The sequence below is a fragment of the Rhizobium sp. N621 genome, assembly GCF_001664325.1.
Lineage (GTDB): Bacteria > Pseudomonadota > Alphaproteobacteria > Rhizobiales > Rhizobiaceae > Rhizobium > Rhizobium esperanzae.
In genome coordinates this window covers 2,481,782-2,592,807 of the sequence record NZ_CP013495.1, presented here as the reverse complement: position 1 = coordinate 2,592,807, position 111,026 = coordinate 2,481,782, and the positions used below count along the sequence as shown (strand labels likewise).

Sequence of the window (111,026 nt, the reverse complement as noted above, 5' to 3'; positions counted from 1 at the left end):
CCTCCGACATCTCCGGCATCTTCGGCGAGTGGAACAAGGGCCGGCTGAACTCCTACCTGATCGAGATCTCCGAAAAGGTGCTTGCGGCGACCGATCCGGTTTCCGGCGGCCCGATGGTCGACATGATCCTCGACAAGGCAGGCCAGAAGGGCACCGGCAAATGGTCGGCCATCGAAGCGCAGAACATGGGCATTCCGGCAACGGCGATCGAAGCCGCGGTCGCGGCCCGCAGCCTTTCCTCGATGAAATCGCAGCGCGAAGCCGCCGAAAAGATTTTCGGCACGCAGGCCGTATCCTTCCCGATCGCCTACGGTCCCGAACTCAACAAGGATCTGGAACTGGCGCTGTTTGCCGCCAAGATCGGCGCCTATGCGCAGGGCTTCGCCGTGATGGCGGAAGCTTCCAAGGAGTTCAACTGGTCGCTGCCGATGCCTGTTATCGCGAAGATCTGGCGCGCCGGCTGCATCATCCGCTCGCAGTTCCTCGACGAGATCACCAAGGCTTTCACCGATGCGCCCGATGCGGCGAACCTCATCGTCACGCCGGCCTTCTCGTCCATGGTCAAGGAATCGATCCCGGCGCTTCGCCGCGTCGTGATCGCCGCTCTCGCCGCCGGTCTGCCGGTGCCGGCGCTGACCTCGGCGCTCACCTATTTCGACGCCTACCGCCAGGGCAGGGGAACGGCCAACCTCATCCAGGCCCAGCGCGACTTCTTCGGCGCCCACGGCTTCGACCGCCTCGATGGCAAGGATTTCCACCACGGCCCCTGGGGCAGCGGTGCCGCGACCTTCTGAGATTTGCCAAAATGATTGAGGAAAAGCCCGGCCGTCGCGCCGGGCTTTTCAATGATGGCTACGCTGTCGGTTTGATGTTCTGGTTCAGACAGAACATATTCATCGGGTCGTATTTGTTTTTGAGTTCAACAAGCCGCTGATAATTTGGCCCGTAGGCTGCCTTGATCCGCTCCTGGCCTTCTTCGCCGAGATTGTTGACATAGACGGCGCCCGTCGAGTGCGGCCTGATCGCCGCCCAGGCCTCGCGAACCCAGCTGATGTTCTCCTGGTCCTTGGCAGGGTCGTCCCATATGGCAATTGGAAAGCAGTCGAATTCGGCGTTCCTGCACGCATAGGCCGCCTCTGACACCGGGATGCGAGAGATCGCACCCCCGACCTGCTGGAAAACGAGCAGCGCGTTCTCATTCGGCGCCCTCCGGTAGACATCCAACAAAACGTCGATCGCATCCTCGGTCAATTCGCGCATGAACTGCGCTTTCCAGGAATAACGGCGCCCTGTCCTGAAAACGGCGTCTCCGGCTGACTGTACCTGCAGGTACGGGACTCTAGCGAGGCGCACGTCCGCCGCAGTGCCTTCGGCATAGTCGAGCAGCGGCGCCAGTATCTGCTCCGCTTTGCCGGACGGGCCGGAATAAAAAATCGCGATGCTGAACAGACGTTCGCCTGCCGATGTAACGAAAGCTGCATCGAGGCTGAGCTGATCCGGCGCCGCTGTCGCGAAGCTATCATAGAATCTCAGCGCCTCGCGCGCACGGGGTTCCAGAAAAGTAACCGCCCCGGCAAGGACCTCTGTCCCAATCTCGTGAAGCCGATACTCGAATCTGGTGACGACGCCGAAATTGCCGCCGCCGCCACGCAGTCCCCAGAAAAGATCGGGATTTTCGCTCGCGCTCGCCTGCAGGACACGGCCGTCCGCGGTGACGATTTCCGCCGACAACAGATTGTCGCAGGCCAACCCGTAACGACGACCGAGCTTGCCGAAGCCGCCTCCAAGGGTCAGCCCGGCAATACCGGTATCGCCATTGACGCCCATGGTTGTCGCCAAGCCGAAGGCCTGCGTCGCGCTGTCGAATTCCGCCAGCGTCAGGCCTGCTTCCACGGCAGCGACGCGCCTGGTGTCGTCAACCAGCCTGCTCTTCATTCGAGACAGGTCGATGACCAGTCCGCCTTCGCACACAGAATTGCCGGCAACATTGTGCCCGCCGCTGCGCACCGACAGCGGCACATTATTTTCTCGCGCGAGGGATATGGCTGCAACAACGTCATCGACCCCGGTGCAATAGGCGATTGCAGCAGGGCGCTTGTCGACGAGGCCGTTCCATACGCGCCGGGCTTGTTCGAAGCCGGGATCGCCCGGCAGCACAAGCTCTCCACGAAGCAGGCGACCAAGGCCGGCCAAGTTTTGAGGTAGACCGCTGGTGGTTGCAACGGGCGTCATGGCATCGACCGCATTTCATTGCTCCCCTGTCGACCAGCTACAGCCTCTCATGAAGTCACGAGCCTCGCAACTCGAAGAAAACAGTGATTGCCGGGGACGTCTCAATCCTTACATGTTGATCGGTCAGGATGGGGTTCAGCGAGCGATGAGGATGTCGAAATGGCTGATGCAAAGCGGGAGCATTGGGACGAGGTCTACCGCACGAAAGCCGCAGACTGCGTCAGCTGGTATCAGCCGACACCGGAGCCCTCGCTGCGCGCGCTTGACGAACTGCAGCTGCCGGTCAAGGCCTCGTTGATCGATGTCGGCGGCGGCGCCTCGAGCCTTGTCGATCGTCTCGTCGAGCGCGGGTGGTCCGATCTGACCGTTCTCGATATCGCCGCATCGGGACTCGATGTCGCGAAGGCGCGGTTGCGGGATGAAGCCATCAAGGTTGTCTGGGTGGTGGCCGATGTCACCGAATGGAGACCGGATCGCCAATACGACGTATGGCACGACCGCGCCGTTTTTCACTTCCTCACCGAGGCGGAACAGCGGCTTGCCTACCACCAAGCGCTCGAAGCCGGCACAGTGCCGGGCAGCGCGGTGATCATCGCGACCTTCGCGCCGGACGGGCCGGAACGATGCAGCGGCTTGCCGGTCCGGCGTTATGACGCGGCAGCGCTGGCGGCGGAGTTCTCGCCCGCCTTCATACTGGAGCGCGACTGGCGCGAGGAGCATGCGACGCCCGGCGGCGGCCGGCAGTCTTTCCAATGGTGTGTTCTTCACAGGCGCTGAGATGCGGGCGAGAAGCAGCTAATTCGCTTCCCGAGACAGGCGGTCGAGCACGAAATCGGCCCGATCGGCGACCGGCCTCTTCGGCAGTATGATGACCTCGTAGCCGAGCGTGGGATAGATCGCGGCCAGCCGGTCATATTCGGCGACAGCCTCGTCGAAGCCATGGCGCCGCTCAGGATCGCTCACGTAGACCTCCGCCCATGGCGGCGTGAGAAAAACGCGTCTGTCGTAAGGGTAGGCGGCGCTCAACCTTTCCAGGATCGGTTCTCCGGTCAGGTGCTGAAGCGCTGCCGCGGCGTCGATCAACCCACGATCGAAGAACGTCCAGCCCGGCTGCCGTGCGACGGCCGCGTGGTCGGCAATCGCCATTTCGATCGCACGACGGGCGAAGGCCGCCATGTCGACCCAAGGCAAGGCAGCGCCATCGCCATCGAGCTCCTGCTTGACGATCCGCCGGCCGGGCTCTTCGACGATTCTTTGACCGCGGCGGCCAAGCTCCGCAAGCAGCGTCGATTTTCCGCCGCCGGAACATCCGGAAATCAGAATCGACCTGTTCATCATCTAGCCTGCCCTGCGGGCGCGCGCCATGCCGTGGCCCACCAGACGGTCGATGATCTCGGCATAGCTTACGCCGCTTGCCGCCATCGCCTTGGAATACATACTGATATCGGTAAAGCCGGGAATGGTGTTGAGCTCGTTGATGACGAAGCGCATGTCCGATGTCAGGAAGAAATCGACGCGCGCCATGCCGTCGCAGCCGACGGCTCGGAAAGCCCTTGCGGCCATGTCGCGCATGGCGGCCTCGATCTCCGCCGGCAGGTCGGCCGGCACTTTCAAGGCAGCGCCGTTCTCATCGATATATTTGGCGTTGTAATTGTAGAAGCCGTGGCTTTCGGCCGGCACGATCTCGCCCGGGCGGGAGACGAAGAGCTTGCCGTCGGTATCCTCCAGCACGCTGAATTCGATCTCGCGTCCGGCGACGAATTCCTCGGCAAGCAGGATGCGGTCATGGCGGAAGGCCTGCTCGAGCGCTGCGGCGAATTCCTGGCTGGCATGGACCTTGGCGACGCCGACCGACGATCCCTGCCGTGCCGGCTTGATGAAGAGCGGCAGGCCGAGTTCGCCTTCGAGCGCGGAGAGTGAAGGGGCAGCACCCTCGTGGATCGTCACGGCGCGGGCGACCGGCAGGCCCGCCGCCCGCAGCAGGCGCTTGGCGATATCCTTGTCGAGGGCCGTGGCCGAACCGAGGATGCCGCAGCCGGCGAGCGGCACGCGCGCCACTTCAGCTGCGCCCTGCACCGATCCGTCCTCACCATGCGGGCCGTGCAGCACAGGAAACAGGATGTCGATCCTTGGCAATTCATGTGGCGCGCCGTGGGCTGACATCGCCAGCATGCGCCCGCGGCCGCCCGGCACGAGGCAGATTTCCGTGCCTGACGAGGGTGTCGCCAGCCGGCCGTCCTCGAAGCTGCTCAGCAGCCATTGTCCCTCGCGGGTGACGAAGACGGGAAGGGCGTCATATTTCTCGGGCTCCAGGGCAGCCATGACGTTGGTCGCCGAGAGGATGGAAACTTCGTGCTCAGCCGAACGGCCGCCGAAGAGCACGGCAATGCGCAGCCTGTTGGGGGAAGGGGTCATGAAAGCCTCCGAAGCGATAGGATGCGGAAAGATCAGGCTTCGACCGATATGCCGCGATTGGCAAAGAAACGATCGAAGACGGCAAGCGGCAGCGTGACATCCGCTTGGCTTGCCGCGTCATGGCCGGACGGATTGTGGAAGCGGATCGTCTCCTGCGAAGCTGATGTCACCAGCACGAGATGTCCGCCCTTTGCCGGCGGCTCGCGCTCCGGCCAGCGGATGGCCGAATGCACCGAGGCGATGAAGAAGCAGCGTTTCGACAGAAGTTCCGGGATGGCCGACGTCTCGACGTTGGTCATCGTCTCGGCGCCGAGCCCGAAACGCTCTCTCACAAAGCGGACGAAGGGAGCGTAGATCAGCCCCTTGATCGAAGCGTCGATCTCGTTGATGACATAACCGCCATATCTAGTGCAGGCGCGGGCAAGCTCGAGAGTCGGATGGATTTCGCCGCGCGCGGCGAGAATCATCTTCAAGCAGGCCATGCCGCAGACATTCACCGCCCAGCGCGCATATTCCTCAATGGTCGCGGCTCCCGATTGGCGCCAGAGCGGATCGCTGAGCAGCGCCTGCGACCCCTCAGCAAGCACCGGCAGCGTCATGCCGGGCGTTTCCCATTGGCTGAAATAAGGCACGCTGCTCTGCTGCATCCTGTCGACATCCCCGCGGTTCGTTTCGTGAGATGGCGGCCAATCTTGGCTTTTTTCAAGCCGATGCCCACTTGCGAATCCGACGGTAGGGCGCGTTTTTCTTCGATGCAACTTAAAATAGAGAGAGCCTCATCCTGATGCGGGAAATTGATGGAAGGAAGAGCGCTGCGGCGTGCCCTTCGAGGCTCCGCCCTGCGGGCTGCGCGTCTCAGCAACCGTGTTGTTGGGGTTCGCTCCATGGGGTTCGTCTTTTGATAATCGTGTTGATCATGACGATGAATTTCCGCATGGCGGCGACGAGGGCGACCTTGGGTGGTTTGCCGGCATCGCGCAGTCTTTTGTGGAAGGCCTTGATGGCCGGGCTGCAACGGATGGCCGAGAGCGTTGCCATGTAGAGAGCGCATCGGACGGTGGCGCGGCCGCCGGCGATGTGGCGCTGGCCACGCCAGGTGCCGCTGTCGTGGGCGACCGGGGCGACGCCGACGAGGGCTGCGAGCTTCTTGTCGTCGATGGCGCCGAGTTCGGGCAGCTCGGCGATGAGCACGGCGGCGCCGACCTCGCCGATGCCTGGCACGGTCAGCAGCAGGTCGCGGCGTGCGGCCATGTCGGGCTCGGCCTCGATGGCAAGCGCGATGGCGGCATCGACGCGGGCGAGCTGGCTCTTGAGGGCGGCGAGGGTCTCGCCAATCAGCGCGGCGACGGCTTGCGGGGCATGTTCGAGGCGGTTCTTCTCGGCGACCGCCATGTCGATGAGCTGCCGGCGGCGGGCGACGAGGGCAGCAAGCGCGATGCGGCCGTCGTCGATATGGGGGATCTGTGCCGGCCGCATCGCTCTGGCGAAGTGGAGAATGACGCGGGCGTCGACCTGATCGGTCTTGGCCAGCCGCCCGCTGGCCCTGGCGAAATCGCGCACCTGGCGGGGATTGACGACGGCGATGGGAATACCGGCGGCCATCAGCGCCCTGACGATCGCCATCTCGTAACCGCCGGTGGCCTCGACGACGACCAGCTCGGCGCCGGCTATCGCCGTCGCCAGCGCGGTCCGGCCCGGCGCGTCGTTGTCAAAGCGGCCAACGGCGCTTTTGCCCTCGACGGCCACGTCGAAATGGGCTTTCGAGACATCGATGCCGACCATGAAAGCTTGCGGGATACGCATGGGTGCTCCTCCTTGCAACGCGGGCTCAAGGCCCAATCAACCGTTCGAGCGAAGACATGGCGACGGAGATGCTCGCTGAGGCACGAGTTCAAAACCCAGGGATGACACGCATCCCCGTCGCGCAACCCCACTATACAGCAACGGCAACGTACAAGGATGAGGGATGTTGGAGAATGCCGCGCTCAGGGGCGTTATATCGTATATGTTTTCGATGTTGGCATTGTTTTGCTAGTTGTCATCCCGCTCCGCCATCACCCTACCTGTCACCCTCCGGCCAGATCGGCTGACTGATGCTCTGCAGCAGTTCCGGTTCGACGCCGTCGATGCGGGCGATGACGGCTTTGGCCATTTCGCGGCCGGCTTGGCGCACATCCTCCTGGGCGGTGATGATCTCGGGACGGATCCAGTTCAGGATCGGCACCGACTGCTTGGACACCATGTCGAGATCGCGCCCCAGCGCTTTGCCGGCGGCCTCGATGCCGGCATTGACGGCGATCGCCGCACTGCCGGCCGAACAGACGATGCCGTCAGGGGCGTTCGCCGAGCGCATCATCACCTCGACGACGTCGCGGATATCGGCAAGCGGCGCGTCGGTGTTGATGCGCAGGGGCACTTCCTCGGCGCCGTAATCGTGCAGGCCGGTCTGAAAGCCGATCCGAATATGGGCGTAATAGGTGAGCTTGCTCGGCGGCTGCAGCAGGGCGATGCGCCGCCGACCTCGTTTGACGAGGCGTTCCACCGCCTGATGGGCGAAGGCCTCGTTGTCGAAATCGTGGAAGGGGTGGACGAGACCTGCATCGGTGCGCCCGTGCGTTGCAAAGGGCATGCCGCGTTCCGACAGGAGCCGCACGCGCGGGTCGTCCGGCTCGATACGCGAGATGATGACGCCGTCGGCCGAGCCAGTCTCGAGGATATAGCGCACCGGCAGCATCGGGTCCTTGCTGTGGGAATGCGGTGTCACGACGATATGATAAGGAGTGCCGGACAGAACTTCCGATATGCCAAAGACCATCTGGCTCGAGAAGCCCATGATCTCTTCATCGATGCTGAGGACGAGGGCGATGACGTTGGTCTTGCCGGTGCGCAGGCGTACGCCCGCCCGGTTCGGCTGGTAACCGAGCTGGCGGGCGACCATGCGCACCCGCTCCTTGGTTTCGGCACCGATATCCGGCGCGTCCTTCAGCGCACGCGATACCGTCGTCACACCGAGGCCGGTCATGAAGGCGATCGTCTTCAATGTCGGGCGCTCGCGCGTCACCGCCGTCGATGTCGCCTGTCCGAAATTTCCCTTGTTTTCCATCCCTGTAGGCCGCCTTGCGCGAATTGGTCTCGCTTATAGAGGCTTTTTCAGGCGCCGTAAGCCCGCCGCCTGCCAAAATCGCACCTCCCTGAGGAGTTCAATCTGTAACGATACAGTAGAAAAGTCGAGTGGTTTTTCTTGTGTGCGCCGCAATATTATTCGCATAGGTTGAATTGGTGATTCTTGCAGAATTTTTCTGCAGCTGCGAAAAAGGAAGTGCGGGGCTCGAAACTGAAATTTGAAAATTATCATTAAATTTCATTGTGATGACCGGACGCAGCGCCTGCGGAAAAGTGTGTCAGGCTGCCGATTCAGCGGGTGTGTGGAGGTCTTCCGAAACAGTCAGAAGTGGTAATCAGGATCTTTAAAGAAAAATTTACGGGCGGGCAGTTGCGTGGGGAAATCGATTGATCTAAGTTTTTCCGGCAACGTTTCAGTGAGGGAGGAGAACTCATGAAAATTCGTATGATGGCGGCCATGCTTGCCGCTTCTGCTGCGCTTCCGATCAGCGCCGGCGCCACCGATCTCGAAGTCACCCATTGGTGGACGTCTGGCGGCGAATCCGCTGCTGTCGCCGAGTTGGCAAAGGCATTCGACGCCACCGGCAACCACTGGGTCGACGGCGCTATCGCCGGTTCCGGCGGTACGGCGCGCCCGATCATGATCAGCCGCATCACCGGCGGCGACCCGATGGGCGCCACCCAGTTCAACCACGGCCGCCAGGCCGAGGAACTGGTTCAGGCTGGCCTGATGCGCGACCTGACCGATGTCGCGACCGCGGAGCATTGGAAGGACATTATTCGTCCGTCGAGCCTGCTCGATTCCTGCACGATCGACGGCAAGATCTACTGCGCTCCGGTGAACATCCATTCCTGGCAGTGGCTGTGGCTTTCGAACGCTGCCTTCAAGAAGGCCGGCGTCGAAGTTCCGAAGAACTGGGACGAATTCGTCGCTGCCGCTCCGGCTCTCGAAAAGGCCGGTATCATTCCGCTCGCTGTCGGCGGTCAACCATGGCAGGCGACAGGCGCCTTCGACGTGCTGATGGTCGCGGTCGCCGGCAAGGACGTCTTCAACAAGGTGTTCAAGGACAAGGATGCAGAGGTCGCCGCCGGACCCGAGATCGCCAAGGTCTTCAAGGCTGCCGACGACGCCCGCCGCATGTCCAAGGGCAGTAACGTCCAGGATTGGAACCAGGCGACCAACCTCGTCATCACGGGCAAGGCCGGCGGCCAGATCATGGGTGACTGGGCGCAGGGCGAATTCGCGCTCGCCGGTCAGAAGGCCGGCACCGACTACACCTGCCTGCCGGGTCTCGGCGTCAACGAAATCATTTCGACGGGCGGTGACGCCTTCTATTTCCCGCTGCTGAAGGATGAGGAAAAGTCCAAGGCGCAGGCCGTGCTCGCCAAAACCCTGCTGGATCCCAAGACCCAGGTTGCCTTCAACCTGAAGAAGGGCTCGCTGCCGGTTCGCGGCGACGTCGATCTTGCCGCCGCCAACGACTGCATGAAGAAGGGCCTCGACATCCTGGCCAAAGGCAATGTGATCGAAGGCACTGACCAGCTGCTTTCGGCCGACAGCCAGAAGCAGAAGGAAGACCTCTTCTCCGAATTCTTCGCCAACCCGTCGATGACGCCGGAAGACGCTCAGAAGCGTTTCGCCGGCATCATCGCTTCGGCCGATTGATCGGCAGGTTCGCTGCCCTTGCGATCCGGCTCCCCGGAGCCGGATCCTCCCGCAAGTTTCGACGGTCTTGCCGGCCCTTCCGGCGGCCGCGGGCAGGGGTGAGAGACGGCCGTCACCGGCCGCAGCTGCGGTTTGAGGAGAAGTGTTCATGACGGGTCAAGCGCAAGCAGGCCGGCCAATCAAGCTACTGCGCAATCTGAATGCCAAGATTGCGTCCATTCCGATGATCCTGACAGCGCTGGTGATCTTTGTCGGCGGCACGTTCTGGACGGTCTTTTATTCCTTCACCAATTCCAAGCTCCTCCCGCGGTTGAGCTTCGTCGGCTTCGACCAGTATCACCGTCTCTGGGCGGCACCCCGCTGGGTTACTGCGATCGAAAATCTGGCGCTTTACGGCGTCCTCTCGCTGATCTTCAGCCTGGTCATCGGATTTGTGCTCGCCGCGCTCATGGATCAGAAGATCCGTTTCGAAAACACTTTTCGCACCATCTTTCTCTACCCCTTCGCGCTGTCCTTCATCGTGACGGGTCTCGTCTGGCAGTGGGTTCTGAACCCGGATTTCGGCGTCCAGTCGGTAGTGCGTTCGCTCGGCTGGACAAGCTTCACCTTCAATCCGCTCTACACGCCCGAAATCGTCATCTACGGGATTCTGATCGCGGCGCTTTGGCAGGGAACGGGCCTCGTCATGTGCCTGATGCTTGCCGGCCTGCGCGGCATTGACGAGGATATCTGGAAAGCGGCCCGCGTCGACGGCATCCCGATGTGGAAGACCTACCTGCTCGTCGTCATTCCGATGATGCGGCCCGTGTTCATCACGACGATCGTCATCATCGCCTCCGGCATCGTCAAGGTCTACGACCTCGTGGTGGCGCAGACTTCGGGCGGTCCCGGCATATCATCGGAAGTGCCGGCCAAATACGTCTACGATTACATGTTCCAGGCGCAGAATCTGGGTCAGGGCTTCGCCGCATCGACGATGATGCTGGTCACAGTCGCGATCATCATCGTTCCGTGGGCCTATCTGGAGTTCGGAGGAGGGCGCAAGCGTGGCTGATATCGAAACTCTCAACACCACGGCTGCCGGCCTCGACGCCGTCTCACAGAGGCTCGGCGACGGTCCGAGCGGTCCGAAGCCGCGCCCGACGCTGTCAGCGCGCAACATCATGCTCTACGGAACGCTGACGGTTGCAGCGCTCTATTATCTGCTGCCGCTCTATGTGATGGTCGTGACGTCACTGAAGGGCATGCCGGAAATCCGTCTCGGCAACATCTTCTCACCGCCGATGGAGATCACCTTCGAACCCTGGGTCAAGGCCTGGGCGGAGGCCTGCACGGGCCTGAACTGCGACGGCCTGTCGCGCGGTTTCTGGAATTCGGTGCGCATCACCGTGCCGTCGGTGATCATCTCGATCGCCATCGCCTCGGTGAACGGCTATGCGCTGGCAAACTGGCGGTTCAAAGGTTCCGAGCTGTTCTTCTCGATCCTCATCATCGGGGCCTTCATTCCCTATCAGGTGATGATCTATCCGATCGTCATCATCCTCCGCGAAATCGGCATCTATGGCACGCTGACCGGCCTTGTCATCGTGCACTCGATCTTCGGCATGCCGATCCTGACGCTGCTCTTCCGCAACTACTTCGTGTCGCTGCCGGAGGAACTGTTCAAGGCAGCGCGCGTCGACGGGGCAGGCTTCTGGCAGATCTTCCTGAAGATCATGCTGCCGATGTCGCTGCCGATCTTCGTCGTCGCCATGATCCTGCAGGTCACAGGCATCTGGAACGACTTCCTGTTCGGTGTGGTCTTCACCCGGCCGGATACCTATCCGATGACCGTGCAACTCAACAACATCGTCAATTCTGTCCAGGGCGTGAAGGAATACAACGTCAACATGGCAGCGACGATCCTCACCGGCCTGGTGCCGCTGATCGTCTATTTCGTCTCCGGACGGCTTTTCGTTCGCGGCATCGCCGCCGGCGCAGTGAAGGGGTGATCACATGAACATGAATTCAACTGTCTCCAATTCGAGCGTCTCGATCAAGGATCTGTCGCTGAACTTCGGATCAGTCAGCGTGCTGAAGGATCTCAACCTCGACATCAATGACGGCGAATTCCTGGTGCTGCTTGGATCGTCGGGCTGCGGCAAGTCGACCTTGCTGAATTGCATCGCCGGCCTGCTCGATGCTTCGGAAGGCCAGATCTTCATCAAGGGCAAGAACGTCACCTGGGAAGAGCCGAAGGATCGCGGCATCGGCATGGTCTTCCAGTCCTATGCGCTCTATCCTCAGATGACCGTGGAGAAGAACCTCTCCTTCGGCCTTCGCGTCGCCAAGGTGCCGCAGGCCGAGATCGACAAGCGCGTGGCGCGTGCGGCCGAGATCCTGCAGATCCAGCCGCTCCTGAAGCGCAAGCCGGCAGAGCTTTCCGGCGGTCAGCGCCAGCGCGTGGCGATCGGCCGGGCGCTGGTGCGCGATGTCGACGTCTTCCTGTTCGACGAACCGCTGTCCAACCTTGACGCCAAGCTGCGTTCAGAACTGCGTGTCGAAATCAAGCGCCTGCACCAGTCGCTGCAGAATACGATGATCTATGTGACGCACGACCAGATCGAGGCGCTGACGCTGGCTGATCGCATCGCCATCATGAAGAGCGGCATCATCCAGCAGCTCGACGATCCGACGACGATCTATAATCGGCCGCGCAATCTCTTCGTCGCCGGCTTCATCGGCTCGCCCTCGATGAATTTCCTGCGTGGCGAGCTGGTCAAATCAGGCGATGGCATCGCCTTTACCGCCAACGGTGTCATCTTCTCGCTGGCGGCTTACGACGCCAATGAAGTGCTGCAGCCCGGCCGCAAGGTGGTGCTCGGCGTTCGCCCCGAGCATATCAAGGTCAACGAAAACACCGGCGGCGAGGAACATGACGCGACCGTCGATATCGAGGAGCCGATGGGTGCTGACAATCTCCTGTGGCTGAAACATGCCGGCCACACGATGTCGGTCCGCGTCAACGGCGCGCGCCGCTTCAATGTCGGAGCCAAGGTGAAGCTGAGCTTCGACATGACGCTGGCTTCGGTGTTCGACGCCGAGAGCGAGCTGCGGCTTTAGCGGAGATTTGTGGATTGAGGCCACTACCCCCGGGCGAGTTTGACGAAAAGGCCAATCCCGCCCTCCGTCATCCTCGGGCTTGACCCGAGGATCCATGCAGTTGCTGCTGGTGGATGCGGTGTAGATCCTCGGGTCAAGCCCGAGGATGACGGAGAGCGGAGTGGGCGGATGAGGACAAAAACGACACGTCTCTGACGAACGAATAGGTGAACGCCGCCGAACAGCGACATTTGCCCTTCCTTCAAGAACACAACCCTTTTCGAAATCGGAAATGAAATTGTGACGCAACAACCGCCTCCCTCCAGCATCGACCTTTCCGGTTCGTGGCAGCTGAGCTCCGTTGATGGTGAGATCAAAAGCGTCATCGCGCTGCCGGGCGACGTGCATACGGCGCTTCACCGGGCCGGTCTGATCCCCGACCCCTATTTCGGGCGCAACGAGCAGAAGGTGCAGTGGGTCGCCCAGCGTGAGTGGGCGGTCGAGCGCAGCTTTGCACTGCAGGAAGTCGACGGCGACTGGTATCTCGATGTCGATTATCTCGACACGGTCGCCAGCGTCTACGTCAACGGCTTCCTGGCGCTCGAAGCCGACAACAGCTTCCGCCGCTACCGGCCTGATGTCTCAAGCATGCTGAAATCCGGCGACAATGTCATCCGCATCGTGTTTGCCTCCAATCCCGCCGTTGGTGCCGAGCGGCAGAAGCAGCAGCCCTTTTACATTCCCTACAGCACCGGCAATTCGCCGATCCCCGACGGCAACATGCTGCGCAAGCCGCAATGCCATTTCGGCTGGGACTGGAATATCGCCATTGCACCCTTCGGCCTCTACGGCACGATCGCGCTGAAGAAGCTCGAAACGGCGCGCATCGAGCATGTCGTCACCCGCCAGACCCACAACAATGACGGCTCTGTCGATCTCACGGTGACGGCGAGCCTCTATGCCAAGCATGCCGGCATCGCCCAGGTCTATTTCGATCTCGACGGAGAGCGCGTGCGCCTCGATGTCGGCGTCAAGGGCGAGACTGATGTCAATTACCTCTTCCATATCGACAGGCCGCGCCTCTGGTGGCCGTCCGGCAGCGGTGAGCAGGCGCTTTACACGCTCTCCGTCGAGCTGTCTGATGAGGTGGTGACGAAGCAGATCGGTCTTCGTACCATCGAGCTGATCACCACCCCGGATGCATCAGGCAGCCGCTTTGCGTTCAAGGTCAACGGCAGAGAGATCTTCTGTCGCGGCGCCAACTGGATTCCGGCCGACGCGCTCTATTCCCTCTCGTCGCCTGAAAAGACTGAGGATTTGCTGCAGTCGGCGAAAGCCGCCAATATGAACATGGTCCGCGTCTGGGGTGGCGGCTTCTATGAGCAGGATCATTTCTACGATCTCTGCGACCGGCTGGGCCTCCTGGTCTGGCAGGACTTCATGTTCGCCTGCAATCTCTATCCCTCGACAGAGGACTTTCTCGAGAATGTGGCGATCGAAGTCGATTACCAGGTCCGCCGGCTCTCCTCTCATCCCTCGATCGCGCTCTGGTGCGGCGACAACGAACTTGTCGGCGCGCTGACCTGGTTCGAGGAGTCGCGGAAGGACCGCGACCGTTATCTCGTCTCCTACGACCGGCTCAACCGAACGATCGAGCAGGCGGTGAAGAAAGCGTTGCCCGGCGCGCTCTGGTGGCCGTCGAGCCCGGCCTCCGGCTATCTCGATTTCGGCGATGCCTGGCATGCCGACGGCTCCGGCGACATGCATTACTGGTCGGTCTGGCACGAGAACAAGTCATTCGACAATTATCGTTCGGTGCGGCCGCGCTTCTGCTCGGAATTCGGCTTCCAGTCCTATACCTCGCTGCCCGTCATCAAGACCTATGCCGACGAGAAGGACATGAACGTCGCTTCCCCGGTCATGGAACTGCATCAGAAGAATGCCGGCGGCAACGAGCGCATCGCCGGCACGATGTTCCGTTATTTCCGCTTCCCCAAGGATTTCCCGAACTTCGTCTATCTCTCGCAGATCCAGCAGGGCCTGGCGATCAAGACGGCGGTGGAATACTGGCGGTCGCTGAAACCCCATTGCATGGGCACGATCTACTGGCAGCTCAACGACACCTGGCCGGTCGCTTCCTGGTCGAGCCTCGATTATGGCGGGCGCTGGAAGGCGATGCATTATCTCGTCAAGCGCTTCTTCCAACCGGTGGCAGTCGCGGCCATTCCTTCCGAGGACGGCAAGACGATCCGTTTCTCGCTGGTCAACGACACACTTGCCGATGTCAGTGTCGATCTTTCAATTTCTGTTCTGACGATGAACGGCGAGCGGAAGCACCTGAAAGATGTGCAGGCGGTCTGCTCGCCGGATGCGGCGGTGACGGCTGCGACCATCGACGTCGCTGAGATCGGCGAGGGAACGCTGCTTGCCTGGCAATTCACAGCCTCGAACGGCATGGGCGGCGAGGGGCATTATGTCAACGGCACCTATAAGGCGCTGGAGCTCGAGCCCGCGGGGCTGACGGTCACCCATGAATATGTCGAGGCGAGCGGCGCCGTCGACATCAACGTCACCGCGAAGGGACTTGCGCTCTTCGTGATGATCGAGAGCGAGACGGACGGCAAATATTCCGACAACGCCTTCGATCTCGCGGCCGGCGAAAGCCGCCGCATCACCTTTACCCCGGCACATCAGCTCGAACGCGGCAAGCTGCCGGACTTCCGGTTCTACGACCTGCATTCCTGCCAATCGGCGGATTGATCTTCCCAAGCATGGGCACGAGGCCCAAGGAGAACATGATGACGAAACTAAGCTACCAGCTCTATAGCGCGCGCAACTTCCAGCCCTATTCGGCGATTTTCGAGAAGCTCGGCAAGGCAGGTTATGCCGAAGTCGAAGGCTTCGGCGGCATCTACGCCGATCTCGACGATGCCGGCTTGAAAAGCCTTCGCGCCGAGCTCGACAAGAATGGCCTGGTCATGGCGAGTGGCCATTTCAGCCCCGATTTCCTGGAGAAGGAAGTTCAGAAGTCGCTCAATATTGCCAAGATTCTCGGCATGGACTCGATCTATGCGCCGCACCTGGCGGCCGAACAGCGCCCCTCGGATGTCGCCGGCTGGACGGCCTTCGGCAAGCGGCTGCAGGAGATGAGCAAGCCTTATAAAGAAGCCGGCTACGAATTCGGCTGGCACAACCATGATTTCGAGTTCGTCAAGCTCGCCGACGGCTCGCTGCCGATCGAGCGCATCTTCGAAGGCGCGCCTGACATTTCCTGGGAAGCCGATATCGCCTGGGTCATCCGCGGCGGCGCCGATCCCTTCGCCTGGATCGAGAAACTCGGCTCTCGCATCACTTCGGTCCACGTCAAGGATATCGCGCCGGCAGGCGAGGCGAAGGACGAGGACGGCTGGGCCGATGTCGGCCATGGCAAGGTTGAATGGGCCAAGCTGATCGCGGCGCTTCGCGGCACCAAGGCCAAGCACTTCGTCGTCGAACATGACAATCCCAAAGACATCGACCGCAACATCAGCCGTTCGATCGCATCCTTCAAGACTTATTGAGGCACATCATGACCAGGGAACTTGGCGTCGGCATCATCGGATGCGGCAACATCTCCACCACCTACTTCTCGCTCGCACCGCTCTTCAAGGGGCTGAAGGTGCTGGCCTGCGCCGATATCAACGTACCGGCCGCCGAAGCCCGCGCCAAGGAATATGGCGTGAAGGCACAGACGATCGACGCGCTTCTCGCCAATGACGAGATCGACGTTGTCGTCAACCTGACGATTCCGGACGCGCATTTTCCGGTATCGAAGGCGATCCTCGAAGCCGGAAAACACGTCTATTCGGAAAAGCCGCTGGTGCTTTCGCTGGAGCAGGGCGAAGAGCTTCGCCGCATCGCCAAGGCGAGGAACCTCGCCGTCGGCTGCGCGCCCGACACCTTCCTCGGCGGCGCGCATCAGCTCGCCCGCAAGTTCATCGACGACGGCGGCATCGGCCGGGTCACTTCGGGCGCCTGCTATGTCATGAGCCCCGGCATGGAGATGTGGCATCCGAATCCGGATTTCTTCTTCCTGCCGGGCGGCGGTCCGATCCTCGATCTCGGCCCCTATTATATCGCCAATCTGATCAACCTGATCGGCCCTGTGAAGCGCGTCGGCGCCATGACCTCGATGGCATCGGCGACCCGGACGATCACCAGCCAGCCGCGCCATGGCGAGATCATCCCGGTTAAGACGCCGACGACGATCCAGGCGCTGCTCGAATTCGTCAGCGGCGCTACCGTGACGCTGTCGGCGAGCTGGGATGTGTGGTCGCACCGCCATGCCAATATGGAGCTCTACGGCACCGACGGCTCGCTTTACGTGCCGGACCCGAACTTCTTCGGCGGCACCGTCGAGGCCAGCGGCCGCGACAAGGACATCAAGCCGCTGGAAGACTGGGATCATCCCTTCGGCAAGATCAACCAGGAAAACCCGACCGGGGCGCGCGCCAACTACCGCACGGCCGGCCTTGCAGATATGGCGATGGCGCTGATCGAGGGACGCGACGCGCGCTGCTCGCTCGACCGCACGCTGCACGGCGTCGACGTCATGACCTCGATCCTGAAATCGGGCGAGGAGGGCCGCTTCATCGATCTCACGACGACCTGCACCCAGCCGGCCGCGCTTGGCATCGAAGAGGCGCAGGCGCTGTTGAGGTGATAACGTATCGCCTGAGGTCTGCTGATCGCTAAGTGCGCACTCCGAACGTCATCCTCGGCCTTGTGCCGAGGATCTGCAAACCAGGCGGCGAATGCTCGGCATCGATTGGTCGCGGGCACTCTTGAAGCCGTAGGAACTCGCGCGTTCGCTTGCCGTATCCAGCGCGCTTGTTCCAATAGTTCTCGCGCGCTCGGGCTTGTCCCGAGGATCTATCGAGAGCACGGCAGATGCTCGGCACAAGGCCGAGCATGACGATCATAGAGATATTTTGTCAAGGAGACATTCAGATGAGCTGGCAACCGGCCGCAGACCGTTATTCGAAGATGAAATATAACCGCACGGGCCGTTCCGGCCTGAAACTGCCGGCCGTCTCCCTCGGCCTCTGGCACAATTTCGGCGGTGACACGCCGCATGACCGCAAGATCGACATGTGCCGCACGGCCTTCGATCTCGGCATCACCCATTTCGATCTCGCCAACAATTACGGCCCGCCTCCCGGCAGCGCCGAGACCGCTTTCGGCGAAATTCTGCGCACGGAATTTTCCAGGCTTCGCGACGAGCTGATCATTTCCTCGAAAGCCGGCTACGATATGTGGCCGGGTCCCTATGGCGAGTGGGGCAGCCGCAAATACCTGATCGCCTCCTGCGATCAAAGCCTGAAGCGCATGGGTCTCGATTATGTCGACATTTTCTATTCCCACCGCTTCGATCCGGAGACGCCGCTCGAGGAAACCTGTGGCGCGCTCGACTATATCGTCCGCTCCGGCCGGGCGCTCTATGTTGGCATCTCCTCCTATAATTCGCAGCGCACCCGCGAAGCAGCCGCCATCCTCAAGGACCTCGGCACGCCCTGCCTGATCCATCAGCCGAGCTATTCAATGCTCAACCGCTGGGTCGAGGACGACAGGCTGCTCGATACGCTCGACGACGTCGGCATGGGTTCGATAGTGTTCTCGCCGCTCGCCCAGGGCATGCTGACGACGAAGTATCTTGGCGGTATTCCGGCCGACAGCCGGGCGGCGCAGAATCATTTCCTGAAGCGCGATTTCATCCGCCCTTCGATCATCGACAATATCAGGAAGCTCAACGATATCGCCGAACGGCGTGGCCAGACGCTGGCGCAGATGGCGATTGCCTGGGTACTGCGGGGTGGGCGGGTGACCTCGGCGCTGATCGGCGCCAGCCGGTCCTCGCAGATCGTCGATTGCGTCAAGGCGCTGGATAATATCGAGTTTTCGGCTGAGGAGCTGAAGGAGATCGATGTGTATGCCCGTGAGGCTGATATCAATCTCTGGGCGAGGTCGGCCGAGCGGGATTAGGCAAGGCAACCGGAGGATGTGGCAGTAGTTGCCACACGTCCTCATTCCTGTGCTTGTCACAGGAATCCAGCCACCGCGCGTGCGCGCGGTGAAAAGGGGTCTTTCCGGCCCAAAGACTTGGTTCGGCTGGATCTCTGTGACAAGCACAGAGATGAGGGTGGAGAGGCTAGCTAAACCGCACCTATCTGACGTACGTACCGCAATAATCTAGGAGGAGGCCGTTCATGATCCGCAATCCCATCCTGCCCGGGTTCAATCCCGATCCGTCGATCTGCCGCGTCGGCGACGATTATTACATCGCCACCTCCACCTTCGAATGGTATCCGGGTGTGCAGATCCATCATTCTCGCGATCTTGTAAACTGGACGCTGGTGCGCCGGCCCCTAGAGCGTGCCTCGCAGCTCGACATGCGCGGCAATCCCGATAGCTGCGGCATCTGGGCGCCGTGTCTTTCCTATGCTGATGGGCAGTTCTGGCTTGTTTATACCGACGTCAAGCGTTTCGACGGCAATTTCAAGGATGCGCATAATTACATCGTGACGTCTCCTTCCATCGAGGGCGAATGGTCCGAGCCGGTCTATGTCAATTCCTCCGGCTTCGATCCCTCGCTCTTCCACGACGACGATGGCCGCAAATGGTTCGTCAACATGCAGTGGAACCACCGAACCCAGAGCTTCGGCGGCTCGCCGAAATCGCCCGCCTTCGACGGCATCCTGCTGCAGGAATGGGATCCCGCGACCAAGGCGCTGAAGGGGCCGATCAAAAACATCTTCGCCGGCAGCCCGCTCGGCCTCGTCGAAGGACCGCATCTCTTCAAGAAGAACGGCTGGTATTATCTGACGACCGCCGAGGGCGGCACCGGCTACGACCACGCCGTCACCATGGCGCGCTCGCGCCGCATCGACGGGCCGTATGAGATGCATCCGAACATGCATCTGATCACCTCGAAGGATCATCCGGGCGCGGTGCTGCAGCGGGCCGGGCACGGCCAATATGTCGAGACACCGGAGGGGCAGGCCTATCACACTCATCTCTGCGGCCGGCCGCTGCCGCCGAAACGGCGATGCACGCTGGGGCGCGAAACGTCCCTGCAGAAATGCGTCTGGCGCGACGATGATTGGCTCTATCTGGAAAACGGCACCTCAGTGCCCGATATCGATGTGTCGGCTCCCTTCAGCGCTGCGCCGGTGGAGAAGCCGATGCGCAGCGAGTACAGTTTCGATGGGCGCGCGCTACCGGCCGATTTCCAGTGGCTGCGCACGCCCGAACCCCAGCGCATCTTCAATCTGACGGACCGTCCCGGCCATCTCAGACTGATCGGTCGAGAAAGCATCGGCTCCTGGTTCGAGCAGTCGCTGGTCGCGCGCCGGCAGGAGCATCATAGTTTCCGCGCCGAAACCGTGATCGAATTTTCGCCTGACACGTATCAGCAGGTCGCGGGGCTGACGCATTATTACAACCGCCACAAGTTCCACGCGATCGCCGTGACGCTGCACGAAACGCTCGGCCGCTGCGTGACCATCCTCTCCTGCAACGGCGACTACCCGAACGGCCGCCTCAGCTTTCCCGCCGAAAGTGGTGTCGCGATCCCGGCCGAGGGCCGTGTCCAGCTTGCCATGGAAATCCGCGAGAATGACCTTCAATTCTCCTGGCAGACGGAGGGCAAGGGCGCCTGGCAACGGATCGGTCCCGTCCTCGACGCCGGCGTGATTTCCGACGAGGGCGGGCGCGGGGAGCACGGCTCCTTCACCGGCGCCTTTGCCGGCGTGTTTGCCTTCGATACGTCTGGGCGAGGGAAGGCGGCGGATTTCGACTGGTTCAATTATGATGAATTGTGAGGCGTAGCACCTACTGCCTCCCAGCCGCCCTCGTCCTTCGAGGCTTCGGCCTTTGGCCTATGCACCTCAGGATAAGGGCTGGTCGTTGTGCCATTTGGCTGCGGACCAGATCGGCATGCTCGGTTGCGCCAAATCCGTTGTTGCCAAGCTCGCTGCTATGTCTTGCGACACGGCCGCGACCTCTGTCCGACCTCATCCTGGAGGTGGCCCGCAGGGGCATCGAAGGACGAGGTCGGCCGCTGCAACGACGCACGCACAAAAGAAAAGCCGGCGCAGAGGCCGGCTGAGACGAACGCGGCTGCACAGGGATACTGGCCGGTTCCAAACGCTTGGTGACTGAACAATAACTTTCATTACATGCCGAGACAGCGGAAAAGGGCGCAACGAGAACGCCGGTAAGACGGCTCCGCAAAGGAATGGGCGGCGGGGCGGATGCCGGTGCTTGCCTCGGCTCTCTTATCGAGCATGAATATCACCGGATGATGACATCCGGAGCCGACCGCTGCATTTCTTTCAGGGAGAATTGGCGGCGGGCGACGGCAATCGGAAGCCGGCTATCGCAGGCCCGTCACCAATGGGTGATCGGCTTGACGAAAGGCGACGGTGTTGGCGAGGCGTGAATGCAGTGTTCATGTTCCCGAAGGATGTCAAAGCGCCACAGAGGGACTATATAGCGGGCCGAAATACTTCGAGCATCTGCAAGAGTCCTGCATGACCCCCATTATTTCCGTTCAGAACCTGACGAAGACTTATGCCAACGGGTTCGAGGCCCTGAAGGGCATCAACCTCGATGTCGAGAAGGGCGAGATCCTGGCGCTGCTCGGGCCGAACGGCGCCGGCAAGACGACCCTGATCTCGATCATCTGCGGCATCGCCAATCCGAGCGGCGGCCGCGTGCTGGTGGCCGGCAACGACGTCGTAAAGGATTTCCGCGCGACCCGCTCGATGATCGGCCTGGTGCCGCAGGAGCTGACGACTGACCAGTTCGAGACGGTGTTCAACACGGTGAGCTTTTCGCGCGGGCTGCATGGCAAGAAGGCCAATCCAGCGCATATCGAGAAGGTGCTGCGGGCGCTCTCGCTTTGGGACAAGAAGGATAATATGCTGCGTCAGCTCTCCGGCGGCATGAAACGACGGGTTCTGATCGCCAAGGCGCTTTCCCATGAGCCGGATATTCTTTTCCTTGACGAGCCGACCGCTGGCGTCGACGTGACGCTGCGCAAGGACATGTGGCACGTCGTCGAAGAACTCCGGGCTTCGGGCGTCACCATCATCCTGACGACCCATTATATCGAAGAGGCCGAGGAAATCGCCGACCGCGTCGGCGTCATCAATGGCGGCGAGCTGCTGCTCGTCGAGGAAAAGGCCGCGTTGATGGCCAAGCTCGGCCGCAAGCAGCTCATCCTCGATTTGGCGGAACCGCTGAGCCGGCTGCCAGACTGTTTTGCCGGCAATGGCCTCACTCTCGAAGCGGACGGAAGCCGCCTGACTTATGATTTCGACGCCGATAACGAGCAGGAAAGCATCGCGACGCTGCTGACCCGGCTCGGCGAGAACAATATCCATTTCAAGGATCTGTCGACGCGGCAGAGTTCGCTCGAAGATATCTTCGTGGCGCTGGTAGGAGCGAGCAAATGAACTTCGAAGCGGTCAAATCGATCTATTTCTTCGAAATGGCGCGCACGCGCCGCACGCTGCTGCAAAGCGTCATCTCGCCTGTCATCTCGACCTCGCTTTATTTCATCGTCTTCGGGGCGGCAGTCGGTTCGCGCATCCAGGAAGTGGAAGGCGTGTCCTACGGTGCTTTCATCACGCCGGGCCTCATCATGCTGACGCTGCTCGGCCAGTGCATCAGCAACGGCTCCTTCGGAATCTACTTCCCGAAATTCACCGGCACGATCTATGAGGTGCTGTCGGCGCCCGTGGCGATGACGGAGATACTGCTCGGTTATGTCGGGGCGGCGGCCACCAAGGGCCTGATCATCGGCGTCATCATTCTTTTAACCGCCAATCTCTTCGTCGACGTCAGGATCGAACATCCTTTCATGATGATCCTGTTCTTCCTGCTGACTGCGATCACTTTCAGCCTGTTCGGCTTCATGATCGGCATCTGGGCCGGCAATTTCGAGCAGCTGAACCTCATTCCCATGCTTGTCGTGCCGCCGCTGACCTTCCTCGGTGGCAGTTTCTATTCTGTCAGCATGCTGCCGCCCTTCTGGCAGGCGGTCAGCCACTTCAACCCGGTGCTCTACCTCGTCAGCGGCTTCCGCTGGAGTTTTTACGGGATCGCCGATGTCAACCCGGCGATCAGCCTGGCGATGATCACCGTGTTCCTGGCGATCTGCCTGGGAACGCTCGGCTGGATCTTCAAGACCGGATACCGGCTGCGCAACTGACCGCTTGAACGTCGATGACCGGAGAAGCCGATAGTGCTATCGGCTTCTTCCGTTTTTCTTTTGCGTCCGGTGGAGGCATCTGCTGTCTCATCCCAATGGAGAGGCGAGACAGCTGTTATGAGCATCGAAGGTCAGAAGGTGATAATTGTCGGCGGCAGTTCCGGTATGGGGCTGGCACTTGCCGGGCGTCTGCTCGACGAGGGGGCGTCGGTGACGATTGCCGGGCGCGGTCAGGAGAAGCTTGCGGCAGTTTGCCGTCATCTCGGCGACCACCCGAAACTTCGAACCCATGTCGTCGATATAGGCCGGGAGGAGGAGGTCGCGGCGCTGTTTCGGGAGTGCGGACCGGTCGATCATATCGTCAGCACGGCGGCGGAAATCGAAGGAGCCTATCAGCTGCTGTCGTCGCTCGAACTGGCGGCGGCAGAAAAGGTGGTCCAGAGCAAGTTCTACGGCCCGCTGCTGCTGGCGAAATATGGCGCCTCCCGACTGCCGTCGTCTGGTTCGATTACCTACACCTCGGGTATTGCGGCCTATCGGCCGCTCGCGCGCGGATCGGTGGTCGCGGCCGTCAACGCGGCACTCGAAGGCCTCGTCAGGGCGCTTGCCGTCGAACTGGCGCCGATCCGCGTCAACGCGGTTTCGCCCGGCTGGGTGGACACGCCGATCTGGAGCTTCGTTGCCGGTGACGCCAAGCAGGCGAGGCTGGATGCGATGGCGCAGCGCCTGCCGGTTGGGCGGGTTGGGCAGCCCGAGGATATCGCCGATGCGATCCGTTTCCTGATCGGCAACGGCTTCACCACGGGCACTACCCTGCATGTCGAAGGCGGGCATCGGCTGGTCTGACCGGCGAAAGATTTTCGCTGGCCGATTGCAGAAGGAAAGCGATGTGCGACGGCTGGACGCGCCGGCGTCGCCACATCATCACCAGCGAGGCTGCCGGCGGTCGGCCGGGCCAGGGCAGTTCGACGACATCGCCGCGCGCAATGGACGGCCCCACCGCAAGACTCGGGACCAGGCCGTAGCCGGCGCCTGATGCCACAAGCCGGATGATCGTTGCGATGCTGTCCGCTTCCGCCGCAACGGCCGGCGCAGCTAAACCCGCTTCGGCAAAGGCGATATCGAGCAGGTGGCGATAGACGCAGCCGGTCGCGGTGGCGATGAACGGGGCGGTGCGCAGGGCTGCGAGGCTTTCCGGCGGCGGGATTTGCGCGCTGCCGGCGGCAATCAGCACCAGCGGCTCGCTGGCGACGCGGCGTGTCACGAAGCGCTCGTCCTGCTGGCCGCGATCGAAGGTGAAGACGATATCAACCGAGCCATGCTGCAATTTCGCATGCAACTCGCCACTGCCGCCGACCTTGAGTTTGAGACCGAGATCGGGATTTTGCCTGCGGAGGAGGGAGAGCCAGGGCGCCAGCCTTTCAGCGGCAATGGTTTCCAGCGTGCCCAGGGTGATAGAGGCTTCGGAAATGCCGGCGGCAATGCGGACGGCGGTCTGCGCCTCATCGTTCAGCGCCAATATCTCTTCCGCATAGGCTTTCAATGCCATGCCTGCCGGTGTGGGAGCGACGCCCTGCCGGGAGCGGAGGAAGAGTTCAACGCCCATCTCCTCTTCCAGCGCCTGGATTTGATCACTGAGGCTCGACTGCGCGAGATTGACCTCGGCGGCGGCGCGCGTGAGGTTTCCATGGCGGATGACGGCAAGGAAGGTCTTCAGTTGTCGTGGGGTCATCTCGAGCTCCGGCATTTGCGCAATGGCAGGATATCAACAAAGACGATCCAGCCGCAATTCGGGGGCTGTCAGGCACTGCTGACGAGCAGGGCGCCCAGCAGGATGAAAAGGGTGCCGGCTGCGAGCCGCGCCATGTTAAGCTCGGAGGCTTCGCCGAGAAAGACTGCGCCTGTCGCCAGCGTCACCAGCACGTTGCAGCTCCAGATCGGGGCGAGTTTCGAGACCGGGACACCATAAGCAAAGAGCGCGAAGCTGATGAGGCCGGTGCCGAGGGCGAAGCAGGCGCCGGCGGTTGCGGCAAAACCAAGTCCTTGAGCGGTCCAGGCGACAGGGCGCCAGATCAGCGCGGCGATCAGACCGGCGAGGGCGCAGGCGGCGCCGAAGGCGATGAGATAGACGGCAGAGCCGGTAGCGGCCGCAGCACTCTGCTTCTGGAAGATCGCGGTGATGCCCCAGAAAACGGCGGGCAGAATGCCGCCGATAACGATCGGCCAGAGTGAATTCATGGCGAAACTCCTGTCGCACCCATGGGCAAGGCCTTCGCCTGAAGCGAGGGCCGATCGGACATGCGGGGTGCCACCAGACTAGGAGTTTCTTTTTGCTCTTTGTGGTCTTGTTGTTTTGCCGTTGACGGTGCCAGGTCCGCCTGGCGCCGTAAAGCTGCATCGCGCACGGCACGGTTCGTCGACTTGCATTTTCTGCGAGCATTGAAACCGCACGTTGACGAGATGGAAATTTCTGTCTAGCTGTACCGTCATGAAGATCGCAATGGTTCTTGTCGTGGTGATAGCGCGCATGGGCAGGATGGTGTAACTATCCGGCGATCAGCCCCATGCGCGATAAAACAAGCTCCTGACGGGGCTTTTTTTGTGCCCTGAATTTGCGCTGCGCCTCGTCAGATTCCCACAATCTCCCTGACACACCGGACAAAGCCATGTCACGCGACAATTCTGCGCAGACTTCCGGCAACCGCCTGACCGAGAAGGCGGCTGCGACTTCGACTGCGGCGCCGCGGCGCACGATCCTTCTCCTGCTGACGGCGCTCTCGGTGTTGCCGGTCAACATATATCTGCCGGCGCTGCCAAATATCGCCGCGACTTTTCAGGCTGATTTCGCGCTCGTCAATCTCTCGGTTGCGGGTTATGCGATCATCAACGCCCTGACGGAAATTGTCGCCGGCGCGATGTCGGATCGTTATGGGCGCCGGCCGATCGCGCTGATCGCCGTTTCCATTTTCATCGTCGCGTCGATCGGCTGCGCGCTGGCGCCCAATATCGGCATCTTTCTGTTGTTTCGCGTGATGCAGGCGTCGATCGCCGCCTGCTTCTGCATCGCACTCGTCGCCATCAAGGAGACGGCGGGCGAGCGCGGGGCCGCCAACAGGATCGGCTACGCCGCCATGGGATGGGCTATCGCGCCAATGCTCGGCCCGAGCATCGGCGGCATTCTCGACGAAACGTTCGGATGGCGGGCGATCTTCGTCGCTCTTGCGCTGATAGGCGCAGTCATCCTCGCCATTTCCATGCGCGAGTTGAAGGAAACAGCCGGCCCAGCGTCGAGACTGAAAGGAGATTACTTTGCTTCCTACCGGCAGCTTCTCGGTTCGGCGCGGTTCTGGGCCTATACGCTGTGCATGGCCTGCTCGACCGGCACTCTCTATATCTTCCTCGGAGGCGCATCCTTGGCAGTCAGTTCTTCGCTCGGCGGATCGAGCGCGAAACTGGGCTTCTTCATCGGAATGGTTCCCGCGGGATTCATTCTGGGCAGTTATCTCGCTGCCCGATTGACGAGGAAATCGCTCAGCACCACGCTCGTCATTGCGCGTTTATCGACGTGCATGGGTCTGCTCTTGGGGCTGATCTTGTCGATCTCGGGCGTCACGCATGTCCTGGCATTTTTCGGACCCTGTATGTTCATCGGCATCGGCAATGGCTTGACCTTTCCGGCCGCCAATCTGGGCGTGATGTCGGTTCGCGCCCATCTCGCCGGCACCGCTGCAGGCCTTGCCGCCGCCATGTCGATCGCCGGCGCCGCGCTGATTGCTTCGATCGCCGGGTTGTTTCTCCGGGAGGCAGGCGCAGTGTCGACGCTGTTCGCGATGTTGCTGACATCGGCCTCACTTGCCTTGTCGGCAGCGTTTTTTGCAGCTTTTGTCGACCGGCGAGTTGCGGTCCGTATTCCCAATGGAGAGTCGGCCGAGAGCGGATCGAGGGCATGATTGTTCTGCCGGATCAATCCCGCATTCGCAATTCGTCCGTCTGCATTTGCAAGGAGCCCAGCGTTTCCAGGAAGCTCATGCCGAGCAGGCTCTGGTCAAGCCGGCCGTCCTCGGCGACGCTGGCTGCGACATTGTTGCGGACGATCGGACCGATCGCTACCTGGTCGAGCGTAATGGGGGCCGCGCGGCTGCGGCCGTTGGCGGTCATGACCGTCATCGAGTAGGTGAGGCCCGTGAGATCGATGCCGATGCGTTCAGCATCCTCGTGTGAGAGCGCGACCATGCTGGAGCCGGTGTCGACGAGCATCTCGACGGTCCGGCCATTCACATTGACGTCCGCTTCGAAATGGCCGTTCAACAGCTTGTGCAGGATGATTTCCGCACCACCTTCGCTCGTCGTGACGACGACAGCGCGGCCAGGAATGAGACCGGCGAGTACCCGATTGCCGACGCCGATCGCTTCCTGACGATAGAGATAGACGGTCACGAGCGCCAGGATGATGACCAGCCAGATCATCATCTGGCGCATGGTTTCACCGACGCTGCGCGCCCAAATCCCGGCCGATAGCATCAGTGCGATCGGCAGCAGGTAAACGAAGCGGCCGAACTCGTCACTTTGCAAGCCGAGAATGCGGCCGCTGTCGCCGTTGAGGATCAGCACGGCAAGACCGATGCCGATCACGACGAGAATGACGATGAAACGGATCATGAAGGCCGCCCCGGCGGCTCGGCGAGGCTTGTTTTCATTCGGCTGGTCGCCGCGGCGGTTGCGAGCCTCGCCGGCAGCTGCGCCATGATCCCGCGCCGTTCGGCATCGGTATAGTTCATCCAGCCACCGATTTCCTGAAGAGTGCGGCCGCAACCGGCGCAAAATCCGGTGGCTGGAACCATGGAGCAGACGTGAATGCAGGGTGTTTGCATGGCTGATATATCGGAGTTTCAAAGAGTGGTGGCAAGGGCGCAAAGGGTGGCGATTTCGCAAATCTGCTGCGTGGCGCCCAGCGTGTCGCCGGTGTGGCCGGCAAGCTTGCGACGGATGAGAGTCGTGAAGACAAATCCGGCAACGCCGGCGGCGAGGAGGCTGGCGACGAGCGGCCGCAGGCCGAATGCCGGCCAGATCAGAAGTGCTGCGAGCAGACCGGCTGAGACGAGCGCAAAATGCATCGCCGCCTCATTCGGCTGGCCGGTCGAGGCGGCCACGCCATCGGCCTTTGCGGCCGGCAGCCGTTGCCAATGCCAGGCGATAGCGCCACGGCTGAGTGCTGCGACGGCGGGAACGGCAAGGGCTGCGGCGAGCGGCGAGGATTGGCGGACAATGGCGGCGAGTGCGGCCGCACGGATCGCGAAGGAGAGGATCAGCGCTATCGCGCCATAGGTGCCGATCCGGCTGTCCTTCATGATGATGAGGCTCTGTTCGCGGTTCTTGCCGCCGCCGATGCCGTCGGCCGTGTCGGCCAAGCCGTCTTCGTGCAGTGCGCCAGTGGCAAGAGCCTGGACGGAAAGCGCGATCAGGGCCGCCACCAGTGGATCGGCGCGCAGGCCTGAAAGAAGGAGGAGGGCGAGCGCCGGGACGAAGCCGATGATAAGACCGGCGAGGGGAAAGGCGCGCACCAGGCGGCCGAGCCTGCCGTCATAGCCTTCGAACAGCGCCCGCGGCATCGGAAGACGGCTCAAAAAGGCGACGGCGCGGGCGGTATCGACCGCATAGTCCTTGATCTTCATTCTGTTTCGTTCTGCCGGAGGGGCTGCGGCGCTTTTGATGTTGTTCGCTTCGTCCGCCGGCTTTAAGAGAGAGCCACCGCAAAGAAGCTGATTTGCTCGACGCAAACAAGTGGTTTGCGTGAAAACAAGAATAGCCGATTCATAGGAATACGCACCGATGAGCGTTTCAGGCCTGCCCTTCGACGATTTCCGTACCCTGCTCCGGGACCTGCCCGGACCGGATGCCCGCGCACTGGTGGCCGCACGCGAACGCGACGCGCAGCTGACCAAGCCGCCGGGCGCGCTCGGGCGGCTCGAGGAGATTGCCTTCTGGCTTGCCGCCTGGACGGGCCGCCAACCGGCCGTCAACCGGCCGCTGGTGGCGATCTTCGCCGGCAATCACGGTGTCACCAGACAGGGCATCACACCCTTTCCGCCCGCGGTGACGCAGCAGATGGTCGAGAATTTTGCAGCCGGTGGAGCTGCGATCAACCAAATCTGTGTCGCTTATGATCTCGGGCTGAAAGTCTTCGATCTGGCGCTCGATTACCCCACGGGCGACATTACCGAGGAAGCCGCGCTTTCCGAGCGCGACTGCGCCGCGACCATGGCCTTTGGCATGGAGGCGATCGCCGGCGGCACCGACCTGCTCTGCATCGGCGAGATGGGCATCGGCAACACGACGATTGCGGCGGCGATCAACTATGCGCTCTACGGCGGTTCGGCGCGCGACTGGGTCGGACCCGGCACCGGTTCGGAAGGCGAGATGCTCGAGCGCAAGATCGCGGCGGTGGAAAAGGCGGTGGAGCTGCATAGCGACCATCTCGACGATCCCCTGGAGATCATGCGGCGGCTTGGCGGCCGCGAGATCGCGGCGATGGCCGGCGCCATCCTTGCCGCCCGGATGGAGCGCATACCGGTGCTGATCGACGGCTATGTCGCGACTGCCGCGGCGGCGATCCTGAAAGCCGCCAATCCTTCCGCGCTCGATCATTGCCTGATCGGCCATGTCTCCAGCGAGCCCGGTCATCTGCGCGCGATCGAGATGCTCGGCAAGACGCCGCTTCTGGCGCTCGGCATGCGGCTTGGCGAAGGCACTGGTGCGGCGCTTGCCGCCGGCATCGTCAAGGCCGCCGCTGCCTGCCATTCCGGCATGGCGACGTTTGCCCAGGCAGGCGTGAGCAACAAGCATTAAAGCGCGTCGCGATCTTTCAGATTCGCTTGGCCCGCGCTTTAATTCCTTGTTTTACGCATGTCGTTATCGCAAAACCGCTGCACACTTTTGCGCGACATGCTCTGGGGGATCAATCTTGACGAAGCCCGCGGTGACGAAGCAGACCGGATTTCGACATTTCATCGCCGCGGCCAGCTATTCCTGGGCAGGTTTCCTGCGCGTGCTGAAAGAGGCGGCCTTCCGCCAGGAGCTCGGTTTCTTCCTCATTTCGCTGGCGGGGCTGGCGCTGGTGGGGGCCACTTTCGGTGAGATCGTCATTGCGGTGCTGCTGTTCCTCGGGCTGTTTTCGATGGAGGCGATGAATACCGCTGTCGAGGAAGTGATCGACCGGATTTCACCGGAGATTTCGATCGTCGGCAAACATGCCAAGGATCTCGGTTCCTTCGCGGTGACTTGTATGATCGCCGCCTGCTGCCTCTATCTCGGATTCGTGCTCGGCAAGCATCTGTTTTTCAGTTGAACTAAAGCGTCGCATGAAACCTGATTCGTGCGACGCGCTTTAGCTCCTTGTTTTTATGCATGTCGTTATCCGGGAACCGCCGCACAATTCCGGGCGACATGCATTAGGCAAAACTCTTGCGCTTGCGCGCGACAGCCTGAGCCTCTTCGACAGCCGGCAGGCTCTGGAGCACGCGCTTGGCGGGCAGGATGGCGATGACCTCGGTGCCTTCACGCAGCTTCGATTTCAGCAGGAACTGTCCGTCATGCTTGGCAAGGATCGCCTGAACGATCGGCAGGCCGAGGCCGGTGCCTTGTTCGGCGCTCTTGATGGCGATCGAGCCCTGGCCGAAGGCCGAGAGGACGACGGGAATCTCTTCTTCCGGAATGCCGGGGCCGTTGTCCTTGATCGAGATGTACTGTCCGCCACCGGCCGTCCAGCCGACCTTGACGTGGATTTCGCCGCCTTGCGGCGTGAACTTGACCGCATTGGAGAGAAGGTTGAGCACCACCTGGCGCATCGACTTCTCGTCCGCCCAGATGGCCGGCAGCTGCCGCTCGAACTGATCCGAAATGGCGATATTCTTGGCCCGGGCGCGCAGCTGCACCATGCCGATGCAATCCTCGGTAATATCGAGCAACGAGATCGCTTCTTCGCTCAGTTCGTATTTGCCGGCCTCGATGCGCGACAGGTCGAGGATTTCATTGATGAGATCGAGCAGATGCTGGCCGGAGCGATGAATGTCGCCGGCATATTCTTTATAGGTCGGATTGGCGAGCGGTCCCATGACTTCGGCCGACATCACCTCGGAGAAGCCGAGGATGGCGTTGAGCGGCGTCCTGAGCTCGTGCGACATGGAGGCAAGGAAACGGGATTTGGCGAGGTTTGCCTCTTCGGCGCGGCGGCGCGCCTCGTCCGACATCGATTTCGCCACTTCCAGCTCGGCGATCAGGTCGTCCTTCTCCGACTGGTAGGAGAGGATCCTGAGGTTGGATTTGAAGAGCCGGTCGCTGATATAGTTGAAGAAGACGAGGGTGGTGGTGAAGAGCCCGGTCAGGCTGATTTCGAGGAGGTCGCGTGACAGGCCGCTCTTGGCGCCAAGCGCCAGGACCGCCGGCGCGAAGGCGACCAGCACGGCTGGCGTCAGCATGAAGTTCGACATCGCCGTGACGGAAAGCGCAATCAGCAATGTTGCGCCCTTATAGAGAATGAAGCTGGACGGCTCGCAGGTGTCGCACCCCTGCAGTGCGAAGACGGCCCAGCAGCAGCCGACCAGGAATTGGCCGGCGAGCAGCAGGCGGCGCCATTTGCGGGCGCTCTCGGAGGTGATCTCCTGTCGGCGCGCGCGCCGGGCGAGCAGGATGTTGCCGGTGTGACAGGTGAGTGTCAGCAGCGCCCAGAAGAGCAATTGGGTATCTTGAGTGAAATAGACGCCGAGGGCGGTAATGATGACGACGAAGAGCGGCATGATCGTAGCGCCCTGCATCATCGATGCTATATACATCTTGAGTACGTCACGGTCGAAGGCGGAATTGGACGCATGACCGGACTGAAGACGTTCGCGCGTCTGCCGCACGGCCTTGGAAACGGCCTTGTTGCGGTGGCTGCGCGACCTGTCGACGATAATCTTGTCGGTCGATGTGCTTACGCCGGTACTCATGTGCACGTTGAAACTTCATCCCAGGGTGGATAAGAGCTTAACCGGCAATTCTTAAGAAGATGTTTGCCATCTTTGCCAAGGATTTGTTTTTTAAGGAGGCGAAAGCGTGACACGGGGCCTGCGCCTGATTCGCGACGGCGTGACCGCTTTTGCCCTGCTGGTGCTGCTGGCGCTGATTACCGCCAAGATCAACGATCGAGCAACAATCAAGCGTGCCGGCGCCTTTCATGCTGCCGATGGCGACAGTCTGACATTGGGCGGGGAGCGCTTCCGCCTCGAAGGCATCGACGCGCCCGAGTTTAATCAGAGCTGTGAACGGGCGGGAAAGGCCTGGGCTTGCGGGCGCGTGGCGCGGGAGGCGCTGCAGGAGATGGTGCTGGCATCGGGAACGCTTTGCCAAGGCGACCGGCGCGACCGCTACGGCAGGCTGCTTGTCGTCTGTCGTAGCGCGACGGGCGGCGACATCAATGCCGGCATGGTACGCCGAGGCATGGCCGTCTCCTATGGTGGCTACGGCAAAGAGGAGGCCGAGGCGAGAGGGGCGAAAGCGGGGCTGTGGGCCGGGACTTTCGAGCCGCCGCGCGATGTGCGCGACCGTGCCCGTCACGAATCCGGTTACGGCGACGCGCTGCGCTTCGTCAGGCGGATCGTCGGATGGGAGTAAGGTGATGACCGATGAAGCCAAGCTGGAAACGCTGCGGCGGGAAATTGCCGGCTGTCGCATCTGTCGCGACGCTCCGGCAAGCGGACCTCAGCACCGGCTGCCGCACGAGCCGCGGCCGGTGGCGGTGATTTCGTCAAGCGCTCGTATCCTGATTGCGGGGCAGGCACCCGGCCTTCGGGTGCATGAGAGCGGTCTGCCGTTTGACGATGCCTCGGGCGACCGGCTGCGGTCATGGCTCGGCGTTGACAGAACAAGCTTTTACGACCGCAACCGATTCGCCATCGTGCCGATGGGCTTCTGCTTTCCTGGCTACGACGACAAGGGCGCGGACCTGCCGCCGCGCCGTGAATGCGCTCCGGTCTGGCGGCAAAGGGTGATCGCGGCAATGCCGCAGATCGAGCTGGTGCTGGTCATCGGCCAATATGCGCAGGCCTGGCATATGGCTGACAAGAGGCGAGGCAATATGACCGAGACGGTGCGGGCTTGGCGTGACAGCCTGCTGTCCGGCCGGTCGCCGACGGTGCTGCCGCTGCCGCATCCGAGCTGGCGCAACAGCGGCTGGCTGAAACGCAATTCCTGGTTCGAGCAAGAATTGCTTCCTGTGTTGCAGGAGCGGGTGAAAACACTGCTTTCCTGAAACAAAATTCTTTTCCTCGCGCGGAATCGGGTTATACAAAGAAAATAATTCGAAAGGACTGACGTGCGCATGGACCGCCTCGACCGAAAAATACTGCGTCTGCTGCAAGAAGATTCGACCCTTGCCGTTGCCGATCTCGCCAAGAAGGTGGGGCTGTCGACGACGCCGTGCTGGCGGCGCATTCAGAAAATGGAGGAAGATGGCGTCATCAAGCGTCGGGTCGCCATCCTCGATCCGGAGAAGGTTAACACCAAGGTCACGGTTTTCGTATCGATTCGCACGGCTACCCATTCGATCGAGTGGCTGCGCCGCTTTTCCGAGGTGGTCGCCGAATTCCCCGAAGTGGTCGAATTCTACCGGATGAGCGGTGATGTCGATTATCTCCTGCGAGTCGTCGTGCCCGATATCGCCGCCTACGATGCCTTTTATAAGCGGATGATCGCCAAGATCGAGATTCGCGACGTCTCCTCCGCCTTTGCGATGGAGCAGATCAAGTATTCGACGCAGTTGCCGCTGGACTATATGATTCTCGAGAACGCCAAATCCAACGAGGATTGAGTCCGAGCGTGCTCTGCGGCCGCCTGGAATGGCGGTCGATAATCGAAATATCGAGGCACGGTCTGCTACCGCAGAGGGTATCCTCCCCAAGAAATGGGCTTCGAGCGGCATTCTCATCATCCGTGAGAATGTCCGCAATGAGGCCGCAAGCAGGGCCGAGAGAGGGTTCTGACTGCAGAAAAGTCTCATAAATAGCGGAAAAGCGCTCGAATCGCGGCGAAATCCTGAAGAAATACATAGCCTAGTAACGATTAAGAGGCTATGGTGCGTACAACCAGTGGGCATCATGTCATCATTTTGACGCATTGGTATCGAATTCAGGACACTATGTTCTAAGCCGTCACCTTGTATGTGTTCATTGGCCGGCGGTAGAGTTTTATGAGCTTCACCATTATGTCCGACGAAGATCGGACGGTGGGGATTTTGATGAAAGAATATAGCGTTTGCGGCTTGCGATGGAGGGTTTCCGTCGCCGGGCCGTTTGTGCGTTTTTCTGCTGTAACTAATTGAAAATGTTGTATAAAAATCACGCTTTCGAGGAAAGTGCCTCGATCGGACCCCTCCCGCGTATATCGAGAATTGCTTGATAATGCCCGGTATGGGATGACGGTTTGGCGGTTCGATCGATCCGCACGCCGAGATGGCTGTTCAAACTGGGCCGGCTTCAAATTGACTACCCGATGAGACGTCAGCCCCGATCGACAAAGGAATGGATTGGTAAATGAACATCAGAATGGTTTTGCTCGCATCAGCAGCAGCATTTGCTGCATCGACGCCGGTTCTTGCAGCTGACGCTATTGTTGCTGCTGAGCCGGAACCGGTTGAATATGTTCGCGTCTGCGACGCTTACGGCACCGGCTACTTCTACATCCCCGGCACCGAAACCTGCCTCAAGATCGAAGGCTACATCCGTTTCCAGGTCGACGTTGGTGATCAGCCGCTCAATGGCTCGGCCAGCAACGATTCGGATTGGGATGCCAGGACCCGCGGTCAGGTTCAGTTCACGGCGAAGAGCGACACCGAGTATGGTCCGCTGACTGGCGTCATCGTCATGCAGTTCAATGCTGACAATGCCACCGACCAGGATGCCATCCTCGACTCTGCTTACCTCGACATCGCGGGCTTCCGCGCTGGTCTGTTCTACAGCTGGTGGGACGATGGTCTCTCGGGTGAAACCGACGACATCGGCTCTATCGTAACGCTGCACAACTCCATCCGCTATCAGTACGAAAGCGGCGACTTCTACGCTGGTCTCAGCGTCGACGAACTGGAAGACGGCTTCTACAAGACCGGCGAAGGCCCGAACAACGTAGGCGTTGCCTTCGGCGTTGGCGGCAAGGCTGGTGCCTTCAGCTACCAGGTCACCGGCGGCTGGGACTTCGACAACGAAGACGGCGCTGTCCGCGCAATGGGTACGGTTGACATCGGTCCCGGTACGCTCGGCCTCGCAGCCGTATATTCTTCCGGCCCGAACTCCTACTACTCCGCAGCCGAATGGGCTGTCGCTGCCGAATACGCAATCAAGGCAACCGACAAGCTCAAGATCACTCCCGGCGTCCAGTACTACGGCGACATCTACGAGGCTGGCGATGACTTCAGCGACGACGACGCTTGGAAGGTTGGTCTGACGGTCGATTACCAGATCGTCGACAACTTCTACGCCAAGGCTTCGGTTCAGTACTTCGATCCGGACAATGGCGACGACTCCACCTCGGGCTACTTCCGCCTGCAGCGTTCGTTCTAATCCACTTGGTGAGTGTCCCCGGTCTTCGGACCGGGGACACTTCAAATCAGTTTCTGATCCGAGTGACCTCCGATCAGCTACGGGGACGGGTCCGGTCTTCCCTGCCGGACCGTCCTTGCAGTGTTTTTGACACGCGCTGTTGTGGCTGTATTTTCGGAGCGCCATCCAGGTAAGCCGAACCGGCATGTTGTGTATCGCACGTCGGCATCCTGCAGGCCTTGATCGAGGCCATTCTTTTCTCAAGAGAGTTTTGGATTGACCGTTGGGCATTGGTTGGCTTTGCCGCGACGGGTCGCGTAAAGAAGATTCAATGCCGACAATGTGATTACAGCTTTGCTGGAGAGAGGATACAACCCTTTCGGGGCGGCATTCATTCCTACTCTCGGACAGCTTGTTCGCATGGACGATCTCAACGACTATTATTATTTTGCAGCCGTCGTCTCCAGCGGTGGTTTTGCTTCTGCCAGTCGCAATCTGAAAATACCGCGCTCAAAATTGAGCAGGCGGGTCAGCCGGCTTGAGGACGGGCTTGGTGCACGGCTGATAGAGCGTTCGACCCGTCACTTCCGGGTGACAGAGATCGGACAAGCTTTTTACGAAAGATGCCAGACCATCCTGCAGGAGGCTGATCGCGCCAAATCGATCGTCACCGAAGCCCAAGCAGACCCGCAGGGTGTGGTGCGGATGGGCTGCCCGCTTGGTCTGGTCGACATTTCCGTCGGCGGTATTCTGCCTGAATTCCTCGAACGCTACCCTAAGATCAAGCTGCAGATTATCGGCTCCGACCGGCGTGCCGACCTCATCAACGAACGGATCGATCTTGAGGTGAGGGCGACCAACGAGCCGGAGACACAGACGAGCCTGACGATGCGCAAGCTCGACCGGGCCCGGCGAATCCTGGTCGCAAGTCCGTCGCTCATCGAACGTATCGGCGGTTTAAATTGCGTCGACGAGCTCGCCGATCTTCCGACGCTGGCGATGACGCCGTGGGTGTCGTTCCATAGCTGGGAACTCATCGGTCCGAATGACGACAGACGGGTAATCCGGCATCAGCCGAGGCTGACCTGCCGCAGCATGACCGCCATTCTCGATGCAGCCCGCGCCGGCCTCGGCTTCGGGCTTCTGCTCGAAAGCGCGTGTGAGGCGGATCTGCGGGCCGGGAGGCTCGTGCGGGTGCTGCCGCAATGGCAGTCGGAGGAAAGCCAGTTTTATATCGTCTTCACGACCGCCAAGGGCATGCCGCCGGCGGTCAGAGTGCTGATCGATTTTCTGGTGGAAAAATCCAGGCATCATTGACGGCCAGGCGAAAGCCTCGGCCCTACAGGGATGCTTTACCAAAGATCTGGCCGTCGATCTAATCCTGGGGCTTCAGCCGGACATGGGGTAGCGCCCTCAGACGACCATGTCCTAGGTAGGCGGGAAAAAGCTCGAGCGGCGGCCTGTCATCGTTCAAGTCGGGCAGCTGGCACCGAAGCTGGCGGTTACTGCGGCACGGACAACCATGCGGCACGGACAATCAATGGAACGATCCGCCTCGACCAATGTTGAATCTTGGGTGGAGTCCCTGATGATGCGAATGCTGATGATCGTCATTATCGGAGCAATGATTGCTTCAATACTCGGTATCCTGGCGATCAAACCATTTGATCGCGGCAGCGACGCGCCACCACCGGTGATTCAACAACCGGAGCCGAATAGTAGTTCAACCTCGGCTGAGGTGCCGAGGTCTCGGTAAAACAGAAGCAAACCAAGCTCGTTCCAATTGGCGCTCGATCCATAACAACGGAGCTGCGTAAAGCGTCCTGATGTGCCAATTGCAGAACTCTCGCGCCAAAGGCAATGGAGCGAGAGTTGAGAGTTGATGAGCAGATACCGGCGAACCCGTGGACAGTGTGGCGCGACGCGGACCGTCAGTGAGCCGTCTGTGAATGTGCACCGCCGCGTTGCGAAATGCCGCTTAGTGCTTTGCCTGTTTCCATGGTCTCGCCCTTCATGGCGAGATCGCCAAGCGAGATGATGCCGACCAGCCGCTTGCTTCGGTTCAGCACCGGCAAGCGCCGCACTTGAAGATCCCCCATGTTGTGAAGGACGTCTTCGACATCTTCGTCATCGAAGCAGTATTTGACATCGGTACTCATCACGTCGCGGACCTTTGCGTCGGGGCCTTTGCCCTCTGCCACGCCACGAATGGCAATGTCGCGATCGGTGATCATGCCGACCAGTCGGTCATTCTCGCCCACCGGGAGAACGCCGGCATCGAGACGTCCCATCATTAAGGCGACATCTCGCAATGTGTGCTCCGGATCGGTGATCTGCACGTCTGTGGTCATGCAATTGCTAACTTTCATGATAACCTCCCTGGGACTGCCCGCGCCTCTCGCACGGGATAAACAGAGTGAACGCGCACCATTCGGAAACGTTCCTGCCAAGACCCGGTCGTCTGATTGCATGCCGGAGTGCTGTCGTCGAAATCGACTCGACGCGAACCGTGAAAATTGTGTGGGAGTCTATCTCTTCTTTCTCCTCGCTTATGTTCGGCGGTGCGACGCGTGATCTGCTGAATAACATTTCGATGCCGGTGTTGATGTCGCACTGAACGCAGCGTTGCGACTGGCCATCTGCTCGATGAATTCTTTGAGCATGTTCTCGCGCGCTACGGAGGTTGGTGACATCGATTCCGATCCAAGCAGCGCTTCTGGATTCGGAACCTTCAGTGTGGGAGTCGATTCTTGTCGGTGAAGCCCGAGGAATTGGCTATGCCTAGAAAAGTTGCTGCCCCCGCCAAACGGATCGACCCGAAAGAGAAGCCTGTCCACCCTTCCGACGACCAGGTGGCGCCCGCAGACCCCGACGATCGCCAACATCCGCCACGAGATACAAGAGAGACGCCGGCACCGAACCCAAACGACAAAGGGCTCCCGAATAGGCCGCCGGAATAAGTCAGAGACCGAAGTCGGTCTCAAGGCGCGCGATCGGTAAGAGCGTCGGCTCCCTCCTGCTCGGCGCAATGCGCACAACAATAAATGATATCGCCCTGCTCGACGCCATGCCCGATGATTCGGACGCCGCAATTTGGGCAGGCGGGAGCGAGTTTCTGAATAGCGCATTCGAAGCTATCGAATGTGTAGATTTCATTCCCCAAATTTACTTGGAAGGCCTTGTCATAATCGTTCCCGCACTGGTCGCATTTGGCCATCGCTGAATCCTCCTGCTTGCCAACCTCGCGCGCAGCGATAGGTTCCATTTTAGGCACCGGCTCAAGCCTAGTGCCCGACCATGTGGGCGACTTCCTCCAACTTTTCGAGGCCAGGCTTTCCGCGAAATTGTTACGACGTATGAGCTCTAAGGTTGCGCGTCAGGGCTGCGCCGGGAAGATGCTCTGCAGTACTTGCCAATATTCGTCAAGGCGCTAGCGCGAAGTTCGCGACCGTCTTTTATGCAGTGCAGACACTCGAGCTCATCGCGGATACTACGAACATCACGAAGCTTGCCCTAACATGCGCGACAGCCTCAAGATGAAAGGCTGCATCGCGCTATTTTAGCCGCGCCATAAGCTTTTCGCCGCTCAGCTCCCTGACCGCGTCCCTGCCGATCCAGCGGGCGGTTTTATCCGGACTTTCGGCTAAAAGCTTCGCCAGCCCGAGCGCCGGCCCATGGCAGGTGCGATTGCGCTTGCCGATGCTGCGCAATGCCCAATTGACCGCCTTGCGAACGAAGTTTCGGGAATCGCCGGAATGCTCCTCGATCAGCGGCAGCCAGGAGAGGATGGCCGTATCGGTCTCGCCCTTTCGATGGACGGCGGCGCCGGCGATCATGGCAAAAGCGGCGCGACGGATAAATTCGCGCTCGTCGGCAGCGAATTCCGGAATGAGATCGTCCAGGCCCGCCTCGACGAAGAGATCGGCGGCGCAGTCAACGATCTCCCAGGAATTGAAATCATTGGCCCAGCTTCTGGCCTCTTCCGCCGTCAGCCGCTTCGGCTCAGCTGTGCAGAGAGCAAGCAGGCGGGCTTCGCGAATATCGCTTTGCCAGAGCTGCATTGCCCTGATGTGATCCCTCTTCGCCAATCTGGCGACCGCCCTGATGTCGGGATTGAAAATGCCGAGGGCGCGGTCGGTAACGATGCCGAATCGCGCCATTCCGGCGGCATTCTCCTCCGAGCGCAGTGTTTTGAGATGCGCGATCAGCTCAGCCGGATCGGAGGAGGGACCGATCATTTCTCAAGCCGGGCGAGCAGCGAAGATGTGTCCCAACGATTGCCGCCCATTGCCTGCACATCGGCATAGAATTGGTCCACGAGGGCGGTGACCGGCAGCTTGGCGCCGTTGCTGCGGGCTTCGGCGAGCACGATGCCAAGATCTTTGCGCATCCAGTCGACTGCGAAGCCGAAATCGTATTTGCCGGCATTCATGGTCTTGTGGCGGTTTTCCATCTGCCAGGAGCCCGCTGCACCCTTGGAAATCACCTCGATGACCTTTTCGATATCCAATCCGGCGCGCTTGCCAAAATGCAGTGCTTCGGAAAGCCCCTGGACAAGGCCAGCGATGCAGATCTGGTTGACCATCTTGGTAAGCTGTCCGGAACCGGCCGGCCCCATGAGGCCGACCATGCGCGCATAGGCGTCGATCACCGGCCGGGCTCTTTCGAAGACGGTCTCATCGCCGCCGCACATGACAGTCAGCACTCCGTTTTCGGCGCCAGCCTGGCCGCCGGAGACCGGAGCGTCGATGAAATCCACACCTTTTTCCTTTGCCGCGGCATAAAGCTCGCGGGCGACCTCGGCGCTGGCGGTGGTATTATCGATCAGCACCGAACCCGGCTTCATGCCGTGCAGAGCGCCGTTCTCGCCTGAGATCACCGAGCGGAGATCGTCATCATTGCCGACGCAGACGAAGACGAAATCGGCGCCGGCGGCAGCCTCGGCAGGGGTGGGGGCGGATTCGCCGGAGAATTTCTCGGCCCAGGCAGCGGCTTTCTCGGCCGTGCGATTGTAGACGGTGACATCGTGGCCGCCCTTCGTCTTCAAATGACCGGCCATGGGGAAGCCCATGACGCCGAGACCGATGAACGCGACTTTTGCCATATGTCCTATCCTTATGCTGAGTGAGAGGCCTTGAGGATTAACCGAAACGGCGCAAGCAGAAAAGCCGTGAAGACGGACTTCCTTCCGGTTGGCGCACATGAGGCTGGTCGCCGTTCGGCCGAGCCCTAGATTGGAACGAGGATAATGTTTCCGGGGGTGACATGAACGAAATTCCAACGATCGAGCCGCGCCGCAAAGGCCGCAGCGGCACGCAGGCGATGCTTATTCCGTCGCGGCAGATGATCGAAGAGCAGATTCGGTTGGCGCCTGAAGGTGTTCTCACCGAGACCGGCGTCCTGCGCCGCCGTCTCGCTGCCCAATATGGAGCGGATGCCTGCTGCCCGGTGACAGTGCAGCGGCATTTGCGTGCGATCGCCGAACTATCCTTCGGCGCGGTGGAGAAGGGCGAGCCGGTTTCGGTGGTGTCGCCATATTGGCGCATGGTGGATCCGGCGAGCTTGCTTGCGAAACGTCTTGCCGGCGGTCCCGCCTTCATTCGCGAGCGATTGGCCGCCGAATACCGAGAGAGATAGCGAGGCAGGCGAGAGGAGGTGACCTTCGGCATCCGCCTGCATTTCATTGTGCGGGAAATCGACGAAGAAGCCTGGGAGGCGGCCGAGCGGCTGATCCGCCATCTCGATGACGATACGATCCGCGAGGCGCAGGAATGCTTTGTCCACCAATCCGATTCGGTCGGACAGAAGCGCATGGCCGCTCTTCACGGCGCCCGCCGCGACTCCTGAGTTCAAACAAGATGCAGAGCATGTATCGCCGGAAGCCGTCTGCGCCTTCCGGCGTTTTTCTGATTGCCCCTGAGGCTGGCGGGTCGCAATTATGCATAGCCAATGGGCTATTATAGATGTGTCGTGGTCTTTTCGATAGTTGTATCCGCTGGCGAGTCTGCTATTGGTTTTCCCAATCAGTTTGTCGCCTTCTGGCTTGACATACGTATACCTCGATGGCTATAGGTTTATTCATAGCTTTATAGGTATGGGTCTTCAATGTCGAACGTTCAGGACGTCCTCTTCAGGACGCTTGCGGATCCCACCCGGCGCGCGCTTTTCGAGCGGCTGTGCCGGGAGGGGGAGAAGACGGTAGGGGCTTTGACGGCGCAGGCCGGGGTCTCACAGCCGGTCGTTTCGAAACATCTCGGGCTGCTGAAGCAAGCCGGCCTGGTGCGCGACCGTCATGAGGGGCGGCAGACGCATTATAGCGCGCAGCTCGGCGCGCTTGCGCCGCTCGTCGACTGGACGAGCGAGATGGCCGGCTTCTGGCAAAGCCGCTTCAATGCCCTCGAAGATTTGTTGAAGAGGATGGATCAATGACAGATATATCGACCGAAACACGTTCCGTCGTCATCGAGCGGGAGATGCCTTTTCCGGCGGAAAAGATCTGGCGGGCGCTGACCCAGCCGCACCTGATCCAGGAGTGGTTGATGAAAAGCGACTTCAAGGCGGTCGTCGACCATCGCTTCAACTTCAACGCCGATTGGGGCGCGGTGGAATGCCGAGTTCTGGAAGTCGAGCCACACAAGGCCCTTGCTTACAGCTGGGGCGCCTATGGCCTCGAAACCGTCGTGACCTGGACCCTCACGCCGACGGGCGCGGGTACGCATCTGCGCATGGAGCAGTCAGGTTTCCGGGCGGATCAGCGGCAGGCCTATGGCGGCGCCAGGAGCGGGTGGCCGCAGTTCTTCCACAGACTGGAACAGGTGTTGGCGCGGGTTGACTGATCCGTCGTCGAGCGGGCGGCCCGTCGGGAGGAGGCTTCATTGAACTGGAACAACTGGTTTCGGCAGGTCCACCGTTGGCTGTCCATTGCCTTTACGCTGGCCGTCATCGTCAATATCATCGCCATGGTGCAGGAGAAGTCGGCGGTCTGGATTGGGCTTTTGGGGTTGCTGCCGCTCGGCCTGCTTCTCGTTACCGGTCTCATCTTGTTTGTGCTGCCCTATGCCACGAAACGGCGCGGCGTCGAAGGCATCGGCGGATAGGAGGAAATCTATGGCGGGCAGAACGTCGAAAGGCGCGGAGAAGGTCACGAAAAACACCGCCGCCGAACCGGCGGGGGCGACACCGAAGCTTCTGTCGGGCGGCAACCCGCAAATTCCCAAGGGTTATGGCGATGCGCCCGTGCAAGCCTACATCGCCGCCATGCCGGACTGGAAAAGTGAGATCGGGCGTCGCCTCGATGCGCTGATCTCCAGAACCGTGCCGGGCGTCTGCAAGGCGGTCAAATGGAACTCGCCCTTTTACGGCGTGGAAGGGCAGGGGTGGTTCCTCGGAATCCATTGCTACGCCAGCTATGTCAAGGTGGCTTTCTTCAAGGGCGCGTCGCTGCATCCCCTGCCGCCAGGCGAGTCTAAGCAGAAAGAGGTGCGCTACCTCGACATTCGCGAAGACGATCCCTTCGACGCGGCGCAGATTGCCTCCTGGGTGGAGCAGGCGAGCCGGTTGCCCGGTGAACGGATGTGAGATTTTTGATGCGCGGCGACGGGAGAACGACAAATATGAAGAAGATGACGGCAACCATGAAGACGACCGATTCCGAAGAAGGAAGCGGGCAAGCCTCTCCCTCTCAATTGATCGATGCGAGGATTGAGGAGCTCAAGGATTGGCGCGGCGACATGCTCGCGCGGGTCCGCGCGCTCATCAAGCAAGCCGAACCCGAGGTGGTCGAGGAATGGAAGTGGCGAGGGGTTCCGGTGTGGGAGCGCGCCGGCATCATCTGCACCGGTGAGACCTATAAGAACGTGGTCAAGCTTACCTTCGCCAAAGGAGCGTCGCTTGAGGATCCGAACAGCCTTTTCAACTCCAGCCTCGACGGCAACACCCGGCGTGCCATCGACTTTCATGAAGGCGACGAGATCAACGAGGAGGCGTTGAAGGCGCTTATTCGAGCCGCGGCAGCGCTGAATACGTCGGTGCGGGCGGCCGGTTCGCGGAAGAAATCAAGCAGCGTGTGACAGGTCATCGGGCCGCGTTAGTGAATCGGGCTCGTCTCGCGTTCGAGAAAGAGTTCGAGATTGTCGAGGCCGATCTCGGTGCCCTGAAGGCGGGCGCCGTTGTCGGCGTAGCCGTCGAGGAAAACCACTTGCTCGGTGAAGACCATTCTGGTGCCGCTGGGTTCGACGTCGAAGGCGACGGTGACGAGCGAGGCTGAGATGCGGATTTGCCCGAGCTTCATCTCATATGCATAGATGATGCGGGTATCCGGCACGATATCAATGTAGTGGGCGTCATAGGCGTGCAGAAGCCCATCGGTGTCGGCGGTATAGTTCCTCTCTGTACCGCCCGGCCGGAAATCGAGCGCATATTCCAGCGGCACCCATTCGCCGTGGCAGGCAAACCATTGCCGCTTGGACTCCGGGGTCGACCAGGCGCGGAAGACCCGGGCGACGGGCGCCGTCAGGCGGCGCTCGATGACAAAGGTGGTATGTTCGGCAGAGCGTGTCGTCATTCGGGGAGGGTCTCCGGCTCATCGGCGAGAAATTGATCCAGCCTGTCGAAGGCAGCGGTCCAGCGGGTCTTTCGCTGTTCCACCCAGCGCTCGACAGCGACAAGCGCATCCTGCTGCAGGCGGTAGGTTCGCACCCGGCCGGATTTTTCGGATAGCACGAGACCGCTCTCCTCCAGCACCTGCAGATGTTTCATCACCGTCGGCAGGGCGACGGCGAGCGGTGCGGCCAGTTCGGTGACCGAAGCGGGGCCGCGGCCGAGGCGGTCGATCATGCCGCGGCGACTGCGATCGGAAAGGGCGTGAAACATGCGGTCGAGATCCGCCTGGCTTTCGATCATTCCGCCGCATCCCGAAAGCGGGCGGGCAGCCTGTCCTGATAGGGATAGAACTTGAAATAAGGGCGGGCCTCTTCCAGCGCCCTGGCGAAGGACGGGCGCGCCAGCAAACGATCGTAATAGGCGCCAAGTTTCGGCTGCTCCTGTGAAAACGGGACCAGCGTCTCGGCATAGAAGAGGGCGGGGGCTGCGGCGCAATCGGCCATGGTGAAGGCCTCGCCTGTTATCCAAGGACTTTCGCCCAGCTGCTTTTCGATCATCGCATAGGCAGTAGTGAGCGTCGCTTTGCAGGCGGCCATCTCTATTTCGTCTGCCGTGCCCTCGGGGCGCCGGCGATGGCTGACGAGCGTCTGCATCGGCACCTGGACATATTGGTCGAAGAAGCGGTCCCAGAGGCGGACCTGCAGCGCCCGATCGATCTCCAGCGGCAGCAGGCGCACGGGGCCGGGGTAGTAATGGTCGAGATATTCGATGATGATGGTCGTTTCGGGAATGGTGCTGTCGCGCGCCTCGTCCCTCAACAGCGGCATCTTGCCGATCGGCCAGAAGCGGAAGAGATCGGCACGCGAAGTCTCGTCGGACAGATCGATGAGGCGATTCTCGAAGGATGTCGCGTTTTCATAAAGCGCAATCAGCACCTTGTGGCAGAAGGAGGCGAGCGGATGCCCATAGAGCACGAGCGACATGCGGCGACCTTTCTTATCCGGTAGAAAACTTTACCGGAAGACTAAGTATCAGGTCGAAACAGAATGCGCAACAAATAGTTCGCCAATTGTGAAACTATTCACTCAACCGATATACCGCGCGATCACCAGGTGACCCGGTGTCGGCTGACCGTCTTCCATGCGGACGTTGATCTCCGATGCCTCGACGAGTTCGAAACCGGTCGCCGTCAGACGTTCCCTGACATAGGCATCGGCATGGGCGAAGCGCTGATGCGGCCCAACCATATAGGCGCGGCCGGCAAGCGTCTCCTCGGGCAGGGTTTCGGAGGAGAAGATGAACAGGCCGCCCGGCGTCAGGTTTTCGGCGGCGCCGAAGAAGAGCGGCTCGAGCGCGCCGAGATAGGGCAGCACGTCTGTGGCGGTGATGAGGTCGAAAGCGTCCTCGTCATTGTCGTCGAGGAAATCCTCGACCTCGGCGACGAAGAGCGTCTCGTAAAGATCTTTTTCGTGGGCGATCTCGACCATCTTCTCCGATATGTCGATGCCGGTCATGTCCTCGCACAGGTCGCGTAGCGCGCCGCCGGTGAGACCGGTGCCGCAGCCGAGATCGAGCAGCCGCTTGAACGGCCCGAGCTTCAATGCCTGCAGGCGCTGGCGCACCAGCATCGGCACGTGATAGCCGAGCTGCTCGACGAGCACGTCCTCGAAGACTTCGGCATGCTGATCGAACAGGGTCTCGACATAGGCGTCGGGCGCCTTGACCGGGGTTTCGCCGCGGCCCATCGCGGCGATGCGCACGGCGGCTCCGCCGTGGTCCTCGGGATCGATCGCCAAAACGTGCTCATAGGCCGCCACGGCCGCATCGACATCACCGGATTTCTCCAGCGCAAGCGCGCGGTTATAGGCCTCGGCAAGGGCTTCTTCGTCGATCTTCTTTGCCATCGCGGTTCATGTCCTTCTGTTTTCAGGCATGGCTCTAAGGCGGCTTTCGATGTTTTGCAATGGCGCGGCAACAGGCGCAGAATGCCAAAAAAGAACACGACGGGAGGAATGCCATGAAAGCGGAGCAAGACAGGCTGCTGACGGCAAGGGAAGAAGAGGGTGAGCGCCCCTTGCTGCTGCCTACGACGCCGGGCGAGATCACCAATACGCTCAGCCATTATTACCGCGGCGAACTCGGGCGGATGACGAGCTGGCGCGACCGCATCGACCGCACGTCCAACTGGGCGATTACCGTGGTGGCGGCGCTGCTCTCGGTGTCGCTGTCGACGCCGACTTCGCATCATGGCGTGCTGCTGTTCGGTATGATGCTGGTGACGCTGCTTCTGATAATCGAGGCGCGGCGCTACCGCTTCTTTGATATCTACCGCGCCCGAATCCGGCAGATCGAGCGCTGCTATTTCGCGCAGATCATGGCGCCGAACGCTTCGGCCGGCAGCGAATGGGCTGGGGTGATCGCCAACAGCCTGCGTCATCCACGCTTCCTGCTCAGTTATGGGGAAGCAATGCATCGGCGGCTCAAACGCAATTACGGCTGGATGTATTCTATTCTGCTGCTTGCCTGGTGCCTGAAGATTTCGACGCCGAAACTGCAAACAGAGGGTGTACCGGCGCTACAGGCGCAATCATGGACCTATGTCATCGACAACGCCGTGCTCGGGCCGGTTCCCGGCCTTGCGGTCATCGCAGCAGTCGCCGTCTTCTATCTCGGCATGCTCTATTTCGCGCTGCGTCCGGATCGCAACGAGGGCGAATTCGGCCATGGCGAGGCGCATGTCTGATCAGTGCAGGATGAACTCACCCTTCAGCGCCCGCCACTCGGTTGCCGAAATCAGCTTGCGGTGGACGTAGCGCACCGAGTGTAACGGCCCATCGAGTTTCTCCTGCCAAAATTTCAGGAAACCGCGCATCTCAGGAAAATCGGGGGCGAGGTCATAATCCTGCCAGACGTAGGTCTGCAGGATCGTCGGGTGATCCGGCAGGTGGTAGAGGATCTGCGCGGTCGTCAGACCGTAACCCTGCAGTTGCTTTTCCAGGTCCTTGTGCATCGTATTCAGCTTCTTCTCGTTCCCACTCAGCGCTTTATTAGCGCTACATGAAATGGAAGCATGCGAGTGGTTAATGCAAGCTTAACAGATACATTGCGAAGGAAGTATTCTTTTTTATTTTCAATGGTTTGGCAGCATGATGATACGAGTGCTGCCAAGCTGCTTTAGCAATCCGTCATCCCCGTGATGCTCAGCGCCTGAGATGCCGCGTCAGTCGACGCTCGATCCAGGCCCAGAGATGGCGTAGCGCCTCGACGATGGTGAGGTAGAAGATCGCTGCCCAGAGATAGGTCTGGTAGTCGAAGGTTCGGGAGAAGGCGTAGCGGGTTTCGCCCATCAGATCGAGCACGGTGATGATGGCGACGACCGCCGAGCCTTTGATCAAAAGGATGATCTCGTTGCCGTAGGGGCGAAGCGCCACGATGAAGGCCTGCGGCAGGATGATCTTGCGGAACGCGATGCTCTTGTGGATGCCGAGGGCGGCCGCTGCTTCGCGCTGTCCGTGCGGTACGCTTTCGATTGCGCCGCGTAGAATTTCCGCCTGATAGGCCGCCGTATTGATCGTCATGGCAAAGAGGCCGCAATACCAGGCTTCGCGGAAAAACCACCAGATGCCGACGGCTTCCAGCTGTGGGCGGAAGACGCCGAGGCCGTAATAGACCAGGAACAACTGCGCCAGCAGCGGCGTGCCGCGGAAGAAATATATATAACCATAGGCGAACCAGTTAAGCGCCCGGTTCTTCGACAGCCGCGCCATGGCGAGCGGCAGGGACAGGATGGCGCCGCAAACGACGGAGATTGCAACCAGGCTGAGCGTCACCTCGAGACCGTGCAGATAACGCGGTCCGTAGCGGGTGAATTTGTCCGGATCCCAGCCATTGATGACGGTGAAGATCAGCAGCGCGGCGAACAGCGCCCAGACCGCAACGAAGACGTAGCCGCACAGGCGTGCCGCCGTAACCGGCTTTGCCACCTCGCGGGGTGCGGGCTGCGGCGGGATCAATGTCTCAGCATAGCTCATCGGCGGACCTCCGAACGTTTGGCCCAGCGGTCGACATAGACAAGCAGGAAGGAGGAGAGGATGGCGAGCACCAGATAGAGACAGCAGGCGATGCCATAGAAGAAGAACGGCTCCTTGGTCACCCGCACGGCGACGCTCGTCTGGCGCAGGATGTCGGCAAGGCTGATGATCGAGACGTAGGAGGTGTCCTTCAGGAGCACCATCCAGAGGTTCGTCAGACCGGGAAGGGCGATGCGAACTAGCTGCGGCAGGATGACGAGCCGCAGCGTGCGGCCGCGATGCAGGCCGAGCGCTTCTCCCGCCTCATATTGGCCCTTGGGAATGGCGCGGAAGGCCGAAAGCAACACTTCCGAGCAGTAGGCGGAGAAGACGACCGACAGAGCGATCACGCCGGCCAGGAAGGCATTGATCTCGACAGGCGGCCCGACATAGCCGGCAAGCTCCAGGAGAGATTGGATGAGCATCTGCATGCCGTAATAGATGATGAAGAGCGTCAGAAGCTCCGGCAGACCGCGGAAGATCGTCGTGTAGATGCCGGCCGCCAGCCGCAGCGACCTTTCTTCCGACTGCTGGCCGAGAGCCACGAGGAAACCGATGACAAGGCCGATCGGCAGGGTAACGATCGCCACCGATACTGTGACCTGCAGACCAAGGGCGATTTCGTCGCCCCAGCCGGTATCGCCACAAGCAAGAATCGTCGACTGACCTAACCAGGTGAAGATGCCGACGGGTCCGCAAAGCGGATCGAAAATGTGCACAATCCAGCTCCAGAAGGAGCCGAGCGCGGAAAACAATCCGCCCATGCGAGAATTCCCCTCACGGCTTTTGCCGTTTTGATCTTGCCACCTTTGTCAAACAAAAATGGCGGAAGAGCAAGCCTTCCGCCATTCGCTTGATCGGCCAGATACCGAATTTCTTATTCGCCGTAAACGTCGAAATCGAAGTACTTGTCCTGGATCTTCTTGTACTCACCGCTGGCGCGGATCGCAGCGATCGCGGTGTTGAGCTTTTCCTTCAGCGGATCGCCCTTGCGGATGGCGATACCGGCGCCGTTGCCGTTGATTTCCTTGTCGACCGGCAGGGTTGTCAGGATCTTGCAGCAGGCGCCGGCGTCGGACTTGACCCATTCGGAGAGAACGACAACGTCGTCGATGACCGCATCGACACGGCCGCTGGAAACGTCGAGCTTGTATTCGTCAGCGGTCGGATAGAGCTTCAGCTCGGTGTCGGCCAGGTGCTTCTCGGCGTAGTTGGCATGCGTCGTGGAAGTCTGTGCGCCGATCACCTTGCCCTTCAGACCGGCAACGTCAGTGATCTTCGAATCCTTCGGTACGGCGATGGCCGGAGGGGTGTTGTAGTACTTGTTGGAGAAGTCGACGAGCTTCAGGCGCTCCGGCGTGATCGACATTGAGGAGACGATCATGTCGAACTTCTTGGCGTTCAGAGCCGGGATGATGCCATCCCAATCGGTGCTGACGAAGGAGCATTCGGCCTTCATCTCGGCACAGAGCGCCTTGGCGATATCGATGTCGAAGCCCTGGATGGTGCCGCTGGCATCGACGAATTCGAAGGGCGGATAGGTCGAATCGGTGCCGATCACGTATTTCTCGCCATCGGCCATGGCCGAACCGGCAAAGAGCGACATTGCCGCGATCGAGGCTGCCGCGAAGATACGGGTAGAGATATGCATGAGGATCCTCTCAGTTGGTAGCCGTCGCGCTTTTTTCTCTTGGGCTGACGGCTGCTGTTCAACGGTGACAGGCACCGCCTTGCGGCGATAATCAGACTTTTTTTCATGGAAATGCAACAGAAATTCCCGCTCGGTTTGCGGTGCAAACAACAGGCGAGATGAACGGCGGCAGACTGCAACATTCACCTGAGGTTAATCCCCAGCTTCCTAGAACCGGAACAAATCGGCGGTTTGGCGCTTAGCCATTTCGCCGTTTCGCCTCAATGCGACGCTAGGGGCGGAAGCAGGGCCTGTCGGCCTTCAGGAAGCTCAAACAGGATCGAGGAAACCCGATGGGCAAGAAATCAAGGTTATTCGCAAGCGCGGCTTTTCCGCTGCTTTCTCTCTCGCTGGCTCTGCAGCCGGTATCGGCAATGGCGGCCGCACGCGGCTCTACGACCGAGGCTGCGGCCGTGCGGCAGATCGAACAGGGCAGCTTCGAAGTGGCGCAGGACGCGCCCTCCGAAGAGGAGCTCTTAAAGAAGAAGCGCAAGCAGAAGCAGGAAGCCCCGGCCGAACAGGCGCCGGCCGCTGAGCAGCCGAAGGAGGCGCCTGCCGAGAAGCCGAAGGCCGAGCGCAAGGAGGCGCCTGCGCCGGAACCCAAGGCAGAGCCGGAACCGCCGAAGGCCGAAGCGCCTAAGGAGGAGCCGGCGCCCAAGGCTGAGAGCAAGCCGGAGCGGAAAGCCAAGCAGGCAGCCCAGCCGGAGGCCGAGCCGCAGCAGGAAGAACAGCAGCCGGTAACGCAGGAAAAGCCGAAAAAGCCGAAGAAGCAGCAGACTGAGCAGGCCGAGCCAGAGGCTCAGCCGGCGCCTGAACAGCAGCCGGCCGCAAAGCAAGCCCAGCCGGAAACGGAACAGGCCCAGCCCGAGGTCAAGCCGGAAGGTGGCAAGAAGGGTCAGGACAAGGCCCAGAGCCGAGATAAGGGCAAGGCTAAGACCGAGACCGCCGCTCCCGAGGCGGTGACGCCCACCGAGGAACAGGCCAAACCCGCAGTCGAGCCGGAGGCAAAACCCGCTGCCGAAGCGCCAGCCAAGAAGCCGAAGAAAGGCGAGGCTGCAGCACCGGCGGTGAAGCCAGCCGAAGACAAGGCGGCCGCTCCTGAAGCTGCGCCCGCCGAAGTGCCGACGGAGGGCACAGCTGCAAAGCCTGCCGCCAAACAGCCCGCCGGTGAGCAACCCGTCGCCAAACAGCCCGCCGGCGAACAGCCCGCTGCGCCCGCCACCGACACGGCCCAGCCGCTGCCGGATGCCAGCGGCGGACAGCAGGTGGAGCAGGCTCTTCCTGCGCCGGAAAAGGTTTCTCCTGAGGAGCTGGAGCGCCGGAAAAAGATCGCCGCAGATCCGGCCAAGAGCAACGAGACCGTCGTGCTGCCGGTCGAGAACGGTGCCGCCGTGCTTGACAGCGACAAGGACGCCGATCGCAGCAAGGGGCGGGAAAGCCGCCGTGACCGCGACAAGCTTCGGGCCGAAAGCCAGGAGGTGAAGGTGCCGACCTCGGATGCGGATGCGCAGGCTCCTGCCGCCGCTGCGGCGCCGGCGATCAAGCTCGAGGCGGTCACCAGCGAGAAGGGCACGAGGCTTGACACCCGGCCGCAATTTGCCCGTCCCGAGGGAGCGCGCATCGACGATCAAACGGACGATAACCGGGTGATCATCCAGTACAACAATCAGGTGATCGTGCGTAGCGACGACGACAGAAGGTTCCTGCGCGACGGCGAACGGCCGATCTATGAAGAGCTCCCGGACAATCGCTATCGCGAGATCATCACCCGGCCGGAAGGCTATCGGATCGTCACCATCCGCAACCGCTACGGCGACATCATCCAGCGGTCGCGCGTCGATGCCCGCGGGCGCGAATACGTGCTCTACTACTCACCTGATCTCTACGAGGATCCTGATCGCGGCTATTTCGATGACCCGGGCGCTGATCTGCCGCCGATGCGGCTGCGTGTCCCGCTTAACGACTATATCATCGACACCAGCAGCGATCCTGACCGGGACTATTACGAATTCCTCAGCGAGCCGCCCGTCGAGCAGGTGGAACGTGTCTATTCACTGGACGAGGTGAGATATTCCGCCCGTATTCGCGATAAGGTGCGCCGTATCGACCTCGATACGATCACCTTCGCGACAGGCAGCGCCGAGATCCCGATGACCCAGGCGCGCACGTTGCGCAAGGTCGCCGACGCGATCAGCCAGGTGCTGAAGAAAGATCCGAGCGAGACCTTCCTGATCGAGGGCCATACGGATGCTGTCGGTTCCGACCAGAGCAACCTGGTTCTCTCTGACCAGCGGGCGGAATCGGTCGCCAATGTGCTCTCCGACGTCTATGGCATTCCGCCGGAAAACATGGCGACACAGGGCTACGGCGAACGTTACTTGAAGGTCAATACGTCAGGCCCCGAACAGGAAAACCGCCGCGTCACCATCCGCCGCGTCACTCCGCTGGTGCGTCCGGTCGCCGCCAACCAGTAGCTGCTTCCGCCCCTCCCTGGCGTCAGGGAGGGGCACTGACCTCCTCCGGCCGGGAGAAGGGGGAGTCGCCTTGTCTTACCCGTCTCTATCGGCCAGCTTTTGCAGCCGCCTTTTCGATGACGTCGGCGACTTTTTCCGGCTGGGATGCGAAGACGGCGTGGCTGCCCTTGATCTCGGTCACGTCGCTGCCGGCTCGTTTGGCCATGTCACGCTCCAGCTCGGGATTGATGGAGCGATCCTCCGTGGCGACGATCGACCAGCTCGGCTTCGTACGCCATGCCGGCTCTCCGATCTTGGCCGAAAAGGCCTGCTTGGCGGCGAAGACCTGCGATCTTGCCAGGAAATCAGCTTCGGTTTTCGGCAGGTCGGCCGCGAAAGCCGCTGCAAAGGCGCCGGGGTCGAGGTAAAGATATTTGCCGTCCTTCGTTTCCTTGATGTCCATACTGCCGGCCGGCTTCGAGCTGGCGAGGCTCAGCAGGCTTTCCCCCTTGTCGGGCTGGAAGGCGGCGACGTAGACGAGGGCCGCAACGCCTGGATTGTTGCCGGCTTCGGTGATGACCATGCCGCCATAGCTGTGGCCGACGAGCAGCGTCGGTCCTTCCTGGAGGTCGAGAATCCGCTTCGTCGCCGCCACGTCGTCGTCGAGCGAGGTGAGTGGCTCCTGGACGATGGTGACGTTGAAGCCGCGCTTTTCGAGGATCTCGGTCGCTTTGCGCCATCCCGAGCCATCGGCCAGGGCGCCGTGGACGATCACGATGTTCTTGACCGCGGCGGCCTCGGCCGCAAAGGCGATTCCGGCGGTGGCAAAGGCAAGGCTTGCGATGAAAGTCAGATGCTTGTTCATGGGGTCACTCCTTGTAGTTGATGTTGAAGGTCGGGATGCGAAATGGTTCTGGGTTCAGCCGAAGGTGAAGGCGTAGGCCTGGACGCCCGGATCGAGGAAGCGGATTTCGAAGGTGCGGGCGGCGACGGTGCCGGACTGGCGAACGAGTTGGTAAAGCCTCGTTGCGGTGACCGTGCCGTTGCCATCGGCATCGATGTCGGAGCCATGATCGGCTCCAGGCGCTTTTCCATCGATTTGCACCTGGAAGCGGATCGGTTTGGCGTCGGCGCCGGGCCCGAGAACGAGATGCAGATCGCGGGCGCTGAAACGATAGGCGATGCCGCCGCCCGCCTGGTCGAGCGTTGCCTGATCCTTACCGATGGTCCAGGTGCCGGACAGGCCCCATGCGTTGATGCCGGGCTCGGCGATCGAATAGTTCTGCGAAGTATCGGCCTGCAGCCCTTCAGGCGAGACGAAATTTTCGGCCTGTGCGTAGCCTAGGTAGGTCTCGCCGGAGCCGATATCGGCGAGGTCGGGACCTGTTTCCACGCCCTTGGCATTAGGCACGACCGGTGCCGTTTCCGCCATCTGGCTGCCGGCTTCGCGCAGCAGATCCTGGATGGCTTTTTCGGTTCTGCCGTAATTGCCTTCGCCGAAATGGTGATAGCGGATCTGACCTTTGGAATCGATCAGATAGGCGGCAGGCCAGTAGCTGTTCTCGAAGGCGCGCCAGATTTTGTAGTCATTGTCGATCGCAACCGGATAGCCGATCCGAAAGTCGTCGACAGCCTTCTTGACGTTGTCGATCTTCCTCTCAAAGGCAAATTCCGGGGCGTGCACGCCGATGACGACGAGGCCCTGATCCGCATATTTTTCCGCCCAGGCCCTGACATAGGGAATGGTGCGAATGCAGTTGATGCAGGAATAGGTCCAGAAGTCGACGAGCACCACCTTGCCCCGCAGCTGCTCCTTGGTCAGGGGCTTCGAGTTCAGCCATTCGACCGCGCCGTCGAACGAAGGCGCATAAGCTTCGACCGGCAGATCACTGCGGAGAGGCTTCTTTCCATCGGCCGCTGGAATGGTCGTGTCGCTGCTCGCCGCCCCAGAGGGCGTGCCGCCGACCGGCTTGGCATGCAGCCTGTCCAGCACGGCCTGTTCCAGCGAGGCGGTGCTGGCATAGGAAAGGCGCGCCAGCAAGCTGGTGTCGAGACCGAACGCGATCACCGCCACACCCACCAACACCGCAGCGCCGACCGCCTGGCGAATTCGATCACCAATGCCGAGGGAGCGTTTCATCGCGGCGAAGATTTTATCGCCGACACGAAGGGCGACGGCAAGCGAAGTCGCAGCACCGGCTGCATAGGCGATCAAGAGCGCGGTTGTCTGCAGGTTGGCGCCCTGCAATGCCGCGCCGGTTAGCACGAGGCCGAGAATTGGTCCGGCGCAGGGCGCCCAGAGCAGGCCGGTGGCGACGCCGAGGATGAGCGCGCTCCTGACCGTCGGCGCAGTGCGTCCGCCGCCGCTGGCGTTCAGAAGATTGTTGCCGAAATCGACGATCGGGCGGGCAAGCGTACTTGCAAAGCGCTGAGACAGCAGGCTCACTCCAAACAGCGCGAGCAGGACGATCGCGGCGAGACGGCCATATTCATTGGCACGGATCGCCCAGCCGCCGCCGACCGCGGCGAGCGTGGCGACCAACGCGAAAGTGGCGGCCATGCCCGCCAGCATCGGCAGCGTGCTCTTGACGAAAGGCTGGCCGGCTCGGGCGAAGACGAAGGGGAGGATAGGGAGGATGCAAGGGCTGAGAATGGTCAGCACGCCTCCGAGATAGGCAATGATCAGAAGTGTCATCATCGTTTCCTTTGAACCGATTGATCGGGCTCTGGACGGCGATGGGCCTGAACCAGCAACGGCCGGGAGATAGCCGGGCGGAGGTATCTCCGATGTGTCTGGTTTGACGGGAAAATGTACCGAACTATTGCGCTGAGCGCGGGCGATACAAAAGAATACAAACTGCCTTCTCCGCGGAGGCGGCGGCGAAAACTGCGATAGCCCGCCGGATGCCCTGCTGAGGTGGCGCGTTTGTATCAGAATGTATCTCGGCGGGCGGAGGTTACACTCGCATTCAAAAACCGCAGCCTGTGACATATGGGCGATACAAGCCGAACGTCATCTGAGCGCCATGATCCATTCGACAGGAGAGACCGATGTCAGAGCAAATCAATCATCACCGCCGCCGTTTTTTCGGCATGACGGCAATCGCGCTTGCAGCCGTCGAATTCGGCGTGGCCGGCGCGGCCGCAGCCCAACAGCCGCAGTCCTCCAGCGCAGCGCTGCCTGACGTAAAGGCCGGGACCAATACGTCGTTTGAAGCGCTGAAGCAGGTCAAGACCGATGTGCTCGATATCGGTTATGCCGAGGCCGGAAAGGCCGATGCTCCGGTCGTGCTGCTGCTACACGGCTGGCCATATGACATCTATAGCTTTGTCGACGTCGCGCCGCTGCTTGCCTCCGCCGGCTACAGAGTGATCGTGCCTTATCTGCGTGGTTACGGCACGACCCGCTTCCTCGATGACAGGACACCGCGCAACGGCCAGCCTTCGGCGCTTGCCGCCGATATGATCGCCCTGCTCGATGCGCTCAAGATCGAAAAGGCTGTCGTTGCCGGTTACGACTGGGGCGGGCGGACCGCCAACATCATGGCTGCGCTGTGGCCCGAGCGCTGCAAGGCGATGGTCTCTGTCAGCGGTTACCTGATCGGCAGCCAGGAGGCCAACAAGAAGCCGCTGCCGCCCAAGGCTGAGCTTGCCTGGTGGTATCAGTTCTACTTTGCCACCGAACGCGGCCGCCTGGGCTATCAGAGCAACACGCACGAGTTCGCAAAGCTCATCTGGCAGACGGCATCGCCGAAGTGGAATTTCGACGATGCGACTTTCGACAGATCCGCTGCCGCCTTCGACAATCCCGACCATGTCGAGATCGTCATCCACAATTACCGCTGGCGCCTGGGGCTTGTCGAAGGCGAGGCGAAGTATGATGCCTATGAGAAGAAGCTTGCCGCATTGCCGATGATCTCGGTGCCGACGATCACGATGGAAGGCGATGCAAACGGTGCGCCGCATCCCGAGCCTTCGGCCTATGCCGGTAAATTTTCCGGCAGATACGAGCATCGCACGATCGGCGGCGGTATCGGCCACAACCTGCCGCAGGAGGCGCCGCAGGCCTTCGCCCAGGCGGTCATCGACGTCGATCGCTTCTGATCGGCAGCAGAGGCTCGTTGCTCGAACGGGCGGAATATGCGTAGGTCGCGTCTGGCGCTTCGACATGGTGAACGAGGCGGTGGGCGCGGTCGCAATCGTTGAGGAATGGGCAATATGGATCATGTCGACCACATCCTGATCGTCGACGACGATCGTGAAATCCGCGAGCTGGTCTCGGGCTATCTGCAGAAGAATGGCCTCAGGACGAGCGTTGCGGCCGACGGGCGCCAGATGCGCAGCTTTCTGGAAGCCAATGCCGTCGACCTGATCGTGCTCGACATCATGATGCCGGGCGACGATGGGTTGGTGCTCTGCCGGGAACTGCGGGCCGGCCGGCACAAGGCAATCCCGATCCTGATGCTGACGGCCCGCACCGACGAGATGGACCGGATTCTCGGGCTGGAGATGGGCGCCGACGACTATCTTGCCAAGCCCTTTGCCGCGCGCGAGCTTCTTGCCCGCATCAAGGCGGTGCTGCGACGCACGCGCATGCTGCCGCCCAACCTGCAGATCAGCGAGGCGGGGCAATTGCTGACCTTCGGCGACTGGCGGCTCGATACGGTCGCCCGTCATCTTTTCGATAAGGACGGGACCGCGATTGCTCTGAGCGGCGCCGAATACCGCCTGCTTCGTGTCTTCATCGACCACCCGCAGCGCGTGCTCAATCGCGACCAGCTTCTGAGCCTGACGCAGGGCCGTGACGCCGAACTCTTCGACCGCTCGATCGATCTTCTCGTCAGCCGCCTGCGGCAGCGTCTCGGGGACGATGCGCGCGAGCCGACCTATATCAAGACGGTGCGCAGCGAAGGTTATGTCTTCTCTGTTCCGGTCGAAATTTCGGAGCCGCGCCGATGAGCGCGAGCATGTCTATCCTGTCGGGCCTGATGTGGCCGAGAACGCTGCGATCGCGGATCTTTCTCATCCTGCTGATCGGCCTGGCTTTCGCCTATGGGCTTTCCTTCAGCGTTCTCTACATGGAGCGCTACATGTCGGCCAAGGCGGTGATGCTGGGCACGCTGGAGAATGACGTCGCAACATCGATTGCGGTCCTCGACCGCCTTCCGGCAAGCGAGCGCGGCGACCTCCTGGACTGGCTGAGCCGCGGCAACTACCGTTTCGAACTTGGACCTGGCCTACGCGGTGTGCCCGACAGCTCCAGCAAGGCGCGGGAGATTGCAGGAAAGATAGAGGCGGCCGCTGGGCATCGCTTTCCGATCCGCGTCGAACGGATTCCGGGTGAGGTGAACCGGCTGCAGGCGCATCTGACGCTGAGTGACGGCACTCCTCTGACGATCGATGTCACGCCGAGAGGCGTCATGCCGATCGCCGCATGGCTGCCCTATGTCTTCGCAATCCAGATGGCGCTGCTCGTTCTCTGCACCTGGTTTGCAGTCCGCCAGGCGATACGGCCGCTGGGCGAGCTCGCCGCCGCCGCCGATGCGCTCGATCCCAACAAGGACGGTCAGGCTTTGAGTGAGGCCGGGCCGAGCGAGGTGGCGCATGCGGCAAGAGCATTCAATGCGATGCGGGAGAGGATCGCCCACTATCTCGAGGAACGGGTGCAGATTTTGGCGGCGATCTCGCATGATCTTCAGACGCCGATCACCCGCATGCGGCTGCGCGCCGACATGGCGGAGGATTCACCCGAGAGGGACAAGCTGGTGCACGATCTCGCCGAGATCCAGCGTCTTGTCCAGGACGGCATAGCCTATGCGCGCAGTGCCCACGGCAGCGGGGAAAAGAACGCTCGCATCGACCTCGCATCGTTCATCGACAGCATAGCCTACGACTATCAGGACACTGGAAAGGCCGTGACCGTCGTCGGGCTGGTTGAAGGCGCCGCCTTCACCAGGCCGCACGCACTTCGCCGCATCCTGTCGAATTTCATCGACAATGCCTTGAAGTTTGCCGGCGCCGCCGAGATCAGCGTCGAGCGCGGCGCCGACAATTCCGTCGTCATCAGCGTCATGGATCGCGGACCCGGCATTCCGGATGATATGCTCGAAGCCGCAATGCAGCCCTTCTTCCGGCTCGAGCAATCCCGTAACCGGGAGACGGGCGGCACAGGTCTCGGGCTGGCAATCGCCCAGCAGCTGACGGCGAAGATCGGCGGATCTCTGAGGCTCTACAATCGCTCGGGTGGCGGACTGGTGGCTGAAGTCACCATTCGGTGACGTCAAAATGTCGGAATGTTTTGTACGGGAAAATGTCATGGACGCTGGATGCTACCTTTTGTGACATTTCGGCCGTTTCCGGAAACATGCCGGATATATCGATCCGTCAAACCACACTCCGTCAACCCGGTCGCGTCGGCGGCCAGTCGCATGAAGCGACGCAACAAGGAGTGTTTCCATGATCAAGATCGACAAGGTTCTTTATACCGGCAGGACCCGCACAACCGGCGGGCGCGACGGCGCCTCGCAGAGCGATGACGGAGAGCTGGACATCAGGCTCTCGCCTCCCGGCAGCGCCCGCCCCGGCACCAATCCCGAACAGCTTTTCGCAGCCGGTTGGTCGGCCTGCTTCATCGGCGCGATCGGCATTGCCGCCGGCAAGTTGAAGGTCAAGGTGCCGGCAGAGACCGCCGTGAATGCAGAGGTCGATCTCGGCACGGCCGATGGCGACTATTTCCTGCAGGCCCGTCTCAAGGTCAGCCTGCCTGGCATCGAAGCGGATGTCGCAAAGGCGTTGATCGATGAGGCGCACCGGACATGCCCCTATTCGAAGGCGACACGCGGCAATATCCAGGTCGAATTGAGCGTTGCCTGACTGGCAGGAGCCGAAAGCAAAAGGGGCGAGGCCGGTCGTGGCGTCGCCGACGGAGGATTAAATGAGATTGATGATCATCTGCGCCTTGGGGGCGGCAGTGTTTGCCGCGCCTTGCATCTACGACATTCGCTCGCAGGAGCCTTCGCCGCTTGCAGGCCTCGTAAAAGCGGCATCGCCAACTTCTGCGGCGCAAGGGCGGCCATTCATCCGAGACCATCAGGGAGAAAGACAATGAAGCTCTATCAAAACGAAATCTCCTCGGCGACGTCGCGCGTCAGGATCGCGCTGGTCCTGAAGGGGCTGACGGCCGAGGCCTTGCCGGTCACCATTCTTGGCGAGGAGGCCGAGAGCCGGCAGGCCGAATATCGCAAGATCAATCCGCAGGGGCTGGTGCCGGCCTTGCTGACGGATAGCGGCGTGCTTATCACGCAATCACTGGCGATCATCGAGTATCTCGACGAAATCAAGCCTGAGCCGCCGCTGTTGCCTCAAACAGCGGAGGGCAGGGCGCTGGCCCGCTCGATCGCGCTGGCGATCGCAGCCGAGATCCATGCGCTGCTGCCGCCGCGGATCGGGCTACATCTCAAGACCACCTTCAATGCCGATGCCGATGCGGTCGCCGCGTGGAGCCGTCACTGGGTCGACGAGGGAATGGCGGCTGTGGAGACGATGATTGCCGGCCGCCGGCAAGGCGCCTTCGCAGTCGGCGACCGGCCAAGCATTGCCGATATCTTCCTTTTTCCGCAAGCGATCAGCGCTCGGCGCATGGGCTTCGATCTCGCCCGGTGGCCGAATATCGCGGGGATTGTGGCCAAGCTGGAGGGGGTACGGGCTTTCCAGGAGAACGCCCCGGCGCCGCGACGGTGATGCGGTCAATGAAGAAGCGGCCGTCAACGAAGGCGGCCGTTTCTCTTCTCAGCGGTTGACCCTTGCCTGCAGATGCGCGGGATACCGGTCGCCTTCCACCTTGATCTTGGCGAGCGCGCTTTCGATATTGGCGAGATCCTCAGCCGTCAATTCGAGCTCGGCGGCCCGGATGTTTTCTTCCAGGCGATGCAGCTTGGTGGTGCCGGGGATCGGTACGATCCAAGGTTTTTGCGCCAGCAGCCAGGCTAGAGCGACCTGGGCCGAGGTGGCCTTCTTGTGCGCGGCGATTTCCGCGAGGAGATCGACGAGCGCCTGGTTGGCTTTGCGCGCCTCGGTCGAAAAGCGCGGCACGATGTTGCGGAAGTCCTTGCTGTCGAAGGTGGTCGCTTCGTTGATTGCACCGGTAAGGAAACCCTTACCGAGCGGGCTGAATGGGACGAAGCCGATGCCGAGCTCTTCGAGTACCGGCAGGATATCCTGCTCGGGCTCGCGCCACCACAGCGAATATTCGCTCTGCAGCGCCGTCACCGGCTGGACGGCATGGGCGCGGCGGATCGTCTGCACGCCGGCCTCCGAGAGGCCGAAATGCTTCACCTTGCCTTCTGAAATCAGTGCCTTGACCGTGCCTGCAACATCTTCGATCGGAACATCGGGATCGACGCGATGCTGGTAGAACAGATCGATGACGTCAGTCTTCAAGCGCTTCAGCGCCTGATCGGCAACCGCGCGGATCTGCTCCGGCCGGCTGTTCATGCCGCTCTGGCCGCCGTTTGCATCGAAGTTGAAGCCGAATTTGGTGGCGACCACCACCTTGCTGCGGAAGGGAGCGAGCGCCTCTCCCAAAAGCTCTTCGTTCTTATAAGGTCCATAGGCCTCGGCGGTGTCGAAGAAGGTTACGCCGCGTTCGAACGCCTGTCGGATCAGCGCGATCGCTTCGCGCGTGTCGGTCGCAGGACCGTAGCCGTAGCTCAGTCCCATGCAGCCGAGACCGATGGCCGAGACCTCAAGCCCGCTCTTTCCCAGTTCACGAGTCTGCATAGTCGTTTCCTTTCTAAGCCTGATATTGGGCGTCGGTGACAGGTTCCATCCAGTCGACGACCTTGCCGTCGAGGTGTTCCTGGACGGCGATATGGGTCATCGCCGTCGTCGGTGCTGCGCCATGCCAGTGGCGCTCCCCCGGCGCGAAGCGGATGACGTCGCCGGGGCGGATTTCCTCGATGGGGCCGCCTTCGCGTTGGACGCGTCCGCAGCCCGATGTGACGACCAGCGTCTGGCCGAGCGGATGCGTGTGCCAGACCGTGCGCGCGCCAGGCTCGAAAGTGACGCTGGCGCCGGCGGCGCGGGCGGGCTCGATCGCCGCAAACAAAGGATCGATGCGCACGTTGCCTGTAAACCACTCAACAGGTCCCTTGGCCGAAGGCTGCGAGCCATTTCGCTTGATATCCATCTTGTCTTCCTTCCCCTATCGGAATGACGCCGTCCGGCGAACTTGCGGTGACAGGATAGTTAGCGCGTGTGCTTGGTTTCGATTAGATGGTATAAACGACAAGGACCCATGAGGGATTTTCATAAATGTCGCGCCCTGCCGTCAACGACCTTATCGCTTTCCTCGCCGTTGCCCGGGCGCAAAGCTTCACCAAGGCCGCGGGCAAGCTGGGTGTTTCACAATCAGCGCTCAGCCACACCATTCGCGGCCTTGAGGAGCGGCTGGGTCTGAGATTGCTGACACGGACGACGCGCAGCGTCTCGCCGACGGAGGCCGGCGAACGCCTGCTCGTCTCCATCGGGCCGCGGTTGGATGAGATCGAAAGCGAGCTGGCCGCATTGAGCGCTTTTCGGGAAAAGCCGGCGGGCACGATCCGCATCAATGCGGGCGAACACGCAGCCGATTTCGTTCTATGGCCTGTCCTGGAAAAGCTCCTGCCGAATTATCCCGACGTCAATGTCGAGATCATCGTCGATTATGGCCTGACGGACATCGTTGCGGAACGTTACGATGCCGGCGTGCGGCTGGGGGAACAGGTGGCGAAAGATATGATTGCCGTCCGCATCGGCCCCGACATGCGCATGGCTGTGGTCGGCACGCCCGCCTATTTCGCTCACAGGCCGAAGCCGCTGATGCCGCAGGATCTGACCGATCATAATTGCATCAATCTGCGCCTCCCGACCTATGGCGGCGTTTATGCGTGGGAGTTCGAGAAGGACGGACGTGAGCTCAAGGTTCGAGTCGACGGGCAACTGGTCTTCAATAATATAGCGCTCCGGCTGAGCGCGGTTTCGGCGGGGATGGGACTTGCCTTTCTACCGGAGGACCTGGTCGAGGCGCCGCTGGCCGAGGGTCGGCTGGTGCGCGTCCTCGAGGACTGGTGTCCGCCGTTTCCGGGCTACCATCTCTACTATCCGAGCCGCCGGCATACCTCCCCGGCATTTGCTCTTGTCATCGATGCGCTTCGCTATAGAGGATAGATCTCGTCGCCGGCCGGATTCGAGACTCTCTATCGGATCTCCTCAAGCCGGACGGTCGCTGCGATGAAATCGGCGATGGCGCCTGTGTCGTCGAGATCGAAGACGGGCAGGAACGTGTCCATGACGGCGTGATCGGCGGCGATCGCGCAGATATGAGGATCGCTCGGCGCCAGCGGCTCGCGATTGGCGGCTTCCAGGCGGCGGGCCTCGATCTTCGGGATCGGTTCGCGCTTGTAGCCTTCGATCAGGACGAGATCGCAGGGGGCGAGACGGGCGAGGATTTCTTCGAATGCAGGTTCTGGCGCGCCGCGCAGTTCGTGCATGATGGCGTAGCGGGTGCCGGAGACGATGGTGACCTCGTGGGCGCCGGCCTGGCGGTGGCGGTAGCTGTCGGCTCCGACCTTGTCGATGTCGAAATCATGATGCGCATGCTTGATCGTCGAGATCCGATAGCCGCGGCGGGTGAACTCCGTCACCAGCCGGACGGCGAGCCCTGTTTTGCCCGAGTTCTTCCAGCCGGCGATGCCGAAGATTTTCGGTGCGGTCATGTGCGCAGGGCCTCCAGCCAGCGTTGCGCCTCGATGAGATCATCCGGCGTGTTGATGTTGAAGAAGGGGTCGAGCAGGCTGGCACGGGTCGGATGCAGTGGAAACGCCACTTCCGTAACGTCATGCCGCAACAGGAAGTCGCGCACGCGGCGTTTCTCGTCGGTAGCGATCCAGGCTTCCAGATCGGCCGCCAGTGTCACCGGCCAGAGACCGAAGACAGGATGACTGCGGCCCTCGGAGGCAGCAATGGCGATCTGCGGTGGGCGCTCCAGGGCTGCGGCCAGGCGGGCGACGAGATCGATGGGAAAGAACGGGCAATCCACAGAGACGGTGACGACGTGGGTAATCGCCGGAAGGCCGGCGCCGTAGACCATGGCCGCGTGGATGCCGGCCATCGGCCCGGCCTTGCCAGGAATGTGGTCGGGAATAGCAGGCACGTCCTCGGCGACTGCGTCGGCATTGACGGCAACGGAGCTGACCTGCTCCGAGAGACGGAGCAGTACATGGCGGAGCAGGCTGTCGGTTCCGAGCATCACCTCCGCCTTGTCGCGCCCCATGCGTTGCGAGCGGCCGCCGGCCAGCACGACGCCTGCTATTACGGATCTGTCGAGCGGGAATTCAGTCATCATCCTGCCTCAAACCGGTGAGCGCGGCGCCGATTCCTGCGCGATCGGGGGCACGCGGCGCTTGGCTTCACGATAGAACGTATAGAGGCCGGAAGCGATGACGATTGCGGCACCCAGGAGCGTCCAGCTGTCGGGCACTTCGGCGAAGAAGAAAAAGCCGAGCAGCGAGGAGAAGATCAGGCTGGTATAGCGGAAGGGCGCGACGAAGGAAATTTCCCCGGTGCGCATGGCGAGGATGACCGACTGGTAGCCGACGAGCACCAGCACCGAGGCGAGCAGGAGATGTCCAAGGGAAGTGGCGCTGACCGGCTGCCAGCCGCCGAGTACGGGGATGAGAAGCGCGCCGAAGAAGGAGATGGAGGTCGCGGTGATGACGGTGATCATCAACGACGGAATCTCCGGATCGATCGAGCGGGTGGCGAGATCGCGGCCGGCCGTCGTCAGCACCGCGGCGACGCAGAGGAGCGCGGCGGGGGTGAAGCCCTCGGGGCCGGGGCGGATGATGATCATGACACCGAGGAGGCCGATGAGGATCGCCGACCAGCGCCGCCAACCGACGGGCTCGTTGAAGAAGAGCGCGGCGCCAAAGGTGACGATCAGCGGCAGCGATTGCAGGATCGCCGAGGCATTGGCGATCGGCATCAAGCCGAGTGCGGTGATATAGGTGACGGCGGAAAACATCTCGCAGATGATGCGCAAGATAATGATCGGCTGCAGCACGACGCGCCAGGAGCGCAGAGCGCCCATTTTCCTGGCGATGAGATAGACGAGCAGGCTGGTGAAGAGGCCGCGCAGGAACATGATCTCGCCGGCATTCATATAGGCGACCACCGATTTGGAGAGGGCATCGCTCGCCGAAAAGCCGGCCATCGCCATGCTCATATAGATGGCGCCCTCAGTATTGCGTGACCGCGGCATGAAGAGATTCCCTTTACCTGTGCGCCCCTTCTTAGTCGGGAAGATACGTGAAGGGAATCGAATGAATGTCACACCCGGGATAAATCGATGATGCGACGCACAATGGTGCTGACGTGACGGCAGGCGCCTCTGCGGAAACCGCGGCAACTTACCGTTTTATCTGACGAATCCGGTATTTCGGATATGAACACCGAGGGCACTGATCCGGCCAAAACCATCTGTCATCGGCGGATTTTGTTTTTGCGCGCGGGAAACGGGTGGCTGCACCGTCAGATGTTTGAGATCTGGGATGTCTCAACAACTGAGGAGAAACGGATATGACACTTCTTAATGGTAAAACCGCGATCGTCACCGGTGCAAGCTCGGGCATCGGCTGCGCGGCGGCGAGGGTTTTTGCACGGCAAGGCGCGAAGCTGGTGATCAACGGTCGGCGGCAGGATGCACTCGATGCCGTCGTCGCCGAAATCGAAGCAGAAGGCGGAGAGGCTGTCGCCGTTGCCGGCGATGTCAGGGACGAGGCGCTGCAGGCAAGACTGGCCGAAACGGCGGTCTCCCTTTTCGGCAAACTCGATATCGCCTTCAACAATGCCGGCGGTCTCGGCGAGATGGGGCCGGTTGCCGGATTGTCGCTGGAGGGTTGGCGCGAGACGATCGAGACCAATCTCACCGCCGCCTTCCTCGGCGCCAAACACCAGTCGGCGGCAATGGGAGAGGGCGGCGGTTCGCTGATCTTCACCTCCACCTTCGTCGGCTACACCGCCGGCATGCCCGGCATGGGGGCCTATGCGGCGAGCAAGGCCGGCTTGATCGGTCTCGTGCAGGTGCTGGCCGCCGAGCTCGCGTTGCGCAACATCCGCGTCAACGCCCTTCTGCCCGGCGGCACCGATACGCCCGCCAGCATCACCAACGCGCCCGACGCGACGGCGGAAGTGCTTGCCTTCGTCGAGGGATTGCATGCGCTGAAGCGCATGGCTCGGCCGGAAGAGATCGCCAATGCGGCGTTGTTTCTGGCGTCGGATCTATCGAGTTTCGTGACGGGGACGGCGATGCTGGCGGATGGTGGGGTTTCGATTAGCCGGACGTAGGACGGGTGAGGGGCCAGCGTATCTCGGAGGTAGAGCCACCCGCCCCCGTCCTTCGAGGCTCCGGCCTTTGGCCTCCACACCTCCAGGACGAGGGCTAATCGTGGATGTCGCGGACTGTGACCTCTCTCCAGCCTCATCCTTGCTGAGGTGCCCCGCAAGGGGGAAAGGACGGGGCTGGCCACCATTGCACCTGCGCTTGCGGAGGGCTCAGGACATGATCAACCCGCCATCGACATTGATCGTCTGGCCGGTGATGTAAGCGGCGTCGTCGCTGGCGAGGAAGGTGACCAGGCCGGCGACGTCCTCGCCGGAGCCGGCGCGTTTCATCGGGATGCCTTCGACCCATTCCTTCATCAGTTCGCCTGGGGCATAGTTGCCGAGCAATTTGCCCCAGGCCTGGTCGTTATAGGCCCACATGTCGGTTTCGATGATGCCGGGGCAGAAGGCGTTGACGGTGATGTTTTCGGTCGCAACTTCCTTGGCGAGGCTCTGGGTGATGCCGACGACGCCCATCTTCGAGGCGGCGTAGTGCGGGGTGTAGATGAAGCCGTCGCGGGCCTGGCCGGAGGCGGTGTTGATGATGCGGCCGCCGCGCTTGTGCTTGCGCATTCTTGCAATGGCCTCCTGGGCGCAGAGGAAGACGCCCTTGGTGTTGACGGCCATCACCTTGTCCCACTCGTTTTCGGTCATGTCCTCGATGCGTGCGATGGTGATGACGCCGGCGTTCTGGATTGAGACGTCAATCGTGCCGAATTCCTTTTCGGCCGCATCGTAGAGTGCGACGACGCTCGCCTTGTCGGTGACATCGCCGATGAAGGAGAGCGCCTTGCCGCCTTCGGCCCTGATCCCTTCGGCAACGCCGTGGACCAGGTCTTCATTCGCCGAGACGACGAGATTGGCGCCCTCACGCGCAAAGCGCCTGGCGATCGCAGCGCCGATGCCGCGGCTGCCCCCGGTGATGACGACAGTCTTTTGATCAAAGCGTTTCATGCTCTTTCCTCGTATCCTGACATAAACAGCAAATCTCGGCGCAACCGCCCGTTCGATCGGCGCGAAGGGCGGGCAGACGACGATATCGCACGCCGTCATGCCCGTTACCCTCCGGCGCCTCGGTCTCAGCCAGGGAGGAGGCGAGACCGTTCATTTTCCAGTGGCCTGGCAATGAGCCTTCTTAGGCATCACCAGCAGCAGAAACCGCCATCGACGAGAAGATCGACGCCGGTCACGAAACTTGCCGCATTCGACAGCAGGAACACCGCCGGCCCTACCATCTCGTCGACCGTCGCCATGCGCTGCATCGGCGTCTGCTCTTCGAAGAGCTTGGTCTGGTGGACCATCTCCGCACGGGTGTTCATCGGCGTTGCCGTATATCCGGGGGAAATGGTGTTGACACGAATGCCACGGCCGACCCATTCCATCGCCAGTGACTTCGACATGTGGATGACGCCCGCCTTGGAGGCGTTGTAATGCGCCTGGCTCAGCCCGCGGTTGACGATCACACCGGACATGGAGGCGATGTTGACGATGGAGCCGCGTCCATTCTTCAGCATGGCGCGGGCCTCGGCCTGGCTGGACAGGAATATGCCCTTGAGGTTGATATCCATCAGCGTCTGATATTGATCCTCCTCCATCTCCTCTGCCGGATTGGCGTTGGCGATGCCCGCTGCATTGACCGCAAGCGTCAGTGCACCGAGATCGGCTTCGGTGCGTGCGACGGCATCTGCAAGGGAAGATTTGTTCGTGACGTCAGCCGCGATCTCGATCGAGCGGCGGCCGGCGGCGCGGATATGTTCGGCTGTCGTCGCCAGTCCGTCGTCGGTCCGGCGGTCGAGCAGGGCCACGTCGGCGCCGCATTGCGCGAGGCCGATGGCAATGCGCTGCCCGATGCCGCTCCCGGCGCCGGTAACGATGGCAACCTGGCCGCTGAGATCGAAAAGCTTCGGGGCATTCAGAGTGATGTCGGACACCGCTCTTCCTTTCTCTGTTGTTTTGTTTTCACGCAATTCCTGACGCAAAACCGCTGCACACTTTTGCTGGAATTGCTTTAGATGGTAGCCAGTTCCATGACCGAAACGTCATTGGCCTGGTCACGATCGAGGATCCCCGCCTGCTTGCCTTGCGCAAGCACGAGAATGCGATTGGAGACGCCGAGAACTTCCTCGAGGTCCGAGCTTACGACGATGACCGCCACGCCCTGTTTGGCAAGATTGACGATGATGTCGTAGATGCCGGCGCGGGCGCCGACGTCGATGCCTCTCGTCGGTTCGTCGAGCACGACAACCTTGGGATCGCGCATGAGCCACTTGGCGATCACGACCTTCTGCTGGTTGCCGCCGGATAGGTCCGAGGCGTACTGCTCGGCACGGCCCTTGACACCGAACTTCGCCACCGCCTTTTCCGCAAAGGAGCGCTTGATGCGCGGCGTGATCCAACCACCGCCCAGCTTGTCGAGATTGGCGTAGACAATGTTCTCGCTGATCCGGTGCCCGACGATCAGGCCCTGTTCCTTGCGGTCTTCCGGAACCATCACGATCCCCTTGGCGATCGCGTCCGCCGGGTCGTGCAGCCTGAGTTCCTCGCCTTCCAGCTTGATCGAACCGGCGCCGATCGGATCTGCTCCCGAAATCGCACGCACCAGTTCGGTGCGCCCGGCGCCGACCAATCCGGCGATGCCGAGAATTTCGCCGGCCCGCACCTCGAAGGTAACGTCGCGGAACGCGTTGTCCGGCGAGCTCAGGCCGGACACCTGAAGTACCGGGCGGTCTGTTGGAACGGGCAGGGCGGGGAACAAGCGGTCGAGCGGGCGTCCGACCATACTCTCAACAATCGTTCTCACCGGGGTCGCGCTGTCCGAGAATTCCTGCACCCGCTCGCCGTCGCGAAGAACGACGATGCGGTCGGTGATCTTCTTGATCTCTTCCATGCGGTGGGAAATGTAGACGATGCCGACGCCTTCCGAGCGAAGCTTGCGAACCTGTTCGAAGAGAGCCTCGGTCTCGGCGCCGCCAAGGGCGGCTGTCGGTTCATCGAGGATCAGCAGCTTTGCGTTGAGCGCCAGCGCCTTGGCGATCTCGATAAGTTGCTGATTTGCCGTGGAGAGGCCGGCGACCGTTCGCGTTGCAGGTATGTGAAGGTTCAAGCGAGCGAGCTGGTCCTGGGCCCGGCGAACCATCTGGGCACGGTCGATGGCGCCGTTCTTCATCGGCCAGCGTCCGATGAAGACGTTTTCGGCGATCGAGAGCTGCGGCAGAAGCTGCAGCTCCTGGTGGATCAGGACAACGCCCTTGTCGATCGCTTCCCTCGGGGTGGCCGGGGCGTAAGGTTGCCCCAGCCATGTCATCGATCCTTCGGAGGGCGTGCGGGAGCCGGCAATGATGCCTGACAGCGTCGACTTGCCCGCTCCGTTTTCACCGAGAAGTGCAACCACTTCGCCCGGATAGACGTCCAGGCTGACATTCTTCAGAACCTGGAGCGGCCCATACCACTTGGATATGCCCCTCAGGGAAAGAACGGGATCAGTCATGGCACACCTCCTCAAGACCTCGGCTTCATCAGGGATGGTTGGCGATGAAGCCTGCAACGTTTTCCTTGGTGGTCAGCGTGGCATCCATGAGCTGGACCGGCGGTACTTTCTCTCCGGCGACAAGCTTGGCGGCATTTTCAACCGCGTCGCGGCCCATCTTCTGCGTCTGCTGAGTAGCCGTAACGTCGAAGACGCCCTTGCTGAGAGCTTCGAGCGCTGCGGTGTCGCCGTCGAAGCCCCCGACCACGATTTTCCCGGAAGGTTTCGCGACCTTGATTGCCTGGGCGGCGCCGAGTGCAAGAGCGTCAGCCTGAGCGAATACGATCGAGACGTCGGGGTTGGCCTGAAGCATGTTCTGCATGATCTGGAAGCCTTCATCCTGGCTCCAAATGTTGGAGTACTGCTCAGCGACGACCTTTACATCCGGGGAGGCCTTGAGAGATTGAGCGCAGCCCTTCGAGCGATCCACTTCCGGCGTCGTGCCCTTCTGGCCGTGGATGATGACCATCTTCCCCTTGCCGCCGGCTTCCTTCAGGATGTAGTCGCAGACAGCCTTGGCTGAGGCGACGGAATCCGTTGCAAGGAACGTATCGCCCGGCGCTCCTTCCGCATTGCGGTCAACGTTTACGACCGGGATGCCGGCGTTCTTCGCGAGCTTGACCGGAACGCTCGCCGCGGCCGCACCGGCCGGAATATAGATCAGCGCGTCGATTTTCTGGGTCAGAAGATCTTGGATCTGGTTGACCTGCGTCGGCCCGTCGCCCTTGGCGTCGACCGTAATCACTTCGATGCCGCGCTTCTTGGCTTCGGCCTCGACCGATTGCTTGATCTGGTTGAAGAAGTTTGCCTGAAGGTTGGCAACGGCGAGGCCCAGCTTCTTCAGTTCCGCCGCGTGTACGGGACCGAGCATAAGACCGAGCAGTGCGGCAGACGCGAGCATGGTGCGCGCTATTTTCATTGTATTTCCTCCGTTGTTTGATGGAACCCTCGGGTATGTCCTCCCCCTCGGGGTATAGATCCGTCCCGATTTTCCGGGGCGGAATTCCGGGTCCGCCAGTGCGGCGGATCCCGCTCGTCAGGCGCGACGCCGACGAATGGTCTCTGCGCCGACCGCAAGCACGATGACGATGCCGATGATCACCTGCTGAAGGAACGGCGAGACGTTGAGAAGGTTGAGACCGTTGCGCAGCACACCGATGATCAGCACGCCGATCAACGTTCCGCCGATGCCGCCGGCGCCGCCGGAGAGCGAGGTGCCGCCGATGACGACCGCAGCGATGGTGTCCAGTTCATAACCGAGACCACTGGACGGCTGGACGGAATCCAGCCGGGCGGCGAGCACGACGCCTGCAAGGCCTGCAAGGACGGCACTCATGACATAGACGCCGATCGTCACGAGCGGGACGTTGATGCCGGCGAGGCGTGCGACTTCGGAATTTCCGCCCACCGCATAGAGCATGCGGCCTTCGGAGCGGAAGTGCAGGAAAAGCCAGGCCGCCAGAACCACCGCCAGCATCAGAAAGACCGTGGCGGTCATGACGCCGAAATGGCGATCGATCGCCAGCATCATGAACCAGTCGGGGAAGCCGACGATCTGCTGGCCGTCGGTAATCATGTTTGCAACGCCGCGGGCAGCCGACATCATTGCCAGAGTGGCGATAAAGGCCGGAACCCTGAACTGCGTCACCAGCAGTCCGACAATCAGGCCCGATACCGCCGAGGCGATCAGCGCAAAGGCGATCCCGACGGGAAGCGGCAGGCCGGCGACGTTGGCTGTCCAGCCCATGACCATCATCGCCAAAGCGAGTGCCGAGCCGACGGAGAGATCGATGCCGCCGATCAGAATGACGAACGTCATTCCGACCGCCATGATGCCGAGAACGGTGATCTGGTCGAGGATGTTGAGCCCGTTTCGAACAGAAAGAAACGTGTCTGTGCTGACGCTCAGAAAGACGCACAGCACGAGCAATCCGACGAGTGGGCCGGTCGCTCCCTTGAGCTTGCTCAACCACGCACCGGACGAAAGCCTGTGTTCATTGATATCGAGCGCCACCATTGCTCCTCCCTCTGCGTAGGCCTGTATCCGATATTGGTTCAGGAGCGAATAATTATTCACTGCTGCTGGAAAATTCATTAACAACTTGCTTTCCAGCTGTCAACTAGATTTCGTTGACGGGATGTTTGTGATGCTGAGTACAAGGGGGGTTGACTAATCGGCTTCTTATGCAAAAATATTGATTAGTGAATATTTATGCACGCGAGGAATCGATGGATACGACAGAACTTGAGCGCATCGCCCGCGAGATCCGATTGCGCGATCTTCAGGCGGTCTTTGAAGCGGGCGCCGGCCATATTGGCGGGGAAATGTCGGTCATTGACATTTTGACGGCGCTCTATTTTCGTGTGCTGAATGTCTGGCCGGATCAGCCAAAGCATCCCGACCGCGACAGGTTCGTTCTTTCAAAGGGACATACGGCCTGCGCCCTGTATGTGACTCTCGCAAAACGCGGCTTTATTCCCGAGGAGGAGATTTCCACGTTCCTGCAGCCGCATTCGCGGCTGAACGGGCATCCGAATTGCAATAAGGTTCCGGGCGTCGAGACGAATACCGGGCCGCTCGGCCATGGTCTCCCGGTCGCAGTCGGAATGGCGAAAGCCGCCAAGCTCTCGGGCGCGAAATTTCACACCTACGTCGTCACCGGCGACGGTGAGATGCAGGAGGGCTCCAACTGGGAAGCCATCATGGCGGCAGCCCAATTCAAGCTCGACAACTTGACGCTGGTCATCGATCACAACAGGTTTCAGCAGGGCGCGGCGCTCGCCGAAACCAATGATCTCGCGCCGCTTCGTCCGAAGCTTGAAGCCTTCGATTGGGAAGTCACCGAGATCAACGGCAACACTATGAGTGAGATCGTTCCTGCTCTCGAACACCGGGGAACAAGACCGCATTGCATCGTCGCCCACACCAACAAGGGCCATGGGATCTCGTTCATGCAGGACCGGGTCGACTGGCACCATAAGGTGCCGAGCAAAGAGCAATACGAAATCGCATTGGCAGAATTGTCGGAGGCACTGTAATGAACGCGCCAATCAACCCACCCAAGCTCCACGATTGCCGCGACGCATTCGCCACCACGCTTGAGCGGCTGGCAACTGAAAACGAGAAGATCGTTGCTGTCTGCAACGACTCGGTCGGTTCTTCCAAGCTCGGCGGCTTCAAGTCGAAATTTCCCGAACGCCTCGTCAATGTCGGAATTGCAGAGCAGAACATGGTGGGCGTCGGAGCAGGCCTCGCCAACGGCGGACGTCTTCCATTCGTCTGCGCTGCCGCTCCGTTTCTGACGGGGCGGTCGCTGGAGCAGATCAAGGCCGACATTTCCTACTCGAATGCCAACGTCAAGCTGGTCGGCATCTCCTCCGGCATGGCCTATGGCGAACTCGGTCCGACCCATCACTCGATCGAAGACTTCGCCTGGACACGGGTCTTGCCCAATCTTCCGGTTATTGCGCCTTGCGACCGCATCGAAACCGCCGCTGCGGTTGCGTGGGCCGCGACTTATGACGGGCCCTGTTTCCTGCGCCTGTCACGGGTCGGCGTGCCCGACCTGCTTCCGGAAGGCCATAAATTCGAACTTGGCAAGGCAAATCTCCTTCGCCAGGGTTCCGACATCACCCTCATCGCCAACGGTACTTTGACGCATCGCATTCTGAAGGCTGCCGAAATCCTCGCTGAGCGCGGCGTCAGTGCCAGGGTGCTCAACCTTGCGACGGTTCGTCCCATCGATGAGGAGGCGATCATCGCCGCAGCCAGGGAAACCGGAGCGATCGTCACAGCCGAAGAGCATTCGATCTTTGGCGGGCTCGGCTCGGCGGTCGCCGAAGTGGTGGTCGACAATGCCCCGGTGCCGATGAAACGTCTCGGCGTTCCCGGCGTCTATGCCCCCACAGGTTCGGCAGAGTTCCTGCTCGACGAATTCGGGATGGCGCCGTCCGCAATCGCCGACGCCGCGCAGGCGCTGATCAAGCGGAAGTAACTGGGATCAAGACTGGCCGAACGCTTTTGCGGTTTCGGCCGTCGCCTGATCCGGGGAGGATAGAATGCGGGCAATTCTGGCAATCGACCAGGGCACGACCAATTCAAAGGCAGTTCTCGTTTCCGAAAAGGGAGAAATCGTCGGCAGAGGCTCGGCGCCTGTCGGCATCTCCTATCCGAAGCCGGGCTGGGTCGAACAAGACCCGCGCCGGCTCTACGCCTCGGTCTGCGAAGCGGTTGATGCCTGCCTGAAGGCCGGCTCCGATGTTGTTATCGAGGCCGTGGCCATTTCCAACCAGCGCGAATCGGTCACCGCCTGGGACGCCGAAACGGGAGAGGCGCTTGGGCCGGTGGTCAGCTGGCAGTGCCGCCGAACGGCGCAGGATTGCGAACGTCTGATTGCCGAAGGCCGTCTTGACCGGGTGCAGGCGCTCACCGGCCTGCCATTGGACCCGATGTTTCCGGGTTCGAAATTCCGCTGGCTGCTCGACCGTATTCCGGCCGGGCGATCGGTGCGGCTCGGCACGATCGACAGCTGGCTCGTCCACTGCCTGACGGGTGGGCGCCGGCACGCCTGCGACGCCTCGAATGCCGGCAGGAGCCAGTTGTTCGATCTCAGGGAGCAGAGATGGAGCGAGGAACTCGGCGAGATCTTCGGCGTGGATATCGCGCTGCTGCCCGAGGTGCTCGACAGCTCCGCCGATTTCGGCAGAACGCAAGGATTGCCGGGGGTGCCGGATGGCACTCCGATCATGGCCGCGATCGGCGACAGCCACGCCGCCCTGTTCGGCCATGGGGCATTCAAGCCGAGCGACGGCAAGGTGACCTTCGGGACCGGCTCTTCGGTCATGACGACGCTTTCGCAATTCATTCCTCCACGCAACGGCGTCACGACCACAGTCGCATGGCGTATTGGGGGAAAGCCGACTTTCGCGTTCGAAGGCAATATTCTCGTTTGCGCCGCCAGTCTTCCCTGGATGGCCGATATTCTCGGCCTTGCGGATGTGGCGGCCCTCGTCGAGCTTGCGGCGAGCGCCGAGCCGGGCGGACCCGGCTTCGTGCCGGCATTCGTGGGGCTGGGGGCGCCTTACTGGAATGCCGATGCCCGCGCCCTGTTCTCCCAGATCAACTTTAATACGACACGTGCGCAAATGGCCCGGTCGGTGACCGATTCCATCGCTTTCCAGGTGCATGACGTGATCGCGGCCATGCGGACGCAGAGCGGCGGCGAACTCGGCGCGCTCTATGTGGATGGCGGACCGAGCCAGAACCGCTTCCTGATGCAGTGTGTCTCGAACCTTATCGAACATCCCGTGATCCAATGCGAAGCACCCGAGGCATCGGCTTTGGGCGCTGCCTATCTGGCGGGGCTGTCACTCGGCTTGTGGAGCGATCTCGAAATTGTCGCGGCGTTGCCGCGAAACACGCAAACCATCGAGCCGCAACCCGTGGATCGTGGGGTGCTTCTCGATACTTGGAATGATGCGCTCGCCCGCTCGACGTCCCGCGAAACAAAGGCTAAAGGTGAATAAAAATTCAATCTGGGATTAGCGATGACTCGCCTCAACGAACTCCGCCTCATTTCAAGGGTCGCCCAGATGTACCACATAGAGGGACGGCGGCAGGCGGAGATCGCAGAGCACCTTCGCCTGTCGCAGGCGACGGTGTCGCGCATGCTGAAGCGTGCCGAAGCTGAAGATATCGTGAGAACCAGCGTGATCCCGCCCGTCGGTACCTATAGCGAGCTCGAGGGCGCGCTTCGCGAAAAATACGGTCTGCCGGAGGCGATCGTCGTCGAGTGCACGGAAGACCGGGACGGCGCCATCATGGCCCGTATCGGCGAGGCGGCGGCACATCTCCTTGAGGTGACGCTTGCGCCGGGGGAGATCATCGGCGTTTCGAGCTGGAGCCAGACCATCTTCAAGATGGTCGAGAACATTCACCCGCAGAAGAGCGCTCAGGCGAAGTATGTCGTCCAGACCCTTGGCGGCATGGGCGATCCTTCCGTGCAGACGCATGCGACGCAGCTGACCACGCGGCTTGCACGGCTGACCGGGGCCGAGCCGAAACTGCTTCCCGTGCAGGGCGTGACGACGTCAAGGGAAGCAAAGCTTCTGATGCAGGCCGACCCGTTCGTCCGTGAGACGATGGACCTCTTCGGCAGCATAACGCTTGCAATCGTCGGCATCGGCGCCGTTGAACCGTCCGAACTTCTCGCACGCTCCGGCAATATCTTTTCCTCCCGCGAACTCTCCGATCTCGCGGAAGCAGGCGCCGTCGGCGATATCTCGCTTCGCTTCTTCGATAAGAACGGCAAACCGGTCAAGACGCCGCTGGACGACCGGGTCATAGGCTTGCCGCTCGAGGATCTGGAGCGGGTGGACCGGGTGATTGCCCTTGCCGGTGGGGCCAAGAAGACCGACGCGATTGCCGGCGCGCTCCGCGTCGGGGTGATCGATATGCTTGTGACCGACAAGTTTACCGCGCAGCGATTGATCGACTGACGGGCAGGGTGGAGTGCCCGCCTCGTCCTTCGAGGCTTCGCCCGATGGCTACGAGGCCCTCTTGGCGTGACGGCATGCCCATCCACTGTCATCCTGAAATAGGCATCCCCGTCGCATAACCCACTATACAGCAACAGCAACGTACAAGGATGGGCTCTCTCGGGTATTGACGCCCTCCGGACAGGCTCCCCTGGGTCAATGCGCCGTCCCATCGACGATCACATGATCGTGGTCCAGCGAGCATCTCTCCACCCGGGCTTCGACTCTGTAGATTTCCCGCAGCATTTCGGCGGTAACGACATCTCTTGGCGCTCCGCAGGCGCGCATGCGGCCGTTGGCGATGACCAGCACCTTGTCGGCGAAGCGCAGGGCCTGGTTGAGGTCGTGGATGGCGATCAGGACGAGCATGCCTTTGGCGCGGGCCCTGCGGCGCATGAAGTCGAGGACTTCGACCTGGCGGTGGAGGTCGAGGGCGCTTGTGGGTTCATCCATCAGCATGATTTCAGGTTCGCGCACGAGCGCCTGGGCGATCGAGACGAGCTGGCGCTGGCCGCCGGAGAGCGCGCCGAGATCGCGGAAGGCGAGCGCGGTGATATCGAGCGCTGCCATGATCTCGTCGATGAAGCGCAGGTCGCCATCGCCGACGGCCCAGGACTGGCCCTGCTTGCGGGCAAGCAGGATGGATTCGTAGACGGTCAGCACCGCATTTGCCGACGTATCCTGCGGCATGTAGCTGATGGCGTTTTTCGCCTTCGAGCCTTCGACGACGACATGACCGGGCCCCTTGAGCAGGCCGGTGATGCGCTTGAAGAGCGTCGACTTGCCGGCGGCGTTCGGGCCGATCACCGCCACGACCTCGCCTGACCTCATCACCGGCGTCGTTACGTCTTCGACGAAGAGCTTGCGGCCGTGAAAGGCGCCGACCGACTGCAACTGAAGCGCTACCATGACCGGCTCCTGTTCGAGAGGATGAGCGAGAAGAAGAAGGGCACGCCGACCAGGGCCGTGATGATGCCGATCGGGAAGACGACACCTGGGATGATCGACTTCGAGACGATCGAGGTCAGCGACAGCAGCAGTGCGCCCGAAAGGATCGAGCCTGGCAGGAAGAAGCGCTGATCCTCGCCGAGGATCATGCGCGCGATATGCGGGCCGACGAGGCCGACAAAGCCGATCGTGCCGACGAAGCTCACCGGCACCGCGGCAAGCAGCGAGACGACGAGCATGGTTTCCAGGCGGATGCGGCGGACATTGACGCCGAAGCTTGCCGCCTTGTCCTCGCCGAGGCGGATGGCGGTCAGCGCCCAGGCGTTGCGGGCAAAGAGCGGCAACGCTGCCAGCAGGACGGCGAGCGTCACCCAGATCTTCGGCCAGGTGGCCTTGGTGAGACTGCCCATCGTCCAGAAGACGACGGCCGACAGCGCCTGTTCGGAGGCGAGATATTGCAGGAAGGCGAGGGCGGCATTGAAGGTGAAGACCAGCGCGATGCCGAGCAGCACCACCGTCTGCACCGAAACGCCGCGGGCCTGCGAGACGAAATGGATGAAGAGGGTGGCGATCAGCGCCATGATGAAGGCATTGACCGGCACCAGCAAGCCGGCTGCGACAGGCAGAAGCGGAACGGTGGTGACGATCGCAAGCGCCGCGCCGAAGCCTGCTGCCGCCGAAATGCCTAAGGTGAAGGGGCTAGCGAGCGGATTGGCGAGGATCGTCTGCATCTGCGCGCCGGCAACGGAGAGCGAGGCGCCGACGACGATCGCCATCACAGCGACCGGCATGCGGATGTCCCAGACGACGGCGCGGATCTGATCGGAAACGGAGGCGGGGTCAAGGAGGGCGGAGACGACCTCGCCGAGACTATAACGGGCCGGCCCCCAGGCGAGATCGACGGCGAAGGACAGACAAAGTGCTGCGGTCATGGCGAAAAGGATCAGCAGCTTGCGCCGGGCGAGGGCGCGGTAGCGCTCCCGCCCGGCTTCGGCTTCGATCGATATGGCGGCGATCTCGGCCATCGCGGATTACTTGCCCGCCTTGGCGTCGACCCAGTAGCCCGGCTGATAGGCGACCGGCAGGAACTTCTCGTGGAATTCCTTGAAGGTGGCGTCCGGGTCGAGATCGGCAAACAGGTTCGGATGGAACCACTTCGCCAGCTGCTGGACGGCGACAAACTGGTATGGGCTGGTGTAGAACTGGTGCCAGATCGCATGAACATTGCCGCCGGCCACCGCCTTGGAGCCGGTGAAGGCCGGGTTTTCCATCAGCGTGTTGAGCGCCTTGCGGCTGTCGCCGAGGGTGGCTACGGCATTCGGGCCGACATTGACAAAATCCTTGGCATCCTTGGTCTGGCTCCAGTTGGAACCGGTGACGACGATGACCTCCGGATTGGCAGCGACGACCTGTTCGGCATTGATGGAGCCGGTGTAACCCGGCAGGAAATCGGAGCCGAGATTGTGGCCGCCGGCCAAATCGACCATAAGGCCGAAATTATCGGGACCAAAGGTGCCGCAGCATTCGACCAGGCCTGCGGCGCGATACATGAAGACATTGGGCTTCGGCGGATTGGCCGCCTTCAGCCTGTCGGTGACGCGCGCCATCTGTTCCTTCCAGAAGCTGGCGACGGCCTCGGCGCGGTCCTCATGGCCGAAGAGCTTGCCGAGAATCTTCAGGCTCGGCTCGGTGTTGGCGAGAATATGTTCCCGGAAATCGATGTAGACGATCTTGACCCCGATGCCATTCAGCATCTCTTCGAGCTTCACTTCGTCGGCGGCCGTCTTGTTGCCGATCGGCAGCAGCAGCACGTCCGGGTGCAGCTTGACGACCGTTTCGGTCTGCAGTGTGCCGTCGGTCAGGTTGCCGAGGAAGGGCAGGTCCTTGCCCTTGGGAAACTTCTCGACATAGGCGTTGAAGCCGTCCTTGTCGGTGGTCCAGAGATCGTTGCGCCAGCCGACGATCTTGGCGAAGGGGTCTTCCTTCTCGATCGGCGCGACGGCATAGAGCATGCGGCCTTCCCCAAGGATCACACGCTCGACCGGCTTGTCGAAGCTCACTTCGCGGCCGGCCACATCCTTGACGGTGAAGGATTGGGCGAGCGCCGACAGCGGCATCAGGCTCGCAATCGCAGCAGCGGAGACTGCGAGCATTTTCACGAAATTCATCTGGAAATTCCCCTGAGGTCTGAATAATGTCCGCAGGCATAAGAAATATGACTTTGTGAATCAAGTTATATGTTTTAGAGCATTTCCAAACTGATGCCATGCCGGGGTGCCTGCGATGAATTCAATGAACACGAACTACTCCATCCGCGATGAAATCCGCGATTTCTGGTCGGAAAGGGCCGCGACCTTCGACCAGAGCGTCGGCCATGAAATTTTTTCGGAGGCCGAACGGAAAGGCTGGCAGCGGCTGATCCGAAAGCATCTCGGCGAGGGGCAGGGGCGTGCGGCGCTCGATCTCGCCTGCGGCACGGCCGTCATCTCGCATCTGATGAACGATGCCGGCTTCAAGGTGACGGGGCTCGACTGGTCGGACGCGATGCTGGCGCAGGCGCGCGCCAAGGCGAAAAAGCGCGGCACTGACATCCGCTTTGTTTCCGGCGACGCCGAGAATACCATGGAGCCGCGGGACAGCTACGACGCCATCACCAACCGCCATCTCGTCTGGACGCTGGTGGACCCGGCTTCGGCTTTCAAGGAATGGTTTTCAGTGCTGAAGCCGGGCGGCAAGGTGCTGATCCTCGACGGCAATATGGGCAAGGAGACGTGGGTCAAGGGCCTGCAGAAGCTCTGGACGAAAATTACGGGCAAGCCGCCGACGAGCCACATGTCGCCTGAAATGATGGCGCGCCATCAGAACATCCGCTCCCGTGTGCACTTCGCCAAGGAGATGCCGGCCGAAGCAGTGGTCGATCTTCTCAGCAAGGCCGGCTTTACGGATATCGTGGTCGATCGCAAGCTCGCGGATATCCACTGGGCGCAGGCGCGCAAGATGCCGTTCCTGCGGGGGCTGGAGCGCATGGTGCAGGAGCGGTTTGCGATTTGCGCGCGTAAGCCTGGGTGATGGGTTGGAGCAACACCGGGTGGCTAGGCGCTGACCGTCGTGCCGTGAGGCTCTCGCAGGTGTTGCTGGACACTTCTGGATACTAGTGGAGTTTGGCGCACCCCGGCCCTTCGCTTGGGCTCAGGGCGTTGGCCCTGCGATGATCACTGGATCGATCGCTCCCCGCTTTGCGCAGACCGGGCCTCACCCGCCGGTGACGCTCATATGCCGCGCCACGGCCGGCCTGTTATGGGTGCGGTCGATGATGAAGTCGTGGCCTTTCGGCTTGCGGGTGATGGCCTCGTCGATGGCGGCGTGGAGGAGGGCGTCGTCTTCGGTGGCGCGGAGTGCGGCGCGGAGATCGGCGGCGTCGTTCTGGCCGAGGCACATATAGAGCGTGCCGGTGCAGGTGAGGCGCACACGGTTGCAGCTCTCGCAGAAATTATGGGTCATCGGCGTGATGAAGCCGAGGCGGCCACCGGTCTCGGTAACCCTGACGTAACGCGCCGGGCCGCCGGTCTGGTAATCTATGTCGGTTAGCGTGAACTGACGTTCGAGATCGGCGCGCAGCTCGGAGAGCGGCAGATATTGATCGGTGCGGTCCTCTTCGATCTCGCCCATCGGCATGGTTTCGATGACGGTGAGGTCCATGCCGCGGCCGTGGGCAAAGCGCAGGAGATCGGGCATCTCGGCATCGTTGAAATTCTTCAGCGCCACGGCGTTGAGCTTGATCTTGATGCCGGCCTTCTGCGCCGCGTCGATGCCTTCCATGACCTTGGCGAAATCGCCCCAGCGGGTGACCTTGCGGAACTTGTCGGGATCGAGCGTATCGAGCGAGACATTGATGCGGCGTACGCCGCAATCATAAAGCTCGGCGGCATGGCGGGAAAGCTGCGAGCCGTTGGTCGTCAGCGTCAACTCATCGAGGCCGGCGCCGATCTTTTCGCCGAGCTTGCGCACCAGATACATGATGTTCTTGCGCACCAGCGGCTCGCCGCCGGTCAACCTGATCTTCCTCACGCCCTTGGCGATGAAGGCGGAACAGAGCCGGTCCAGCTCTTCGAGCGTCAGCAGATCCTTCTTCGGCAGGAAGGTCATATTCTCGGCCATGCAATAGGTGCAGCGGAAATCGCAGCGGTCTGTAACGGAGACGCGCAGATAGGTGACCGTCCGGCCGAAAGGGTCGATCATTGGATGTGCATCTGCCGCGAGCGGCGATGCGTTACCTATCGTTCCCACTCTCGTATTCACCAATTCCTCCGCGGCGGGATTGTAGCAGTGCAAGCCGGACACCAGCCCGTTTTCAAGCGACATCTTTCTATTTGTGCATATGTGATTGCCCCGTCAAGGGAAACGGATTTCGCACACGCTAATTTGCGCTTGCCTCGAAAAAGCCGAACGCCTACTTCTCCAGGGGAAAGAGGGTGATTGAGATGAGCGATATCTGGCCGAGCGAACTTCGCGTTTCGAAAGACCGGCAGCGGCTGGTGGTGACCTTCAATGACGGCCAGAGCTTCGACCTGTCGGCCGAGCTGCTGCGAGTGCTCTCGCCCTCGGCCGAGGTGCAGGGCCACGGGCCCGGGCAGAAGGTGACGGTATCAGGCAAACGCAATGTCGCGATTATCTCGATGACGCCAACCGGCAATTACGCGGTGCGGATCGGTTTCGACGACATGCACGACACCGGCATCTACACCTGGACTTATCTGCGCGAACTCGGCGAACGAGGGGCGGAGCTGTTTTCGGCCTATGAGGACGAGCTCCGGGAAAAGGGCATGAACCGCGATACGTCGGAAAAGCCGCGCTGAATTTCAATCCATGGCCATCGGGGGACACATGGCGAAAGCGACTAGCAAGAACTGGCTGCGCGCCAAGGGAAGTGCGGCCGGCAGCAAGGTGACCTTCCTCGAACTGTTCTTCGACTTGGTCTTCGTCTTTTCGATCTCGCAGCTTTCGCATGCGCTTGCCGCCCATTATACGCCGCTGGGTGCTGCCGAAGCGGCGCTGATGACCTTCGCCGTCTGGTGGGTGTGGATCTTCACCGCCTGGGTGACGAACTGGCTCGATCCCGAGAAAATGCCGGTGCGCGGCATGCTGGTGGCGCTGATGATGCTCGGGCTGCTGCTGTCGGCCTCCGTTCCCGAAGCCTTCGGCGACAAGGGGCTGCTGTTTGCCGGCGCCTACGTGGCTATGCAGGTCGGGCGTTCGCTGTTTACGACCTATGCGATGACGCGCGTCGACCGGGCCAATACGCTGAATTTCGTGCGCATCACAAGCTGGCTTGCGGTCGCCGCCGTCTTCTGGATCGCCGGCGGGCTCATGGAGCATGAAGCCCGGCTGATTGCCTGGGTGATCGCACTTGTCATCGAATATGCCGGGCCAGCCGCAGGCTTTGCAGTGCCCGGGCTCGGCCGTTCGGTTCCAAGCGATTGGGACGTGTCCGGCGCGCATATGGCCGAGCGTTGCGCGCTCTTCGTTATCATCTGCCTTGGCGAAGCGATTCTCGTTTCCGGCCGTACCTTTTCCGAACTCCCGATCTCGGGACTGACGAGCATCGTCTTCGTCACCGGCTTCGTCGGCACGGTCGCCATGTGGTGGCTCTATTTCCACTTCGGCCACGGGCGCGCCGCCCATCGCATCGAACATGAGGAGACGCCGGGTGCCTTGGCGCGGCAGGCCTTCACCTATGGGCATATCCCGATCCTGGCCGGCATCATCGTGCATGCGGTGGCGGTTGAATTCATGTTCTCGCATCCGCACGAGACGGGCGATGTCGGCATCGCCGCGGCGGTGCTCGGCGGCTCCGGCCTATTCCTCGTCGGCAATCTCTGGTTCAAGGGCGCGACCAGCGGCCAGATGCCGCTGTCGCATCTTGCCGGCCTCGTGCTGGTGGTCCTGCTGGCCTTCGTGGCCCCCTTCATCGAGGTCTATCTGCTCGGCATCCTGGCGACGCTGGTGCTGATCATCGTCGCGGCCTGGGAATATCGCTCGCTGACCGGCACATCGACGGCGCCGTCGCTGCATTGATCAATCGTCGTCGCGCAGATCTTTCAGTAGTACGGCGATGATGCGCTCCATCGAGGTGGCGGTCGCCATGCATTGCTCGATCGGCTCCTCCGAGAGCGTACGTTCGATTAGGTCGGTCTGGATCGCCATCGCTGCCTCGGTTACTTTGCGGCCTTCTCCGGTGAGATAAAGGCGTAGCACCCGCTTGTCACGCTCGTCGCCGCGCCGCTCGATCAGACCCCGTTGCTCCATCTGCGGCAGCAGCATGCTCATATTGGAGCGGCCGACGAGGAGCTTGCGCGCCAGTTCCTGCTGCGAGATGGCCTCGAAACGGTAGAGATTGACGAGGATATCGAGATGCGGCGGCTTGAGGTCGAGATCGGCAAGCGAGCGCGCCAGGGATTGTTGCATGAGCTGGCAGGCGCGAGCCACCGCGATCCAGCTGCGAAAACGCGGATGATCCCAGGGTAGGGATTGATTTTTGTTCATCGTTGTACTTTATTGTTCAGTGTTGAACAGTCTTTTGGATTCCCACTATGGCAAATTTCGCGCTTGAGGTCACCCGCCTCGGATTTCGGCTTCTGCAGGTAATTTCGCAGCGGCTGGCGGGCAGGGTAGCATTCCGGCTGTTCTGCCGCACACCATCGCCGCGGCCGAAGGGCGAGAAAGCGAAGGCGGCGCATGCGGCGGGCGCGGCACGGCTTGCTGGCGCCGAGCGCTTCGTCCTCAGGCTTGCCGGCGGCGCCAAAGCACATGCCTACCGGTTGAACGGCGGGGCGCTCGGTCAGCGCAAGCGCTATCTCGTCACACATGGCTGGGGCTCGAGCGCCGTCTACATGGCCGATCTCGTTTCGATGCTGGCGGCGACGGGTGCCGAGGTGATAGCGCTCGATTTTCCGGGCCACGGGTGCGCGGGCGGACGCTTCCTGCATATGGGGCTCGCGGTCGAGGCGATCGCGGCGGCAGGCGAGCGGTTCGGTGCATTCGATGCGACGATCGGCCATTCCTTCGGGGGCGCGGCGCTGATGGTTTCGGCGGCGGGTCTGATCCCGGATGCGGTGCCCGTTACCGGCGAGCGACTGGTGCTGATCGGCTCGCCGAGCGAGATGGCCTGGCTCTTTACCGATTTCGGCCGGATGGTCGGCCTTCGCCCCGTTGCCCAGGCCGCGCTGGAGATTGAGGTACATCGTGTCACTGGGCGGAGACTCGAGGATTTCGACGCGAGCAATACGGCGGGCTCGATCGGCCGGCCGGTTCTGGTGATCCATGCCGAGGACGATAAGGAGGTGTCAGCGGACCATGCCCGGCGTTACGGCACGGCGGGAAATAGAGTGCGGCTGTTCTGGGCAAACGGATTCGGTCACCGGCGCATCATCGGCGCGGCTCCCGTGCTTGGCGCGATCGCAGCCTTTCTCGCAGACGGCGCAGGCGAGGAAGCCGGCGAAACCATCAAAAAAGATGCGGAGATCATTCCATTTTTTGACTTTCCGGCGAGGCGCGCGGCATTGTAGCGTCCATCGCAAGATCCAGCCGCTGCGGAACGCCTCATGAAAATCATCGACAGCATCGAAGAGCTCAATACGATCTATGGCGCCGGCCTGTCGCAGGCCTCTGTCGACAAGGTGACCAAGCGGCTGACGCCGCTCTATCGCGAGATGATCGAGATCTCGCCCTTTGCCGCGCTTGCGACCGTCGGGCCGGAAGGGCTCGATTGTTCGCCGCGCGGCGATCTCGGCGGCGTGGTGCGCGTCGTCGACGACGAGACGCTGCATCTGCCGGACTGGCGCGGCAACAACCGCGTCGATTCGCTCTCCAATATCGTGCGCGACCCCAGGCTTGCGCTGATGTTCCTGATCCCCGGCTCGAATACGACGATGCGCATCAACGGCCGCGGCGTCGTCTCCGACGACGAGGCGCTGCTTTCTAGCTTCGAGATGGACGGCAAACATCCCCGCACCGTAATCGTCATTTCGATCGACGAGGTCTATTTCCAGTGTGCGCGTGCGGTGATGCGAGCCGAACTCTGGAATGCCGAGCACTTTGCCGATCTCGCGGCGCTGCCGACGCCGGGCCAGATGCTGAAGGCCGCGGTCGGTGATTTCGATCAGGAAACCTACGACCGGGAATGGCCGGGACGGGCGGCGAAGACGATGTGGTAAGGGGATGCCGAGCGGCCGTGATGGCGAGAGGTGGCCACGCACCTCTCCTCCCTCATTCCTGTGACGAGCAGAGGAATGAGGGAGGAAGCGGCTACCTCCTGCTCCTGATGTCGAAAAAGTAATAGCCGTGGAGTGAACCGGACAACAGCTGATGCCGTCACCTGATGGCGACAGCGTGCTTATCATGAGGGTTCCGCGTCAGGCCTTGTATATCAGCCAGCTCTTGCTGAAGTCCTTCTGCATGCCGTCCTGATAAAGGACGATGCAGTTGCGGCCAGCGTTCTTGGCGCCGTAAAGGGCGATGTCGGTCTTGCTGTAGAGTTCGCCGGCATCCTCCGCATTCGAGGCCATGCAGATGCCGATCGAAACGGTGATCGGGCCGTAATTCACCCGGGTGCGGGAATTCTTGAACGGCGTGGTTTCGAGCGTGCGGCGGATGCGTTCGGCGATCGCCGTCACTTCCTCGGCTGTGTTGCCCTCGATGATCAGGGCAAATTCCTCGCCGCCGGCACGGGCGACGAAGACGTCTCGCCGAACATTGCTGCGGATGACGGAGGCGACAGTGGCGAGGATCTTGTCGCCGACGGGATGGCCGTAGGTGTCGTTTATCTTCTTGAAGTTGTCGATGTCGGCGAGCAGCAGGGCCGTCACCGGCCGCATGCCGGGATTGTTGAAGACCGCTGCCAAGCGGTCGTCGAAAGCGCGGCGGTTAGAAAGGCGCGTCAGCGAATCGGTGTTGGCGATGCGCTTGTATTCGTCGAGTTCCTTGCGGACCTGGTCCATCTCCTGCGAACGCTGGACGACGTCCTCGACGGTGCGTTCGCCATGCGCCATGGTGTCGCCAGTCGCCTGGCTCAAAAGTTCGATGGCGCTTTCGATCAGTTCGACGCTGGCATTGCTTTTGGAGGTAATGCGCTTATGGGTCTCGCCGAGCAGCCTTGTATAGCTTTCGAGTGAACTTTGCTCCTGCCTCAGAATCCGCAGCAGACCGTCGAGTTCGCCTGATATGCGCGAATGGGCATCGTCGAAGACGCGTGCGGGGCTGCCGGTGAAATACTGAGCGCCCAGCGCATCGAGTTCGGCCTGTGTAGCTTGGCTGCCAAGGGCTGCGAGTTCGCGGGTGAGGGCGGGATTGGAGCCGATATAGGCCTCGTAGAAGAGTTCGTAATTGCGCGGTATCGGCGCAACGCCCATCGAGCGCATGGCATAGGTGATCTGACCCGCGACGTCGGGAACCTGCACCTTGGGCGCGACAGCCGTATTCATCCGGCGAACTCCTCATATATTCAAAGGCAATATTTTAGTTGTTAGCTTAGATTTCTTGGGAAAATATTAAAGCGACATATACCAAAGATTACATATGAAAACTCAGAAGTGGGGCAATACATCGACCATGCCTATGATTTTCCATAGAAAAATGTATCTTCTGTCGAGTAGTCCTACCCGCTTTGCGGGAATGGTGTTTAAAAAAACTTACAGTTCTTTTTCTCGCTGGAGATCGTATTCATCTTGTCGACATCAGGTTTTGGTCGTCTCCTATTTCAGCGTGAATGTTTCGGAAAGATAATTAACAGCACTAAACCCGACTGCTGCCAGAAAACCACGGCGTAAGCTCATGGAAAGGCCCCGCGCCATTTCTTTCGCCGTCGTCGTTTTCACCATCCTCGCAGGCGGCGCCTTGCTGCTGGAGCACACCGGCTTTTTTGCCGGCGCATTCCGGACGGAGATTCTGGCGAGGGTGGATGATGGGGACATGGTAAGCGCTGCAGATATTCAGTAATGGTGCAGGTATCGGAAGGGGGTGCCGTGCGGCCCCCTCATCTGCCCGCCGGCATCTTCTCCCCGCTGGGGAGAAGGGACTCGTGGCAGCGCCTCACTCCCATTGAGACCTTTACGATAGGAAATGATGGTCGGCGGCTTGCACCCTCTTCTCCCCTGCGGCCCCCTGCGAGGAGAAGGTGGCCGGATGAGGGGCTGCACGGCACGCCCAGTCACCCCAGATTCAACTCCTGGAAGAAATCATTGCCCTTGTCGTCGATGACGATGAAGGCGGGGAAGTCTTCGACCTCGATCTTCCAGACCGCTTCCATGCCGAGCTCGGGATATTCGAGTACTTCGACCTTGCGGATGCAGTCCTGGGCCAGACGGGCGGCGGGGCCGCCGATCGAGCCGAGATAGAAGCCGCCATGTTTCTTGCAGGCCTCGCGCACGGCGCGCGAGCGGTTGCCCTTGGCAAGCATTACCATCGAGCCGCCGAAGGACTGGAACTGGTCGACATAACTGTCCATGCGGCCAGCCGTCGTCGGGCCGAAGGAGCCGGAGGCATAGCCGGCCGGCGTTTTGGCGGGGCCGGCATAGTAGACCGGATGATTTTTCAGGTAATCGGGCATACCCTCGCCCTTTTCCAGCCGTTCGCGGATCTTGGCATGAGCGAGGTCGCGAGCGACGATGATGGTGCCGGTCAGTGAAAGGCGCGTTTTGACGGGATGCCGGGAGAGTTCGGCGAGCACTTCGGCCATCGGCTTGTTGAGATCGATATGCACGGTCGATTCTGACAGTTTCGCCTCGTCGATCTCGGGCATGTATCTCGACGGATCGGTTTCGAGCTGCTCTACGAAAATGCCGTCGCGGGTGATCTTGCCCTTGGCCTGGCGGTCGGCGGAACAGGAGACGCCCAGGCCGATCGGCAGCGAGGCGCCGTGGCGGGGCAGGCGGATGACTCGCACGTCATGACAGAAATACTTGCCGCCGAACTGAGCGCCGACGCCCATCTGCTGCGTCAGCTTGTGGATTTCCTTTTCCATTTCGATGTCGCGGAAGGCATGGCCGCTCTCGGAGCCTTCGGTCGGCAGCTCGTCGAGGTAACGGGTCGAGGCAAGTTTGACCGTTTTCAGGTTCATCTCCGCCGAGGTGCCGCCGATGACGATCGCCAGATGGTAGGGAGGACAGGCTGCCGTCCCCAACGTCAGGATCTTCTCCTTAAGGAAGTCGATCATCCGGTCATGCGTCAGGAGCGAGGGCGTACCCTGGTAGAGGAAGGTCTTGTTGGCTGAACCGCCGCCCTTGGCGACGAAGAGGAAGTCGTAAGAGTCGGTGCCTTCCTCATAGATATCGATCTGTGCCGGCAGATTGTTCTTTGTATTCTTCTCCTCGAACATTTTTATGGGCGCAAGCTGCGAATAGCGCAGGTTCTTCTTCTCATAGGCGTCGAGAACGCCTTTGGAGAGTGCTGCCGTATCCTCACCCTCGGTCCAGACCCGGCGGCCCTTTTTGCCCATGATGATCGCCGTGCCGGTGTCCTGGCACATGGGGAGCACGCCGCCGGCGGCGATATTGGCGTTCTTCAGCAGATCGTAGGCGACGAAACGATCGTTGTCGGTCGCTTCAGGGTCGTCGAGGATGGCGGCAAGCTGCTTCAGATGGCCGGGGCGCAGCAGGTGATTGATGTCGGCAAAGGCGGTTTCGGCAAGCAGCCGGATACCCTCGGGATCGACCGTCAGGATTTGCTGGCCCTTGAAACTGTCGACCGAGACGTAGTCGCTGCTGATCTTGCGGTAGGGGGTGGCATCCTCGCCAAGGGGGAAGAGATCGTCAGCCATCCAAGTGACCTTTCTGCTGGGCGTGCGTCGCTAAAATTGGTACCGGTCTAAATCTGCTGCGAAGCAAATGCAATTGGGAACGGCGGAGTCTGGAGCTGGGGCTATGTCGTGCCACATTTGCAACCCGCCTGGCACACGCAATAAGAGAGAAGAAATCGACATCTGTCGCGAAACGGCCGACTTCAGGTTGCCTTCAACTCGAGCCCAGTTCATATTCCCGGCAGCGTTAACCTGCCGGGGCTTCCAATGACAAATGCAAAGCCAACTGCTGTCGACGACCTTCTCGTTTTTTTCGAACATGACTGGATCAGGGGCGATCTGCTGCGCCTTGCCAGTGATCCCGAAGGAGCGGACATGTATGTTCGCTTCGTCAATGGCGTCCGCATCGACGCCAAACATGGGCCTGACCACGAAACGATCATTCAGGGCGAGTACGGAATCTTCAAAGTGAAACCTGATGGTCACTTCACATATGAGCTGGATTATACGCTCGACGTGGTGAAGAATTTGGGGAAGTACGATCAGCTCATCGAAAAGCTGAGTTACAAGATGTCCGACGGCTGGGGAGGCACGGATGTCGGCGTGCTGACGCTGGCGATCGACGGCGTCAACGAAGGCGAAAAATATCACGAAGTCCTGGATTTCGATGATATGGGCGTCTTATCGAGGGCGGATAATTTCTCTCTCCCCAATTACCGGGGCTTTGCGCTCTCGGTGAACGGCAGCCACGACGTGACGCTTCTGAACGGCATCGTCTATGATAGTATCCCGGGCGTCGACGCCATTACCGAAGACGGTTTCAGCGATACCGTTCTATCCCCCGGTTCTGCCCCCGTAAGCTTGAAACTGCTCGATGGCGGGGAGTTCACCTTTCAGAGCGTCTCGATCGCCGAATTGTCGGCATCGCCCTTTCACCTGACGCTCACAGCCCTGAACGACGGCCAGATCGTCTATCAGCAGGAGCTCGAGGTCGCCGGCCCCAGTCTCGAGATAAATATCGAGGACATCGAAGAAATCCGGTTCGACTTCATGGGCAATTCTGTCGTGATGGACAATTTTTCGTTGTTGGTTTGACATTGCTCCCTTGTCTGCCAGGCAGACGAAGATCGCCCCTCACCCTAACCCTCTCCCGTAAAGACGGGGCGAGGGAACGTGCCCTGCGAGAGGTTGGCGAGGGACGGGGAGGTTGCGGCTATCTCCCTTCGCCCCGCAAGCGGGGAGAAGGTGCCGGCAGGCGGATCAGGGGCTGCGTATCGCGGCTCTTTTACTTCGGCCCGATCATCGTTTCCGGGCGCACGATCGCGTCATATTCTTCCGATGTCACCAGGCCGCTGGCAAGCGCCTCTTCCTTCAGCGTTGTACCGTTCTTGTGAGCCGTCTTGGCGATCTTGGCGGCGGCGTCGTAGCCGATCTTGGGGGCGAGGGCGGTGACCAGCATCAGTGAGCGTTCGAGGCCGGCTTTGATGTTGTCCTCGCGCGCCTCGATGCCGACGACGCAATTGTCGGTGAAGGAAACGGCGGCGTCGGCCAGCAACTGCACCGACTGCAGGAAGTTGTATGCCATCATCGGATTGTAGACGTTGAGCTCGAAATGGCCCTGGCTATCGGCGAAAGTCAGCGCGGCGTGGTTGCCGAAGATGTGGATGCAAACCTGCGTCAGCGCTTCGCATTGGGTGGGGTTGACCTTGCCGGGCATGATCGAGGAGCCGGGTTCATTCTCCGGCAGCGCCAGTTCGCCGAGACCGGCGCGGGGGCCGGAGCCGAGCAGGCGGATGTCGTTGGCAATCTTGAAGAGAGCGGCAGCCGCCGCATTGATGGCGCCATGCGAAAAGACCATGCTGTCATGCGAGGCAAGCGCCTCGAACTTGTTCGGCGCGGTGACGAAGGGCATGCCTGTGATATCAGCGATCTCGTCCGCGACCTTCTCCGCAAAACCGATCGGTGCGTTGAGGCCTGTGCCGACGGCGGTGCCGCCCTGGGCGAGTTCGCAGAGGCCGGGCAGGGTCATCTCGATGCGTTTGATGGCGGAGCCAAGCTGGGCGGCATAGCCGGAAAATTCCTGGCCAAGCGTCAACGGCGTCGCGTCCTGGGTATGGGTACGGCCGATCTTGATGATGTGGCTGAATTCGGTGACCTTCATGTCCAGGGCGGCATGCAGGTGCTTCAGCGACGGCAGCAGGTGATGGGCGATCCGTTCGGCGCAGGCAATGTGCATGGCCGTCGGATAGGTGTCGTTCGACGACTGGCTCATATTGACGTGATCGTTCGGGTGCACCGGCTTCTTGGAACCCATGACGCCGCCGAGCATTTCTATGGCACGATTGGAGATCACCTCGTTGGCATTCATGTTGGACTGCGTGCCGGAACCGGTCTGCCAGACGACCAGTGGAAAGTGCTCGTCGAGCTTGCCGTCGATTACTTCCTGGGCGGCGGCGACGATCGCCTTGCCCAGCGCCGGATCGAGCTGGCCGAGTGACATGTTGGCGCGGGCGGCCGCCTGTTTGACGATGCCGAGCGCGCGGACGATCGACAGCGGCTGCTTTTCCCAGCCGATCTTGAAATTGCCGAGCGAACGCTGCGCCTGGGCGCCCCAATATCGGTCGGCGGCGACGTCGATGGGGCCAAAAGTATCGGTTTCGGTGCGGGTTGCGGTCATGAGCCTTGCCTTCCTATCACATGCTGTTTTCTGGCATCTTCGAAAGATGTGGTCTTATAGGTTGGAAACCAGGGCAAGAAAACCGAATGCGGTGCGAAATATTGATGATCACAGTCATGTTTGTGCCTGCCAGGCGGCGTGCTTTTTCGGCCACGTTGAAAATTTTATGCATCGGCACGTTTTTGCCGTACTGGCCCGGCGGCGAAAATTCGGTAAAAAATTAACTAATAATTTCATAATTTTGTGTGAACTGCTGTGCGGCGCCGCGCAGGATTCCTCTCACATGAAATTAGTCCGCCGGCGCTGGCGGCGAAGGCCGGTTTCTGATCAATGAGGCCCTACGCTGCTTGAGTTTCGCGGGATTTGAGCTGAGAACAGCATGACATCGGGACTGGAATATATATGACGTTCGTTTTGAAAAGCGCGGTATCCGCATTGGCAGTTTCTTGCGGCCTGGCAATGATGGCCGCTCCCGCGCATGCCTATACGCTGATGGATATGCTGCGCGGCGACAGGCAGCGGACTCAGAGCACCATTTTCATGGATCAGATGCCGCCCGGGCGTGTGGCGCCGCGTGGCGGCGAAGGCGGATCGCTTGGCGGGCTTGACCCGGAGGCGCCGCTGCCGAAGGTCAGCGGTCCGCGTTATTATACCTACAAGACCGAAGCCCTGCAGTTCGTCGATACCAGCAAGTTCGCCGATCCCATCGTCACGGGTGCGGTTGCCGAGGTTTCGCCTGGGAGCGATTCCGAACCGGTGGTGCAGCGCCGCTTCCTGGCGCAGGCCAAGGTTCGCGCCAATGCCGACGTCGCCAAGGCGCTGGAAACCTATTACAGCGATAGCCGCAATCCGCTCGTCTGGGTCGACGGCAACCAGATCAACGAGCGCGCCCAGTCGGCAATGGCGGCGCTGGCCGATGCGGCTTCCGTGGGCCTCGACCCTGCCGATTACGCCGTGCAGGCGCCGGCGGTCGATCCGGCCAATCCCGATCCTGCCGCGCGCGACCGAATGCTGACGCAATTCGAGCTGGAACTTTCGGCCAAGGTGCTTGCCTTCGTGCAGGACACGGTCCGCGGCCGCATCGATCCGAACAAGATTTCCGGCTATCACGATTTCCAGCGCAAGGTCGTCAATCTGGCACCGGTGCTGAAGCTTGCGCGCATGAGCCCGAATGCCGGCGCCTATATCGCCAGCCGTTCGCCCGATAGCCCGCAGTTCGAGGCGCTGAAGGCGGAGCTTGCCAAGCTTCGCGCCGCCGATAGCAATGAGGAGCAGATCGTCATTTCGCTCCAAGGGCTGCTCAAACCCGGCGACAGTTCGTCCGAGATCGCCAATATCGTCAAGGCGCTGCAGAAGCACGGGTCCGAGACGCTGAAGACCGATCATGCGGCGACGTTTGCAGCCTATGTGGGCGGCAGCGACTATTCGCCCGACATCGTCTCGCTGGTGGAGGACTTCCAGAAGGAGCACGGTCTGAAGCCCGATGGTGTCATCGGCCAGGCGACCGTGCGCGCCATGACCGGCGGTGACACCAATGCCTCGAAGATCGACAAGCTCGTCGTCGCCATGGAACAGGTGCGCTGGCTGCCGGAAGATCTGGGTTCCCGCTACGTCATGATCAATCAGCCGGCCTACATGGCCTACTACCATAATGACGGTAAGGAACAGCTGTCGATGCGCGTGGTGGTCGGCGGCAAGAACAACCAGACCTATTTCTTCAACGACGAGATCGAGACGGTGGAGTTCAACCCGTTCTGGGGCGTGCCACAGTCGATCATCATCAACGAAATGCTGCCGAAGCTGCGGTCGGACCCGAACTACCTCGATCAGCTCGGTTATGAGGTTGAGGTGAATGGCCATGCCGTCGCCTCGTCCAGCGTCGACTGGTACGGCTCGACCGCAAATGTTTCGGTGCGCCAGCCGCCAAGCAGCGATAACGCCCTCGGCGAACTGAAGATCCTGTTCCCGAACAGCCACGCGATCTACATGCACGATACGCCCTCAAAGAGCTTCTTCAAGCGCGACATGCGGGCGCTCAGCCACGGTTGTGTGCGCCTTGCCAATCCGCGCGCGATGGCAGCCGCCGTGCTCGGCACGACGGCCGACGATGTCGCCAGGCAGATCGCGAGCGGCCAGAATCATGCGGTGAAGGTGCCGCAGAAGATCCCGGTCTACGTCTCCTATTTCACCGCCTGGCCGAACAAGGATGGCGTGGTGGAGTATTTCGATGACGTCTACGGCCGTGACGCCTATGTCGACAAGGCTTTCGATGCGACGACCAAGGCGCGTGGGGCACAGATCTGACGCCTGATTTGTGGTGATTTTGACGGGCGGTCTTTGGGCCGCCCGTTTTGTTTTTGGGTGGTGGTGCTTCAGATAGGATGTGCCGTGTGGTACCCCCTCTGTCCTGCCGGACATCTCCCCACAAGGAGGGAGATTGGCTGGGAGCACCGGTTTCCCCAAGCAATCGGCGCCGCAAGCTGCGCAACATTAGTGATGCGCGAAGGTTAGGCTTCTGGCCAATCTCCTGGGGGAGATGGTCGGCAGACCAGAGGGGGTGCCCCCTCACCGAATGCCGCCAGAGGACAAGAGCCAGCCTCGTCTCTAAACGGCAACTTTGGCCGCAGAACCCTTCAGCAAACCTTCCACCAATTCCGGCGTCAGTTCATCGTAATGGGTGATGATGACATCCGGATCGAGGCTTGAGACCGGCACATCCGAGTAGCCGAAAGGCACTGCAATCGACGGCACGGCGGCGTTCCTGGCCACTGCGATATCGTTGATGCTGTCGCCGATCATCACCGTTCGGGAAATATCGCCGCCGGCGCGCTCGATGGTGCCGGTGAGGTGGCGAGCGTCGGGCTTGCGGTATTGGAAGGTGTCGCCGCCGGTGACGGCTTCGAAATAGCTGACGAGTTCGAGCTTGTCGAGCAGACCGAGCGCGAGGCTCTCCATCTTGTTGGTGCAGACGGCGAGACGGTAGCCAGCGGATTTCAGGCGGTTCAGCGCGGCGACCAGACCGGGATAGGGTTCCGTATGGCCGGGCATGTTGCCGGCATAATGGGCGACGAAGCGTTCCACCAGCAGCGGCAGGCCATCTTCCGCGAGCGAATGGCCGCGCAGCCGGCAGGCGCGCTCGATCATCACCCGCGCCCCCTGGCCGACGAGATGGGTGAGGTCGTCATAACTGACCGGTTCGAGGCCGAGCGCTGCGATCGTATGGTTCAGGCTTTCGACGAGATCGGCATGGGTGTCGAGGAGGGTGCCGTCGAGATCGAAGACGACGAGCGGGGCGGGGGCAGGGGTCAAGGGGTTTGCCTCTTTGTGCGATGGGCGTCTTGCGAGCGGCGTCGATGGAACGCGTCATTTCCGGGAATGATGATATTTTTCCTGAGGTAGGCGATCGCGGGGCGGAAAGCAACGGCCTGAGGATTAGCGGGAAGCCGCAGGCGTTTGTTTCGGCTTTTCATTTTCCGTGATGATTTTGACTTTCGTTTGCCAGGCGAGCCGTGTAAACAGCACATCCAACGTAATAATTCGGAGCTGGCGGCGCATGGATGCGCGCGAAATGAAGATCAAGGCCGCCGAGGCCGCGCTCGCCCATGTCGAAAGCGGGATGCGTCTCGGCATCGGAACTGGGAGTACAGCGGAAGAATTCGTCCGCCTGCTGGCGGAGAAAGTCGCAGGCGGCTTCCAGGTCGAAGGTGTTCCGACATCCGAGCGAACGGCGCGGCTCTGTGTCGAGCTCGGTGTTCCGCTGAAGTCGCTTGACGAGCTGCCGACGCTCGATCTGACGGTCGACGGCGCCGACGAGGTCGATCCAGCGCTCAGGCTGATCAAGGGCGGCGGCGGCGCGCTGCTGCGCGAAAAGATCGTCGCTGCAGCGTCGCAGAGGATGATCGTCATCGCCGACGAGAGCAAGCTGGTCGAAACACTCGGCGCCTTCGCGCTGCCGATCGAGGTCAATCCGTTCGGTCTCGTCACGACGCGGATCGCCATCGAAAAGGTTGCCGCCCGGCTCGGCCTTTCCGGCGAACTCAACCTGCGCCAGTCCGGTGACGGAGAGTTTACCACGGACGGCGGCCATCACATCATCGATGCATCTTTTGGCCGCATTCCTGATGCAGAGGCGCTTTCGAGCGAGCTGAATTCCATACCCGGCGTCGTTGAACACGGGCTCTTTATCAATATGGCGGCACTTGCGATCATCGCCGGTCCTGCGGGTGCGCGCACACTGCAGGCAAACAGATAACAGGAGCATACACTCATGATGAACATTGCAGGTCTTGGCCGTCTCGCCGCTGCGACCCTCGTTCTTTCCGGGCTTGCCTTCGGCTCCGCCGTCAAGGCGCAGGAGGTCTCCGAGGAGCAGCTCAAGGCGTCTCGTGCCGCGATCGACGCGATCGGCGCCACTGCCCAGTTCGACAATATCCTGCCCGGCCTCGCCGAGCGCCTGAAGGCCGGCCTGATCCAGGATTCGCCGAACTATCAGGACATCATTTCATCGACGGTCGACGCGCAGGCGCTGAAGCTGGCGCCGCGCCGCGGGGATCTCGAAAAGGAGGCGGCGCTCACCTATGCCAAGGCTTTCACGGTCGACGAGCTGAAGGCGATTGCGGATTTCTATAATTCCGACGTCGGCAAGAAGCTGCTGCGCGATGGGCCGGTCGCCTCCCGCGAAACGGCCAAGGCTGCCGACATCTGGGCGCAAGGCATTTCGCGAGACTTGGAAAAGCAGAGCAATGCCGAACTGTCCAAGGTCATCAAGGCGCCGCCGCCGGCAACCGACAGCCCAGTGGCTCCGGCACCCGCTCCGGCGCCGGCCCCGGCTGCCCAGAAGTAAGGGCTGCCTCCGCAGATTTGCAAAAGCCCGGCATCGTCCGGGCTTTTTTGCTATGATGGACCCGGCAAATAGCGGCTAGGTTTTGGTGAGGCGATATGTCCGATCATGACGAGGCGGTGCGAGTGCGGATATCGGGCAGAGTCCAAGGTGTCGGTTTTCGCATGTGGACACGCGATGAGGCGCTGCGGCTCGGCGTAACGGGTTGGGTGCGCAACGAAGCGGACGGATCTGTCTCCGCCTTGATCGCTGGAGCGGACAACGCGATTTCGACAATGATCGAGCGTTTGAGGCGCGGACCTGCAGGGGCATCGGTCTCAAGCGTCGAGACGGAAGCGGCTCAGCTTGATAATATGCCGAGGGATTTCCGCATTACCGGCTGAGAGCGGCAAATCCCCGAGAGAGAAAATACGCCAAGGGTGATCAGCCCCAGTCCTTCGAACTCTTGGCCAACTGCCATACGCCAGTCTCATCCGGCTCTACGCGCTTGTTGCCGCGGTAGAAGATCGGCAGCCCTGTTTTCTTGTCCATGGCAAAGCGGCTGGGCGTGAATTTCTCGCCCTCGTGGCCCTGGATGGCGAGGTTGAGCGCTTCCTTGAACTTGCCGGCCCTGCACAGGTTGGCGAAGAGAGTTTGATCCATCTTTTGCTCCGGCATCCTTTCAGTCTCGTGCATTGCCTGCCAGCCTCTGCCGACGCGGTCAACCGTAAACGCTGACCGAGGCAACTTCCGATCAAGATTCGGCAATGGAGTACAGGAAGACGCAGGAGCAGGGCTTTTGTTTTCATGATGATCGCCCCTATATCAGGAACGTCCTTCCTGCGATTCCCCTTCCGGAGCTTCTCATGTCTTCCTATGATTACGACCTTTTCGTCATCGGCGGTGGTTCCGGAGGTGTGCGCGCTGCGCGCGTCGCCGCCTCGCTCGGCAAGAAGGTGGCGATCGCGGAGGAATATCGCTATGGCGGGACATGCGTCATCCGCGGTTGCGTGCCGAAGAAACTCTTCGTCTATGCTTCGCAGTTCCACGAGCACTTCGAGGATGCAGCGGGTTTCGGCTGGACGGTCGGCCAAAGCAGCTTCGACTGGAAGAAGCTGGTGGCCGCCAAGGATGCGGAGATCGCGCGGCTGGAAGGCCTCTACAAGAAGGGGCTCGCCGGCGCCAATGCCGAGATCCTGGAAACGCGCGCCGAGCTCGTCGATGCCCATACGGTGCGGCTCGTGAAAACAGGGCAGACGGTGACGGCCAAGACGATCGTGGTCGCGACCGGCGGACGCCCGAACCCGCATGTCGCGCTTCCCGGTCACGAGCTTTGCATTTCCTCCAACGACGCCTTTCATCTCGACGAACTGCCGAAATCGATCGTGATCGCAGGCGGCGGTTACATCGCCGTCGAATTCGCCAATATCTTCCATGGCCTCGGCGTGGCGACGACGCTGATCTATCGCGGCGCCGAAATCCTGTCTCGCTTCGACGAGGATCTGAGGCGGGGCCTGCACGAGGCAATGGTCGCCAAGGGCATCCGCATCCTCTGCCATGACACGCTGCAGCAGGTTTCGAACGCCGAGGACGGGCTCGTGCTGGAGACGCTGAACAGCGGCACGTTGCAGGCCGATGTCGTCATGCTGGCGCTCGGGCGCGATCCGAATACGGAAGGCCTCGGCCTCGAGGCAGCCGGCGTCGCCATGGACGAGCGCGGCGCCATCATCGTCGACGATTATTCCCGTACCAATATCGAAAATATCTATGCTCTCGGCGATGTCACCAATCGGGTACAGCTGACGCCGGTGGCGATTCACGAGGCGATGTGCTTCATCGAGACCGAGTACAAGAACAATCCGACCCGGCCGGACCATGAACTGATCCCCACTGCCGTCTTCTCACAGCCCGAGATCGGCACGGTCGGCCTGTCGGAAGAGGAGGCGGGCAAGCGGCACAGTGAGCTCGAAGTATACCGCGCCCAGTTCCGACCGCTGAAAGCGACGCTTTCCGGCAGGCCCGAGCGAATGATCATGAAACTGATCGTCGAATCTGCGAGCCGCAAGGTAGTGGGGGCTCATATCCTCGGGCACGATGCCGGCGAGATGGCGCAGCTACTCGGCGTCACGCTCAAGGCCGGCTGCACCAAGGATGATTTCGATCGGACGATGGCGCTGCACCCGACCGCGGCCGAAGAGCTCGTCACCATGTATGCGCCGAGCTACCGCATCCGTGATGGGCAGCGCCTCTGAGCCCTGTCAACTGGTGATGCGCGGCGCGCGGATGACTTTGAGGAAAAGTGCTTTCATCGCGTCGGCAATGCCGTCGGTCGGCGTGACTTCGAAATAAAGGCCGGGTGAGGCGCAGGCCTGCATTTTCGTCGGTATCTCGCTCTGGAAGGGCTTGATCCAGGTGTTGTACCAGTTGTTGCTGGGCAGCGGCAGGTAAGTGGTATAGAGCACGGCGATCTTGACGCCGCGGTCCTTCAGCGGCTTGCAGAAACTCGTGTCGATCGGCTCCTGGCAGCGACCGCCGGTCGTCTTTTTGGTACATGTCGAGGGCTTGTAGCTGTCGCCGACGCCGTCGGCGACGAAAAACAGGATTTTTTCAGGGCTGATATTCGAGGTTCCGTCGCCCGCAGGGTCTATGATCGTGTTGATCTGCGTCATCGCGCTGTCGAAGCTCGTGAGCTGGTCACTGTTGTAATTCTGGTAAGGAATTGTCATCAGGTCGACCGCGTCGGTATAATTCTTGACCTTTGTCAGGTCGGAGGTGAGGCCGGAAATCGTCGTCAGCTTCGCGTCCTCGGCCTTGGTGCCGAAAGTGTAGACACCCATCCGAAACTGATCGCTGCTGACGCGCTCGGCCTTGGCCGTATCGGTCAGCGCCTGGGTTGCCTGGCGAACCACGTCGATACGCATGGTGACGCCGAGGCTCTTGGCTATTGTGTAGTTGTTGGTGCTCTGGTCCATCTGGTGACAGGCAAAAGCGCAGCCGGTCTTGGCTTGCAGCTTCGAAACGTCGGTTGCGGTCGCGCCGACGCCCATGGAAGGCGTGTTGTCGAGCAGGATGTAGAAATCCATGAAGGCGGCAGTCTGGTATTCGGCTGTCGCCGTGCCGGAGATGGTGATCGAATCCCTGCCAAAAATGCGCATGAAGGTCGTCGGCACGGTCGCGGTGAAGGAAACCTGCGAGTTCAGCTTATTGGCGGTCTTGGTGACGTCGATGCCGAGATCGATATGAATGTCGGTCAGCTCACCCGACGTCTGGGACATGAAGATGTTACGAGCGTCGGTTTTGCCAAGCGAGACCGTGCCGTTGCCGCTCATTGTCATTGCGGCGGCGACCGCGCCCGATTTTTCGGCGATCGAACCGACGGCCGCAGCATCGGCGGCGGCGTAGAGCTGCGTTCTCAGGCTCAGTGCGTGGGCCACATCCACCGCCATGCCGGCCGCACCCACGAGCGGCACCATCAGCAATGCCGTCATGATGCCGAAATTACCCGAGCGGTCCAATATGAAGCCGGGCGAAAGGATCGCCATGACATGTCCCCGATGTTGAAACTCCTTCAGTTTCTACATGCAAAGTCTGAAATATGGGGAAATCGACATGGTATATGCTGGTTTAAAGCTTCCGGTGATTGGCCTTTGCAAGCTTGATCTAAAGGTCTATAAGCCGCCGGATATTAAGACAGGGCATCCGAGGAATGGATGTGAGTGAGGTTAGTGAAATGGCAGAGAACTGGACCCCGAGCAGCTGGCGGCAGAAACCGATACTGCAGGTTCCCGAATATCCCGACGCAGCTGCTTTGGCGGCGACGGAGGCCCAGCTCGCCAGCTATCCGCCGCTCGTCTTCGCAGGCGAAGCGCGCCGCCTGAAGAAGCATCTCGCCAATGTGGCCGAAGGCAACGGTTTCCTGCTGCAGGGCGGCGACTGCGCCGAGAGCTTCGCCGAACACGGCGCTGACAATATCCGTGATTTCTTCCGCGCCTTCCTGCAGATGGCTGTGGTGCTGACCTTCGGCGCGCAGCTGCCGGTCGTCAAGGTCGGCCGCATCGCCGGCCAGTTCGCAAAGCCGCGCTCATCGAACGTCGAGAAGCAGGGCGACGTGACACTGCCCGCCTATCGCGGCGACATCATCAACGGCATCGAATTCACCGAGGAGTCACGCATTCCGAACCCGGACCGGCAGGCCATGGCCTATCGCCAGTCGGCCGCGACGCTAAACCTTCTGCGTGCCTTCGCGATGGGCGGTTACGCCAATCTCGAAAACGTGCATCAGTGGATGCTCGGCTTCGTCAAGGACAGCCCGCAGGGCGAGCGTTACCGCAAGCTTGCCGACCGCATCAGCGAAACCATGGATTTCATGAAGGCGATCGGCATCACCTCGGAAAACCATCCGAGCCTGCGCGAGACCGATTTCTTCACCAGCCATGAAGCGCTGCTGCTCGGCTATGAGGAGGCACTGACCCGCATCGATTCCACCTCCGGCGACTGGTATGCCACGTCAGGCCACATGATCTGGATCGGCGACCGCACGCGCCAGGCCGACCATGCGCATGTCGAATATTGCCGCGGCATCAAGAACCCGATCGGCCTGAAATGCGGCCCATCGCTACAGGCCGACGATCTGCTGCAACTGATCGACATCCTGAATCCGGGCAATGAAGCCGGCCGCCTGACGCTGATCTGCCGCTTCGGTCATGAAAAAGTCGCCGAAAATCTGCCGCGTCTCATTCGCGCTGTCGAGCGTGAGGGCCGCAAGGTCGTCTGGTCCTGCGATCCCATGCACGGCAACACAATCACGCTCAACAACTACAAGACCCGTCCCTTCGAACGGATTCTGTCGGAAGTCGAAAGCTTCTTCCAGATCCACCGCGCCGAAGGCACGCATCCCGGCGGCATCCATGTCGAAATGACCGGCAAGGACGTGACGGAATGCACCGGCGGTGCTCGCGCAGTCACCGCCGACGACCTGCAGGACCGCTATCACACGCACTGCGATCCGCGCCTCAACTCCGACCAGGCGCTCGAGCTCGCCTTCCTGCTTGCCGAGCGCATGAAGGGCGGCCGCGACGAGAAGCGCATGGTCGCCAACGGCTGAGGACAGGACGAAACGGATGACAAAAACCCGGCGTGACGCCGGGTTTTTTATTGCTTTTCAGATACTCGCCTGAACGCTGTGCAGGTTGGCGTAGACGCCGCCTTGCGCCATGAGCGCGTCATGTGTTCCCTGTTCAACGATGCCATCGCCCGTCAGGACCAGGATGCGGTCGGCATGGCGGACCGTCGAGAGGCGGTGGGCGATGACCAGGGTGGTGCGGCCGTTCGCCAAGCTCAGGAGCGCCTGCTGCACCGCCCGTTCGCTCTCATTGTCGAGCGCGCTGGTCGCCTCGTCGAAGATCAGGATTTCCGGATCTTTCAGGAAGGCGCGGGCGATGGTGATGCGCTGGCGCTGGCCGCCGGAGAGCTTGACGCCGCGCTGGCCGATGTCGGTGTCATAGCCATTGGGCAGGGCCATGATGAAATCATGCGCATTGGCGGCGCGGGCCGCCGCTTCGAGCTCGGCATCGGTCGCATCCGGCCTGCCGTAGCGCAGGTTTTCCGCAACAGTGCCGGCAAAGAGATAGACATCCTGCTGCACCACCCCGACATGGCGCCGCAGTGACGCCAGCGTGACGTCGCGGATATCGCTTCCGTCGATGCGGATTGCGCCCGCCTCGACATCGTAGAAGCGTGGTATCAGCGCGCAAAGCGTGCTCTTGCCCACTCCCGAGGGGCCGACCAGGGCGACAAACTCTCCGGGAGCGATGGTGAGGGAAAGCCGCTCCAGCACCCTCGGACCATCGGCTTCGTAGCCGAAGGCGACGTCGGAAAAGCTGATCTCGCCTCTCGGCGCCGGCATCGGACGCGCATTCGGCCGATCGGTGATATCGGGATCGATCTCGAGGATTTCCATGGCCCTGATGAAGCCGGTATATCCCTCCTGCCAGAGGCGCACGAAATTCGCGAGCCGCTGCACGGGATCGACCAGCACGCCGACGCAGAGCAGGAAGGTCAGCATATCCGGGACGGTCAGGTCCGCCGTCAGGATGCGCAGGCCTCCTGCGATGATCACCAATATGGTGACGAGCTGGGCGAAGGTTTCGGTGCCGACGGAAAACCAGGCCTCGCTGCGGTAGCCCTCGGCGCGGCTTTGCAGGAAACGCTGGTTCTGCGCCGCGAAACGCTGCCTTTCCAGCGCCTCGTTGGCGAAGGACTGGACGACACGGATGCCCGCGAGCGCATCCTCGACGCGCTCGTTGACGGCGGCGATCTGCCGCTTGCTGGCTTCGAGCGCATGGTTCATGCGCCGGTTGAAATAGAGTGCATAGGCCACCGCCACCGGGGTGAGCACCAGAATGAGGGTCGCCAGCAATGGGTCGATGAAGAACAGGACCAGCATGGCGCCGCCATATTTCAGAACGGCGATGGCGAGATCCTCGGGGCCGTGGTGAAACAGCTCGCCCAGCCAGAGGGAATCGTTGGTGATGCGGCTCATCAATTGCCCGGTGCGCTGGCGATCATAGAAGCTGAAGGACAGCTTCTGGCAATGCTCGAAGAGTTCCTGCCGCACCGTCGCTTCGATGCGGGCGCCCATGACATGGCCGCGATAATCGACGAAGAAGATCGCCGCTATCTGGACAGCGAGAACGGCCAGCATCACACCGCCCATGGCAAGGATCTGCGCGAAGGCCTCGGGGGCATCAGGCAGAGCCAGAAGCCGGCTCGTGACGATGTTGGCGCAGAGGGGCAATGCCACGGCGGTGCCGGCCACGAGTATGGCGCAAAGCAGATCCGCCAGCAGCAAAGGCAGATGCGGGCGGTAATAGGAGATGAACTTGCGCATGCGCGACCAGCGCTGCTCGCGTTCAGTGGCGCTCGAATAGTCGCGGAAGAAGTTCAGAAAGAGGTTATGGCGTCGCGAGCTTTTCCTCGCGCGAGAGAATGGCGTGTGCATGAAGCAGAATGTCCTTGTGGGCGATGTTTCCTTTCTGTCTGGACAGGGTCGCTCTCATGTCAGTCTCCCGGCGGTTGCATAAATTGAGCCTATAGTATCACCGATAACAGTGTCCGGTTCAACGCGGTGACGAGAGGAGATCGGCGGGTGTTGTCAACGGGCAACATCCGAGGGCCGCCGCCACCCGTGAACGCTTCAAGATTTCTGATCATTCGTTCAGGGGAATGGATTTGACGACGAGGTCTCGTGGCCGCAAGTTTCTCCAGGAGCGAGGGGAGAGCGATCATGAGCGAACACCATACAGGCGGTTGTCTTTGCGGCGCCGTGCGATTTTCAATTCGGGCAAAGCCAGGGCCTGTCGTCGGTTGCCACTGTTCCCAATGCCGCCGGCAGACGGGACTCTATTATGCCGCGGTCAACGTGCCGCGCGTGGCGCTTTCGGTGGAGAATCCCGGCGCCGTCCGCTGGTATCGGTCGAGCGGTGAGGCGCAACGCGGCTTCTGCGCCAATTGCGGCTCCGCGCTGTTTTGGCAGGGGGATGAAGCGGTGGAGGTTTCGGTCCTGGCAGGCGCTTTCGACGAACCGAGCGGCCTAGCCTTCAGCCATCACATTTATTGCATCGACAAGGGGGATTTCTACGAAATATCAGATGGTCTGCCGCAATATGACAGGTATCCGCCCCGTTGATTTGAGGATGCCCCGCTTCAGGTCTTGGCTGCGAGCGCGGCGCTGAGACGAGCGACGTCTTCGCGCAGCGCCGTCAGCTCGGTCAGGACGCGCATATCGATCTTCTGGTGCAGGGAGAGCACTTCGAGTTCGGCTTTGAGATTGACTTCGTAATCCTTGGCTGCCTCGAAGCGGTCGCGCTCAGCCTGACGATTCTGCGACATCATGATGATCGGCGCCTGGATGGCGGCGAGCATCGACAAGATCAGGTTCAGGAAGACGAACGGATAGGGATCGAAAGCGCCACTCGCCAAAACGATGGTGTTGATTATCGTCCAGACGACGAGGAAGGCCAGGAAGCCGAGGATGAAGGACCATGAGCCGCCGACACGGGCGATGCTGTCGGCGATGCGTTCTCCAAAAGAGGCCTCGGCAGAAAAGGCGGCGTTGACATCGGTCGAGATGATCTTGCGCTCGTGCGCTTTCGCCAGCACGCGCTTTTCCGTGTCGCCGAGTTCGTCGGCCGGTTTGTCGAAATGATGGTGCACGAAGTTCGAAAAATTATTCATGGCCTGTTTCCGATGACCGTTAACGATGCTGCCGCTTTCGTGCGTCAGTATTCCGCTCCGCCGGTAAATTGCAATGCATCGGTGCCGTAAGCCTCCAGCGCGCCTGTTCACGAAAAATTCGTGAGCTCGGTGCAACGCTTTGGTCGCGAACGTGTTGCGGTAACGGGAGCCGCAGGCTAAACAAATGACATGACACAGGAAAACGCTCTCTCCGATATCTTCCGCATCGCTATCGGCCAGCTCAATCCCACGGTCGGTGATGTCGCCTGCAATCTTGCCAAGGCACGTGAAGCACGCGCTGATGCAGGCCGAGAGGGCGCGCATCTGCTCGTGTTGACCGAGCTTTTCATCTCCGGCTATCCGCCGGAGGACCTGGTGCTGAAGCCGGCCTTCATCCGCGCCTGCTGGAAGGCGGTGGAAAGCCTTGCGGCGGACACCGCCGATGGTGGGCCGGGCGTCGTCATCGGATTCCCCAGGCAGGACGAGAGGGGGCGTTATAATTCCGTCGCCGTGCTCGACGGCGGCAAGGTTATCGCAGTGCGCGACAAGGTCGATCTGCCGAATTACGGTGAGTTCGATGAGAAGCGGGTCTTCGTGCAGGGGGCGATGCCGGGGCCGGTCAATTTCCGCGGCGTGCGGCTCGGCATTCCGATCTGCGAAGATATCTGGGGTGATCTCGGCGTTTGCGAGACGCTGGCCGAAAGCGGGGCGGAGATCCTGCTGTCGCCGAACGGGTCTCCCTATTATCGCGGTAAGGTCGATATCCGTCACCAGGTGGTACTGAAGCAGGTGATCGAGACCGGCCTGCCGCTGATCTATGCCGCCCAACTCGGAGGGCAGGACGAGCTCGTGTTCGACGGGGCGAGCTTCGCCTTCAACGCCGACAAATCGCTCGCCTTCCAGATGAGCCAGTTCGAGACAGCGCTTGCAGTGACGACATGGAAACGTGGGGGAGCCGGCTGGCACTGCGCCGAAGGGCCGATGGCGCGTATCCCCGAGGGTGAGGAGGCCGATTATCGCGCCTGCCTGCTTGGCTTCCGCGACTACGTCAATAAAAACGGTTTCAAAACTGTCGTTCTCGGCCTTTCCGGCGGCATAGACTCAGCGATCTGCACAGCGATCGCGGTCGATGCTCTCGGAGAGGAGCGGGTGCGAACGGTGATGCTGCCCTATCGTTACACGTCGGAAGATTCACTGAAGGATGCAGCCGACTGCGCCAAGGCGCTCGGCTGCCGCTATGACATCGTACCGATCGAGCAGCCGGTGACCGGCTTCAGCAGCTCGCTGTCCAACCTCTTCGAGGGTACGGAGAGCGGAATCACCGAGGAGAACTTGCAGAGCCGCGCGCGCGGCGTCATCCTGATGGCGATCTCCAACAAGTTCGGCGCGATGGTAGTGACGACGGGCAACAAGTCGGAAATGTCGGTCGGCTACGCCACGCTGTATGGCGACATGAACGGCGGCTTCAATCCGATCAAGGACCTCTACAAGATGCAGGTCTATGCGCTAGCCCGCTGGCGCAACGAGAATGTGCCGCCGGGCGCGCTAGGCCCGTCGGGTGAAGTGATTCCGCAGAATATCATCGACAAGGCACCATCGGCCGAGCTGCGTCCCGATCAAAAGGATCAGGATTCGCTGCCGCCTTATCCCGTTCTCGACGATATTCTCGAGTGCCTGGTGGAGAAGGAAATGGCTGTTGAGGAGATCGTCGCGCGCGGCCATGACGTAGCGACCGTTCACCGGGTCGAGCATCTGCTCTATCTCGCCGAATATAAGCGCCGGCAATCGGCGCCGGGCGTGAAGATCACCAAGAAGAATTTCGGCCGCGACCGGCGCTATCCGATCACCAATCGATTCCGCGATCGCTGACGCAATCGACATATCAGTGAGGCAACATGCGCAGCTCGGTCGAGATCTACAATGTGGGGACGGGCAGGGCTCGCGAGGTCTGGCAAACGGACAGGCTGGTGGAAGCGCCGAACTTCTCGCCTGATGGTTCCTACCTGCTGCTCAACGGCGACGGGCTGCTCTTCCGGCTGCCGCTCGATGGCGGCGAGGTGGTCAGGGTCGATACGGGCTTTGCCGTCAATTGCAACAATGATCACGGCATTTCACCTGATGGCACCGAAATCGTCATCTCGGACAAGACCGAATTCGGCAAGTCGGCCATCTATATCCTGCCGATCGAAGGCGGCACGCCGCGGCTCGTCACTGAAAACCACCCCTCCTACTGGCATGGTTGGTCGCCGGACGGGCGTCAGCTCGCTTATTGCGGCATCCGCGACGATCTCTTTGACATCTATACCATTTCCGTTGACGGCGGCGCCGAGACGCGGCTGACGCATGGCGAAGGCCGCAACGATGGACCGGATTATTCGGCCGACGGACAATGGATCTACTTCAATTCCAGCCGCACCGGGCTGATGCAGATCTGGCGTATCCACCCCGACGGCACGGGCCTCGAGCAGGTGACCTCGGACAATCAGGGCAATTGGTTCGCCCATCCGTCGCCGAAAAATGACAAGGTGCTGATCCTGTCCTATGACCCCTCGGTTTTCGATCATCCGCGCGATCTCGACGTGCGGCTGCGGCTGATGGACATGGATGGCGGCAACCTGAAAACGCTGTTCGAACTTTTCGGTGGGCAGGGCACGATCAATGTGCCCTGCTGGTCTCCTGATGGCGAAGAATTCGCTTATGTGCGCTATTTCCCGGCTGATTAAGCCGCTGCCGCCTTGCGCCGCGCGCCAGCGGCTTTCGCCAAGTCTTCCAGTACGGCGACCGACATGTCCCAGTCGATGCAGCCATCGGTGATCGACTGGCCGTAGACCAGCGGTTTGCCGGGGACGAGATCCTGGCGGCCGGCGACGAGGTTGCTCTCGATCATCATACCCTTGATGTGGCGGTTGCCGGCGGCGATCTGCGAGGCCACGGATTTGACGACGCGCGGCTGGTTCATCGGATCCTTGCGGCTGTTGGCATGGCTGGCATCGATCAGGATGCGCGGGGTCACGCCTAGCTTGACGGCCTCGCCGACCACAGCTTCGACATCGTCCGCTTCATAGTTCGGCTGTTTGCCGCCGCGCAGGATGATGTGGCAGTCCTCGTTGCCCTTCGTCGAGGCAATGGCGGCCTGCCCGTCCTTGGTGACGGCGGGGAAGTGATGCGGCTGCGATGCGGCCAGGATGGCGTCGAGCGCGACACGGACGCCGCCGTCGGTGCCGTTCTTGAAGCCGATCGGGCAGGAGAGGCCGGAGGCGAGCTGGCGATGGATCTGGCTTTCGGTCGTACGCGCGCCGATCGCGCCCCAGCTGACAAGGTCGGCAATGTATTGCGGCGTGATCGTCTCGAGGAATTCAACCCCAGCGGGCAGGCCCATTGCGTTGATGTCGAGCAGCAGGCGCCTGGCAATGCGAAGCCCTTCCTCGATGCGGTAGCTGCCGTCGAGATGCGGGTCGTTCATCAGACCCTTCCAGCCGACCGTGGTGCGGGGCTTTTCGAAATAGACGCGCATGACGATTTCCAGATCACTGGAGAAGCGCTGTCGCTGCTCGGCCAGCCGCGCGGCATATTCGCGTGCGGCAACCGGATCGTGGATGGAGCAGGGGCCGATGACGACGATCAGGCGGTCGTCTTCTCCCTCGAGGATCTGATGGATCGCATGACGGTTGCTGGTCACCGTCTCGCTGACGGCAACGGTTCGGGGGATTTCCGCGATGATATCTGCGGGTTTGGTGAGCGGGGTGATTTCGAGGATACGCAGATCATCAATGGTATCGGGCACGGCATGGCTCCTGTTTGGTCATACCGTGCGGAACAAAAAAGCCGCCAGGTAGACTAGCGGCTGTTCGGGTGGTCGTCGCGTCGAATTCAGTTACGCACGGGCCCGCATCCGCTGGGAGCAGCGGTACCAATAAAATCGCGAGGCGTAGACAGAAGTGACCGACATGCGGCGTGTTTAGCGTGGCGGCCTTCCGTTGTCACGCAGAATCTGCGGCCTGAAAGAGGGCTTGGGCGTGCAGCAGTCTCCAATGCATTTGCGAGCGTGGTCGTGACCGGCCGCCGCCTGTTCACCGGCACGTCAGGCGGAAAAATCGCTGTTTGCCTAACGGCCTCATCGGGCTCGGCTGCCTCCGCTTGCCCGCGAAGCGCTTTCCTGAAATAGATACCTCGTCAGGTGCCCGCTTTCACGCGGGAGAATCGGGAATCCGGTGCAAGACCGGAACGTGCCCAACGCTGTAAGGCCGACGCCCGCCGCTTCATCATGCCACTGGCTTTGGCCGGGAAGGCTGCGGCAGACGGATGACGCCAAGTCAGAAGACCGGCCTGGCAAGATAGACCCAACCCGCGCGGACGGCGGGCGGTTGCGTTGTTGGGGATTTGACGATGCGACCCTTTGTTGAGGATGCCCTGTCGGAGGCATCCGGTTTTTCTCCGGCCGAACGCGAGGCCGTGTATCACGCGATCCTGACCCGACGCGACGTGCGCAGCCAGTTCCTGCCCGATCCGTTGCCGGACGATGTCGTGGCGCGGCTTCTGATGGCCGCCCATCACGCTCCCTCCGTCGGCTTCATGCAGCCGTGGAACTTCATCCTGGTGAAAAGCGAATCCGTGCGCGCGCGTGTCCGGGACGCTTTTGCACAGGCCAACGAAGAGGCGGCACTGATGTTCGACGGCGAACGGCGGCAGGCCTACCGCTCCCTCAAGCTCGAAGGCATCGTGGAGGCGCCGCTCGGCATATGCGTGACCTGCGATCCCACCCGCGGCGGCAGCGTGGTGCTGGGACGGACGCACAATCCGCGGATGGATTCCTATTCGACCGTTTGCGCAATCCAGAATCTCTGGCTTGCGGCCCGCGCCGAAGGGGTCGGCATCGGCTGGGTCAGCATCTTTCGTGAAGGCGACCTGAAAACAATTCTCGGCATACCCGAGCATATCGAGGTGGTCGCGTGGCTCTGTGCCGGCTTTGTCGACCGGCTTTATGATGAACCGGAACTCTCGGTCAAAGGTTGGCGGCAGCGGCTACCGCTCGAGGAACTCGTGTTCCATGATGGATGGGGACGCAACGACCCTTAGCGATTACTGCTGTTGTGGTTGCGGGCCCGGCGTTGCCGGATTGGCAAGGTCGATCGAGCCCTGGTCGCCGGCAAGGAATTGCGGGCCGACCTGACGGACCTTGTTCTGCGTGGGGTCGTAGGGACGTTCGGGAACGGATGGCTGCGGCGGGGCTGGTGCTGCCGCGGTATCTTTCGCCGGCGGATTGGTGCGGACCGTCGTGATCGAGCCCTGCTGCGGCGGTTCGCTCAGGGCCTGTTTGCCGCGCATCTCCTCGTAATAGGCGGTGAGATTGCAGGCGCAGGAATTTTTTTCGCCAGGCGCGCGGTTCTTGTAGGCGAAGGCGTTCTTCATGGCGCTATAGGGCGCACCCGTTGCGGCCGAAATCATGTTCGAGGCTTCGGTGCTGGTCACGTCGCGATAAAAGAGCTCGGTCTCGATGCCGGGGCACATCTTGGCGCAGGTCTGGGCATCGCGGCCGAAATCGACCGAGGTGGTGTTCGAACTGATCGGGAAGAAGCCGCCGTCGCAGCTGCGAACGCAGATGGTGCTGACCGGCGAAAACATTTCGGTCCTCGGCAGACCATAACGCGGATCGGCCTCTTCACCGCCGCCGAGCGGGATGAATGTGTCGGTGCGCATCGCCTGTTCCTCTACGCTTGGGGCGGGCTCGCTGGCGCTGCGCTCTGTCGGGGCATAGAAATTTTCGCTGTTGCAGCCATTGCGTTCGAGTGCCGCCGTCAATTCTCGGCGCGCGTCGTCATCGCCGGCCTGGCTGCGCAGCTCGTTGCGGCGGTCCTGGAGATAGCGGATATTCTCGATCATCCGGGCTTCGGCGTCAGAAAGCTCGGCGCAAAAATCGGCATTCTCACCGCCGATCACGACCATGCTGCCTGAGGTGCAGCCATAGCTGCGCAGATCGTTGCGGACTTTGCGCAATTCGAGGTTTTGCTCGGCGATTGCGCTGGCGTATTGGCGGGCTTCCGGACCGTTATTGTTGCCGATCGATCGTGGTAGGTCGGCAAGGCGACCGCGCAAGTCATTGCAAATAGCGCTGCTCTGTGCGGCGGCCGGCGATGCCAGCGCAAGCACAAGAGCAAGAGACAGGTTTCGGCGTTTCACGGCGTTGTCCGGGAATGAGAAAGTGTCGATCGGTCAAAGGTGGCGTCCATCCGCCGTACCTTGTCTCTTAACGTGTTTCTCTTAATAAGCTTGGATCAATTCCTAGCGCATTTTCGAGATTTTATCCAGAAGATGCAGGTAATCCTCCGTCAGGTAAGTCGGCACAGCATTGCACCCGGAGGCGGACACTGGAGCCGTCAACAGCAGTTCCCTTCTTCATACGAATTGTTATTCTCGGCGCTCGTTCCTGTGGGGAATTGGCTTTCACTGAGGATGAAGCAATGCGCTACATGCTGATGCTGCATGCGGACGAAACTGCCGGGAACTCCATAGCGCCCGAGGACATGGCGCGTTTCATGGGGCAGATGTATGCCTATCAACAAGCGCTGGAGAAGGCGGCTGCGTTCGTCTCGAGCAATGCGCTCGTCAGCTCCTCTGAGGCCAGTCTCGTTCGTGTTCAAGGAAACGAGGTCAGCGTTCTGGACGGCCCTTATGCCGATGTTCGCGAACAGTTCGGTGGGTACTTTATCATCGACGTCGCCGATATGGACGAGGCCAACAAATGGGCGGCACGCTGCCCTGCCGCGACCTGGGGAACCGTTGAGGTTCGTCGCATCAGGGACGCGTCGGAATATGCGGAATGACGGTTTCTGGTTCCAGCGTTGCCCGAGGTGTAGCAGAGCGGGTGGCGCGCGAGAGCTACGGCCGACTCGTCGCTTATCTTGGCGGGCGCTTGGGTGATATC

At 61.2% G+C, this 111,026-nt stretch carries 114 protein-coding genes, 1 pseudogene and 1 riboswitch (2 of these 116 running past the window's edge); of the genes and pseudogenes, 64 read left to right on the top strand and 51 right to left on the bottom strand.

Annotation, left to right across the window (positions count from 1 at the left end):
- Positions 1–794, top strand: partial view of an NADP-dependent phosphogluconate dehydrogenase gene (gene gndA / locus AMK00_RS12620; protein ID WP_189637602.1) — the 3' portion only. Its footprint begins 658 nt before the window's first position; only the last 794 of its 1,452 coding nucleotides appear in the window; its start codon lies beyond the left edge, outside the window; it ends in the stop codon at positions 792–794.
- Between the two features lie 58 nt (positions 795–852).
- Here gndA and AMK00_RS12615 read toward each other — a convergent pair whose 3' ends face one another.
- Positions 853–2,232, bottom strand: coding sequence for an FAD-binding oxidoreductase (locus tag AMK00_RS12615; RefSeq protein WP_064810569.1), 1,380 nt, complete (start codon positions 2,230–2,232; stop codon positions 853–855).
- Between the two features lie 159 nt (positions 2,233–2,391).
- On the opposite strand from AMK00_RS12615, the gene AMK00_RS12610 reads away from it, so the two are divergent.
- Positions 2,392–3,009, top strand: coding sequence for a class I SAM-dependent methyltransferase (locus AMK00_RS12610; RefSeq protein ID WP_064803174.1), 618 nt, complete (start codon positions 2,392–2,394; stop codon positions 3,007–3,009).
- Between the two features lie 18 nt (positions 3,010–3,027).
- Here the strand turns inward: AMK00_RS12610 and AMK00_RS12605 are convergent, their stop codons facing one another.
- The 5 genes from AMK00_RS12605 to AMK00_RS12585 form a co-directional block, all read right to left on the bottom strand.
- Complete coding sequence (locus AMK00_RS12605) at positions 3,028–3,567, bottom strand: AAA family ATPase (RefSeq protein ID WP_064811707.1); 540 nt, start codon at positions 3,565–3,567, stop codon at positions 3,028–3,030.
- Between the two features lie 3 nt (positions 3,568–3,570).
- Positions 3,571–4,647 (bottom strand): D-alanine--D-alanine ligase family protein, encoded by a 1,077-nt coding sequence (locus AMK00_RS12600; RefSeq protein ID WP_064803170.1) that lies wholly within the window; start codon positions 4,645–4,647, stop codon positions 3,571–3,573.
- Positions 4,648–4,679: 32 nt separating this feature from the next.
- Positions 4,680–5,294, bottom strand: coding sequence for a C39 family peptidase (locus tag AMK00_RS12595; protein WP_064810568.1), 615 nt, complete (start codon positions 5,292–5,294; stop codon positions 4,680–4,682).
- Between the two features lie 208 nt (positions 5,295–5,502).
- Positions 5,503–6,450, bottom strand: coding sequence for an IS110 family transposase (locus tag AMK00_RS12590; protein WP_064809531.1), 948 nt, complete (start codon positions 6,448–6,450; stop codon positions 5,503–5,505).
- A gap of 256 nt (positions 6,451–6,706) precedes the next feature.
- Positions 6,707–7,750, bottom strand: coding sequence for a LacI family transcriptional regulator (locus AMK00_RS12585; protein WP_020921520.1), 1,044 nt, complete (start codon positions 7,748–7,750; stop codon positions 6,707–6,709).
- A 453-nt stretch (positions 7,751–8,203) separates the two neighbouring features.
- Between AMK00_RS12585 and AMK00_RS12580 the strand changes: the two genes are divergently transcribed.
- The 12 genes from AMK00_RS12580 to AMK00_RS12520 all read left to right on the top strand — a co-directional run bounded on the left by AMK00_RS12580 (position 8,204) and on the right by AMK00_RS12520 (position 23,618).
- Entirely contained in the window at positions 8,204–9,436 is a 1,233-nt protein-coding gene (locus tag AMK00_RS12580) for an ABC transporter substrate-binding protein (RefSeq protein WP_064803166.1), read from the top strand.
- Between the two features lie 148 nt (positions 9,437–9,584).
- Positions 9,585–10,490, top strand: a complete 906-nt coding sequence (locus tag AMK00_RS12575) for a carbohydrate ABC transporter permease (RefSeq protein WP_011425716.1) — start codon at positions 9,585–9,587, stop codon at positions 10,488–10,490.
- Complete coding sequence (locus AMK00_RS12570) at positions 10,483–11,427, top strand: carbohydrate ABC transporter permease (RefSeq protein ID WP_020921516.1); 945 nt, start codon at positions 10,483–10,485, stop codon at positions 11,425–11,427. Before AMK00_RS12575 ends, AMK00_RS12570 begins: the two co-directional genes overlap by 8 nt.
- Before the next feature lie 4 nt (positions 11,428–11,431).
- Positions 11,432–12,538 (top strand): ABC transporter ATP-binding protein, encoded by a 1,107-nt coding sequence (locus tag AMK00_RS12565; protein ID WP_037139833.1) that lies wholly within the window; start codon positions 11,432–11,434, stop codon positions 12,536–12,538.
- Positions 12,539–12,817: 279 nt separating this feature from the next.
- Complete coding sequence (locus AMK00_RS12560; RefSeq protein WP_064810567.1) at positions 12,818–15,277, top strand: beta-mannosidase; 2,460 nt, start codon at positions 12,818–12,820, stop codon at positions 15,275–15,277.
- 38 nt (positions 15,278–15,315) lie between these two features.
- The gene (locus tag AMK00_RS12555; RefSeq protein WP_064810566.1) at positions 15,316–16,077 is read left to right on the top strand and encodes a sugar phosphate isomerase/epimerase family protein; all 762 of its coding nucleotides are present in this window, start codon (positions 15,316–15,318) and stop codon (positions 16,075–16,077) included.
- Between the two features lie 8 nt (positions 16,078–16,085).
- Positions 16,086–17,219 carry a Gfo/Idh/MocA family protein gene (locus AMK00_RS12550; RefSeq protein WP_064810565.1) on the top strand — a complete coding sequence of 378 codons (1,134 nt, stop codon included), beginning with the start codon at positions 16,086–16,088 and terminating at the stop codon, positions 17,217–17,219.
- 287 nt (positions 17,220–17,506) lie between these two features.
- Entirely contained in the window at positions 17,507–18,538 is a 1,032-nt protein-coding gene (mgrA, locus tag AMK00_RS12545; RefSeq protein ID WP_064810564.1) for an L-glyceraldehyde 3-phosphate reductase, read from the top strand.
- A gap of 224 nt (positions 18,539–18,762) precedes the next feature.
- Positions 18,763–20,376 carry a glycoside hydrolase family 43 protein gene (locus AMK00_RS12540; protein WP_064810563.1) on the top strand — a complete coding sequence of 538 codons (1,614 nt, stop codon included), beginning with the start codon at positions 18,763–18,765 and terminating at the stop codon, positions 20,374–20,376.
- Between the two features lie 711 nt (positions 20,377–21,087).
- The gene (locus tag AMK00_RS12530) at positions 21,088–22,014 is read left to right on the top strand and encodes an ABC transporter ATP-binding protein (RefSeq protein ID WP_064803155.1); all 927 of its coding nucleotides are present in this window, start codon (positions 21,088–21,090) and stop codon (positions 22,012–22,014) included.
- Complete coding sequence (locus AMK00_RS12525; RefSeq protein ID WP_064803152.1) at positions 22,011–22,772, top strand: ABC transporter permease; 762 nt, start codon at positions 22,011–22,013, stop codon at positions 22,770–22,772. Before AMK00_RS12530 ends, AMK00_RS12525 begins: the two co-directional genes overlap by 4 nt.
- 117 nt (positions 22,773–22,889) lie before the next feature.
- On the top strand, positions 22,890–23,618 hold the full coding sequence (locus AMK00_RS12520; RefSeq protein ID WP_064810561.1) for an SDR family oxidoreductase: 729 nt from the start codon (positions 22,890–22,892) through the stop codon (positions 23,616–23,618).
- Here the strand turns inward: AMK00_RS12520 and AMK00_RS12515 are convergent.
- The gene (locus tag AMK00_RS12515; RefSeq protein WP_064811706.1) at positions 23,581–24,504 is read right to left on the bottom strand and encodes a LysR family transcriptional regulator; all 924 of its coding nucleotides are present in this window, start codon (positions 24,502–24,504) and stop codon (positions 23,581–23,583) included. The genes AMK00_RS12520 and AMK00_RS12515 overlap by 38 nt on opposite strands.
- 68 nt (positions 24,505–24,572) lie before the next feature.
- Positions 24,573–25,010 (bottom strand): hypothetical protein, encoded by a 438-nt coding sequence (locus tag AMK00_RS12510; RefSeq protein WP_064810560.1) that lies wholly within the window; start codon positions 25,008–25,010, stop codon positions 24,573–24,575.
- A gap of 428 nt (positions 25,011–25,438) precedes the next feature.
- Between AMK00_RS12510 and AMK00_RS12505 the strand changes: the two genes are divergently transcribed.
- A complete protein-coding gene (locus AMK00_RS12505) occupies positions 25,439–26,722 on the top strand; it encodes an MFS transporter (protein WP_064810559.1) in 1,284 nt (427 codons plus the stop codon).
- A 13-nt stretch (positions 26,723–26,735) separates the two neighbouring features.
- Here AMK00_RS12505 and AMK00_RS12500 read toward each other — a convergent pair whose 3' ends face one another.
- Genes AMK00_RS12500 through AMK00_RS12490 form a run of 3 tightly spaced genes read right to left on the bottom strand, consistent with a single transcriptional unit; the run spans position 26,736 to position 28,444 of the window.
- Positions 26,736–27,431, bottom strand: a complete 696-nt coding sequence (locus tag AMK00_RS12500; protein ID WP_064810558.1) for a TIGR02281 family clan AA aspartic protease — start codon at positions 27,429–27,431, stop codon at positions 26,736–26,738.
- Positions 27,428–27,643 (bottom strand): DUF1289 domain-containing protein, encoded by a 216-nt coding sequence (locus tag AMK00_RS12495; protein ID WP_064803145.1) that lies wholly within the window; start codon positions 27,641–27,643, stop codon positions 27,428–27,430. Before AMK00_RS12495 ends, AMK00_RS12500 begins: the two co-directional genes overlap by 4 nt.
- Positions 27,644–27,661: 18 nt before the next feature.
- Entirely contained in the window at positions 27,662–28,444 is a 783-nt protein-coding gene (locus AMK00_RS12490) for an adenosylcobinamide-GDP ribazoletransferase (RefSeq protein WP_064810557.1), read from the bottom strand.
- A gap of 157 nt (positions 28,445–28,601) precedes the next feature.
- Between AMK00_RS12490 and cobT the strand changes: the two genes are divergently transcribed.
- On the top strand, positions 28,602–29,618 hold the full coding sequence (gene cobT / locus AMK00_RS12485) for a nicotinate-nucleotide--dimethylbenzimidazole phosphoribosyltransferase (protein ID WP_064803141.1): 1,017 nt from the start codon (positions 28,602–28,604) through the stop codon (positions 29,616–29,618).
- A 115-nt stretch (positions 29,619–29,733) separates the two neighbouring features.
- The gene (locus AMK00_RS12480) at positions 29,734–30,117 is read left to right on the top strand and encodes a diacylglycerol kinase (protein WP_064803139.1); all 384 of its coding nucleotides are present in this window, start codon (positions 29,734–29,736) and stop codon (positions 30,115–30,117) included.
- 103 nt (positions 30,118–30,220) lie between these two features.
- Here AMK00_RS12480 and AMK00_RS12475 read toward each other — a convergent pair whose 3' ends face one another.
- On the bottom strand, positions 30,221–31,756 hold the full coding sequence (locus AMK00_RS12475) for a sensor histidine kinase (RefSeq protein WP_064810556.1): 1,536 nt from the start codon (positions 31,754–31,756) through the stop codon (positions 30,221–30,223).
- Between the two features lie 106 nt (positions 31,757–31,862).
- Between AMK00_RS12475 and AMK00_RS12470 the strand changes: the two genes are divergently transcribed.
- The 6 genes from AMK00_RS12470 to AMK00_RS31960 all read left to right on the top strand — a co-directional run bounded on the left by AMK00_RS12470 (position 31,863) and on the right by AMK00_RS31960 (position 37,094).
- Positions 31,863–32,420: a thermonuclease family protein gene (locus tag AMK00_RS12470; RefSeq protein WP_064810555.1), complete on the top strand. Its 558-nt coding sequence runs from the start codon at positions 31,863–31,865 to the stop codon at positions 32,418–32,420.
- A 4-nt stretch (positions 32,421–32,424) separates the two neighbouring features.
- A complete protein-coding gene (locus tag AMK00_RS12465) occupies positions 32,425–33,057 on the top strand; it encodes a uracil-DNA glycosylase family protein (RefSeq protein ID WP_064810554.1) in 633 nt (210 codons plus the stop codon).
- A gap of 69 nt (positions 33,058–33,126) precedes the next feature.
- Complete coding sequence (locus AMK00_RS12460; RefSeq protein ID WP_004678404.1) at positions 33,127–33,615, top strand: Lrp/AsnC family transcriptional regulator; 489 nt, start codon at positions 33,127–33,129, stop codon at positions 33,613–33,615.
- 721 nt (positions 33,616–34,336) lie between these two features.
- Complete coding sequence (locus AMK00_RS12455; protein ID WP_064803132.1) at positions 34,337–35,359, top strand: porin; 1,023 nt, start codon at positions 34,337–34,339, stop codon at positions 35,357–35,359.
- Positions 35,360–35,758: 399 nt separating this feature from the next.
- Positions 35,759–36,655 (top strand): LysR substrate-binding domain-containing protein, encoded by an 897-nt coding sequence (locus tag AMK00_RS12450; protein WP_064803130.1) that lies wholly within the window; start codon positions 35,759–35,761, stop codon positions 36,653–36,655.
- Positions 36,656–36,878: 223 nt separating this feature from the next.
- Positions 36,879–37,094: a hypothetical protein gene (locus tag AMK00_RS31960; protein ID WP_123876201.1), complete on the top strand. Its 216-nt coding sequence runs from the start codon at positions 36,879–36,881 to the stop codon at positions 37,092–37,094.
- A 175-nt stretch (positions 37,095–37,269) separates the two neighbouring features.
- On the opposite strand, the gene AMK00_RS12445 is transcribed toward AMK00_RS31960, so the two are convergent.
- From AMK00_RS12445 to AMK00_RS12430, 4 genes are all read right to left on the bottom strand, one after another.
- Positions 37,270–37,707, bottom strand: a complete 438-nt coding sequence (locus AMK00_RS12445; RefSeq protein WP_064803128.1) for a CBS domain-containing protein — start codon at positions 37,705–37,707, stop codon at positions 37,270–37,272.
- A 611-nt stretch (positions 37,708–38,318) separates the two neighbouring features.
- Positions 38,319–38,603 (bottom strand): hypothetical protein, encoded by a 285-nt coding sequence (locus tag AMK00_RS12440; protein ID WP_237350393.1) that lies wholly within the window; start codon positions 38,601–38,603, stop codon positions 38,319–38,321.
- A 289-nt stretch (positions 38,604–38,892) separates the two neighbouring features.
- A complete protein-coding gene (locus tag AMK00_RS12435) occupies positions 38,893–39,576 on the bottom strand; it encodes a DNA alkylation repair protein (RefSeq protein WP_064810552.1) in 684 nt (227 codons plus the stop codon).
- Entirely contained in the window at positions 39,573–40,442 is an 870-nt protein-coding gene (locus tag AMK00_RS12430; protein ID WP_064810551.1) for an NAD(P)-dependent oxidoreductase, read from the bottom strand. The genes AMK00_RS12435 and AMK00_RS12430 overlap by 4 nt, the downstream gene beginning before the upstream one ends.
- 161 nt (positions 40,443–40,603) lie before the next feature.
- Between AMK00_RS12430 and AMK00_RS12425 the strand changes: the two genes are divergently transcribed.
- From AMK00_RS12425 to AMK00_RS12395, 7 genes and pseudogenes are all read left to right on the top strand, one after another.
- Complete coding sequence (locus AMK00_RS12425; RefSeq protein WP_064810550.1) at positions 40,604–40,975, top strand: hypothetical protein; 372 nt, start codon at positions 40,604–40,606, stop codon at positions 40,973–40,975.
- Positions 40,976–40,981: 6 nt separating this feature from the next.
- Positions 40,982–41,179 (top strand): annotated as a pseudogene (locus tag AMK00_RS12420) (alkanesulfonate monooxygenase); the annotation flags it as partial.
- 264 nt (positions 41,180–41,443) lie between these two features.
- Complete coding sequence (locus tag AMK00_RS12415) at positions 41,444–41,767, top strand: ArsR/SmtB family transcription factor (RefSeq protein WP_011425688.1); 324 nt, start codon at positions 41,444–41,446, stop codon at positions 41,765–41,767.
- On the top strand, positions 41,764–42,174 hold the full coding sequence (locus AMK00_RS12410) for an SRPBCC family protein (protein WP_064810548.1): 411 nt from the start codon (positions 41,764–41,766) through the stop codon (positions 42,172–42,174). Before AMK00_RS12415 ends, AMK00_RS12410 begins: the two co-directional genes overlap by 4 nt.
- A gap of 39 nt (positions 42,175–42,213) precedes the next feature.
- Positions 42,214–42,435, top strand: coding sequence for a hypothetical protein (locus AMK00_RS12405; protein WP_064810547.1), 222 nt, complete (start codon positions 42,214–42,216; stop codon positions 42,433–42,435).
- 10 nt (positions 42,436–42,445) lie between these two features.
- Positions 42,446–42,916 (top strand): DUF1801 domain-containing protein, encoded by a 471-nt coding sequence (locus tag AMK00_RS12400; RefSeq protein WP_064810546.1) that lies wholly within the window; start codon positions 42,446–42,448, stop codon positions 42,914–42,916.
- Between the two features lie 35 nt (positions 42,917–42,951).
- A complete protein-coding gene (locus AMK00_RS12395) occupies positions 42,952–43,407 on the top strand; it encodes a DUF1801 domain-containing protein (RefSeq protein WP_064810545.1) in 456 nt (151 codons plus the stop codon).
- 17 nt (positions 43,408–43,424) lie between these two features.
- Here the strand turns inward: AMK00_RS12395 and AMK00_RS12390 are convergent, their stop codons facing one another.
- From AMK00_RS12390 to AMK00_RS12375, 4 genes are all read right to left on the bottom strand, one after another.
- The gene (locus AMK00_RS12390; protein ID WP_064803107.1) at positions 43,425–43,901 is read right to left on the bottom strand and encodes an SRPBCC family protein; all 477 of its coding nucleotides are present in this window, start codon (positions 43,899–43,901) and stop codon (positions 43,425–43,427) included.
- Positions 43,898–44,239 carry an ArsR/SmtB family transcription factor gene (locus AMK00_RS12385; RefSeq protein WP_064810544.1) on the bottom strand — a complete coding sequence of 114 codons (342 nt, stop codon included), beginning with the start codon at positions 44,237–44,239 and terminating at the stop codon, positions 43,898–43,900. Before AMK00_RS12385 ends, AMK00_RS12390 begins: the two co-directional genes overlap by 4 nt.
- Entirely contained in the window at positions 44,236–44,922 is a 687-nt protein-coding gene (locus tag AMK00_RS12380) for a glutathione S-transferase family protein (protein WP_064810543.1), read from the bottom strand. Before AMK00_RS12380 ends, AMK00_RS12385 begins: the two co-directional genes overlap by 4 nt.
- Before the next feature lie 102 nt (positions 44,923–45,024).
- Positions 45,025–45,843 carry a methyltransferase gene (locus tag AMK00_RS12375; RefSeq protein WP_064810542.1) on the bottom strand — a complete coding sequence of 273 codons (819 nt, stop codon included), beginning with the start codon at positions 45,841–45,843 and terminating at the stop codon, positions 45,025–45,027.
- A 113-nt stretch (positions 45,844–45,956) separates the two neighbouring features.
- Between AMK00_RS12375 and AMK00_RS12370 the strand changes: the two genes are divergently transcribed.
- Positions 45,957–46,682, top strand: a complete 726-nt coding sequence (locus AMK00_RS12370; protein WP_064810541.1) for a DUF2270 domain-containing protein — start codon at positions 45,957–45,959, stop codon at positions 46,680–46,682.
- Here AMK00_RS12370 and AMK00_RS12365 read toward each other — a convergent pair whose 3' ends face one another.
- From AMK00_RS12365 to AMK00_RS12350, 4 genes are all read right to left on the bottom strand, one after another.
- Positions 46,683–46,949: an usg protein gene (locus AMK00_RS12365; RefSeq protein ID WP_064803099.1), complete on the bottom strand. Its 267-nt coding sequence runs from the start codon at positions 46,947–46,949 to the stop codon at positions 46,683–46,685.
- 190 nt (positions 46,950–47,139) lie between these two features.
- Positions 47,140–47,970, bottom strand: a complete 831-nt coding sequence (locus AMK00_RS12360) for an ABC transporter permease (RefSeq protein WP_064803097.1) — start codon at positions 47,968–47,970, stop codon at positions 47,140–47,142.
- Positions 47,967–48,773, bottom strand: a complete 807-nt coding sequence (locus AMK00_RS12355; protein ID WP_064810540.1) for an ABC transporter permease — start codon at positions 48,771–48,773, stop codon at positions 47,967–47,969. The genes AMK00_RS12360 and AMK00_RS12355 overlap by 4 nt, the downstream gene beginning before the upstream one ends.
- A gap of 113 nt (positions 48,774–48,886) precedes the next feature.
- The gene (locus AMK00_RS12350; protein WP_011425675.1) at positions 48,887–49,660 is read right to left on the bottom strand and encodes a transporter substrate-binding domain-containing protein; all 774 of its coding nucleotides are present in this window, start codon (positions 49,658–49,660) and stop codon (positions 48,887–48,889) included.
- Between the two features lie 332 nt (positions 49,661–49,992).
- On the opposite strand from AMK00_RS12350, the gene AMK00_RS12345 reads away from it, so the two are divergent.
- On the top strand, positions 49,993–52,173 hold the full coding sequence (locus tag AMK00_RS12345) for an OmpA family protein (protein WP_064810539.1): 2,181 nt from the start codon (positions 49,993–49,995) through the stop codon (positions 52,171–52,173).
- Between the two features lie 85 nt (positions 52,174–52,258).
- Here the strand turns inward: AMK00_RS12345 and AMK00_RS12340 are convergent, their stop codons facing one another.
- Together AMK00_RS12340 and AMK00_RS12335 are read right to left on the bottom strand one after the other, a co-directional pair.
- Positions 52,259–53,017 (bottom strand): alpha/beta fold hydrolase, encoded by a 759-nt coding sequence (locus AMK00_RS12340; protein ID WP_064803092.1) that lies wholly within the window; start codon positions 53,015–53,017, stop codon positions 52,259–52,261.
- A gap of 54 nt (positions 53,018–53,071) precedes the next feature.
- The gene (locus AMK00_RS12335) at positions 53,072–54,847 is read right to left on the bottom strand and encodes a cytochrome c biogenesis protein DipZ (protein WP_064810538.1); all 1,776 of its coding nucleotides are present in this window, start codon (positions 54,845–54,847) and stop codon (positions 53,072–53,074) included.
- A gap of 356 nt (positions 54,848–55,203) precedes the next feature.
- On the opposite strand from AMK00_RS12335, the gene AMK00_RS12330 reads away from it, so the two are divergent.
- The 5 genes from AMK00_RS12330 to maiA all read left to right on the top strand — a co-directional run bounded on the left by AMK00_RS12330 (position 55,204) and on the right by maiA (position 59,892).
- Positions 55,204–56,256: an alpha/beta fold hydrolase gene (locus tag AMK00_RS12330; RefSeq protein ID WP_064810537.1), complete on the top strand. Its 1,053-nt coding sequence runs from the start codon at positions 55,204–55,206 to the stop codon at positions 56,254–56,256.
- 114 nt (positions 56,257–56,370) lie between these two features.
- Entirely contained in the window at positions 56,371–57,111 is a 741-nt protein-coding gene (locus tag AMK00_RS12325; RefSeq protein WP_064806182.1) for a response regulator, read from the top strand.
- Positions 57,108–58,430, top strand: a complete 1,323-nt coding sequence (locus tag AMK00_RS12320; RefSeq protein ID WP_064810536.1) for an ATP-binding protein — start codon at positions 57,108–57,110, stop codon at positions 58,428–58,430. The genes AMK00_RS12325 and AMK00_RS12320 overlap by 4 nt, the downstream gene beginning before the upstream one ends.
- Before the next feature lie 178 nt (positions 58,431–58,608).
- Positions 58,609–59,025, top strand: a complete 417-nt coding sequence (locus tag AMK00_RS12315; RefSeq protein WP_064810535.1) for an organic hydroperoxide resistance protein — start codon at positions 58,609–58,611, stop codon at positions 59,023–59,025.
- 231 nt (positions 59,026–59,256) lie between these two features.
- Positions 59,257–59,892 carry a maleylacetoacetate isomerase gene (maiA, locus tag AMK00_RS12310; protein WP_064810534.1) on the top strand — a complete coding sequence of 212 codons (636 nt, stop codon included), beginning with the start codon at positions 59,257–59,259 and terminating at the stop codon, positions 59,890–59,892.
- A 48-nt stretch (positions 59,893–59,940) separates the two neighbouring features.
- Here maiA and AMK00_RS12305 read toward each other — a convergent pair whose 3' ends face one another.
- Both AMK00_RS12305 and AMK00_RS12300 read right to left on the bottom strand, forming a co-directional pair.
- The gene (locus tag AMK00_RS12305) at positions 59,941–60,930 is read right to left on the bottom strand and encodes an aldo/keto reductase (RefSeq protein ID WP_064810533.1); all 990 of its coding nucleotides are present in this window, start codon (positions 60,928–60,930) and stop codon (positions 59,941–59,943) included.
- 13 nt (positions 60,931–60,943) lie between these two features.
- The gene (locus AMK00_RS12300; protein WP_064803079.1) at positions 60,944–61,339 is read right to left on the bottom strand and encodes a (R)-mandelonitrile lyase; all 396 of its coding nucleotides are present in this window, start codon (positions 61,337–61,339) and stop codon (positions 60,944–60,946) included.
- Positions 61,340–61,464: 125 nt separating this feature from the next.
- Between AMK00_RS12300 and AMK00_RS12295 the strand changes: the two genes are divergently transcribed.
- Entirely contained in the window at positions 61,465–62,358 is an 894-nt protein-coding gene (locus AMK00_RS12295) for a LysR family transcriptional regulator (RefSeq protein WP_064810532.1), read from the top strand.
- A gap of 29 nt (positions 62,359–62,387) precedes the next feature.
- On the opposite strand, the gene mobB is transcribed toward AMK00_RS12295, so the two are convergent.
- From mobB to AMK00_RS12280, 3 genes are read right to left on the bottom strand one after another with little or no spacing between them, the layout of a single operon-like run.
- Positions 62,388–62,906, bottom strand: a complete 519-nt coding sequence (gene mobB, locus AMK00_RS12290; protein ID WP_064810531.1) for a molybdopterin-guanine dinucleotide biosynthesis protein B — start codon at positions 62,904–62,906, stop codon at positions 62,388–62,390.
- Positions 62,903–63,532 (bottom strand): molybdenum cofactor guanylyltransferase MobA, encoded by a 630-nt coding sequence (gene mobA / locus AMK00_RS12285; protein ID WP_064811705.1) that lies wholly within the window; start codon positions 63,530–63,532, stop codon positions 62,903–62,905. The genes mobB and mobA overlap by 4 nt, the downstream gene beginning before the upstream one ends.
- Before the next feature lie 9 nt (positions 63,533–63,541).
- Positions 63,542–64,450 carry a DMT family transporter gene (locus AMK00_RS12280; RefSeq protein ID WP_064810530.1) on the bottom strand — a complete coding sequence of 303 codons (909 nt, stop codon included), beginning with the start codon at positions 64,448–64,450 and terminating at the stop codon, positions 63,542–63,544.
- Positions 64,451–64,767: 317 nt separating this feature from the next.
- Here AMK00_RS12280 and AMK00_RS12275 point away from each other — a divergent pair, with 317 nt between their 5' ends.
- Positions 64,768–65,535 (top strand): SDR family oxidoreductase, encoded by a 768-nt coding sequence (locus tag AMK00_RS12275; RefSeq protein WP_064810529.1) that lies wholly within the window; start codon positions 64,768–64,770, stop codon positions 65,533–65,535.
- A 207-nt stretch (positions 65,536–65,742) separates the two neighbouring features.
- On the opposite strand, the gene AMK00_RS12270 is transcribed toward AMK00_RS12275, so the two are convergent.
- The 5 genes from AMK00_RS12270 to AMK00_RS12250 form a co-directional block, all read right to left on the bottom strand.
- Entirely contained in the window at positions 65,743–66,525 is a 783-nt protein-coding gene (locus AMK00_RS12270) for a glucose 1-dehydrogenase (protein WP_064811704.1), read from the bottom strand.
- A gap of 188 nt (positions 66,526–66,713) precedes the next feature.
- Positions 66,714–67,502 carry an SDR family oxidoreductase gene (locus tag AMK00_RS12265; protein WP_064803068.1) on the bottom strand — a complete coding sequence of 263 codons (789 nt, stop codon included), beginning with the start codon at positions 67,500–67,502 and terminating at the stop codon, positions 66,714–66,716.
- Positions 67,503–67,579: 77 nt separating this feature from the next.
- Positions 67,580–69,058 carry a sugar ABC transporter ATP-binding protein gene (locus AMK00_RS12260; protein ID WP_064810528.1) on the bottom strand — a complete coding sequence of 493 codons (1,479 nt, stop codon included), beginning with the start codon at positions 69,056–69,058 and terminating at the stop codon, positions 67,580–67,582.
- Between the two features lie 28 nt (positions 69,059–69,086).
- Entirely contained in the window at positions 69,087–70,016 is a 930-nt protein-coding gene (locus AMK00_RS12255; protein WP_064803064.1) for a sugar ABC transporter substrate-binding protein, read from the bottom strand.
- A gap of 117 nt (positions 70,017–70,133) precedes the next feature.
- A complete protein-coding gene (locus tag AMK00_RS12250) occupies positions 70,134–71,114 on the bottom strand; it encodes an ABC transporter permease (RefSeq protein ID WP_064803062.1) in 981 nt (326 codons plus the stop codon).
- 212 nt (positions 71,115–71,326) lie between these two features.
- Here AMK00_RS12250 and AMK00_RS12245 point away from each other — a divergent pair, with 212 nt between their 5' ends.
- From AMK00_RS12245 to AMK00_RS12230, 4 genes are all read left to right on the top strand, one after another.
- Entirely contained in the window at positions 71,327–72,136 is an 810-nt protein-coding gene (locus AMK00_RS12245; protein WP_064806176.1) for a transketolase, read from the top strand.
- A complete protein-coding gene (locus tag AMK00_RS12240) occupies positions 72,136–73,092 on the top strand; it encodes a transketolase family protein (protein WP_064803060.1) in 957 nt (318 codons plus the stop codon). The genes AMK00_RS12245 and AMK00_RS12240 overlap by 1 nt, the downstream gene beginning before the upstream one ends.
- A 64-nt stretch (positions 73,093–73,156) precedes the next feature.
- Positions 73,157–74,623: an FGGY family carbohydrate kinase gene (locus tag AMK00_RS12235; protein ID WP_064810527.1), complete on the top strand. Its 1,467-nt coding sequence runs from the start codon at positions 73,157–73,159 to the stop codon at positions 74,621–74,623.
- A 21-nt stretch (positions 74,624–74,644) separates the two neighbouring features.
- A complete protein-coding gene (locus tag AMK00_RS12230; RefSeq protein WP_064810526.1) occupies positions 74,645–75,595 on the top strand; it encodes a sugar-binding transcriptional regulator in 951 nt (316 codons plus the stop codon).
- A 195-nt stretch (positions 75,596–75,790) separates the two neighbouring features.
- Here the strand turns inward: AMK00_RS12230 and AMK00_RS12225 are convergent, their stop codons facing one another.
- Genes AMK00_RS12225 through AMK00_RS12215 form a run of 3 tightly spaced genes read right to left on the bottom strand, consistent with a single transcriptional unit; the run spans position 75,791 to position 78,750 of the window.
- Positions 75,791–76,543 carry an ABC transporter ATP-binding protein gene (locus AMK00_RS12225; RefSeq protein ID WP_064810525.1) on the bottom strand — a complete coding sequence of 251 codons (753 nt, stop codon included), beginning with the start codon at positions 76,541–76,543 and terminating at the stop codon, positions 75,791–75,793.
- Positions 76,537–77,607, bottom strand: a complete 1,071-nt coding sequence (locus AMK00_RS12220; RefSeq protein ID WP_064810524.1) for a FecCD family ABC transporter permease — start codon at positions 77,605–77,607, stop codon at positions 76,537–76,539. The genes AMK00_RS12225 and AMK00_RS12220 overlap by 7 nt, the downstream gene beginning before the upstream one ends.
- 6 nt (positions 77,608–77,613) lie before the next feature.
- Positions 77,614–78,750, bottom strand: coding sequence for an ABC transporter substrate-binding protein (locus AMK00_RS12215; RefSeq protein WP_064810523.1), 1,137 nt, complete (start codon positions 78,748–78,750; stop codon positions 77,614–77,616).
- A 115-nt stretch (positions 78,751–78,865) separates the two neighbouring features.
- Between AMK00_RS12215 and AMK00_RS12210 the strand changes: the two genes are divergently transcribed.
- Entirely contained in the window at positions 78,866–79,651 is a 786-nt protein-coding gene (locus AMK00_RS12210; protein WP_064803050.1) for a class I SAM-dependent methyltransferase, read from the top strand.
- Positions 79,652–79,834: 183 nt separating this feature from the next.
- Here AMK00_RS12210 and moaA read toward each other — a convergent pair whose 3' ends face one another.
- Positions 79,835–80,881, bottom strand: a complete 1,047-nt coding sequence (gene moaA / locus AMK00_RS12205) for a GTP 3',8-cyclase MoaA (RefSeq protein WP_064811703.1) — start codon at positions 80,879–80,881, stop codon at positions 79,835–79,837.
- A gap of 182 nt (positions 80,882–81,063) precedes the next feature.
- Here moaA and AMK00_RS12200 point away from each other — a divergent pair, with 182 nt between their 5' ends.
- Both AMK00_RS12200 and AMK00_RS12195 read left to right on the top strand, forming a co-directional pair.
- Positions 81,064–81,438, top strand: coding sequence for a gamma-butyrobetaine hydroxylase-like domain-containing protein (locus tag AMK00_RS12200; protein WP_064803049.1), 375 nt, complete (start codon positions 81,064–81,066; stop codon positions 81,436–81,438).
- 28 nt (positions 81,439–81,466) lie between these two features.
- Positions 81,467–82,657, top strand: coding sequence for a low temperature requirement protein A (locus AMK00_RS12195; protein ID WP_064811702.1), 1,191 nt, complete (start codon positions 81,467–81,469; stop codon positions 82,655–82,657).
- On the opposite strand, the gene AMK00_RS12190 is transcribed toward AMK00_RS12195, so the two are convergent.
- Positions 82,658–83,125 carry a MarR family winged helix-turn-helix transcriptional regulator gene (locus tag AMK00_RS12190; protein ID WP_064810522.1) on the bottom strand — a complete coding sequence of 156 codons (468 nt, stop codon included), beginning with the start codon at positions 83,123–83,125 and terminating at the stop codon, positions 82,658–82,660.
- Between the two features lie 47 nt (positions 83,126–83,172).
- On the opposite strand from AMK00_RS12190, the gene AMK00_RS12185 reads away from it, so the two are divergent.
- Positions 83,173–84,147, top strand: a complete 975-nt coding sequence (locus AMK00_RS12185) for an alpha/beta hydrolase (protein ID WP_064810521.1) — start codon at positions 83,173–83,175, stop codon at positions 84,145–84,147.
- Between the two features lie 36 nt (positions 84,148–84,183).
- Positions 84,184–84,795, top strand: a complete 612-nt coding sequence (locus AMK00_RS12180; RefSeq protein ID WP_064810520.1) for a pyridoxamine 5'-phosphate oxidase family protein — start codon at positions 84,184–84,186, stop codon at positions 84,793–84,795.
- 198 nt (positions 84,796–84,993) lie between these two features.
- Here AMK00_RS12180 and AMK00_RS12175 read toward each other — a convergent pair whose 3' ends face one another.
- Positions 84,994–86,061, bottom strand: a complete 1,068-nt coding sequence (locus tag AMK00_RS12175) for a GGDEF domain-containing protein (protein ID WP_064803042.1) — start codon at positions 86,059–86,061, stop codon at positions 84,994–84,996.
- A gap of 349 nt (positions 86,062–86,410) precedes the next feature.
- Between AMK00_RS12175 and AMK00_RS32555 the strand changes: the two genes are divergently transcribed.
- Positions 86,411–86,575 (top strand): hypothetical protein, encoded by a 165-nt coding sequence (locus tag AMK00_RS32555; protein WP_164517788.1) that lies wholly within the window; start codon positions 86,411–86,413, stop codon positions 86,573–86,575.
- Between the two features lie 211 nt (positions 86,576–86,786).
- Here the strand turns inward: AMK00_RS32555 and AMK00_RS12170 are convergent, their stop codons facing one another.
- The gene (locus AMK00_RS12170) at positions 86,787–88,394 is read right to left on the bottom strand and encodes a fumarate hydratase (RefSeq protein ID WP_064803040.1); all 1,608 of its coding nucleotides are present in this window, start codon (positions 88,392–88,394) and stop codon (positions 86,787–86,789) included.
- A gap of 246 nt (positions 88,395–88,640) precedes the next feature.
- Here AMK00_RS12170 and AMK00_RS12165 point away from each other — a divergent pair, with 246 nt between their 5' ends.
- Positions 88,641–89,468 (top strand): VCBS domain-containing protein, encoded by an 828-nt coding sequence (locus AMK00_RS12165; RefSeq protein WP_064810519.1) that lies wholly within the window; start codon positions 88,641–88,643, stop codon positions 89,466–89,468.
- 190 nt (positions 89,469–89,658) lie between these two features.
- Here the strand turns inward: AMK00_RS12165 and fumC are convergent, their stop codons facing one another.
- The gene (gene fumC / locus AMK00_RS12160; protein WP_064810518.1) at positions 89,659–91,050 is read right to left on the bottom strand and encodes a class II fumarate hydratase; all 1,392 of its coding nucleotides are present in this window, start codon (positions 91,048–91,050) and stop codon (positions 89,659–89,661) included.
- Between fumC and AMK00_RS32550 the strand changes: the two genes are divergently transcribed.
- A complete protein-coding gene (locus AMK00_RS32550; RefSeq protein ID WP_167377171.1) occupies positions 91,049–91,384 on the top strand; it encodes a hypothetical protein in 336 nt (111 codons plus the stop codon). The genes fumC and AMK00_RS32550 overlap by 2 nt on opposite strands.
- A 68-nt stretch (positions 91,385–91,452) precedes the next feature.
- Complete coding sequence (locus AMK00_RS12155) at positions 91,453–93,354, top strand: L,D-transpeptidase family protein (RefSeq protein ID WP_064810517.1); 1,902 nt, start codon at positions 91,453–91,455, stop codon at positions 93,352–93,354.
- A gap of 300 nt (positions 93,355–93,654) precedes the next feature.
- Here AMK00_RS12155 and AMK00_RS12150 read toward each other — a convergent pair whose 3' ends face one another.
- Positions 93,655–94,359 (bottom strand): HAD family hydrolase, encoded by a 705-nt coding sequence (locus AMK00_RS12150; protein ID WP_064803033.1) that lies wholly within the window; start codon positions 94,357–94,359, stop codon positions 93,655–93,657.
- Between the two features lie 44 nt (positions 94,360–94,403).
- Between AMK00_RS12150 and AMK00_RS33450 the strand changes: the two genes are divergently transcribed.
- The 4 genes from AMK00_RS33450 (at position 94,404) to AMK00_RS12135 (ending at position 96,273) form a co-directional block, all read left to right on the top strand.
- A complete protein-coding gene (locus AMK00_RS33450; protein ID WP_257784612.1) occupies positions 94,404–94,529 on the top strand; it encodes a hypothetical protein in 126 nt (41 codons plus the stop codon).
- A 74-nt stretch (positions 94,530–94,603) separates the two neighbouring features.
- Positions 94,604–95,302: a ribose-5-phosphate isomerase RpiA gene (gene rpiA, locus AMK00_RS12145; protein WP_064810516.1), complete on the top strand. Its 699-nt coding sequence runs from the start codon at positions 94,604–94,606 to the stop codon at positions 95,300–95,302.
- A gap of 15 nt (positions 95,303–95,317) precedes the next feature.
- On the top strand, positions 95,318–95,893 hold the full coding sequence (locus AMK00_RS12140; protein WP_064803025.1) for a DUF2059 domain-containing protein: 576 nt from the start codon (positions 95,318–95,320) through the stop codon (positions 95,891–95,893).
- A 95-nt stretch (positions 95,894–95,988) separates the two neighbouring features.
- Entirely contained in the window at positions 95,989–96,273 is a 285-nt protein-coding gene (locus tag AMK00_RS12135; RefSeq protein WP_064803023.1) for an acylphosphatase, read from the top strand.
- Positions 96,274–96,313: 40 nt separating this feature from the next.
- Here the strand turns inward: AMK00_RS12135 and AMK00_RS12130 are convergent, their stop codons facing one another.
- Positions 96,314–96,532, bottom strand: a complete 219-nt coding sequence (locus AMK00_RS12130) for a hypothetical protein (RefSeq protein WP_041678876.1) — start codon at positions 96,530–96,532, stop codon at positions 96,314–96,316.
- Between the two features lie 203 nt (positions 96,533–96,735).
- Here AMK00_RS12130 and gor point away from each other — a divergent pair, with 203 nt between their 5' ends.
- Positions 96,736–98,121 carry a glutathione-disulfide reductase gene (gene gor / locus AMK00_RS12125; protein ID WP_064806169.1) on the top strand — a complete coding sequence of 462 codons (1,386 nt, stop codon included), beginning with the start codon at positions 96,736–96,738 and terminating at the stop codon, positions 98,119–98,121.
- Between the two features lie 6 nt (positions 98,122–98,127).
- Here gor and AMK00_RS12120 read toward each other — a convergent pair whose 3' ends face one another.
- Positions 98,128–99,411: a pilus assembly protein TadG-related protein gene (locus AMK00_RS12120; RefSeq protein ID WP_064810515.1), complete on the bottom strand. Its 1,284-nt coding sequence runs from the start codon at positions 99,409–99,411 to the stop codon at positions 98,128–98,130.
- A gap of 188 nt (positions 99,412–99,599) precedes the next feature.
- Here AMK00_RS12120 and AMK00_RS12115 point away from each other — a divergent pair, with 188 nt between their 5' ends.
- Positions 99,600–100,973: a class II 3-deoxy-7-phosphoheptulonate synthase gene (locus tag AMK00_RS12115; RefSeq protein WP_064803019.1), complete on the top strand. Its 1,374-nt coding sequence runs from the start codon at positions 99,600–99,602 to the stop codon at positions 100,971–100,973.
- Positions 100,974–101,030: 57 nt separating this feature from the next.
- On the opposite strand, the gene AMK00_RS12110 is transcribed toward AMK00_RS12115, so the two are convergent.
- On the bottom strand, positions 101,031–102,869 hold the full coding sequence (locus AMK00_RS12110; protein ID WP_064810514.1) for an ABC transporter ATP-binding protein: 1,839 nt from the start codon (positions 102,867–102,869) through the stop codon (positions 101,031–101,033).
- Positions 102,870–103,154: 285 nt separating this feature from the next.
- Here AMK00_RS12110 and AMK00_RS12105 point away from each other — a divergent pair, with 285 nt between their 5' ends.
- Positions 103,155–103,556, top strand: coding sequence for a GFA family protein (locus AMK00_RS12105; RefSeq protein WP_064803016.1), 402 nt, complete (start codon positions 103,155–103,157; stop codon positions 103,554–103,556).
- A gap of 17 nt (positions 103,557–103,573) precedes the next feature.
- On the opposite strand, the gene AMK00_RS12100 is transcribed toward AMK00_RS12105, so the two are convergent.
- Positions 103,574–104,104, bottom strand: a complete 531-nt coding sequence (locus AMK00_RS12100; RefSeq protein ID WP_064810513.1) for a DUF1003 domain-containing protein — start codon at positions 104,102–104,104, stop codon at positions 103,574–103,576.
- 189 nt (positions 104,105–104,293) lie between these two features.
- Between AMK00_RS12100 and AMK00_RS12095 the strand changes: the two genes are divergently transcribed.
- Together AMK00_RS12095 and AMK00_RS12090 are read left to right on the top strand one after the other, a co-directional pair.
- Entirely contained in the window at positions 104,294–105,973 is a 1,680-nt protein-coding gene (locus AMK00_RS12095) for an NAD+ synthase (RefSeq protein WP_064810512.1), read from the top strand.
- Positions 105,974–105,999: 26 nt separating this feature from the next.
- Positions 106,000–106,827, top strand: coding sequence for a TolB family protein (locus tag AMK00_RS12090; RefSeq protein WP_064810511.1), 828 nt, complete (start codon positions 106,000–106,002; stop codon positions 106,825–106,827).
- On the opposite strand, the gene AMK00_RS12085 is transcribed toward AMK00_RS12090, so the two are convergent.
- Positions 106,824–107,888, bottom strand: a complete 1,065-nt coding sequence (locus AMK00_RS12085) for a 3-deoxy-7-phosphoheptulonate synthase (protein WP_064810510.1) — start codon at positions 107,886–107,888, stop codon at positions 106,824–106,826. The genes AMK00_RS12090 and AMK00_RS12085 overlap by 4 nt on opposite strands.
- Positions 107,889–108,262: 374 nt before the next feature.
- Positions 108,263–108,448, top strand: a riboswitch (cobalamin riboswitch).
- A gap of 42 nt (positions 108,449–108,490) precedes the next feature.
- On the opposite strand from AMK00_RS12085, the gene bluB reads away from it, so the two are divergent.
- Positions 108,491–109,180, top strand: coding sequence for a 5,6-dimethylbenzimidazole synthase (gene bluB / locus AMK00_RS12080; RefSeq protein ID WP_064810509.1), 690 nt, complete (start codon positions 108,491–108,493; stop codon positions 109,178–109,180).
- Positions 109,181–109,183: 3 nt separating this feature from the next.
- Here bluB and AMK00_RS12075 read toward each other — a convergent pair whose 3' ends face one another.
- Entirely contained in the window at positions 109,184–110,281 is a 1,098-nt protein-coding gene (locus tag AMK00_RS12075) for a DUF2865 domain-containing protein (protein WP_064810508.1), read from the bottom strand.
- Positions 110,282–110,562: 281 nt separating this feature from the next.
- On the opposite strand from AMK00_RS12075, the gene AMK00_RS12070 reads away from it, so the two are divergent.
- Positions 110,563–110,925 carry a YciI family protein gene (locus AMK00_RS12070; protein WP_064810507.1) on the top strand — a complete coding sequence of 121 codons (363 nt, stop codon included), beginning with the start codon at positions 110,563–110,565 and terminating at the stop codon, positions 110,923–110,925.
- A protein-coding gene (locus tag AMK00_RS12065) for an RNA polymerase sigma factor (RefSeq protein ID WP_064810506.1) crosses the window boundary here: on the top strand, positions 110,922–111,026 show its start. It continues 1,134 nt past the right edge of the window; only the first 105 of its 1,239 coding nucleotides appear in the window; its start codon is at positions 110,922–110,924; its stop codon lies beyond the right edge, outside the window. Before AMK00_RS12070 ends, AMK00_RS12065 begins: the two co-directional genes overlap by 4 nt.

Bases quoted from the DNA above. Each gene is read 5' to 3' on its own strand.
- AMK00_RS12615 (WP_064810569.1), bottom strand. From the start codon at position 2,232: ATGACGCCCGTTGCAACCACCAGCGGTCTACCTCAAAACTTGGCCGGC.
- AMK00_RS12610 (WP_064803174.1), top strand. From the start codon at position 2,392: ATGGCTGATGCAAAGCGGGAGCATTGGGACGAGGTCTACCGCACGAAA.
- AMK00_RS12605 (WP_064811707.1), bottom strand. From the start codon at position 3,567: ATGAACAGGTCGATTCTGATTTCCGGATGTTCCGGCGGCGGAAAATCG.
- AMK00_RS12600 (WP_064803170.1), bottom strand. From the start codon at position 4,647: ATGACCCCTTCCCCCAACAGGCTGCGCATTGCCGTGCTCTTCGGCGGC.
- AMK00_RS12595 (WP_064810568.1), bottom strand. From the start codon at position 5,294: ATGCAGCAGAGCAGCGTGCCTTATTTCAGCCAATGGGAAACGCCCGGC.
- AMK00_RS12590 (WP_064809531.1), bottom strand. From the start codon at position 6,450: ATGCGTATCCCGCAAGCTTTCATGGTCGGCATCGATGTCTCGAAAGCC.
- AMK00_RS12585 (WP_020921520.1), bottom strand. From the start codon at position 7,750: ATGGAAAACAAGGGAAATTTCGGACAGGCGACATCGACGGCGGTGACG.
- AMK00_RS12580 (WP_064803166.1), top strand. From the start codon at position 8,204: ATGAAAATTCGTATGATGGCGGCCATGCTTGCCGCTTCTGCTGCGCTT.
- AMK00_RS12575 (WP_011425716.1), top strand. From the start codon at position 9,585: ATGACGGGTCAAGCGCAAGCAGGCCGGCCAATCAAGCTACTGCGCAAT.
- AMK00_RS12565 (WP_037139833.1), top strand. From the start codon at position 11,432: ATGAACATGAATTCAACTGTCTCCAATTCGAGCGTCTCGATCAAGGAT.
- AMK00_RS12555 (WP_064810566.1), top strand. From the start codon at position 15,316: ATGACGAAACTAAGCTACCAGCTCTATAGCGCGCGCAACTTCCAGCCC.
- AMK00_RS12550 (WP_064810565.1), top strand. From the start codon at position 16,086: ATGACCAGGGAACTTGGCGTCGGCATCATCGGATGCGGCAACATCTCC.
- mgrA (WP_064810564.1), top strand. From the start codon at position 17,507: ATGAGCTGGCAACCGGCCGCAGACCGTTATTCGAAGATGAAATATAAC.
- AMK00_RS12540 (WP_064810563.1), top strand. From the start codon at position 18,763: ATGATCCGCAATCCCATCCTGCCCGGGTTCAATCCCGATCCGTCGATC.
- AMK00_RS12530 (WP_064803155.1), top strand. From the start codon at position 21,088: ATGACCCCCATTATTTCCGTTCAGAACCTGACGAAGACTTATGCCAAC.
- AMK00_RS12525 (WP_064803152.1), top strand. From the start codon at position 22,011: ATGAACTTCGAAGCGGTCAAATCGATCTATTTCTTCGAAATGGCGCGC.
- AMK00_RS12520 (WP_064810561.1), top strand. From the start codon at position 22,890: ATGAGCATCGAAGGTCAGAAGGTGATAATTGTCGGCGGCAGTTCCGGT.
- AMK00_RS12515 (WP_064811706.1), bottom strand. From the start codon at position 24,504: ATGACCCCACGACAACTGAAGACCTTCCTTGCCGTCATCCGCCATGGA.
- AMK00_RS12510 (WP_064810560.1), bottom strand. From the start codon at position 25,010: ATGAATTCACTCTGGCCGATCGTTATCGGCGGCATTCTGCCCGCCGTT.
- AMK00_RS12505 (WP_064810559.1), top strand. From the start codon at position 25,439: ATGTCACGCGACAATTCTGCGCAGACTTCCGGCAACCGCCTGACCGAG.
- AMK00_RS12500 (WP_064810558.1), bottom strand. From the start codon at position 27,431: ATGATCCGTTTCATCGTCATTCTCGTCGTGATCGGCATCGGTCTTGCC.
- AMK00_RS12495 (WP_064803145.1), bottom strand. From the start codon at position 27,643: ATGCAAACACCCTGCATTCACGTCTGCTCCATGGTTCCAGCCACCGGA.
- AMK00_RS12490 (WP_064810557.1), bottom strand. From the start codon at position 28,444: ATGAAGATCAAGGACTATGCGGTCGATACCGCCCGCGCCGTCGCCTTT.
- cobT (WP_064803141.1), top strand. From the start codon at position 28,602: ATGAGCGTTTCAGGCCTGCCCTTCGACGATTTCCGTACCCTGCTCCGG.
- AMK00_RS12475 (WP_064810556.1), bottom strand. From the start codon at position 31,756: ATGAGTACCGGCGTAAGCACATCGACCGACAAGATTATCGTCGACAGG.
- AMK00_RS12465 (WP_064810554.1), top strand. From the start codon at position 32,425: ATGACCGATGAAGCCAAGCTGGAAACGCTGCGGCGGGAAATTGCCGGC.
- AMK00_RS12460 (WP_004678404.1), top strand. From the start codon at position 33,127: ATGGACCGCCTCGACCGAAAAATACTGCGTCTGCTGCAAGAAGATTCG.
- AMK00_RS12455 (WP_064803132.1), top strand. From the start codon at position 34,337: ATGAACATCAGAATGGTTTTGCTCGCATCAGCAGCAGCATTTGCTGCA.
- AMK00_RS12450 (WP_064803130.1), top strand. From the start codon at position 35,759: ATGGACGATCTCAACGACTATTATTATTTTGCAGCCGTCGTCTCCAGC.
- AMK00_RS31960 (WP_123876201.1), top strand. From the start codon at position 36,879: ATGGAACGATCCGCCTCGACCAATGTTGAATCTTGGGTGGAGTCCCTG.
- AMK00_RS12445 (WP_064803128.1), bottom strand. From the start codon at position 37,707: ATGAAAGTTAGCAATTGCATGACCACAGACGTGCAGATCACCGATCCG.
- AMK00_RS12440 (WP_237350393.1), bottom strand. From the start codon at position 38,603: ATGGAACCTATCGCTGCGCGCGAGGTTGGCAAGCAGGAGGATTCAGCG.
- AMK00_RS12435 (WP_064810552.1), bottom strand. From the start codon at position 39,576: ATGATCGGTCCCTCCTCCGATCCGGCTGAGCTGATCGCGCATCTCAAA.
- AMK00_RS12430 (WP_064810551.1), bottom strand. From the start codon at position 40,442: ATGGCAAAAGTCGCGTTCATCGGTCTCGGCGTCATGGGCTTCCCCATG.
- AMK00_RS12425 (WP_064810550.1), top strand. From the start codon at position 40,604: ATGAACGAAATTCCAACGATCGAGCCGCGCCGCAAAGGCCGCAGCGGC.
- AMK00_RS12415 (WP_011425688.1), top strand. From the start codon at position 41,444: ATGTCGAACGTTCAGGACGTCCTCTTCAGGACGCTTGCGGATCCCACC.
- AMK00_RS12410 (WP_064810548.1), top strand. From the start codon at position 41,764: ATGACAGATATATCGACCGAAACACGTTCCGTCGTCATCGAGCGGGAG.
- AMK00_RS12400 (WP_064810546.1), top strand. From the start codon at position 42,446: ATGGCGGGCAGAACGTCGAAAGGCGCGGAGAAGGTCACGAAAAACACC.
- AMK00_RS12395 (WP_064810545.1), top strand. From the start codon at position 42,952: ATGAAGAAGATGACGGCAACCATGAAGACGACCGATTCCGAAGAAGGA.
- AMK00_RS12390 (WP_064803107.1), bottom strand. From the start codon at position 43,901: ATGACGACACGCTCTGCCGAACATACCACCTTTGTCATCGAGCGCCGC.
- AMK00_RS12385 (WP_064810544.1), bottom strand. From the start codon at position 44,239: ATGATCGAAAGCCAGGCGGATCTCGACCGCATGTTTCACGCCCTTTCC.
- AMK00_RS12380 (WP_064810543.1), bottom strand. From the start codon at position 44,922: ATGTCGCTCGTGCTCTATGGGCATCCGCTCGCCTCCTTCTGCCACAAG.
- AMK00_RS12375 (WP_064810542.1), bottom strand. From the start codon at position 45,843: ATGGCAAAGAAGATCGACGAAGAAGCCCTTGCCGAGGCCTATAACCGC.
- AMK00_RS12370 (WP_064810541.1), top strand. From the start codon at position 45,957: ATGAAAGCGGAGCAAGACAGGCTGCTGACGGCAAGGGAAGAAGAGGGT.
- AMK00_RS12365 (WP_064803099.1), bottom strand. From the start codon at position 46,949: ATGCACAAGGACCTGGAAAAGCAACTGCAGGGTTACGGTCTGACGACC.
- AMK00_RS12360 (WP_064803097.1), bottom strand. From the start codon at position 47,970: ATGAGCTATGCTGAGACATTGATCCCGCCGCAGCCCGCACCCCGCGAG.
- AMK00_RS12355 (WP_064810540.1), bottom strand. From the start codon at position 48,773: ATGGGCGGATTGTTTTCCGCGCTCGGCTCCTTCTGGAGCTGGATTGTG.
- AMK00_RS12350 (WP_011425675.1), bottom strand. From the start codon at position 49,660: ATGCATATCTCTACCCGTATCTTCGCGGCAGCCTCGATCGCGGCAATG.
- AMK00_RS12345 (WP_064810539.1), top strand. From the start codon at position 49,993: ATGGGCAAGAAATCAAGGTTATTCGCAAGCGCGGCTTTTCCGCTGCTT.
- AMK00_RS12340 (WP_064803092.1), bottom strand. From the start codon at position 53,017: ATGAACAAGCATCTGACTTTCATCGCAAGCCTTGCCTTTGCCACCGCC.
- AMK00_RS12335 (WP_064810538.1), bottom strand. From the start codon at position 54,847: ATGACACTTCTGATCATTGCCTATCTCGGAGGCGTGCTGACCATTCTC.
- AMK00_RS12330 (WP_064810537.1), top strand. From the start codon at position 55,204: ATGTCAGAGCAAATCAATCATCACCGCCGCCGTTTTTTCGGCATGACG.
- AMK00_RS12325 (WP_064806182.1), top strand. From the start codon at position 56,371: ATGGATCATGTCGACCACATCCTGATCGTCGACGACGATCGTGAAATC.
- AMK00_RS12320 (WP_064810536.1), top strand. From the start codon at position 57,108: ATGAGCGCGAGCATGTCTATCCTGTCGGGCCTGATGTGGCCGAGAACG.
- AMK00_RS12315 (WP_064810535.1), top strand. From the start codon at position 58,609: ATGATCAAGATCGACAAGGTTCTTTATACCGGCAGGACCCGCACAACC.
- maiA (WP_064810534.1), top strand. From the start codon at position 59,257: ATGAAGCTCTATCAAAACGAAATCTCCTCGGCGACGTCGCGCGTCAGG.
- AMK00_RS12305 (WP_064810533.1), bottom strand. From the start codon at position 60,930: ATGCAGACTCGTGAACTGGGAAAGAGCGGGCTTGAGGTCTCGGCCATC.
- AMK00_RS12300 (WP_064803079.1), bottom strand. From the start codon at position 61,339: ATGGATATCAAGCGAAATGGCTCGCAGCCTTCGGCCAAGGGACCTGTT.
- AMK00_RS12295 (WP_064810532.1), top strand. From the start codon at position 61,465: ATGTCGCGCCCTGCCGTCAACGACCTTATCGCTTTCCTCGCCGTTGCC.
- mobB (WP_064810531.1), bottom strand. From the start codon at position 62,906: ATGACCGCACCGAAAATCTTCGGCATCGCCGGCTGGAAGAACTCGGGC.
- mobA (WP_064811705.1), bottom strand. From the start codon at position 63,532: ATGACTGAATTCCCGCTCGACAGATCCGTAATAGCAGGCGTCGTGCTG.
- AMK00_RS12280 (WP_064810530.1), bottom strand. From the start codon at position 64,450: ATGCCGCGGTCACGCAATACTGAGGGCGCCATCTATATGAGCATGGCG.
- AMK00_RS12275 (WP_064810529.1), top strand. From the start codon at position 64,768: ATGACACTTCTTAATGGTAAAACCGCGATCGTCACCGGTGCAAGCTCG.
- AMK00_RS12270 (WP_064811704.1), bottom strand. From the start codon at position 66,525: ATGAAACGCTTTGATCAAAAGACTGTCGTCATCACCGGGGGCAGCCGC.
- AMK00_RS12260 (WP_064810528.1), bottom strand. From the start codon at position 69,058: ATGACTGATCCCGTTCTTTCCCTGAGGGGCATATCCAAGTGGTATGGG.
- AMK00_RS12255 (WP_064803064.1), bottom strand. From the start codon at position 70,016: ATGAAAATAGCGCGCACCATGCTCGCGTCTGCCGCACTGCTCGGTCTT.
- AMK00_RS12250 (WP_064803062.1), bottom strand. From the start codon at position 71,114: ATGGTGGCGCTCGATATCAATGAACACAGGCTTTCGTCCGGTGCGTGG.
- AMK00_RS12245 (WP_064806176.1), top strand. From the start codon at position 71,327: ATGGATACGACAGAACTTGAGCGCATCGCCCGCGAGATCCGATTGCGC.
- AMK00_RS12240 (WP_064803060.1), top strand. From the start codon at position 72,136: ATGAACGCGCCAATCAACCCACCCAAGCTCCACGATTGCCGCGACGCA.
- AMK00_RS12235 (WP_064810527.1), top strand. From the start codon at position 73,157: ATGCGGGCAATTCTGGCAATCGACCAGGGCACGACCAATTCAAAGGCA.
- AMK00_RS12230 (WP_064810526.1), top strand. From the start codon at position 74,645: ATGACTCGCCTCAACGAACTCCGCCTCATTTCAAGGGTCGCCCAGATG.
- AMK00_RS12225 (WP_064810525.1), bottom strand. From the start codon at position 76,543: ATGGTAGCGCTTCAGTTGCAGTCGGTCGGCGCCTTTCACGGCCGCAAG.
- AMK00_RS12220 (WP_064810524.1), bottom strand. From the start codon at position 77,607: ATGGCCGAGATCGCCGCCATATCGATCGAAGCCGAAGCCGGGCGGGAG.
- AMK00_RS12215 (WP_064810523.1), bottom strand. From the start codon at position 78,750: ATGAATTTCGTGAAAATGCTCGCAGTCTCCGCTGCTGCGATTGCGAGC.
- AMK00_RS12210 (WP_064803050.1), top strand. From the start codon at position 78,866: ATGAATTCAATGAACACGAACTACTCCATCCGCGATGAAATCCGCGAT.
- AMK00_RS12200 (WP_064803049.1), top strand. From the start codon at position 81,064: ATGAGCGATATCTGGCCGAGCGAACTTCGCGTTTCGAAAGACCGGCAG.
- AMK00_RS12195 (WP_064811702.1), top strand. From the start codon at position 81,467: ATGGCGAAAGCGACTAGCAAGAACTGGCTGCGCGCCAAGGGAAGTGCG.
- AMK00_RS12190 (WP_064810522.1), bottom strand. From the start codon at position 83,125: ATGAACAAAAATCAATCCCTACCCTGGGATCATCCGCGTTTTCGCAGC.
- AMK00_RS12185 (WP_064810521.1), top strand. From the start codon at position 83,173: ATGGCAAATTTCGCGCTTGAGGTCACCCGCCTCGGATTTCGGCTTCTG.
- AMK00_RS12180 (WP_064810520.1), top strand. From the start codon at position 84,184: ATGAAAATCATCGACAGCATCGAAGAGCTCAATACGATCTATGGCGCC.
- AMK00_RS12175 (WP_064803042.1), bottom strand. From the start codon at position 86,061: ATGAATACGGCTGTCGCGCCCAAGGTGCAGGTTCCCGACGTCGCGGGT.
- AMK00_RS32555 (WP_164517788.1), top strand. From the start codon at position 86,411: ATGGAAAGGCCCCGCGCCATTTCTTTCGCCGTCGTCGTTTTCACCATC.
- AMK00_RS12170 (WP_064803040.1), bottom strand. From the start codon at position 88,394: ATGGCTGACGATCTCTTCCCCCTTGGCGAGGATGCCACCCCCTACCGC.
- AMK00_RS12165 (WP_064810519.1), top strand. From the start codon at position 88,641: ATGACAAATGCAAAGCCAACTGCTGTCGACGACCTTCTCGTTTTTTTC.
- AMK00_RS32550 (WP_167377171.1), top strand. From the start codon at position 91,049: ATGAGCCTTGCCTTCCTATCACATGCTGTTTTCTGGCATCTTCGAAAG.
- fumC (WP_064810518.1), bottom strand. From the start codon at position 91,050: ATGACCGCAACCCGCACCGAAACCGATACTTTTGGCCCCATCGACGTC.
- AMK00_RS12155 (WP_064810517.1), top strand. From the start codon at position 91,453: ATGACGTTCGTTTTGAAAAGCGCGGTATCCGCATTGGCAGTTTCTTGC.
- AMK00_RS33450 (WP_257784612.1), top strand. From the start codon at position 94,404: ATGGAACGCGTCATTTCCGGGAATGATGATATTTTTCCTGAGGTAGGC.
- rpiA (WP_064810516.1), top strand. From the start codon at position 94,604: ATGGATGCGCGCGAAATGAAGATCAAGGCCGCCGAGGCCGCGCTCGCC.
- AMK00_RS12140 (WP_064803025.1), top strand. From the start codon at position 95,318: ATGATGAACATTGCAGGTCTTGGCCGTCTCGCCGCTGCGACCCTCGTT.
- AMK00_RS12135 (WP_064803023.1), top strand. From the start codon at position 95,989: ATGTCCGATCATGACGAGGCGGTGCGAGTGCGGATATCGGGCAGAGTC.
- AMK00_RS12130 (WP_041678876.1), bottom strand. From the start codon at position 96,532: ATGGATCAAACTCTCTTCGCCAACCTGTGCAGGGCCGGCAAGTTCAAG.
- gor (WP_064806169.1), top strand. From the start codon at position 96,736: ATGTCTTCCTATGATTACGACCTTTTCGTCATCGGCGGTGGTTCCGGA.
- AMK00_RS12120 (WP_064810515.1), bottom strand. From the start codon at position 99,411: ATGGCGATCCTTTCGCCCGGCTTCATATTGGACCGCTCGGGTAATTTC.
- AMK00_RS12115 (WP_064803019.1), top strand. From the start codon at position 99,600: ATGGCAGAGAACTGGACCCCGAGCAGCTGGCGGCAGAAACCGATACTG.
- AMK00_RS12110 (WP_064810514.1), bottom strand. From the start codon at position 102,869: ATGCACACGCCATTCTCTCGCGCGAGGAAAAGCTCGCGACGCCATAAC.
- AMK00_RS12105 (WP_064803016.1), top strand. From the start codon at position 103,155: ATGAGCGAACACCATACAGGCGGTTGTCTTTGCGGCGCCGTGCGATTT.
- AMK00_RS12100 (WP_064810513.1), bottom strand. From the start codon at position 104,104: ATGAATAATTTTTCGAACTTCGTGCACCATCATTTCGACAAACCGGCC.
- AMK00_RS12095 (WP_064810512.1), top strand. From the start codon at position 104,294: ATGACACAGGAAAACGCTCTCTCCGATATCTTCCGCATCGCTATCGGC.
- AMK00_RS12090 (WP_064810511.1), top strand. From the start codon at position 106,000: ATGCGCAGCTCGGTCGAGATCTACAATGTGGGGACGGGCAGGGCTCGC.
- bluB (WP_064810509.1), top strand. From the start codon at position 108,491: ATGCGACCCTTTGTTGAGGATGCCCTGTCGGAGGCATCCGGTTTTTCT.
- AMK00_RS12070 (WP_064810507.1), top strand. From the start codon at position 110,563: ATGCGCTACATGCTGATGCTGCATGCGGACGAAACTGCCGGGAACTCC.